Origin of the sequence: Oceanobacillus oncorhynchi, assembly GCF_000821065.1 — a bacterium.
GTDB classification, from domain to species: Bacteria; Bacillota; Bacilli; order Bacillales; family Amphibacillaceae; genus Oceanobacillus; species Oceanobacillus oncorhynchi.
The window spans coordinates 865,072-980,414 of sequence record NZ_CDGG01000001.1 but is presented as its reverse complement, the minus strand read 5'-3'; the positions used below and the strand labels follow the sequence as shown (position 1 = coordinate 980,414).

Sequence of the window (115,343 nt, the reverse complement as noted above, 5' to 3'; positions counted from 1 at the left end):
GGATTCCATGTCAATCCAACAGATTTAACTCCCATTTGGTAAAGCGTCTTTAGTTTTTCAAGATCATTGCCAATTGCTTCGGCTCCTTCTAACGTCAATACGGCACCAATCTCATCGGAAGCAAGCGAATGAATATCCTTCCAGTTTTGAATAAACCGTACCTTCTCATTCTTTCCCACAATTTCTTCATGAAAAATGGCTGCCTGCTCTTGCGCATACTTCCACTGATCTGTTGTCGCCACATTTTCCGGATCAACAAAAATCGCAAAGAACTGGACCGCAACATTTCCCGCTTCTAACAGCTTCAGATTCGTTTCTATCTCCGGCGCATCTCGAAAATCAAGCTTTCTTTGCTCCAAGCGTGCTGTCTGTAATTTAAGCAGTGCGTCACAATGCGTATCAATTACCTTCATGCTGTCTCCCTCACTTAAAAGAATTATTATATTCTTTCTGTCTTAACTCCACACGCCGAATTTTACCAGAGGATGTTTTCGGCAATTCAGAAACAAATTCAATTTTTCGCGGATACTTATATGGTGCGATTTCATGCTTTACATAGCTCTGCAGGGCTGCAACTACTTCGCTATTTCCAATAATATTATCTTGTAAAATAACAAATGCCTTTACAACATTGCCTCTTACCGGGTCTGGGCTGGCAACGACAGCACATTCTTTCACATCCGGATGTTTTACGAGCGTATCCTCCACTTCAAAAGGTCCAATCGTATAGCCGGAGCTGATAATAATATCATCGCTTCTTCCTTCAAACCAGAAATAACCGTCCTCATCCATGCTTGCCTGGTCTCCGGTAACATAATAATCTCCGCGCTGTGTTCTTTTCGTTTTTTCCTCGTCTTTATAATACCCTTTAAACAAAGCAGCTGTATCAAGCGGAATGGCAATATCTCCAACCTCACCAGTTTTCACCAGCTTCCCGTCTTCATCAATAATAACGACATCATTTCCCGGAGTTGGTTTCCCCATTGAACCCGGGCGTACTTCCATCCCTTTTAAGAATCCGAGCAGCAAGGTACTTTCTGTCTGCCCGTAACCATCTCTGACTGTCACATCAAAATGATGTCTGAACTTATCAATCACTTCACGGTTTAAAGGTTCTCCGGCAGAAACTGTGCTATGCAGTGCATTCAAATTGTAATCATCTAAATTAGAAAGCTTCGCCATTAAACGGTACTCTGTCGGCGTACAGCAAAGCACATTAACCTGATGCTTTTCCAGCAGCTCCAAATATTTTGCTGCATCGAATCTTCCTGAATAGACAAACGCTGTTGCTCCCATCCCCATAATGGATAAAAATGGACTCCATACCCATTTCTGCCATCCGGGTGCAGCAGTTGCCCAAACTGTATCGCCATCTTGAATACTGAGCCAATAACGAGGAGCAGAGGACATATGTGCAAATCCCCAGCCATGAGAATGAATAACTGCCTTTGGATTTCCTGTTGTTCCGGATGTATAAGATAAAATGGCAATATCGTCTCTTGATGTTTCTACCGTTTCTAACTGATCAGAAGCTGCTGCTTTTTCTTTATCAATTGATACCCAGTTTTCTATCTCTTTTCCCACACTGAATTTAGCAAGCTGCTCATACTCTACAACTCTTTTAAACTCTTCCACACATGCTTCTGTCGCAACAACTGCATCAATTTCGCCATGTGAGATACGAAATTGCAAATCCTTGGTCCGCAGCATCTCAGAGCTTGGTATAATAATCATTCCTGTTTTTAAGGCTGCAATATATAGTTCATACGCTTCAATACAGCGCGGCAGCATAATCATTATTTTATCTCCGCGTTTTAAACCGTGATTTAACAGGATATTCCCTGCCTTATTTGCATTCTTTATCAGATTCGTATACGTGATTTCTTTTATATCTCCATTTTCTTCTTCTAAAATAACCGCTTTTCTTCCTTCATCTGCAGCATATTTTTCAAATTCAGAAGTAATATTATATAATGCAGGTGCAATCAAATCTGATTTTTTCATCTTATTCCTCCTCAAATTAGTACCTCGTACTATACGTTAGTCATTATATCAAGAAATAAGAACAAGTTCAAAAGGATTTAAATTTTCTGATAGGATTAAAGGTATAAAATTCTTCCTTCTCTCTTTTAGACAGCTAAAATTATATCCCTCTGTAAATAATGGTGTATGATAATAATTAAAAGGGAATAGTAACAGGAGGGAGTGTTGCTGATGTCAGCATTTAATGAGAAAGATTTCGATAAAGCTTATAATGAGGAAACGAAAAAAATAAATAAACAGCTCGATAAAGATATTATTTTCGCCATGATTGGGGACATCAATACGGGAAAATCATCTACCATTAACCAGCTTATTGGTGATGATGTCGCCAAAGTCGGTGCACGTCCTGGAGAAACGATTGGTATTGATAAATATGTATACCGGGACAAAATTATTTTCGCAGATACGCCCGGGCTTGATGATATCAACCACACTAATTCGGAAGAAACCTTTCGCTTTTACCGCGAAGCAGATGTCATTTTATTTTTCCTAAACGCAGCTGGAACAGTTTTTTCAGAAGGGGAAAGAAAGTCATTTGAAACCATCAGAAAAGAAAATAAGCAGATTGTTTTTATTTTAAATAAAATTGATGCAGCAGATGATATCCCGGCTCTCGTTCAATATGTGAAGGAGCATACGTCAAAACGTTATCCGGTTATCCCGATTTCCTCCCGGACCGGAGAGAATATTGATAAATTACGGAATGAGATATTAGAAATCCTGAAAAAAAAAGAAAAGGAAATTCAATTCGCAAGACTTATTAAAGAAAAGTCGCAGACGGCGAACAAATGGATTTTAGGCGCTTCGGCCTCAGCAACTGCTGTCGGAGCAACACCGCTTCCTGGATCAGATTTTATTCCATTGACAGGAATCCAAGTCGGGTTAATGATTAGACTGGCAACCTTATATGAAAAACCATTATCCAAAAAGAAAGCAAAGGAGCTGACAATTGCCACGATTACTGGTAATATCGGCAAAACTATCTTTCGTCAGGTCTCCAAATTTGTTCCTGGTGCAGGCTCTGTCATCGGCGGAAGTGTTGCAGGCGGGATGACACTTGCGATGGGGTATTCGGTGAAATATGCTTATGAAAATAATATTGAATTGAATGCAGAGACGTTGAAGTCTCTTTACAGTTATTTTTATAAAAGAGGGAAACAAGAGGAGAAGGAAGAAAAGGACTAAAAAATAGAATAAAGAAAAGGAAAAGAACGATTGCTTCTAACCTGCGAAGCAATCGTTCTTTTCCTCTATTATGGCGATATACTTACCCCTCAAACTCGCTCTTTAAAATAGAATATATCTTAATATCCTCTTGTTTCCCTTTTCTCCGCATCGACTTTCTCAATGTTCCTTCATAGATCATCCCTGTTTTTTCCATTAATTTATAGGAAGCTTCATTTTTCGGATGGCATCTTGCATGAATCCGTTCCAGCTTCACTTCTTCAAAACCAAAACGAACGATTTCCTGAACAGCTTCTGTTCCAATTCCCTTTCGCCAATATTTTCTAGAAAGCGCATAGGCGAGCTCGGCAGAATAATGCTTTTGATTCCAAGATAAGTCAATGGTGCCGATAACACGATTGTTTTCCTTCCAGACAATGACCCACGTTGCTCCCATATGACGTTTGTTACTAGCTAATATGAACTCTATAAAGCCTTCCGTATCCGCAAGCGTCTGATGCGCTCTCCAGGTCAGATATGTTGTTAGATTTAGGTCAGAAGCATAATCAAAAATATCCTGCAAATCTGTTTTTTCTACATTCCTTAAAATGAGCCGGTCCGTTTTCAATACTGGAAATGGACTAAACGGATTATTATTCACTTCCTCTCCTCCCTCTTCACGTAAAAAATTATTACAATTATATCCAAAAACAATCGTGTTTCCAAGTACTTTCTATATTACGAAATAGGAGACAAAACTAAAATGGATAACGAAAGAGACTCTTTCCTGTGTAGGTGCGAAAATAAAAGGCTGGTCAACTATCTGACCAGCCTCTTCTGCCATATTCAAATCCGCTGCTTATGCATCTCTTTCCCATCATACGTATACAGTGTTTCTTTTCCTTCAATAATTGTTTCTAAATGCACGGCTCTTCCCCATAATTGATAGACATATGGTAAAACATGCTCCAAATATTTAATATCCAGCTCAATACCTTCAAAACCATGCCGCAGATAGAGCTCTCCATTACGAAGATAGTCGCCATTTTCTACAGTAATATATGGAAAACCGCCGTTTACACGCTGAGAAACAAGCTGATCGCGTACTTCTACATAATCCTTTTCTGTAATCCGATAATCTCTTCCTTTTTTCTCAAAAAGATACATATCCTCTTTTGCGACCAATTCCTTCGTTAAATAGTTGCGGATAAAGGAAATATCAGACTCCATTTCCCTTACTTCAAAAATTTTATCTCTTCCTTTATTCGGTTCACATCCATTTCTTATCATTTCTTCCGTTGGATTATTATAACGCTCTTCAATATCCTCAAAGATTTTTATTCCTAAATAATATGGATTAATGGATGTCCGGGACGGCTGCACCACGCCGGCATTCAATTTTGCATATTCTAACGTTTCCGAGGAGGTTAAATCTAATTCCCGCATTATGCGCTGATGCCAATAGGATGCCCAGCCTTCATTCATTACCTTCGTTTCTAACTGCGGCCAGAAATAAAGCATTTCCTCGCGCATCATCGTTAATACGTCACGCTGCCAGTCTTCCAGTTCTCTGCTGTATTCTTCAATAAATAATAATAAGTCCTTTTCTGGAGAGGGGGGAATTTTCTTTTGTCTTTTTACCTTTTTCGTCTGCGAGCTTTTGCCACGCTGATCTAAACTCCACAGATCATCGTACTCACCGCGTTTTTTGTGAGTGTCCTCCTCTATCATATCATCCGCTGCTTTGGGTGGCAGTTTAAACCGGACAATTGAAGGATCAATATGCTCCTGAATCGATAAAATTGCATCTAAAAAGCTCTCCACCTCTTCTTTTCCATGCACCATTTCATAATGGGCGATACGCTCTGCTGTTGCTGTCATACTTTCCACCATATCCTTGCGCGTATTTGCAAAGCGGATATTATTCTTAAAGAAATCACAATGCGCCAGAACATGGGCAATAATCAGCTTATTTTGAATCAGGCTGTTCGTATTTAACAAAAAGGCATAACAAGGATCCGAATTGATTACCAGCTCATAAATTTGGCTCAGGCCTAAATCATATTGCAGCTTCATCTTATGAAATTGCTTACCAAAGCTCCAATGGGTAAAACGTGTCGGCATCCCATAAGCGCCAAATGTATAAATAATATCCGCCGGGCAAACCTCATAGCGCATCGGATAAAAATCCAGACCAAACCCTTTGGCTACCTCCGTAATTTCTTCGATAGCTTTTGTTAACTCCTTTGTTTCGCTCAAGTAGATTCCTCCCTTTATTCAGCTATTAGTCTATGTCCTCTGAATAAAATCTTGCCATTCCTATAAAACAGCTCAAAGATTAGTATATTTCTTTGAGCTGTTCGTTTTTTTTCTATATGCGTGCTGCTGTCTTTTGAAAAAAGCTTTTCATCGCATGATAGACATCCGCTTTTTCTTTTAATACATAGTGCTTAAACTTCGGATGGTCAATCGTTTTATAAGCATTCATCAACGTAGAATAGCGGTTATAGCCATTGACTTCTCCGTAACCAAACATATTCGATTTCTCCATCAGCTGATGGACTAACTCAATGCATGTCTTGTTATCCGAGCTAATATTCTCTCCGTCTGAAAAATGAAAAGGATAAATATTATAGCGGGACGGGGGATATTTTTCTTCAATGACCTCCAACGCTTTATAATACGCAGATGAACAAATCGTTCCGCCGCTCTCTCCTTTAGAGAAAAAAGCCTCTTCTGTCACCACTTTCGCCTCTGTATGGTGAGCAATAAATTCAAATTCAACACTTTCATATTTTGTTTTCAAAAAACGGTTCATCCAGAAAAAGAAGCTGCGGGCTATATACTTCTCAAATGCGCCCATCGAAGCACTTGTATCCATCATCGCCAGGACAACCGCTTTGGAATCGTGCCGGATGACTTCATTCCAGGTCTTAAAACGCAGATCATCGTTATAAATTGGCGTGATTTGTGCCTTTCCATCCCGCGCATTCCGCTTTAATGCGGTTAATATCGTTCGTTTCTTATCTACATTTCCCATTAACCCTTTTTTACGCACATCATTAAATTCGACTTTTTCCGTAATAATCTCTGATTTTTCTTTTTCCTGCAGATTAGGAAGCTCTAATTCTCGGAATAATGCGTCTTCTATCTCTGCAATGGATACTTCCGATTCATAATAATCCTGTCCCGGCTTATCCCCGGCTTTCTTGCCATTGCCGGCTCCCGCCTGCTGCCCGTCTCCAGGCGCGCGTGCGACGACATCTCCAACCTCTGAATCTCCATTTCCTTGCCCTACATGCTTTGATTTTTCATAGTTATATCTGATTTTATATTCATCCAGCGAACGAATCGGGATTTTCACTACATCCTTGCCATTGGACATAATGATATTTTCTTCACTGACCAGGTCAGGCAGGTTTTTCTTGATGGCATCTTTTATTTTCTCATTATGGCGCTGCTGATCCTGATAACCCTTTCGATGGAGAGACCAGTTTTCTTGGGAGACGACGAAATTATGCTCTTGCTCATTGGACACTCGAATCCTCTCCTTATATTTGAATTGTTTCCAATCATCAGTTTATGGTACAAACAGTTTTAGAAACATGCTTTATCTATTGTATGCAAGAAGGGATAAGTTATTGCAGACGGATTAAAAGAATTTGAGGTTTTTAGAAAAGCTTATTTCCTTTTATCAGGTAAGTTAAAAAGTGGTATCCATGTTCATCTGGATACCACTTTTCATTTTTCTAAGATGAAATAAATATAAACACTGCTTTATCGATTCAGTAAACTTCCTACATAACGCAGCAGTTCATTCGCAGACACCGAATTATACCCATGCTCATCAATCAGACGGGCAATCACTTCATTAATCTTTTTCAGCTGCGATTCATTCGGTGTTTTCGATGAGGTTGTAATTTTCACAACGTCTTTCAAATCAGCAAATAATTTCTTTTGAATCGCTTCACGCAAACGCTCATGCGATTGATAATCAAATCGCTTTCCTTTACGCGCATAAGCAGATAAACGGATTAAGATTTCTTCCCGGAAGCCTTTTTTTGCATTTTCCGAGATGCCAATCTGCTCCTCAATCGAACGCATCAGCTTTTCATCTGGATTCATTTCTTCTCCAGTGAGCGGATCACGTAATTTATTCTGGTTACAATATGCCTCAACATTATCCAGATAGTTATCCATTAAGGTCTTCGCTGATTCTTCATACGAATAAACGAATGCTTTCTGTACTTCTTTTTTCGCAATCTCATCATATTCTTTCCGGGCAATCGAAATATAGTTTAAATATTTATCCAGATCATCCTTGGAAATAGACGGATGCTGGTTTAATCCCTCCTTCAGCGAACGTAATACATCCAGTGCGTTGATAGAAGGGATTTCTTTACGGATAATCGTGGAGGAAATACGGTTGATGACATAGCGCGGATCGATCCCAGCCATTCCCTCATCCGTATACTCATTTGAAAGTTCCTCTATATCAATCTGATTATATCCTTCCACACTTTCCCCGTCATAGAGACGCATCTTCTTTACGACATCGACACCCTGCTTTTTCGATTCCTTTAATCGGGTCAAAATGGAGAATATCGCCGCAGCCCGTAAAGCATGGGGAGCTACATGAACATCCGCAATATCACTTTCCTGAATCATTTTCTTATAGATTCGTTCTTCTTCACTGACCTTTAAATTATATGGAATCGGCATCACAATCATTCTGGAATGAAGTGCCTCATTCTTTTTATTGGAAATAAATGATTTATATTCTGATTCGTTCGTATGCGCTATAATCAGCTCATCTGCGGATATCAAAGCAAATCTCCCGGCTTTAAAATTTCCTTCCTGCGTCAGTGAAAGCAAGTGCCACAAGAATTTTTCATCACTTTTTAGAATCTCCTGAAACTCCATCATTCCGCGGTTGGCTTTATTTAACTCTCCATCGAACCGGTAAGCACGCGGATCGGATTCAGATCCAAACTCAGCAATCGTGGAAAAATCAATGCTGCCGGTTAAATCGGCAATATCCTGTGATTTCGGATCAGACGGGCTGAATGTCCCGATTCCTACCCTTTTATCCTCTGAGAAAAAGATTCGCTGTACCTTAACATCTTCAATCCTGCCGCCGTATTCCTTTTCTAAACGCATGGTATTCAATGGAGATAGGCTGCCTTCCACTCGTATACCATATTCTTCATGGAAATCTTCCCGCAAATGCTGTGGGATTAAGTGAAGAGGATCTTCATGCATTGGACAGTTTTTAATGGCATATACAGCCCCTTCATCGGTACGTGAATACTGCTCCAAGCCACGCTTCAGCAAACTGACAATAGTCGATTTTCCACCGCTGACCGGTCCCATTAACAGCAAAATTCGTTTTCTGACGTCCAGCCTTCTTGCTGCCGGATGAAAATACTCTTCTACTAAGCTTTCAATTGCTGATTCCAGACCAAAAATAGCTGATCCAAAAAACTCATACATTTTATGGTTATCTCTCTCCGTGACCCCTGCACTCTTGATCATATTATACACCCGGGAATGTGCAGTCTGTGCGATTGTCGGGTTTTCTTTCACCAGCTCTAAGTATTCCGCAAACGTGCCTTCCCATACCAGCTGTTTTTCTGCTTCTCTATCGTTTTTTACTTTATTTAAAATATCCATCGCAGGCTCCCTCCATCTTACAACGATTTCTATATCCTATGCAGTGGAAGTGTAAAACATGCTCTATGGAAATATTTTAGAAAAACATTCAGAGTTCATTTTTAAACGGATGTTTAAAAGTCCAATAACAAAACACGGCGGGGTGCCGTGTTTTTACTCAAGAACATTTTCATTATATGTATCAAAGTCATACCTTTCCCCTTGAATTATCGTATACCGGGTACTCCCCCGCTCCACTGTCCAGACTACTACCTCCCGTTCATCTGTCTGTGCGGTAACCACTGATAAATCCGGATTATCAGCTAATCCGGTCGATTCGATGTAATCGTCCTGCAGCTCTTTCTCGCGGATAAGCGTAATATTCATCATATTGACCCCGTACATGGTCCGGGCATCTTCTGCTAATTCATTCGTTAATTCATCAATTGGATGCTCTTCTAAATACTCCTCTGAAAAGTAGGAAGCTACATTTTCTTCTTCCTCCATAATCGCAGCTTGATACATATCATTGACTACCCGGGCACTATTCGGACTTAAACAGCCTGCCAGGAACAAAGGAATACATATCATCATTAGTAATACCAGGCGTTTCATATGAATTAACTCCTTATTTTTGTCTCTAACAAAATTTTTTATAATTAAAACATTATAACAAGTTACTTTTTTTGATGGGACTTCTAATCGCAGCAACGGTTTTAATAGACCGAGTAATCGCAGGTCTCCATGTTATCAGGTTAATATAATGAATTAAAAATTAGTATGGGTGGTGATAACACTATCTAGCGAAGGAAAAACACGGAGACTCCTGGTCGGCTAAGAACGGTCACGTCCTGTGACCAACGACCGACACTAGGACGTCCTGTCCGTCGTGGGAAAGCGCAGTGGGAAGACCCCGCAGGGAAAAAGGGCTCTTCTTTTTACCGAGGAGGCTGAGCTCAAGCCCACGGAAAGCGGAGTGTTTTTCCGCAGCGACTGCTAGAAAGTAAAATATTGATTTCAACTCACTCACCTTGATTGTAAGCGATTCACATATATTTGTGAAGAATAATCTTAAGCGATAATTTTAATTATTATAATAGTCAACAGTTGAATCTATACAGCAGTTCCATCATAATAGAAAGCGTATAATGAAGGTGAAATGAGGGATAAAATGGTACCAGATAAAAGTATTCTGTTTTTTGATATTGATGGGACATTATTGACAGAAGAGGAAAGAACCCTGCCTGAATCAACGAAGAAAGCCATTTTCAAGCTGAAGGAACTTGGTCATGAGGTTGCCATCGCAACAGGCCGGGCCAAATTCTTATTTGATGATTTACGAGACGAATTAGGTATTGACACTTACATAAGCTATAACGGGCAATATGTGGTGTGCCGCGGGGAAGTTGTCTATGCGAACACAATCAATCCAGAGACGTTAGAGGAATTAACCGCATTTGCTTTAAAAAATAACCATCCTGTTGTCTATATGAATGATAAAAAAATGACAACTAATGTGCCGAATGACCATCCATATATAGAAGAAAGCATTGCAACATTAAAGGTAGATGCTTATCCAGAACAGGAAGAGCATAATACGGCCCGGCAAAGTGACATTTATCAGAGCCTCCTTTTCAACACAGAAGGCGAAGAAAAGATTTATCAGGATACATTCACAAACTTAGATTTTGTCCGGTGGCATCCAAAATCGCTAGATGTCCTTCCAAAAGGCGGATCAAAAGCATTAGGTATTAAAAAACTGCTTGAGTATCTCGATTTTCCGTCAGAAAGACAATACGCCTTCGGAGACGGTTTAAATGATATAGAAATGCTGCAGCTCGTTCCTAACAGTGTCGCCATGGGAAATGCCCTGCCGGAAGTAAAGGAAGCAGCTGCATTTGTTACGAAGGATGTAAGTGATGATGGCATTTCATACGCATTACAGCACCATGGACTGCTTCCGAAGGACTAAGATTCAGCCAAACATCATCATTCCCTTTACAACGGAGTAAAGAGCCTATCCCCCCGGGACGGCTCTTTTTTATCTGTTATCAGGCAAGACAATGTTAACACAGATAAATCTTTAAATATTAAGATTTTTTATTTTTTTTGATTCGCCCTCCAGCCATTTAGCTCGGGAAATCAGTCCCCACAACCCCAACACTGCCAATATAATAAACATAACGAGATTCATCCAGCCCATATGCCTTCCCCTCTCTCATGTCTGTCTTATTCTAATAATATTATATAACGCTAAACAATCAAACAAATTTTTTAAAAGATAATATGAACTCAGAAAACCTCCATTCTTCTCCTCTGGTCATATTTACCACTTCCAGCGAATATCCTTTTATTACTGTGAAAAAAATTCATTTAAAAGGAGGATAAGACATGACAGACCACAAGAATCGGGAGCCGGAAGAAAATAAAAAAATCAGACAGCTGGAGAAATTTTATAGAGATAATGAAGGGAAACCAATGACGACGGATGAAGCGGTTAAAATTTCGGATGATGAAAATACGCTAAGCGCCGGAGACCGCGGACCGCAGCTATTAGAGGATTTTATATATCGGGAAAAACTCTCCCACTTTGATAGAGAACGAATCCCAGAACGAAATGTTCACGCACGCGGATATGGAGCGCATGGCGTGTTTGAATGCTATGCATCACAATCTGATTTAACAGAGGCACATTTCTTACAAGATGCGGGCAGAAAAACACCTGTGTTTGTCCGTTTTTCACAGGTTGCCGGTTCCAGAGGTGCTAATGAAACACTCCGGGATGTGCGCGGCTTTGCCACCAAATTTTATACGGAGGAAGGAAACTTTGATTTAGTCGGCAATAATATCCCAATCTTTTTTATTCAGGATGGCATTAAATTTCCCGATTTGATTCATGCGCTAAAACCAGAACCAAATAATGAAATCCCTCAAGGCCAGACAGCACATGATACATTTTGGGATTTTATCGGAAGTAATGAAGAATCTGCCGCCATGATGATGTGGATTATGTCTGACCGCACCATCCCCCGCAGTTTTCGAACCATGCAGGGCTTTGGTGTGCATACATTCCGACTCGTAAATAAAGAAGGTGTATCGCATTTTTGTAAATTCCATTGGCAGCCAGTTCTAGGCGTTCATTCTCTGATTTGGGATGAAGCACAGAAAATCGGCGGTGCTGATCCGGATTTTCACCGGCGGGACTTATGGGAGAATATCGAGAAAGGTAATTTCCCCGAATACGAGCTTGGCATTCAAGTGATTCGAGAGGATCAGGAGTTTGATTTTGACTTCGATATTCTAGATTCTACCAAGCTGTGGCCGGAGGAGCTTATTCCCCTGAAGAAAATCGGGAAAATGACTTTAAACAAAAATGTCGAGAATGTATTTGCAGAGACAGAACAGGTTGCGCTTCATCCGGGAAATATTGTTCGCGGAATTGACTTTACAAATGATCCGCTGCTGCAAGGCAGACTGTTCTCCTATGCAGATACACAATTTTACCGTGTGGGCACTAATTTCAAACAAATTCCAATCAATCGCCCTATTCACACAGCACATAATAACCATCGTGATGGTGCAGCACGTTATGTGATTGATAAAGGACAGGTTGCCTACCATCAAAATTATCTGGCGAATAATACACCTTATCCTGTGCCGGGCGATAAAGGCGGATTTGTCACCTACCCTTCTCTGGTCGAAGGAAAAAAGGTACGTCAGACAGCACCCAGTTTTGAGGATCATTTTTCTCAAGGACGACTTTTTTGGAACAGCATGAGTGATGTGGAAAAAAGCCATATCCTGCAGGCATTCAGTTTCGAGCTTGGAAAAGTGAAGAATCCGGAAGTACGGGAGCGCGCGGTTCGTCTGATTGCCCATATCAGCAGACCGCTGGCTGTTTCGGTTGCCGAGGAGGTTGGCGTGCCAGCTCCGCCGGAAGCTATTCCAGAATCCGATGTGACCGCTTCCTCGCCGGCTTTAAGTATGCAAAATACAGTGTTTCGTACGGATACCTTAAAGGTCGGGGTGATTATTGATGAACAATATGACAGTAATGCTTTAAAAAACGCGATGGCGTCATGGGAAAAAGCAGGATTAGAGCCTGTTTTTGTAAGCAGAAGGCTCGGAACATTGGAAGGAACAAACGGGGATAGCCTTTCCGTTGATGAAACATTTTTAACCGGATCGCCGCTTCTGTATGATGGTTTATTTGTTATTGGCGGCCCATATGCTACCAGGGATTTTCATTTTATGACAAATCAATTTATTGTGGATCAGTTTAACCATTATAAGCCTATTGGCGGTATTGACGAAGGAGCAAAGTGGATAGAAGAAATTCATCTTCAAAATCGCCCCGGCGTCTTGACAAGCAGAGCCCCGACCGACGGCTTCTATAAAGCCTTTGTCAATGCAATGGCGAAACAGCGTTTTTGGGATCGATAAGAAAAAATGCGCCGCGCAGAATGTTTTTCAGCGCAGCGCATTTTTTACAGTTCTCTCTGACGGAAGCCCGAGAGTTATTTATCATATTCGTCTGGATTGGAACCAGAACGGCTATTTTCATTCAACGCATCGATCTGTTTCATTTCCTCATCCGTTAATTCAAAATCAAAAATATCCGCATTGGAAATGATGCGTTCCGGGGTAATTGATTTTGGAATGGTAACAACTTGATGCTGGACATCCCATCTTAAGATGATTTGCGCCGCATTCTTCCCGTATTTCTCTCCAATCGTAACAAGCGCTGGATGATTTAGCAGCTCTCCCCGTTTCAGCGGAGACCAGGCTTCCAGCTGGATGCCATGTCTTTCACAAAAAGCGCGCAAGCCTTCCTGCGTTAGATGCGGATGAAATTCCACTTGATCAACTGCCGGAACAACTTCTGCTTCTGCTAAAAGCCGCTCTAAATGCTGGATATGAAAATTACTCACACCAATGGCACGAACGCGTCCATCATGATAAAGCTTTTCCATTGCCTTCCACGTATCTATAAACGTTTCTTTTACAGGCCAATGAATCAGATATAAATCCAAATAATCGGTATCTAATTTTTCAAGACTTCTTTCAAATGCTTCTAATGTAGACGCATAGCCCTGCTCATCATTCCAGACTTTTGATGTCAGAAAAATATCCTTTCTCAGTATACCAGACTCCTTGATACCCTGCCCGACACTGGCTTCATTCTGGTAAAAAGAAGCGGTATCAATACTGCGATAACCATGCTCCAGCGCAGTTTTCACTGCGGCCACTGCTGTCTGTCCTTCTTCTACTTTATAGACTCCCAGTCCAAACGCAGGCATATCTACGCCATTATTTAATGTGACTGTACCCTGAAGGTGATTACTCATATCAGACATCCATCCTTTCTTATCTTTTCTATCATCTTATAACAATCAATCACGTAAAAGAAAGAAAAAGGAACTAGCAGATAATGCCGCCACTCTAAAATGGGCGGCATTGTCTGCTAGTTCGTTACATGATACATATACACACCATCTGTCAACTCGCGCGTACACTCCCCAGCCAGACGCAAATATTCTAAATGGGCGACCGTTTCACCTACTGCAAACCGCGTATCGTGAACAGCCAGCTTTTTCGGAAACAGCTTTTCCATTGTTTCATAAACCGTTAAGCCGGTTTTCAGCATTTCCTTTAGGCTGTTCAATCTTTCTTTATGATGGGTCTCTATTTCCTGAATTCGCTTGGATGCATTTTGGAACGGGTCGCCATGGGATGGAATAACCCATTCGACGTCCAGTTTCTTAATTTTCTCCAAGGAATTCAAATAATTTTCTAATGGGTTTGGGTCCCCGTGAAACCAATAGGAAATATTCGGAGTAATCCTCGGAAGAACATGATCCGTTGACAGCAGCACATTCTTTTCCTGATTATAAAAGGTGACTAAACCGTCTGAATGACCTGGTGTATGTATAATCTCATAGACATATTTCCCAAATTGAATCGTTTCCCCTTCCTTTAAAATGTTTTCCACCTTTGGATAAGGGGTTACTAATGGTGCAAATGCAGCAGTATTCTGCGTCAAAGCCCTGCTTTTCTCCTCGGGAATGCCCGCCCGATAATAATTCTCCCATAACTTTTCTAAAAAGGGCTGCTCCCAGGCCTGCAGCGCCGCCTGTAAATCAATTTCAGACATCCAAATGCGCGCATTGGTTCGTTCCTGCAGTTTCCCTGCATAACCAAAATGGTCTGGATGGTAATGAGAAACAATAATGTCCGTAATTTGTTTCCCTTCTATTTCCTTTTCCCATATTTTCTCCGTAGTTGTATTATGCAGACCTGCATCTAAAATCTTATAGCCGTCCGCTTCCTCAGCAATAAAACAATGGACATGATTTAAGCGGAACGGCAATGCTAAAGTAATCCGCTTTATCCCTAATTTATCTAACATCGGCGTCACTTCTTTCTAAACAATCCGCTTTTATTTTCCTTTAAAACTCGGTTTTCTTTTGTCAAAAAATGATTGAATCCCTTCTTTATTATCCTCTGTCTGCAGCAATAAGGTCTGGATAGCCGTTTCCTGCAGATCATTTGTACCGCTGCTCCATTCATCTGCATAGTTGACCATATGCTTTACAAATTTATTAGCAAGCGGCGGCCCGTTAACAATAAAGCCGGCATAATCAATGGCTGCTTCCACAACCTCGTCCTCTGTTACGCGATTAACAATGCCGCGCCGATATGCTTCTTCTGCTGAAACAGGTCTTCCTGAAGAAATCCATTCCTTCGCTACGGCACTTGGCAGGTTATCTGTCAGTTTTTTTACTAAGCCTAAATCCGGTATAATGCCTACATCGGTAAAACTGCATAGAAAGGCTGCATCCTTTTTAGCTACGACAAAATCTGCTGCAACGGCAATACTGAAGCCTGCTCCTGCGGCAAAGCCATGGACTGCGCTGATAACATATTTATCAAGATCCCGTATCGTCTGAATAATCTCTAATGCCTGCTTCATATATTCCATTATTTTCGCGCTGTTATCCAATGTATGAAGCACTTCCAAATCGCCGCCGGCTGAAAATATTTTTCCCTCTCCGCTGATGATGACAGCTTTGATATCCGAATCTTTTTCTGCGTCCGTCAGCGCTTCCACCAAGCCTCTCGCCATTACAATCGACAGGGCATTGCGTTTCTCCGGCCGGTTCATCTTTATCAAAGCAATCGCATCTTTCTTTTCGTATTTCACTGCATCTGTCATTGCCTTCTCTCCCTTTTTAAATCAAGTCAGCTGGTGTTGTTTTTTTGCTTGTGTATATGCTGTTTTTAATTCATCTACAGCTCCCTGCAGCGTCTGTATTTTCGTTGTTCCGCCAACTCCCTGGCCAGCGCCCCAAATATCCTTCCACGCTTTAACTGAGGAGTCCGACAGCTTTTTAAAATCAAGCCCGGCCTTTTCCGGTAAATTCTTTGGATCCAATCCAGCTTTGACAATACTGGGGATCAAGTAATTAGCAGGTATCCCGCTAAACGCAGGCGTATAGATAATATCCGCAGCCGCAGATTGAATAATCGATTCCTGGTAATCCGCACTTGCTCCGCTTTCCGCTGTCGCAATAAAATGGGTGCCAATATAGGCAAAATCAGCTCCTAGAAGCTCTGCGGCCAATATTTGCTCTCCTTTTGTAATGGTGCCCGCTAAAGCAACGGGGCCATTAAAAAAGCTGCGTACTTCCTCGATAAATGCAAAAGGATTTAGCGTTCCAGCATGTCCGCCAGCCCCGCTTGCTACTAAGATCAGCCCGTCACTGCCCTTTTCCAATGCCTTTTCAGCAAATTTCACATCCACCACATCGGATAAAACAAGACCTCCATAGCTATGAACAATCTTTACAACCGGAGATGGATCTCCTAACGATGTAATAACGATTGGCGGCTGATGCTTCTCGATCAGCTCCAAATCCTCGTAAAATCGTTTGTTGGAGGAGTGACTGATGAAGTTGACGCCCCAGGGTGCCATCGCTGCCTCTGGATTTGCTGCTTCTTTTTCCTGTAATCTCTCATTGATTTCAGCCATCCAGCTGTCTAAAACATCCTTCGTGCGGGCATTCAGAGCCGGAAATGTTCCAATGATTCCTGCTTCACATGCCCCGACAACCATGTTTGGGTTAGAAATTAAAAACATCGGAGCCATGATAACCGGCAGCTCCATTTTTTTCTTTATATCAGTCAATTGCATTTAACCAGCTCCTTTTCCATTAGAAAACACGGAAGCGCCGCTCCGCGCTTCCTGTTGAAAAAATTTGATATTATGAAGATGAATCAGATAAGGAAAGCATTTCTTCCACTTGATCCCGCAATGCCCGTTTCAAGAATTTCCCTACCGATGTTTTTGGGATTTCTTCCATAAATAGAACGCGGTCAGGAATCCAGTACTTTGCAAATTGTGGTGTTAAAAATTCTTTCACTTCTTCTTCCGTTAATGTTTTCTTCTCTTTTAATACCACGCATGCTACCGGACGCTCCTGCCACTTTGGATCCGGAACAGCAATCACCGAGGCTTCAAATACCGCTTCATGCGCCATTAATGCATTTTCGATATCGACCGAGGAAATCCACTCCCCGCCGCTTTTGATCATATCCTTGGTACGGTCCACGATTTTCACGGAGCCCTCTTCATCGATATTGACCACATCGCCTGTGTGAAGCCAGCCGTCCCGGAAGGATTCCTCACTGCGGTCATTTTTATAATATGCATCGGCAATCCACGGCCCTCTGACAAGCAATTCGCCTATTGTGTTTCCATCATGCGGGATATCGCCATGTTCATTGATTCCTCTAATTTCAATTCCCGGCACGACCATGCCTTGACGGGAGCGTAATTCCAGACGCTCCTCTTCATCCAGCTCCTGCTGATAGCTTTTTAAACGGGCCAGTGTCACAATCGGAGAGGTTTCTGTCATTCCATATGCATGAACAAAAGGAATATGATAGGTTGATTCAAATGTGCGGATCATCCCTTTTGGAGCAGCTGAGCCGCCGCAAAGAATACAGCGCAGACTGCTTGTATCGTAATTTCCCTGCTCCAGTGCCTGCAGAAAGCCCATCCAAATCGTCGGTACACCGGCTGCCATCGTCACTTTATAATCCTCAACCAGTTCTGCTAAAATCTGCGGTGTCGGCATCGGTCCCGGAAGCACCTGGGTTGTTCCAAACCATAATGCAGCAAATGGCATCCCCCACGCATTTACATGAAACATTGGAACAATAGGCATCGCAATATCTTCCTCTGATAAGCCTACGGTGTCCTTTAATCCCAGAGCCAGGCTATGTAAATAAATCCCGCGGTGAGAATAAGCAACACCCTTTGGCCTGCCCGTTGTTCCAGAGGTATAACATAAACCGGCAATTGTATTTTCATCAATAGCATCATCAAGCTCTGTGTCCGGGTCTGCTTCTTCAAGCAATGATTCATAGGATGCCATATTTGTTAGGCTTGTTTCAGGCAGCTCCTCCTTATCCGTCATCACAATAATTTTTTCTATATCCGTAATTTGGTCTTTCACGCGCTCGATCAATGGAAATAAATCCTCATCCACCAATAAGACTTTATCCTCTGCATGATTGATAATATAGGCTAAATCGTCTGGTGAAACACGGATATTGATTGTATGCAGTACGGCTCCCATCGTCGGAATCGCAAAGTAAGCCTCCAGATGACGGTGATGGTTCCAGGCTATTGTGCCGACTCTGTCCCCTTTTCCCACGCCTAAGCTTTTTAAAGCACCTGCCAGCCGGTGAATCCGTTCGGTTATTTTACTGTACGGAATGGTATGAACTCCGCTCAGCGTACGCGAAATAACTGTTTTATCAGCAAAGTATTTCTCCGCATGCTTCACCATAGTCGTTAAATTTAATTGGGTTTGCATCATTTTAAAATTCCTCCCTATTCCCCTGTCCATCGTTCCAAAATTGTCGCATTAGCCATTCCCAGCCCTTCACACATCGTCTGCAGACCAAAACGCGCTTCGAGCCGCTCCATGGTATGCATCATCGTTACCATCAATCTGGCTCCGCTTGCGCCTAAAGGATGCCCTAAGGCAATAGCTCCCCCGTCAATATTGACTTTTTCTTCATCTGCCCCTAATTCCTTCATCCACATTAAAGGAATGGATGCAAAGGCTTCATTCACTTCAAAAACATCGATATCTTCCATCGATAAACCAGCTTTTTTAAGAACCTTTTTAGTAGCTTCGATTGGACCTGTCAACATCTCTGTCGGATCAGAACCAATCACACTGCGGGTAAGAATACGAAAACGCGGAGTAAAGCCAAGCTCTTTGGCTTTATCAGCAGACATGATTAAAAGTGCTGCTGCACCGTCACTCATCTGACTGGCATTTCCCGCTGTGATTCCGCTCTCCTCTGTAAATAAATCAGGCAATGCATTCAGTTTCTCCATCGAGGTATCTCTTCTCGGCCCTTCATCTTGACAAAATTGAGCAGTGGTTCCATCCGCGCGCTTGACGGAAATAGGCATCATTTGTTGTCGAAAAAAGCCTTTTCCCTGCGCTTGTATCGCACGCTGATGACTCTTGAATGAATAATCATTCATTTTTTGGCGAGAAATCCCCCATTTTTCAGCAATATGAGCGGCTGCGACTCCTTGATGCACCATATCATAGTTATCTAGTAAAGCACGATTCCACTTTACACCCTGCTGGTTGGTTCCCATTGGCACACGTGACATACTTTCCACCCCGGCTGCTACCACAATATCCATATCCCCGCTCAAGATGGCCTGTGCAGCAAAATGTATGGCCTGCTGACCCGATCCGCATTGACGGTCAATCGTTGTTCCAGGAACACTGACCGGATAGCCGGCAATAAGCGCTGCCTGCCTGGCCACATCCACTGCCTGTTCTCCTGTCTGCGTGACGCATCCCATAATAACATCGTCAATGGCTGCTGCATCCAGATTGGTTCGTCTAACTAATTCCTTTAAAGGCGCTGCAGCTAATTCTTCTGCCCTTATCTCACTCAAAAAACCATTTCGTTTACCAATAGGTGTACGTACTGCCTCTACAATCACCGCATCCCGCATCGATACTCCTCCTTTTTCATTTGGAAAGGATATGAATCTATTATCATTTACAGCAAATCGATTTCCGGTGAACCCTATCAATATCCCTTATCAGTTATTAAATAAAAATGTAAAACAACCAAATAAAGTAAACGCTTTCAACATTCATTTTATGTTGTTCAAAAATGAATGTCAAGAGGGAAACAAGCAGGGTATGGCCTCCTAAGCCCATTTCCCCCAATCATTCCCTGCTCTATAAACATTATCCGGCCATATATGCCATTAGTTGAATATATGTCATCACCAAAGCATATAGCACCACAGCAAACACACCGTTAAACTGAAAACCATTTTTAAAGCCGCTCAAACCATTGGAGCCGCTTAAGACAATGATTGGCATAATCACCGGTGATAATAAAATTGATATTGAGCTTCCCAGCGTCACTGAAAGCACAATCAGCTCTGGAGGATACGGCAGGTGGATAGTCTGCAAAATACCAGCTACCAATACCATTACTGTCAACGGACCGAGACCGGCAAAGCCTAAGATAATTACCATAAACGGCAGCAGGTATAATAGATTGATAAATGGAGCGACTGCTTCTAAGGCATAGAGACTGTCGACAACCCAGCCGGCAAAGCCTGTTTTAGTCAATCCTGCAATCAGCATTCCTGCCCCAACCATCACGCATAGCTGATACGACTTGCCCGCCATCTCTTCTTTTACATAAAGTGCTGCAATATATGTTAATTTATATAAACGCTTCTTCACTAGATAATAGCTAAGTATCCATACGAGGATGGTTAAAGGGATCAGGACAAGCAATTCCATGTTCACCCAAGCGCTCAGGATAAAGATGGAACCGAAAAGAGAGAGAAAGAGAATCATAAATTCACGGACGATCCGCTTTGTCTCCCGTTTATTTCTCGTATGCTGCATAATCTCATCAATTTCATGCTGGAGGCCTCTTGTAAAGTTAACATGATACTTTTTATTCTCCAGCGGGAAGAACAAAATCGCAACGATGGTTCCTAATGCAGCTACCCCCAGCCCTTGCAGAATTGATTTCCATAAGGAAGCCTCCATTGCTTCCACCACATAGGCAAAGCTCGGAATACTGACTACCCACAGAACCGATAACGCAAACCCGCGCAGTATCGCTTTTCCTTTATATCTCTCCCACGCCTCACCCTTTTCGTCCTTTAAGATCATCGATACAAATTGATACAGCATAGGAATCGCGCCAAATAAGAGAAAATATGCGATTACTTGTGTAAAGGAAACCATTCCAAAATAAAATTTCTTACTCGTATCCACAAAATCATGCGCATAGCTGATGGCAGATTCTAAAAATGCTTCTTCCCGCAATACCCAGCTGACCATAGGGATGATAACTAATAATCCGACCATATTCCGCATCTGCAAAAGCCCTTCCCGCATTCCCGAAAGAAAAGAGGTGTCTACAGATAGAAAGATGATTACTCCAGTTAAAAACAAGCCTAATGGCATTTTCAAATGCAGCGGCCCGTAAAATAATGTTCCAAAGAAAATAATTCCAAACCCAAACCATACTAACAGTGTTAACAGCAGATGAACCTGCAAAAAATACGTGACAAAATGGATCATCGTAAAACCAATGATACAAATGACTAACGCCGGACTGACGAATTGTTTACTCATTATTGACTAGCTCCTATACGTTCGTGTTCTCTTTACTTTACCATGGAATCACCTTGTGTTAAAGCTCCCTTCAAATCAGCAATCACTCCTCTGACCGGACAGCTGTCCGGAGTATTTTAAAATAACGCTGCTGCGCCAGATAATCTGCGTGGGCTCTTTCTAAAGGAACCGATAAAAACCGCACCTCTGCCCCAATCTTCTTTTGCACCAGCTGAGGAATATCTGCGGCGATGACCGTAGCAATACGTGCGTATCCTCCTGTTGTCTGCCGGTCCGCTAAAAGCACGATCGGCTGACCATTTGCCGGCACCTGAATGGTACCGGGAAGCACAGCATCCGAAATAATGTCCGCTTTATCCACATGAGACAAAGCCTTCCCTTCTAAACGATAACCCATGCGATTGGACTGTTCAGTAATACGATAGCTTTCCTGAAGAAATTGCTGATAGATTGTGTCTGAAAAAGCAGATATATCCGGCCCGGTAATGACTCTGATTGGACGGTGCTGTTCATAATTTGGTATATCTGTCTTTTTTAAATACCTGCCTGCCCGGATGGATTTCAGATTTTTATCCTCTGCAGATAGGCGGTCTCCTTTTTGCAAGATTCTTCCCTCTATCCCGCCAAGATTGGCTTGCGCATAGGTAGACTTGCTCCCCATTACTGTTTCGGCATAAAATCCGCCGCTTACTGCCAGATAAGCATAGGTTCCATGAACCGGCTTGCCAAATGACAGAATCTGCCCTGTATAAACGCGGAAGGATTTCCATGGACAGACAGGCTCTCCGTCAACAGCTGCTGACAAATCTGCGCCGCCGACAGCAATGACCGCATCCTGTAAAAACTTCAATCGGGGGCCCATCAACATGATTTCCAACGTTGCTGCTTCCTCCGGATTGCCGACGAGCAGATTTGCAATGCGATGGGCAAAGGTGTCCATTGCTCCTGCCGTCGGAATACCGTATTTTTGATAGCCAATCCTTCCAGTGTCTTGGATACTGGTCGATAATCCAGGTTTCATGACTTCCAAGATTTCTTTCAACGTGAATCACCTGCCGTAACTACCTTCGAATACAGAGCACCATGCGATTTCACATGTCTGCACTGACTCCTGCAGCGTGCCGCAAATTCATTCATTGCGCCAAAGCTCTTTTTTGGATTCCCATTCAAAACGATATGCAAATTCATGATTGCTCCTCCTTTTCTTGGTTTATCTGAGGCTGGTAGCTTCCGTTTTCTACTGCTTCTTCTATTTTATAATAGGTTTGCAGATCAATTGCTTCAAACTGGAGCAGATCTCCGGATTGGATAAGGATTTTTTTCTCCCCCTTCGCATCATAAAGATGTACAGGAGTTTTGCCGATAATTCTCCAGCCTCCAGGGGATTCCAGCGGGTAAATCCCTGTCTGTTTATCCGCAATACCTACTGCCCCCTGCTCCACCATTTTTCTTGGATTATCCAGCCTTGGTACGGCAAGCTTTTCAGATAAACCGCCTAAATAAGGAAAGCCAGGCATAAAGCCCATCATATACACATAATAAAGCGGCTCCGTATGCAGACGAATCACTTCTTGAATGGAAAGTTTAGAGCGGGCAGCAACATCTTCCATATCTAAGGCAACCTCCTTGTCATAGCATACTGGAATCGTAATCTTTCTGGCTGCAGGAGGAGCTGTTTCCTCCATTATTTTTTGTAAATGGATAAGCTTTTTTTCAAGCTCTCTATAAGTGATTTCACTCGGATTATAATAAATCGTGATGGCAGTATATGCAGGAATCCATTCCGATACTCCCTGTATTGGATATTTTTCTAAGAGAGCGCCAAAGCGATGCACTGCGTTATTTACTTGTCTGTCAATGGCATTGCCAAAGGGAATTCGTACACCGCGGTCTCCGTATAGTTGAATAGGATACATGATTTATCACCTGCCTTTTTTGTTCTGAACTTTCTGTATTCATATTGTACACCTATTTTTTAGCAGAAACGAATGATTTGAACACGCAAAATCCAAAAAAGCGGCTCTACATTCAAACAATGAAAGTAAAGCCGCTTTTCCTATGTTAGTTTTAAATTATTTCTTTTTACTGGTTTGCTAAGTTTGCACCATTAGCAGCGATGGTATCTTTATACCAGTAAAATGATTTTTTGCGTTTTCGTTCCAGTGTGCCGCTGCCGTCATCATGCTTGTCCACATAGATAAAACCATAGCGTTTCGACATCTCCCCGGTGGAGGCACTTACTAGATCAATGCATCCCCAGCTCGTATATCCCATTAAATCCACACCATCTTCTACAGCTTCAAGCATTTGTTTCATATGCTCCCGCAGGTAGTCGATACGATAATCATCTTGAATCGAACCGTCCTCTTCCACTTTGTCATAGGCACCTAAACCATTTTCTACAATAAATAATGGCATCTGATACCTGCTGTACAGTCGGTTGAGGGAAATGCGTAAACCAACCGGGTCAATTTCCCAGCCCCAATCACTAGCTTTCAAAAATGGATTTTTAACGCCGCCAAGCAGAATATTTCCATCTGCTTGCCCGCCATTCACATCCACTTTCTTTTCTGTCTTGGACATGTAATAACTGAAGCTGATGTAATCCACTGTTCCTTCCTTGATAATATCCAAGTCGCCATCCTCTATCTCCAATTCAATGTTATGCTCCCGGAAATACCGCTGGATATAAGCTGGATATTCTCCTCTTACTTGTACATCTGTACAAAAATAATTAAAGCGTTCATCCTTCTCCAATGCATCCATGACATTTTCCGGGTTGCTGTCATAGACATAGAATGGAGCGTAAATAATCATACATCCAATCTGGGCTTCCGGCATGATTTCATGGCATCGTTTCACTGCTTTCGCGCTCGCAACAAATTGATGATGGAATGCCTGGAATGTCGGTTGATAACGATCTTCCTCTTTTTTAATCGCAAACCCTAATCCCATGATTGGCATCATTAATCCGCTGTTGATTTCATTAAAGGTCATCCAGTATTTCACTTTCCCCTGATAACGGGTAAAAATAGCTTCCGTATATCTTTCAAAGAAAGTAATAGCTTCCCGATTTCTCCAGCCGCCGTACTCCTTCACTAAGTGCAGAGGCATTTCATAATGGGAAATGGTGACGACCGGCTCGATATCATATTTTAACAGCTCATCAATGACCTTATCGTAGAAAGCCAGTCCTTCCTCATTTGGCTCCAATTCATCGCCATTCGGGAAAATCCGTGACCAGGCAATAGATAAGCGGAATGCTTTAAAGCCCATCTCTGCAAATAATGCAATATCTTCTTTGTAACGATGATAGAAATCGATTGCTTCATGATTCGGATAGCTTTTTCCTTCTTCTATTTCAAACTGAAATCCCGGATTACGCAGCACCTGTAATCTTTCTTTTCCGCCAGGCAGCACATCGGCTATATTTAATCCTTTATTTCCTTCGTGAAATCCGCCTTCTAATTGGTTGGCTGCTGTTGCGCCGCCCCATAAAAATCCTTCTGGAAAAGCTTTTGCCATGTTACTCTCCTCCTTGAGTCATTATTATTCTTCCTCTTACTTCTTTCCTTCTTCAACATAACTCATATCATTGACAGAATCTAGCTGAAACTCTCCGTTCTGATACGTTATAACGGATACACTTGCATTATCAAGACCGCCTTCTGGCACCTCATAATCATCAAAATACGTATCCAGCAAAGCAGATATACTTAACCCGTGAGAGACAAGTAAAACATTTCCTGACCCCTCTTGCCCTTGTTCTGCTTCTACTAACTCATCCAGGCCCTCTGTCAGCCGTGCTGTAATGGTATCATAATCCTCTGCAGGCCAATTAAGTCCCTCTTCATCTCTTCCTTCGTCAAGCTCTGCTACACTGTTTGAAAACATTTCTGGTTCGAGATTTTCTAAAAATTCCTCCAGTGTAATTCCTTGCAAATCTGCAATATCCTGCCACATTGTCTCGTTTAGATCTCCTTCATATGTTCCGAAGTTAAATTCACGAAAACGTTCATCTGTATTTAAATCAAGTTCCGAAGATGTTTCGTTTTCTTCCATAATGATTTCTGCTGTTTGAATAGCCCTTCCGCTGTCACTGCTGTAGGCATTTTGGAAATCAATATCTTTTAAACCGATTCCTGCTTGTGTGACGACCTCTTCACCTGCCGGAGTCAATACAGCATCAGACCAGCCCTGCACACGATCGGTTGTATTTAACATTGTTTTCCCGTGACGGACAATGTAGATAGTTAATTCATCATTTGATTCTGCTTCTACGACTTCCTTTTCACTCCCCTCTGTATCTCCGTCATTATTTTCCTCTGCTTCGGAACTGCTGCAAGCTGCCAGTACGAATACAAAACATAGTGCTGCCATGACTCCCCATATCTTTTTCATATCTTTTCTCCTCCAAAATAGATTTATTCTTTATTTTATAAGTCACTTTTTGCCCAACTGTAATATTGATACTGTTATATGCCATGCTCCTGCTACATTTTCCTTCCACCTCCTTTCAGCTTTTTTAGAAATAAAAAACCTGAATTATTTTGAACACACTTCACGTGCATTCAAAACAATCCAGGTTATGCCCAATAAGGTAACATTCCATTTTGCCAATATTCAATCTATATTTAGGTTAGAATAAAAAATAAATTATGTCAACGGTTCCATTTCCCTAATTATGAGGACCCTCTATACCAAAAGAAATGTCATGAGGCCGGTTTTTTTCAAACGCCAGCTATGCTTATTCTTCTTTCAAAAAAGAAAACCTGAACAAATTAAACAGATAGAGCGCACTCTATGCCGTTTAACTCATTCAGGTTTTGCCTGCCTCACAGTAACAATCCTTTATCACCTTCATTATATATAAGAACGCTTTCAAAATCAATAGCTAAGAAAAATCAAGAATACCGCTTGGTCTTTAAAACATCAGTGTTCTCGCCGAAGAGATGTCCGCTGCGACGGTTTTCGATGGGGCGAGTAATCGCAGTCCCAGGAAGTCGCTTTCCGCGGGCAACGCTTCAGTCTCCTCGGAAGAAAACCGCTTCCTGCTCAGGTCTACCTGTTGCTTTTCCCGCAGGAGTCGACTTCCCTCCGCTCCCATCTAAGAAGAATTATGTTTTATTTACTTTTTTACAAAGAAATAACACAAATTCTAGCGACGCTTTTGGATAGGACAAGCAATGTTGTCAGGTTAATGAATTTTCTTAAATATTATACAGATAGTAATAAAACCTATCTAGCGGAGGAAAAACACGGAGACTCCTATGGGAAAGCGCAATGGTCTTCGGTGGGGCGAGTAATCGCAGGCCCAGGGTGAAGACCCCGCAGAAAAAAAGCGAACTTCTTTTTTTCGAGGAGGCTGAGCGCAAGCCCATGGAAAGCGTAGTGTTTTTCCGCAGCGGTCGCATTAACCTGACAACATTGAAGATTACTCCCTTAATGAAACTCATTGTAGCGGCTATATTCAACATTTTTTATATACTTTCTTATTCTTTAAAAAGAAACTTCATCCTGCATCTTGGTGCTGAATGAAGTCTCCGTTATGCCATATAACTGCTGTGCTTACATCTGATGAATGACTTCTTTAACGAGTTTCACAAATTTACTGCGCGATTGTGCAGCAACCTCAATCACTTCATCATGACTCAGCGGCTGATCTAATATACCGCTTGCCATATTGGTTAAGCAGGAAATACCTAATACCTTCATTCCGCCATGGACGGCAACAAGCGCTTCAGGAACGGTGGACATGCCGGCTGCATCTCCTCCAAGCACGCGAATCATGCGAATTTCTGCCGGTGTTTCATAAGCTGGTCCGCTCCACCAGGTATATACACCCTCCTGCAAATTAATCTGATTTTCTTTGGCAATATTTTTAGCCAAATCGCGAAGTTCACGGTTATATATTTGGGAAGAATCCGGAAAACGAGTTCCCAGGTCATCATTATTTGGGCCAATTAATGGGTTCGTTCCAACTAAGTTAATATGATCTGTAATCAGCATTAAATCACCAGGGTTAAAATCTTTATTTACTGCTCCGCTTGCGTTGGTAACAATCAGCTTATCCGCACCAAGCGCCTGTATAACACGTACTGGAAAAGTCACTTCATCCAAGGAATAGCCTTCATAATAATGGTAACGCCCTTTCATCGCTACGATACGCTTGCCATGCAATGTACCGATAACAAGCTGATTGGCATGTCCAACAGCTGCGGATTTAGTGAAATGCGGGATTTCTTCATACGGAACGACAACTGCGTCTTCTAATTCATCTGCCAAGCCGCCTAATCCGGAACCAAGAATAATACCGATTTCTGGGGTCATATCTGTTTTACTTTGAATAAACTCTCTTGCTTCTTTTATTTGCTGTGTCTGATGCATTTATGATTTCCTCCTTAAAGTAGCTTTATTTTTTAGCTTCCCGATGACAGTCTGTTAAAAACGCCAGCGTCTTTAAACGGTGTACACTTCTATCTTATCTTACAGTTCGATATAAAATCAATTTGTCAGTGCAGTAATCTATGTTAAGCGATTCGAAATAGGGTGTCAATTGGAAACCAAAAGGTTCCGCAGCATACGTAATCTTTTTCTGCCATCCAAATAAAAAAACCAGGCGCTTCACCTGGTTTTCTGTCTTTATTCTTTAAATTCCAGCATTTTATTTTTTAATTCCTCTTCCATGCCGATTAATTCTTTTTCTGCCTCATTACGCTTTTTACGTCCATCTGATTGAATTTGCAGTGTTTCTTCGATGGTAGACATTAATTTTTCCTGCGTCTGCTTCAATGTATCAATATCGACAAGGCCTCGTTCATTTTCCTTGGCTGTCTCCACCGTATTCTCTTTCAGCATATCCGCATTTTTTAATAATAAATCGTTTGTTGTTTGCGATACCTGTTTCTGTGCTTCCATCGCATGACGCTGTCTTAATAGGGTCAAGGCAATGGCCACCTGATTTTTCCATAGTGGAATTGCAGTTAAAACAGAGGATTGTATTTTTTCGACAAGTGCCTGATTCGTATTTTGGATAAGACGGATCTGCGGAGCACTTTGCATTGTAATTTGACGGCTTAACCGGAGATCATGCGTCCGTTTTTCCAGCCGGTCCACAAATTGAAGCATATCATTTACTTCCTGAACATCCATCTGACTTCCGCTTGTTTCTGCTTTTTGGCGAAGCTGCGGGATAATCTCATTATTGATTTCCTCCACCTTTAATTCGCCGGCAGCAATATAAATATTTAAAGCATCGTAATAATCCCGGTTGGTAGAAAATAATTTATCAAGCATTTCATTGTCCGACAAGAGTAAATCTTTATTTCGGTCCAGACGCACACTGATACGATCAATCTGGGAGCTTGTCTTTTGATAACGGGATAATACCTCATTCACAGATTTCGACAGTTTTCCAAACAAACGTGATAAGAAGCCTGTTTTCTCCTCCTGCAGTTCAGAAGGGTCAATATCCTCCAGCTTTTTCATCAGCTCATTTAGAATCGAACCAATTTGGCTGACATCCTGCTTTTGAACATGCTCCAGCATCTCATGTGAAAATTGATGTAATTTTGCTTGTGCCTCTACACCATATTTCACTAAAGACTGTTGGTTGGTTGTATCGATTTGCTGCTTTAACTGCTCTGCTTTTTTACGATGCTCGCCGGGAAGTCTGTCAACCAGTCTTGGCGCCTCCGAGCTTTCCATATTTTGTTCGGAAATATCCGTTGAAACCTCTGTTCGTTCTCCAAACGGGTCATTTAATAAATCATTTATCGAATCATTAGTTTGGTCTTTTGCAGTCATGTAGAATCCTCCTTATTTTTTAGATCGGCGCAGCGTCTTTTTAGCTACATCCAGCTCAAAATCCAATGTTTCTAGATCATCCCTCAGCATCACTTGCAGATCCTTTTTAATCGTGGGACTAAAGGCGGTAAGCGTCTGCCTGGTTTCCTTTAATGATTTTTGCATCTCGATAGATGGAGAAGGCTGGCTGGAAAGATACGCATAACGCTCTGATAATTCGACAAGCGAGTCTAAATGATTATAGAAGAAACGCTCTGCCTGGTAAAATCGTACCGGTTCTTTTCTTGCGTTGTTATATATTTTTTGAGCCGTTCTTACAATCGTTAAATTCTCCCGCGCATGCTGGAAAGACCTTACTTTGAATAAAGCTTTCTGCATACGTGTGATTTTTCCTCTTGCCTCTTTTAAATTGGCATCAATAAATTTATATTCTTTTTTAGTCAATCCCTGACTTTTAACAAATCGATAATCCATAATCTGTTTTGTGGCTGCATAGGTCAATACGCCCCCAATTGCAGAAAAAAGACTGGTCAACAGGACAGTCTGTCCATATATAAAAAAGCTAACAAGCCATATAGCTGTCAGGCTGACAGCACCAACAAAGCTCTGCATTAAAAATTGCATAATTGCTCGCATATGCTCACTCCTACGTGATTAATCATTCTATCCTAAGTATAATCGTCTATACTCTTACTCTTATTATACTATTACGAACGAGGCTTTTAAAAGTTTCAATTTCTTTTTATTTAAAACCCGTTACATAAATTATTTTCTCATATCTCACCTGCAGTAAGAAATCTTTAACAGCAGCTTTCTCTTCTTCCTCTTAAAGAGACCCCTGTTTAATTTATCTTTATATTAAAAAATATGATAATATAAGAATAAATGTTCTTATATTTGCCGAACCGAAATTAGCAGACTTACATTCATGGAGGGATTTTTAATGAAACGAATTGGTATTGATGCAGGCGGATCTTTAATAAAAATTGCCTATGAAGAGAGAGGCAGGCTTCGATTAAAAACTTTTCCTGCCAAGCAAACCCATGAGGTCATTTCCTGGTTGAAGTTGACTGCACCGGAAGCAGCGCTTCAGGTGACAGGCGGAAGAGCTGAACAGATTAAAGCCGACAACCAATCTATTTCTATTTTTAAGGAATTCACATGTGTAATAGAGGGAACAAAGTACTTATTATCGGAAGAAAAAAAGCTTCCGGATACGGATTATCTTTTAGTGAATATCGGCACAGGAACTTCTTTTTTCCACAAACAGAAACGCTTATCAGGAACAGGAGTCGGCGGCGGGTTGTTTACAGGCCTCGGAGCAATTATTGCGGGTACTTCTGATTATCATTCACTGGTAGATCTGGCCTCTAAAGGAGACAGGACCTGCAGTGATTTGATGGTCTCAGATATTTATCAATCCAGCTATTCGCCTGTCGAGGCTTCTTTGACCGCTGCTAATTTTGGAAAAGACCAGCTGGATCAATCCGTTTCAGCTGAGGACCAGCTGGCCGCATTAACCCAGCTTATTGGCGAGACGATTGTACTGCTTTCCAGATTAACGGCAAACTCATTAGCTACAAAAGAAATCGTCATGATCGGCGGTGCATTGACCGGAAATCCGCTTTTAAAGCAAGTGATAGGCTCTTTTGAAAGTATGTTTGATTACAATTTAACCTTTTTAGAAAAAGGAGGCCATGCCGGTGCTGTCGGTGCATTATATTACGATGAATAAAAAGAATGACAGGAACAAGGAGAATTCATTTTGAAAAACATTATTTATTTCAGCTTTATAATTATCTTTGCATTGGCAGGCTGTAACGCAGACACAGATACAGCTGCACAATCAAACAGCGTGGACGGAGATTTTCAAGCACATTTTATCGATGTCGGGCAAGGCGATTCCACCTTATTCACTTTCGACGACGGAGAGGAGGAAACGGCAATCCTGTTTGATACGGGGGACTGGCAGGGTAATGAAGTGGTTCCTTACTTAGAGGCACAGGGAATCTCAGCAATTGATCTTGTCATTATCAGCCATCCGGATGCAGATCATATCGGTCAGCTTTCCAAAGTCCTGGATCATTTTGCTGTCGATGAAGTTTGGATGTCCGGAAATGAAAGCACCTCCAATACATACCAAACTGCGATGGAAAAAATCCTATCTCAGGATATCAATTATCATGAACCGCGGACCGGCGAGGAGTATGAACTTGGCCCGATTGACTTGGAAGTGCTGTACCCTGAGGACATTTCCGGAAAAGCGAATGAAGAGTCGGTCAGTATTCGTTTAGCCTATGATCAGGTTTCCTTTGTTTTGACTGGAGATGCCGGAGTGAAGGAAGAAAAGGAAATGATAGAAGCTTCTTCGCTTAACAGCACCTTCTTACATTTAGGGCACCATGGCTCCAATACATCCACTGATCCCGCCTTTTTAGATGCTGTCGATCCGCAGGCTGCCATTTATAGCGCTGGAGAAGATAATTCATACGGGCATCCAAGTACAGAGGTTATTGATTTATTAGATGATGAAAACATTGACTGGTACGGAACCGATGTTGATGGAAACATTGTTGTTACGACAGATGGATCATCCTATTCGATTGAAACCGAGATGGGCGAGGATATTACTGTTTCCAAACCAGATGCAGCCGAGGAGAAGAATCAGGATGCTTCCGAAGACGCTTCTGCTTCAAATGAAGAAAACGAGGATGGCAGCTGTATTAATATCAATAACGCATCCCAAGAGGAATTAACCGGGATTATTCATATCGGTGACGAACGTGCCAATCAAATAATAAATAAACGCCCGTTCGATACGTTCGAGGAGCTGGAGGAAATTGACGGAATCGGTCCGAGCAGAATCGCAGATATGGAAGCCGAGGGTCTAATTTGTGACTTTTAAAGGAGGGATATAGCATGAAAGGAATTATCGACCGGTTTGAAGGCGAATCGGCTGTTATTTTAGTGGAAGCGGAGAATCGGGAATTACTTGTTCCAAAGAAAGAGCTCCCGAGTGACTGTAAAGTGAAATCAGCGGTAATTGTAGAAGAATCCGCAGGAAAGCAAAACCCAGTAATTCAGCTTGATCCGGAAACAGATCAGAAGAAAAAACAAGTGTCCAGTAACCTGCGGGAAGCTCTATTAAATCGAAAAAAGAATAGTAAACTGAAAAAAAAGAAATAGTTTACCTCCTTTCTTCTTTCCAGCCAAGAGAAACCTCATTAAGGATAAGAAAAACTTGCTGCATCATTCCCTTTAAAACGCGAAAAAGAGCTGGTTCACGTATCAGCTCTTTTTCTATGTTTCACCATAAGAACATGCAAAACTCGTATACACTTACCTGATTAGTCAATGCTAGTTTCTTGCTGCTATTCTATTGTAAAACTTTTTGCTATACCGTTAATACCGGCTTCTCCTCCACCAGCGAAAGAAATAATTCCAGAAAGCGATTATCATCAGTCAGCTCCGGATGAAAAGCCGCTACAATTAAATTTTCTTCTTTTGCAGCCACAATTTTATCATCATAGGCAGCTAAAACTTCCACACGCTCTCCTGCCGATTCAATATATGGGGCACGTATAAACACGGCTGGATACGGCTCCTTCATTCCGTTCACATCCAGATTTGCTTCAAAACTGTCCCGCTGTCTTCCAAAACCATTCCGTTTAACTTGTACATCCATCAGACCTAAATGCACACTCTGCTCTGCATCCACCTGACCCTTGCCAAGCAAAACGAGACCGGCACAGGTTCCAAAAATCGGCTTCTTGGATTGGGCAAATTGTTTTACAGCATCCACAAGATTATTTTTCTTCATCAAGCGCCAAATTGCTGTGCTTTCCCCTCCCGGAATAATTAAAGCATCCACCGTTTCAAGCAGCTCCCTATTTTTAATCAGAATCGGCTCATGTCCTGCTTGTTGCAAATGACTCGCATGCTCTTCTGTCGCTCCCTGCATGCCAAGAATTCCGATTCGATATTTTTGTTCACTCATCGTATCCGCTCCTTTCAGCGACTTAGAAACTCCGATCCTGCATTCTATCCTCTGCTCTTAACGTTTTCATATCGATACCCTTCATTGCTTCTCCCAAGTCTTTAGAAAGCTCGCCAATTTTTTGGTAGTCTTGATAATACGTTGTTGCTTCAACAATAGAACGTGCAAATTTTTCCGGATTTTTTGATTTAAAGATACCAGATCCGACAAAGACCCCGTCTGCTCCAAGCTCCATCATCAATGCAGCATCTGCCGGAGTTGCCACCCCGCCTGCAGCAAAGTTTACCACTGGCAGCCTGCCTGTTTCCTTCACCTGCAGCAGCACTTCAAATGGTGCTCCAAGATTTTTAGCTTCTGTCATCAGCTCATCCTCGTTCATATGTACAATTCTTCTTACCTGTGATTGCACTTCGCGTAAATGGCGTACTGCTTCCACGATATTTCCCGTTCCAGGCTCTCCTTTTGTCCGAAGCATCGACGCGCCTTCTCCAATCCGGCGGGCTGCTTCTCCTAAATCACGGCATCCGCATACAAATGGGACAGTGAACGGCTTTTTATCCAAATGGAATAAATCATCCGCTGGTGTCAGTACTTCACTCTCATCAATATAATCCACACCTAGGGATTCTAAAACACGTGCTTCGACAATATGACCGATACGCACCTTTGCCATAACTGGAATGGATACGGCTTCCATCACTTCTTCTACAATACTGACATCTGCCATTCTCGCTACCCCGCCTGCAGCACGAATATCAGACGGGACTTTCTCCAAGGCCATGACAGCAACAGCGCCCGCTTCTTCCGCTATTTTTGCCTGTTCTTTATTAACAACATCCATAATGACGCCGCCTTTTTGCATTTGCGCCATTCCTCTTTTTACACGCTCTGTACCTGTTACTCTATCTGCCATTTTATTTCCTCCTAGATTTTTGATTGATTTTTTATTATTATAAAAATAATATGATATGAATGAAAGTGCCAATTTTGCATCATTTAATGAGGTCAGTTTTTCAAAGGAGAGAGAAAATGGATTTATTATCTGTTCATTTAGAAAAAACAAACAATACCCCTTTATACGAACAGCTTTACGAGTTTATTAAACAGGAAATTGTACAGGAGCGGCTTCCCTATGGTCAAAAACTGCCTTCTAAACGAAAGCTCGCTAATCATTTGGAAGTAAGCCAGAATACAGTGGAAACTGCTTTTGAACAGCTTGTTGCGGAAGGTTATATCGCATCACAGCCCAGAAAGGGATTCTATGTACTGGCACATGGCGATTTAGAATTTGTAGAGCATTCAGGTAAAAAGGAGATTGCTGATGCGGAGAAAGAACCATCCGTTTTATTTGATTTTTCTCCCAATAAAATTGATACGGAGGCATTTCCCTTTTCGGCATGGAGAAAGCTAAACCGGCACGTCATTGATGAATCCCATCATGATTTACTGCTGCTTGGTGATGCCCAAGGCGATAAAGAGCTGCGCGAAGCTATTGCCCACTATGTATATCACGCACGGGGAATCGACTGTGATCCGGACACAATTGTCGTCGGAGCAGGTATTGAAGTTTTAATGCAGCAGCTGCTTTCCCTGCTTCCCGGAACGACTATATTCGGCGTGGAGGACCCAGGTTATCAGTTGATGATGAAATTGATTACCCATTTCGGCTTTTTAGGACGAGCCTTAGATATGAATGAAGAAGGCGTGTCCATTGAAGCCGTCCGTCTCTTAGAGCCTGATTACATCTATGTCACTCCGTCCAACCATTTTCCATATGGAACAGTGACCTCCATCAACCGGCGCAATCAGCTGTTACAGTGGGCAAATGAAACAGCGGACCGGTATATTATAGAAGATGATTATGACAGTGAGTTTCGTTATACAGGGAAAACGATACCTCCTATGAAAAAAATGGATTTCAATGATCGGGTTATCTACCTTGGTTCGTTTTCCAAATCATTGATTCCTTCCCTGCGGATTAGCTATATGATTCTACCAAAAGCATTACTGGAGCAGTATCGGAACAGGCTTACTTTTCACCATTCTACCGTTTCGCGAATGGATCAGCATGTGCTGGCGCATTTTATTCAGGAGGGTTATTTTGAAAAGCATTTGAATCGAATGCGGAAAATATATAGAAAGAAATTTGAACTGGTCCATCAATTATTTGAACCGTATAAACCATCTATACAGCTTCTTGGAGAACAATCAGGACTCCATGTCGTCTGTGAGGTGCGAAATGGTCTGACAGAAGAAGAGATACTTCGAAGAGCGGAGCAGAAAGGTATCAAAATCTATCCGATTTCCTATTACGCTTCAAAAAATGCCGTTTTCCCTTATCCGCAATTTGTGATCGGCTTCGCAGGTATCGCAGAGGAAAAGCTCAAAGAAGCAGTACAATCGATTATCGATATTTGTCAGAAGTGAGTTTATCTCAAGCTGACTTGCTGCAGGATGGCATAGGGATTGTAAAACGCCCGCTGAATAAAGTTCCACTTTATGCTATAATAAATTATTCTCTGCAAAATGACGCAGCCTTCCAATAAAGGATTTTTATGGTTTCTGACCGTAATGGGATGCTGCCTGCTAATTTGGTTTGCTCGGCAATGACACAGGATATTTATCATTACACCCAATTTATCAGCAGAGTATCGTTTCATCTGTAATCCAGTAAATGATTGCTTTTAACAGCAAGTGCTATTCATCAGGTCTGGTTTAAGCTTCGTTTTTATTTTATTCATCGCTTCTTGGATTTACTGGTATTTTAAAGCAGCAAAGGAATATATTTATTTTAATAAAAAGGAGGATTTTATGGGTATTTTGGAATCGATTATCGGCCATATCAATGATTTTCTTTGGTCGTATATTTTAATTATTGTCTTAATAGGTTTAGGTCTTTATTTTACAATTCGGACCGGATTCGTCCAGTTTCGCCTGCTTCCGGAAATGTTCCGTGCTGTAGCAGATAAACAATCCTATGATGCATCTGGCAAGAAAGGGACCAGCTCCTTCCAGGCATTTGCAATCAGTGCCGCTTCCCGCGTCGGTACAGGAAATATGGCCGGCGTTGCATCAGCAGTTGCGCTTGGCGGACCGGGCGCATTATTCTGGATGTGGCTGATTGCGCTACTTGGCGCCGCCTCCGGATTTGTTGAAAGTACTCTAGCACAGCTCTATAAAGAGAAAGATAGCAATCAGTATCGCGGCGGTCCCGCTTATTATATTGAAAAGGGAATGAAAAAACGCTGGCTTGGTATTGTATTTGCCATCATGATTACTTTTACGTACGGATTGGTCTTTAACTCCGTTCAATCCAATACCATCAGCATTGCGATCAGTTCACAGTTTGATATAAACCCTGTCTGGATTGCGGCTGTTTTGACTATTTTTGTAGCCATCGTTATCTTTGGCGGTTTGAAAAGTATTGCGAATGTTTCTCAAATTATTGTTCCTTTTATGGCAATTATTTATATCGGCTTAGCGCTTGTTGTCTTAGCTATGAATATTACCGTTATTCCAGATATGTTTGTACTTATTTTTGAAAATGCATTTGGAATCCGCGAGGTTGCTGGCGGCGGCTTTGGCGCAGCCATTATGCTGGGAATCAAACGCGGACTATTTTCTAACGAAGCAGGAATGGGTGCTGCCCCCAATGCAGCAGCAACTGCAGAAGTAAGCCACCCGGTCAAGCAGGGGCTCGTTCAGGCCTTAGGTGTTTTCTTTGATACCATCTTAGTTTGTTCGGCTACCGGATTGATTATTTTATCCGCCGGCGGATTTGCAGGCAGTGAAGAAGACGGGATTGCGCTGACACAGACAGCCTTCACCCAAATGCTGGGAGATTGGGCAGGCGTGTTTATCGCCATCGCTATTTTTCTATTTGCCTTCAGCTCGATTCTTGGAAATTATTATTATGGCGAGAACAACCTGGCTTATATTAAAGACTCTAAGACCATCCTGTTTATTTATCGCATAGCAGCGCTTGTAATGGTTGTATTCGGTACATTGGCTTCCTTCGGCTTAGTCTGGTCTTTAGCTGATGTCACCATGGCCTTGCTTGCACTGATTAACCTTTATGCTATTTCTGTCTTATTTAAGAAAGCCAATATTTTATTAAAGGATTATATGAGGCAGCGGAAAGAAGGAAAAGACCCTGTCTTCTATAAAGATACTCTGGACGATCAGACCGGCATCGAGTGCTGGGAACGGGAAACCGAGAAACAATAATCATTTCCAAAGAAAAAGAAACCATAGCTGCTTTTGCCGGCTATGGTTTTTCTATGGATATAAGCAGAAATCAACATAACTTCAGAAGCGATTTTGCTTAAGCAAAGTTACCTCGTGTTTATAGCTTTCGTCTCCCGGGAAAATGGATAATATATAAATTGAAGTAAGAAATTACACTTTATTTTTCTTATAAAAATGACGAAATAATGATTGAAAACAGTAACTAGCGACGGTTTTTGATGGGGCGAGTAATCGCAGTCCCGGAAGAAAAACACGGAGACTCCTGGTCGGCTAAGAACGGTCACGTCCTGTGACCAACGACCGACACTAGGACGTCCTGTCCGTCGTGGGAAAGCGCGGAGGGAAGACCCCGCAGAAAAATAAGCGAACTTCTTTTTTTCGAGGAGGCTGAGCTCAAGCCCACGGAAAGCGTAGTGTTTTTCTGTAGCGGTAGCTATTAATTTCAATTTATATAGCTATTATTTTTTTGTGATTAGGGCATATGTTGGATACAAGAAATCCCGGATTAATGAAGATTCAATCTATGGAATGCTTCATTTGATTGGACGTTTCCATATTTAGAAACCATCCGAAATACGAGGGGGGGGGATTGTGAATAATAAAAACAGAAGATTTTTAATTATTTCTTTATGCATCAATACGATCCTGACAATCACAGCATTAGCGGGATTGGTTTACCTTCTTTTCATACGTAATCAAGCTGCTGATACAAGCTCGTCTTCTCTCTTGTTTATCTCATTTTTCATCATCCTGTTAGGTTTTGGTATCAGATTAATATTTAATATCATTTCGCTTTCAAAAATAAAAAATCAGAAAAATCATTGACTAATAAACTCAACTTTCACACATTAAAAAGTAACTTCATTTCCATGCTGCCTGGATTGGTTGTTCAGGCGAAAGCTGCTATTTCGTCCAACTCATCAAAATGTTATTCCTTTCATTCGTTGCAGAATCCTATCAGAGCGCAGGCCGACCACGTAGACTCCTATGGGAACAGGGCGAGCTGAAGATCCACTTGAAAAGCGGTTTTCTTTTCAAGTTAGCTGAAGCCGTCCCCATGGCAGACTAAGACCGCAACGTCCTGGGGTTGCGATTACTCACCCCATCGAAAAGAGTTGTTGCAACGTCTGCACTAGTACGTCCTGGGACTGCGATTACTCGTCCCATCGAAAATATTTGTACGTCGGAAAGCGGAGTGGTTGGCCGGAGCGGAGCTATGCACCATCACCTATTCGAAAAAGGGAGTATAATAAAAAAGGGAGCGCCGCAAAAACAATCTGCAGCATTCCCTTTTCTCTTTATTCAAATACAATGGTTTTATTTCCGTGCACAATAATTCGATCTTCTAAATGCCATTTAACAGCCTGCGCCAATACCCTGCGCTCAATGGATTGTCCAATCTTTTTTAAGTCCTCCACATTATGCTCATGGCTGACTGGCTCTGTTCCTTGTTCAATAATTGGTCCTTCATCTAAATCGTTGGTTACATAATGCGAAGTTGCACCAATCATTTTCACTCCCCGTTCAAAGGCACGTTCATACGGTTTGGCTCCGATAAATGCCGGCAGGAAAGAGTGATGGATATTAATGATTCGATCTTTAAATACTTCCACAAATGTCGGGGAAAGAATTTGCATGTAGCGCGCCAATACAATCAAATCAATATCGTAGTCCTCTAAGATTTCCTTTTGCTTCGCTTCTATCTCCGGTTTGGTTTCTTTCGTAACGGGCAGATGGTAAAAATCAATCCCTAATGCTTCTACCATTTTACGGGAATTTTCATGATTGCTGATAACCACTGGAATATTTGCCATTAAATCGCCACTTTGCCATTCCCATAACAGCTCTAGTAAACAATGCGGCTCTTTCGAAACAAAAATCGCGATATTTTTCAACTCGTGAACCAGGCTCAGGCGCCAGTCCATTTGAAAACGATCGGCAATCTCCTGAAATTCCTGCTTCAGTTTTTCCACGTCTGTCCCGGTCTGGTATTCAAAATCAAGGCGCATAAAGAATTCGCCGCCTTTTGGATCTTGGGTATATTGATTAGATGTGACGATATTTGCCTGCTGGTTCCATAAAAATGTAGAGATTGCAGACACAATTCCCGGCTGATCTGGACATTTAATCATTAATCTTGCTCTATTTTCGTAACGGTCTTTATAAAAATCTGTCCGTTTATCTGTATACATATTCACTGTCTAATTTCCTCACTTTATTTATATTCGTAAACTATAGATTATCGGAAAAGGACACATCTGGTCAAGTGTTTTATCAGAAAAATACAGCCAAAGGTTCCCCTCTGGCTGTAACGGTTATTCTAAATTCGTCAGCTGATACCCGTCATCTGTCAGCTCCACCGTGTAAGTCCACTGATAATCTTCTGTTTCTGACTCGCCGCTGGCGTATATTAATTCAATCGTTTCACTTGTTGTTACTTCCCATGTTTCGGAGTCTACTTCTTCCACATCTTCCACGGAAACAGACTGTACCTCCTGCCTCATTTCGCTGTCCGATAAACGCTCTACCAAATCACGCTGCATCGTTTCTAAGCTGCTTCCAGAAGCAATGTATTCAGCAACCAGATCATAATCACCTGTGTTAATCGCATCTACTAAACTGTAAACATAATAGTCGACGGCTAATTCAACATCTGCAATTTCTGCTTCGCCGGAGCTGCTGTCTTGGTTATCCTCGCTGTCAGCATCATCTTCATCCTCCAGCACAACACCTTCATACTCCTCACCGGATGCTGCAAAAAATTCATAATCAACATTCCCCGGAGCAAAATTATCCGAAAAATAATGCATATCCCATTCGCCGCTGTCTGCAAGATATTGAACAATAAAAACAGCTTCCAGCTCTATTTCTTCGTACTCTGAATCAGGGTCATAGGTACCTGTCATATTCAGCTGCGCAGGAATTTGGAAGGCAGGGTTATCTGTTGCATAATATTCTGCATCTGCCAAAGCAATCCCGATTTCATCTAATCTGCCGCTGAATCCATTATCATAATACGTAAAAAGTTCATCCTCTAATACTTCACTTAATTCATCTGAAACATTTTCAATCACAGATGCATCCAGCTTGGCTGTTGCTTCTACATAATTTTCACTAAAGTTTTTGATGACTTCTTTGATTTCTTCTTCAGCTTCTTCATTGAAGTAATCCGTAATATACACATCATGTTCCCTGTCTGTAATCGCGATCGGTTCAATTTCAAGATCTCCCCAATCTGCTTTGACAACCCCTGTCAACTCCATTGAACCATCCAGCAACAGCGGCCCGGCTGATACATAACCGCTATCCATATTCGTTTCAAGGGGTTCTTCATTAATCAATAATTCCATCGAATTGTACGGCAAATCACCAGCAAACATTTCATAGAAAGTCACTTCGCCTACTTCTAATTCCGAATCATAGCTGTTATACGTATCCATTAACCGGACGTTCTGGCTCTTCGAAGCTTCTCCGTAATCTGTTTCAAAACTGCTTGCCGCTTCATAAATCCCGGGAGCTAATGGACCATATTCAATATAATCCGAAGACGCATCAGCCTCTTCAAACCCGCCGCCATTAAATGTTGTTGTCACCCCTTCTACATTAGAATAGACAGTAACATACTGCGGCTCGGCTGCTACATCATATTGCGTGAAAAACAAGAATGCTTTTTCATTGGATTCTTCCATATCAAAAACAGGAAGTTCTTCAAATAGCACTTCGGAATCCCCGTCACTGATAAAAGCGAATTCCTCCTCTTCCCTCATCGCAGCCACAGCATTGGCCTCCTCAGCAGAAAGCTCCTTGCCGTCCACTGTCATCACCTTTTGAATCGTTTCAGTATCTCCCTCAGCCATCGCACTTGCAAAACGATTTGCCGTGTTTTCCTCGGAATAATACATATTTCCCCAAATACCTAAACCAATGACACATAATGCAATAACGCCAAGTATTCCTGTCAATATCTTTTTCTTTTTTGTCATTGGCTTCTTTTCTTTATTCACCTGCCGTGTCTGCTGCTCGCTTCGTGTCTGATTTTCTTCCTTGCCAGCTTGCTCTACCGGTGCTTTTTTCTCTGCAGCTTCTTTTTCCGTTTCTGGCGCTATGGCTTTATGCTTCGGCACCTCGCTGTTTACCTTTGTTCCGCAATGCTTACAAAATTGCGCTCCGTCCCCAATTGGCTTTCCACATTCTTTACAAAATTTAGTCAATCTTTTCTCTCCCTCTTTTTCGTAGCATGCACGCCCATTGCTTTTCCTTATATATAATGGAAAAACAAACGCTTCCTCTCGTTTTTTAACAATGCCTATGTACAGTACAGGAAACAGAAAATTACAACATTATTTTCTGCACTCTTTTCTTATATGTCATATGCGCACAGCTTCTGCACTGCCTGCATACAATATTCTTATCACGTCACAACCATAGGCTGATTCCATAATAGATACAGCTCCCGCCTCGTGTAAGAAATAACCAAAAGTTATCGTTAGGAGGTTTTTTGATGGATCCCGATAAGCATGATTCTCGTTCTGATAAGAAAAAAGTTTTCCCTGAAAATTGGAATATTGATTTTACCCCCTTCCAAGAGTTCGTCGATCGAATGGATAATTTATTTTCCCGTTCTTTTAAATCATTCCAGGGCCAGATACTTAATGATTTTCCCGCAGAAATAATAGAGGAAAAAAATCACGTTTATGTAAAAGCAGAAGTTCCTGGATACCGCCGGCAGGATATTCAAATTGAAATCATAGGAAATCAAATAAAAATAATATTAAATAAGGACGAAAGCCTATCCGTACAGACAGAAAAAGAAAACGTAAATAAAAAATCCACCGAGCGGAAAGAACGCATTATTACACTCCCTTTTAATATACCAAAAAAAAGCATCACGGCAACCCTTGAGAATGGAATTTTAATCATAAAAATCCCAAATCAATCCATATCTCCCCATATAATAGATATTGAAGACTAATAAGCAGCTGATAAAGCTATACAACGGCCTGCAGGCAAATTCGCAGCAAGCCTGAATTCTGCGAATTAATTCTCCAATAAAAATCGCCGTATGACAGTTTTCATACAGCGATTTTTTTATTCTTTTATCATGAAAAAAAGCAAAAAACTCCCATTAAATGAAGTTCCGTTTTATAATCCGACCTGACTCCGTGCATCCTCTAACACTTCAGCGGCTGCAATCGTATGATCGATTAATTCCTCAAATACTTTCTCATCATGATTTTTGATAATTTTATTGATATGAATAAATTCATAGGAAAGTCTTGCCCGGTCCTGTTTTACAGAGATGTCCTTTGTTTTTCCATCAATCGTGATTTTGACATTTCTTGCACCATTTGCGCCAGGCTTGATATACATATAGCCTTCTTCTCCCTGAATCGAGACAAAATTTTCACCAGTGGTGTCCTTCGATCCAACACAGCTTGCTTGAAAACCTGGATAGGAAAGTAAAGCGATACCGGAAGTATCTATGCCATTTTCATACAAATTCGCTTTATAAGTAACCTCTTCCGGCTTGCCAAATAAACGCAATACAAAATGGAGATTATAGATATTGATATCCGCCAATGCACCGCCTGCAAATGCAGGATTAAACATATTGGTCACCTCTCCAGCTTTTAATTGATCATAGCGGCTGGAGTATTGGCTGTAATTACATTGAATCAGCCGGATAGGTCCTAATCGTTCAATATGCTTGGACAGCTCTAGAAAGTTAGGTAAAAACAAAGTAGGAATCGCTTCAAAAACAAACACTTGATTTTGTATCGCTGCCTCCTTCAGTTCCTTCGCTTCCTTGGCCGTCGGGGTGAACGGCTTTTCACAAATAACATGCTTTTTATTTTCTATCGCTTGAAGCGCCTGCTGTTTATGCAGTTGATTAGGGGAAGCAATATATACGGTATCCATCTCTTCATCAGCAAAAAATTCTTCCAAAGATGTATAAGTTTTCGGGATTTGAAACTCGTCGGCTAATCCATCCGCTGTTTCTTGTTTTCTGGAATATGCAGCAACACAGTTTACTTCTTCAACCGGTTCTATTGCCCGCAGCATCTCCTGAACAATCTTACCTGATCCAATTGTGCCTAATTTCATACTAACCAACCTTTCTTATTTATGATATTAACTAATTGATAAAACGAAACTTCATTCTGCGGGAGTTTTCGATGGGGCGAGTAGTCGCAGTCCCAGGACGTCGCGAACTTAGTCTGTTTCCTTCATCCTCCCACAGAGTTAGCCTAAGTGATTCAGGGAGTTAGTGTCCGTTATCTCTCGCTTATATAAATAGTTTTCCTACTTTATTTCAAAGCGGGAGTTTTACGGACGGTTATCCGTGGTAGAGTTACTAAATGTATCCTTTTATACAATTAATACAAAACACTTACTCTTATCATAACACAGGATGCATTCATTTTCAGAAAAATTACTGGATGGTCAGTGGGGAAGCATTTACCGGGCAATGGATGACGTACATTGATTTTATCCTTTTCCTCATACTAAAAAGGCAAGCTGATGCATTTCCAGCTTACCTTTCATTCCTTTTATCAATATCCATAAGGATAATACCCATACGGCGGATATGGATAGTATGGAGGATAAGGATAATATGGCGGCGGTCCTCCTATGTCATCTAGCAGTAACCCTGTCGCCAATCCTCCTAAAAATGGCACGCCAAATCCAAATACAGGATTTCCATAAAATGGTCTTGGATGGTGATATGGCCTTCTGACTTCTTGATAATTGAATTGGTTATTTAATCCGGCAGGGTTATAAAAGTTATATGGATACATTCCCTGCTGATTTTCTGCAGGTACATTGAATTCATTCATTCCATTGCCCTCCTTCCATTGCTTCCTACCAAGATATGCATCTACCCAGGGAAGTGATAATTGAAGGCTTTTTCTTATTTTTGTTCCTGCCGCAGCGCAGCAATGCCAGCTTATTTCTCTGCAAATGTGTTAAACTAAAAGAAAAATCAGACAAAACAACAGGAGGCGAAAGAAATGAAGAAGCAACATTATGCAATCATCGATATTGGCTCCAATACCATGCGTTTAGTCATTTATGAAAAAACAAAGGGGAACCGGCTGAAAGAAATAGAAAACGTGAAAGCCTCCTCCAGGCTGCGTACCTTTTTAGAAGAGGATAATACCTTAAACCAGGCCGGGATTGACCGTTTAATTGATACATTGAAAAGCTTTCAGGAAGTGCTGGATACCTATACCTTACAGGACACCATCTGTGCGGCTACAGCAGCTGTCCGGCAAGCGGAGAATAAAAAAGAAATTGAAACCCAAATCGTCGAACGTACAGGATTAAATATCCGCATTGTAAGTGAACAAGAAGAAGCCTACTATGGCTATTTAGCAGTTATCCATTCTACCTCTCTCACAGAAGGAGTTACCGTAGATATCGGCGGCGGAAGTACAGAGGTTACTTATTTTGAGGGCCGGGAACTCAAGGAGTCACACAGTTTTCCTTTTGGTGCGCTTACCTTAAAGGATTTCTTCCACAAGTCCATTCCGACAACCGAAGAGCTCTCCAAGCTGCGCCACTATCTAAAGGATCAATTCGCAACACTTCCATGGCTTGCAGATAAAGAGGTCAAATTGGTTGCCATCGGCGGAAGTGCGCGTAACCTGGCTCAGGTCCATCAAAATCTGGAGTCTTATCCGCTAGCAGGTCTGCATGAGTATCAAATGTTCCAAAAGGATATTATGGAAGTAAGCAATCATTTAACTTCTCTGAAACCGGCTAAATTAGCAAAAGTAGAAGGACTTTCTAAAGACAGGGCGGACATTATTATTCCTGCGATTGAAGTTTTTCACTGCCTCTATCAGACTGTTCAGGCAGAGAGCTTGATCCTAAGCCGGAAAGGACTTCGGGATGGCGTATTGTATGAACATTTAGCAAAGCAATTCGATTCCTCCCTCTTTCCAAATGTATTAGAGGAAAGCATCCAGGAGCTCGTTAATGATTATGATCTGGATCGTAAACATATCAGCCATGTCCAAAACCTGACCGAGCAAATATTTGATTTTTGCAAAGAAAATGGACTGATCCATCTGGACAAGCAGGACCGGCAGCTGTTGAAAATGGCGAGCTTTTTATTTAATCTCGGAGAATATATTGATTCCGAGTCAAGCCCGCAGCATACCTTCTACCTTCTGGCTAACCGTACCATTGATGGATTAGAGCACCGGGAACGTCTGAAGCTTGCACTGGTTGCTTCGTTTAAAAATAAGACCGTCTTCAAGCAATTTATTCAGCCCTATAAATCATGGTTCCTAAAGGAAGAGCGCCAGAAATTATTAGATTTGGGATCTTTATTAAAATTCACTTATTGCTTAGATGCGACCAAAAGGCAGATTGTCGAAAAAATAGAGTTTACATCAAAGAAAAAGACCCTCATTATTCGTATATATACGAAAGGCAATGCCATGCCGGAAGAATACCAGGCGGAAAAACAGAAAAAGCATCTGGAAAAAGCAATTGGAAAAGAAGTAGATCTGGAATTTATTGATTTGTAAAGACAAAAATAAGCGTGCAGGAGAAAGCTGTTACGACCCCTCCTGCCAAACAAATTATTCACACAAACTTTACACCTCTTTAACATACTTTATGCGGAAAAGGATTATGATATATATAGGACGCTATAACGAGTGTTCAAAAAGGATTCAAACCAGAAGCAAAAAAGCCCGATTCGCAGCTTATCATTTGGGAACTTTTTGAATATCTTCTTAAAAAGGGATGGTGTGATATGGACAAACAAATAAAAAACGTCAATTCATCAGCCTCCTACAATAACAGGGAGCTGAGCTGGCTCTCATTTAATAAACGTGTATTAGAAGAAGCAGACGATGTAAGCAACCCGTTGCTCGAACGGCTGCGGTTCTTATCCATCTTTTCATCCAACTTAGATGAATTCTTTATGGTCCGGGTAGCCGGATTAAAGGATCAGGTAAAAGCAGGATTTAACCGGCCGGATGACAAATCAAACCTGACTCCAAAGCAGCAGCTCTCTTCTATCGCATCCTTAAATCATGACTTGGTAGAGCAGCAGTATCACCTGTTTAAACAGGTACAGGAGGAATTAGAAACACAGCAGATTCGTCTTTTTCAAATGTCGGAATTATCTGCAGAAGCATTATATATACTGGAGCAATATTTCGATGAACAAATTTATCCGATTCTTACACCGATGGCCATCGATGCCTATCGCGCTTTTCCAATGCTGTTAAATAAATCGTTAAATCTTGCTATTCAGCTGGAAGACGAGTATGAACAAGAACAGCATCAGAAAAAAACAGCGATTGTCCAAGTACCTGCATTGTTAGACCGGTTTATCCAGATTGATGATGCGCATCACTATGTGTTGTTAGAAGATGTCATTCGGTTTTTTATCCATAAACTTTTTAAGGGATATCGGGTAATCTCAACAAGCACTTTTCGTATTACCCGCAATGCAGATATGAATATCCATGAGGACAGCGCGCATGATTTATTAAAGGAAATTGAAAAAGAGCTGAAGAAGCGCAAATTTGGAGAGGCTGTCCGTTTAGAGATGAATGCCATGGAGCAGGACCCTTCTATTACTTCTTTCCTGCTGCATGAGCTGGAAATTCATGAAAAGGATTTGTACATTGTAGATGGACCGCTCGATTTAACGTGTTTAAATGACTTTTATGATCAAGTACAGCATGACTTTGAGTATCTTATTTATGAAACATTTATCCCGCAGCCGGCACAGGATATCCATGAGGATGAAACGGTATTGGAAGCTGTCAGAAAAAGAGACCTCTTTCTTCATCATCCATATGAATCCTTTGAACCGATTGTTGATTTAATGCGTGAAGCTGCGGATGATCCGGAAGTGCTGGCAATTAAGCAGACACTCTATCGTGTCAGCGGGGATTCACCGATTATCGCCAGTTTAAAGCGTGCAGCGGAAAATGGAAAACAAGTAACCGTTCTGGTGGAATTAAAAGCACGATTCGATGAGGCGAATAATGTAGAGTGGGCAAAACAGCTGGAAATCGCCGGCTGTCATGTTATTTACGGAATGATTTCATTGAAAACCCACAGTAAAATCACGCTGATTGTCCGAAAGCATGAAAATCGGATTGAACGGGTCGTCCACCTTGGTACGGGAAATTATAATGACCAGACAGCTAAATTTTACACAGACATGTCTTTTTTAACGACCAAGCGCAAATATGGCATCGATGCCACCAATTTCTTCAATTATTTGAGCGGTTATACAGAAAAGCCTGATTTTCATCATTTATCCATGGCACCATTTGATATTCGCAATGACCTAATTCAGCTTATCGATCAGGAAATCACGTTTCACAAGGAATATAACAATGGACGGATTATTGCCAAAATGAATTCGCTGACAGATAAACCTTTAATCAAAAAGCTTTACGAAGCTTCTCAAGCCGGCGTGCAAGTGGATTTGATTGTCCGCGGTATCTGCTGTCTGCGCCCGGGCATTCCAGATGTTAGCGAGAACATTCGCGTGCTGAGCATTGTCGGGCGATTTTTGGAACATAGCCGCATCTATCTTTTCCATCATAATGGCGACATCAATATTTTTCTGTCCTCCGCAGATTTGATGACGCGAAATATGATTAAACGGGTAGAGCTGATGTTTCCAATCTTTGACCCCCGGATAAAAAATCGTATTCATGATATCCTCGACATCATGCTCCGTGACTCTAAAAAAGCACGGCAGCAGGCAAATGACGGCACTTATTCGCATGTTCCGCCGGATGATGAAGCTTTGAATAGCCAATTAAAATTATTTGAACAGGCGATGGATGTATTTGCTTAAAAGTAGAAAACAAAGGCTGGGAGCTGACAGCCTTTGTTTTTTTATCTAAAATTCATCTCCTGTCTTGCAGAAATGAAGCTTCCCTCAGCATCCATATTGCTATTGAGAACAAACTTCCATATACTAGAACATAAGAAGATGTTGAACTTTTACAATAGGTATCTTTCCTATTTACTAACAAAATACAAGGAGTCTTGGAAATGAAAATTACAGAAATAACGATGCATCGGATGAATATGCGAATGAAAAACCCGTTCACGACAAGTTTTGGAACAGAACAGGATCGTGAATTTATCATTTTAGAAGCAAAGGATGCGGATGGAACTGTTGGCTGGGGAGAATGTGTTACCTCCGAGTCCCCTCTTTATATTGAGGAATTCACAAAAGCTGCCTGGGTGATGCTCGAAGAATATTTAATCCCTCTTACTCTCGGCCGTGAGATTAGCCATCCCGATGAGCTGACAGAGCTATTCGAGCCGTTTAAGCGCAATAACTTAGCAAAAGCAGCGATTGATGCAGCTGCCTGGGACATTTATGCTAAACAGCAGGGTCTTTCTCTGGCAGAGGCTATCGGCGGATGCAGAACAGAAATCGAAGTCGGGGTCAGTCTCGGCATTGAAGATGATATGGAGCGCATGCTTACCAACATTAAAGAAAAAACAGCAGACGGCTATAAGCGAATCAAAGTGAAAATCAAACCTGGCAAAGACGTAGAAGTTGTCAAGGAAATCCGCGAGCATTTCCCTGATATTCCACTGATGGTGGATGCGAACTCCGCTTACACACTGGACGATGTAGAGACCTTAAAGCAGCTGGACCCGTATAACCTGATGATGATTGAACAGCCATTAACTGCCGGTGATTTGATTGATCATGCGGAGCTGCAAAAGCATATCAAGACCCCGATTTGTCTGGATGAAAGCATTCATTCCTATGATGATGCAAGACAAGCTATTCAATTGGGAAGCGGTAAAATTATTAATATGAAAGTCGGCCGTGTCGGCGGGATTACAACAATGAAACGAATTCATGAGCTGTGCAAAGAAGCAAACATACCAATGTGGTGCGGCGGCATGCTTGAATCAGGCGTAGGCCGTGCGCATAATATCGCGATTACCTCCCTCTCGGCATTTACATTACCTGGAGATACCGCAGCTTCCTCCCGCTATTGGGAAGAAGATATCATTGACCCAGAAGTAGTTGTCAAAGACGGAATCGTACAGGTCCCTGCTTCTCCGGGAATCGGATATGAAGTTAACCGTGAGAAATTGGCAAAATACACGGTTCAGAAAGAAACATTTAAATAATCAACTCCATCTTGAGAAGAGACATTTAGACAGTATCCATTTCTGTCTGGATGCCTCTTCTCCTTTTCTTGTTTAAAATCAATTATGTTATTTCAAAGTTCGTACATACTAAGCGGAGGAATTATTTTTTATATAAAACGAAACAGACCGTTATTGTCTGTCTGATTTCCCGCTTTAAAATGACGTATTTTCTTGATTTCTTAAAAATCGTAGCCTGACATTACTACCAGTTACACTGTGTATAAAGAATAGCCAATATCCTATAACGTGCATAGAATATCAATCCCTACAAAAACGCTTGGTTTTAAACAACTATCTTTCCTTGAAAATGATTTTGAGTTGGGTATTTTTTTACCCATCTCAAAATAAAACATTTTTTTCTACTCATGATAAGCACAGTGTCCTTTCAAAACAGCGGCTATTTAAGGGTTTTTTAACAGGTTAAAAACATAACGAACAAAATAAAAACACATCCAAAGCAACTATCTTGAAATCAAAATAGAATCGTTGTATAGTTTAATCCGTACTATTTTTGTTGGATTTCCGAAGAACATTTTATCAAAGGAGGATAATACCAAATGGATAATTGGTTTATATTATTAAATATTGTTATTTTACTTGCATTAATCGGTTTACTAATCTATATGCAGAAAAAGCATGTTTCCTTTGCCAAACGTGTATTTACAGGTATGGGGATTGGTATCGTTTTAGGAGCTCTCTTCCAGATTATCTATGGAGAAGGGTCAGATATTCTTACAGGAACGCTCGATTGGTACGGCATTGTCGGCAGCGGATATATTCGCTTCTTAATGCTGATCGTGGTTCCGCTCGTTATGGTTTCGATTATTCGTGCCATTATTAACTTGAATGAGACAAAGCAGCTTGGAAAAATGGCCGCATGGGTGATTGGCGTACTTATTTCGACAACACTTGTTGCAGCAACACTCGGTGTTGTAACCTCTCTTGTTTTTGATTTGAATGCAGAACAAATTGAAGCGGGTCATGAAGAAACAGAACGCGGCGCTTCGATGGAAGAAAATTTTGAATCCATGGAAGAGGAAACAACACCGCAGCGGATCATTAACTTTATCCCGAACAATATCTTCTTAGATATGACTGGAGAACGTTCTACATCCGTTATTGCCGTCGTTATTTTCTCTGTCCTCGTCGGGATAGCCACACTTGGAGTAAGCAGGAAACAGCCCGAGCAGGCAGAACGGTTTACACGAATGGTGAATGCCGTGTTTGCGATTGTCATGCGGCTTGTAACACTTATTTTACGCTTAACTCCATTTGGCGTATTAGCACTGATGACGAATATGGTTGCCACGACAAACTTTGCAGGGATTGTTCAGCTTGGTAAATTTGTGATTGCATCCTATGTCGCGTTGATTGTTATGGTTCTTATTCACATGCTCATCATCAGCGGATTCAAATTAAATCCGATTACGTTTATGAAAAAAGTGTTCCCGGTGCTCGGATTTGCCTTTACTTCCCGTTCCAGTGCAGGAGCTATTCCGTTGAATGTTACTGCACAGAAGGAAGCACTGGGCGTGGATGACGGAGCTGCGAATATGTCCGCATCCTTTGGCGCAACCATGGGGCAAAATGCTTGTGCAGGTATTTATCCTGCGATGCTGGCCGTTATGATTGCTCCAACTGTTGGTATTGATCCAACATCACTTGACTTTATTGTACAGCTTGTCTTAATTACAGCAATCAGCTCCTTTGGAGTCGCTGGAGTCGGCGGCGGAGCAACATTTGCAGCAATTATTGTTCTGTCCTCTATGGGACTGCCAATCGCACTCGCTGGTCTGCTGATTACCGTTGAGCCGCTTATTGATATGGGCCGTACCGCAGTCAATGTCAACGGCAGCATGGTTTCAGGTACTGTCACTTCCAAAGTGCTCGGCAACCTGGATGAGAAGAAATTTAATAATAAAGATGCCGTAGTAGAAAACACTGGCATTTAAGTCTTTAAAAAAGCAGTTATCTCACATACCCGAGATAACTGCTTTTTTATTAGGATAATTTAATCCGCCTGCATTCCGCCATCTACATTATACAATGCGCCATGTACAAACGACGCTTCATCCGATGCCAGGAACCGGACAATCTGGGCAACCTCATCCGGCGCGCCAAATCTTCCGACCGGAATCCCCTGTTTTAAAGCTTCTCCTGATTTCTCCGGCTCGCCAGGCGTTAAATTATTTTGAATATCTTGAAGCATCTGTGTATCAATAGCAGCAGGAGCTACCGCATTCACACGAATCCCTAACGGAGCTGTTTCTAATGCTGCCGTCTTCGTTATTCCTGCAACCGCATGCTTGGAGGCTATATAACCGACCATTCCCGCTGAACCGATATAGGCAGCATTAGATGCTGTATTAATCACTCGTCCATGCCCCTGTTTTTTCATTTGTTGAAGCACATGTTTTAAGCCTAAAAACACCCCGGTAACATTAATCGACATAATCTGTTCAAAGGTATCCTTATCCAAATCAGTAATTTCCGCAACAGGACCATTAATTCCTGCATTATTAAAGAAAACATCGATGCGGCCAAATTGATCAACCGTTTCCTGAACATATTTCTTTACGTCTTCTTCCTTCGTTACATCGGCTTGAATAATGCCCACATTTTCCGGATTATCCGTGAGAGATTCCTTTGCTTTTGCTAAGGATGATTCATTAATATCAACCAAAACAACCTTTGCACCTTCGTTTAAAAACAATTTTGCAGCTGCTTGACCAATTCCGCCGGCTCCACCAGTGATTAATACCACCTTATCTCGCATATAACACCTCTCCTTTATAGTATCTTCTTTTCCTATTTTACGTAACCGCTTACAAAACTACAAATAATTGGCTTTCTATCGAGGTGGCGGTTTCTTTTTTAAGAAAAAATGAAAACACTATGTATTCCCGCCCAAGCTGCAGCAATACTTAATAAAGCAGATGTGCTAATGTACCAGAAAGCTGCCAGCCACTTGTTATCCAGCAGCAGATCAATTACTTCCTTCCCGAAAGTAGAAAAGGTCGTATATCCGCCACAAAAGCCGACTCCTAACAGCAGCCACAGCTCGAATGGCAAATCAAGCCCATATAGCACTCCCAGTAAAAGAGAGCCAGACACATTAATGATCCAGGTCGCAACTGGAAAGATAATGCCTTTTTCTGCCTTTAACGGCTTCATATATTCACTGATGATGTAACGCAATAATGCACCAACGGCACCGCCTGCCCCTACAAAAAACATAAGAATGACGCCTCCTTCTGCTTGTTATACTTTCCTGATTCGTGCATAGACAACACGCGCTGTCCAAACTCCTGCCCCGGCAAAAATGACTCCCACAACCACGCTTATCCCAATATAAAGCAGAGCCATGGGCAAGGTTAACAGCAATGCATCTAATGCAAAGGCAGAAAATGTTGTAAATGCGCCTAGAAACCCGGTGCCAAACGTCAACGCCCATATGCGGCGATCATGTCTGGAAAGCGAAACAAGCGTCAGTAAAAAGCCTAACAAGAAGCAACCAATGATATTTACCGTTATCGTTGCCATTGGAAAAGTCATATCACCAAGCCATAGACTGACCCCATAGCGGGCGATCGCTCCCCAAAAAGCCCCTATCATCACAAATAGATAATTCATCAAACCACCAGACCTTTATCCGTACATTATTAATAATGTATAATTTAATCCTATCCAGCCGATAAAGCAAGTATTTCGGGATAAAACAAGCTTGTTTATCATAGAAATTCCTGATTTTTCGTATTCGCTGAAACCTTCTCTCCCTTATTTCGTAGTTATAGTGCAGAAAGAATTTGGAGGGGAAAACGAATGGAATACAGCTACGTTATTCAAATCTTTTTAATCCTTATGTTTTTCTTTTTCAGTTACCTTATTTTAATACGCAAAAATTATTATCTAATCAGCGGATTTAATACAAGTACGCCTGAGGAGCAGCGGGAAATGATTCAAGCAGGCTATCCGCGTGCTGTCGGCAAGATGACCCTGCATATAGCCATTATTTTAAGCCTTGGCTTCCTGCTCCAGCTCTTGCATGTTCCTTATGCGATTGAAGGATCCTATGTTGTCATGCTTATCGTTTTATTTGTGGAATTCTTTTGGATGACGAAAAAGTTGAAAAAGAAATCGAAACGGATAAACAAAACGGTGTTATTGCTTTCCCTTATGTTAGTCATTGTCGTTTTCGCCATTCCTTTTATACCAAATAAACTGGAAATAAATGAGGACTCCTTCGAAATGACAGGCTTATATGGAGAAATATGGGCGTATTCGGATATAGAGGATATTTCTCTCTACGATGAACTTCCAGAAACCACGATACGCACAAACGGCATTTCCATGTTTGGAAAACACCTCGGCAATTATCGGATGGAGGGATGGGGAGCCGGCAAGCTATTTATTCGTTCCAACAACGCTCCATTTATGATTGTCCAGACAGAGGACAGCTTTATCATTATCAATGCAGGCCAGCCTAATGAAACGGAAATGTATTTTCAGCAGCTGGAGCTGGCATACCAGCAATATAATGATAACCATTAGAAAAAGCTGTCCAGTGCAGCCAGCTTTTTCTAATGGTTATTTATTTCAAGAAATCAGGATTTTTAAATGCTGGATGAGGATATTTATAAAAGCCTTCTCCCGATTCAATCCCAAATTTCCCTTTATCCAGATACGTTTCTTTTAAGAACGCAGCAACTTTTTCAGCTTTCTTATCTCCAGCTTCTGCTTTTGCCGCAGATAAGTTATACGGTGTGCGTATACCAATGACATCTAATGTTGCAAATGGACCTTTTGGAGCGCCAGTTGCAACCATCCATGTTTTATCAATGGTTTCTGCATCGGCAACATCATTGACCAATAACTCCTCTGCTGCATCTAGAAAAGGAACAAGCAAGGAATTTAAAATATATCCAGGCTGTTCTTTATATATAGGCAATGCAACCATTCCGATTTGTTTTGCAAATGCTACGACATCATCAAACACGTTCATATCTGTGCCTTCATGCTTCATGATTTCTGCGGTATTGTTTTTCCAAATTTCATTTGCAAAGTGAAGCATCAAGAATTGATTAGAGCGGCCAGTTGCTTCGGCAAATTGACTTGGAAGCATGGTGGATGAATTAGATGCAAAAACGGTTTTTTCCGGAGCGGCTTCCGCTAATTTATGATAGAAATCTAATTTAATTTTTTCATTTTCCGGAACTGCTTCAATAACTAAATCAGCATCTGCAGCAGCTTCTTTTAAATCGGTAGAGAAGTGCATGCTCTCGAACGCCTCTTTTACTTCTGCCTCCGTTGCATTTATATCTTCTTGATACCGTTGCTGCCATTTCTCCATCCGTGTTTTTGCAGCATGAACAGCCTCATCATTAATATCGTAAACTGTTACATTAAATCCTTTAAAAGAAACTTGAAAGGCAATTTGGCTTCCTAATACGCCGCTGCCTGCTATCGTTACATTCTTAAATTCCATGAGAAATCCTTCTTTCTATTTTTTCCAATGTGATTTTACATTTATAGTATACGCCTTTTTATGCCAAACATAAATAAATTTGCCTGAGAGCAATTATTTTATAGGCACACTTATTTCTTTATAAAAATAAAAGCAGTTTGGATTTGCTTTATAATTTAGCATCCCCAAACTGCTTTCATTAATTCCATTCTTTAAACCGTGCAATCATTTGCTTCAGCTTTTTCTCCAGCTTTCCTTCCCCATCACGCTGTTTCTTCCATTCATTATAGCTGGCGATGCTGATAAATAATATTCCGGCAATCAGAAGATACGCCCACCAAGGGAGATTGCCCCAATAAGGCCGTGTCTGATAAATCACATTAAACAAGAGGGTTCCGATTCCGACAAAGAAATAGGATTTTAATTGATAACGCATCCCTGCGAGTAAGGAAAGAATTGACAACACTCCGATAATCAATGCATCCATTATCGTAGCACTCTGAATCGCATCCGCAATCAGGTACACCGTAACCAGAATCAACAGCACGGTCTGAATATGCCGCATCACCGATTCGTAATCATTCCATGTTTTCTTAGACAAAATAATTGCCAAAGCAAGAACCGGCAGCGCATGAAGCTCCGCATAAAACACTTCTGAAATAGCATTAATATAATAATCAAGCACCAGATAATAAGGCGGTAAACAAGCCACGCCGCCAAGGCTGATACATATTTTCTGCAGCATCTGATTCCCCACACGATCCTGCTGCAGGAAAAACCAGGAAGCGAACAAAACAAGCGGAATAACAGTCAGCCAAATCGTATCCAGCTCATTTGCCCAGTTTAATGCAAAAACGAGATAGGCAACTGCCATCAGAGAATACCAGTCTACAGCCCGCAGGCTTCCCTCAGTAGTAACATACAGTTTTGAAAATAAATATCTCCCGGCAGCTGTTAATATGCCAAATCCAATGGTATACATCAGCCATAAATGAATCGTTTCCTCAAATACCGCTTGTATTTGCCATAAATAGATGGAGAAAAATAAAGGCACCACAAGGTATAATGTCCATTTTCGCATATGCAGAAAATATACATTCACTATAATCAGTCCGGTAAAGATGAGAAGCTGCCAAAACACCTCTACTGCAGATAAAAACACGCCCATACCTAAAACCAGATTCATAAACGGAATGAGAAAATATTCTATCCGCCGCTTCCACACCGCTGATACTGCTGCCCAGATTGCAATCATAATGATTCCTGCAGCAAGCCAAGCATAAACAAATGAAATAACTGCCATCCATTCATAATGAGAGATGAAGGATACCACTGCTCCAAGCAGCATCAGTAACCCAGCATATAAAGCCGTTTTTATTTCCCATTCTTTTTCCTTTGTCAGTGCCGTATAGGTATAGATTGCCTGTGGAAGCAGCCAGACTGCCGGATAAAGGATAGGACGTGCTACACTGTCCCCTGCTATGATGAGCACAAGGAACAAGAGCACCGCGTGCGCAAAATAGAAGAAATACGGCTTTAAGCCGGCATCCCATTTTCCTAAATAACGTTCCACCGCTAAGAATACAATGGGCAGGCCAAGCATAAACCAGACAAATCCATCCAACGTATCAATTGAAAATGTGCGCAGCAACGATACATAAAATCCTAAACTTACCGCCGCAACCAGACTCCAAAACACAGGCTTTCCAGTAAAACGAACCAGCCAGTAGACGACGCCGATTCCTATCAACAGAATGACAGGTCTTACAAATATTTCATCTCCGGTAAATCCAACAAACAGCAGAAGCATAGCTAATAGATAGCTTCCCTGACCCGTATAGAACGTTGTCCGGGTCAATTCCTGCTGCTTTCTCTGCTTCCAGATAAGGCTGATTCCAAGCAGCACGACACCGGCGCCCGCCAGTTGAAAAGGAATATCCAGCTGACTGCGGTAAACATAGGATGCTTCCACAAATTCAAAATAAAGGATGTACATGGCCAACAGCCAATTAATTGGAACAGCCCAGGAAGCAACTTGCTTCTCCAACGTTTTTTTCGATACCACAGTCATATAGAAAGCAACGACGCCTAGCAAGGCAAATATAACTGCAATCTCCACGAACTCAAGCAGGATCAGCTTACCCAGGATAATGATTCCAATTACCGGCATCGACCAGAAATACATACTTTTTTGTACAGCCTGCATAAATGGAATGCGATTCCCGAAACCGACAAACAGAAATAAAATAATCATATAGAAAAACATAAAGTTAAGTGTGCTTTCCGGAAAAAACGGATGCACTGCTAACGACCAAAACTGTATCCCGACCGCAATAAAGAATGCAGGAGCAATCCAGCGAAAAACGCCCCGTTTCGTCACCTCTGCAAGATAGACATAGGTGGCAGCAATAACAATATACGCCAGCAGCATAAACCAGGAATCCCAGTCAGCACGGATAATCAAGCCTTGAAAGCTGATGTAGAGAAAAGCAAAGCCCGAAATGACGCCGCTTATATAATAAAACGCCTTATTCGCAAAGCTGTCCTTCCGCATCACATAAGCAAATCCGAGATAAGCTGCCCCCATCAATGCATAAATCAACGTATCCGCTGTATATAAAAACGAATTCTCTGTCAGCTGGTAAATGCCATAAGCAAATAAAGCGGCAAAAACAAATTGATAGCCCTTTGTCTGATAGACGAACACCATCGCCATATAGAGAAATGCAGTCAAAAGCACATTAAAACTATAAAACACAGCCTGATTATAGACAAACAGCATTAATAACGTGGAAACAATCAGATTTAACTGTGCATAGGCCGGCAGTTCATGTAAAAACACACGAAACACTTGCCCCTTCTCTTTCCGAAAATGGTGATACACGAATAACAAGACACCGTTATACAGCATCATTAGGAAAAAGAACACATCTGTCGGGACTTGCAGTGCAGCAAGGGAAAATCCGATAAAGAAGGATAGGAATATATAAAAAATCCATACAAATAATTTCGCTTTTGTCTTATAAGCATTCCAAGCGTATAACGGAAGCGGGACAATAGTACACAGCATTCCCAGCCAATAACGCCCTTCTCCTGTTAACGTTAAATAATCGCCAAACAACCCGAAAAAACCAATACCGATTATCGCAATCGGCAGTAATAAACTTCCGAGCGTCAAAAACGCAAAAGCTGTCTTTTCGATTTTAAGAAAACGGGAGGATAACCCGCTTAATGCTAAAAAGAAAATCGAAACGCCAAGCAATGTCGCAACCTTTAACAAGGCTCCCATCTGATCCCAAGAGCTGGTTGCCACAACTAAACCGCTGATTAACAGAAAAGAAACTCCTAAAATAAGCAGCCAGGTAATATTTCTTTCTCTGACCTGCTCCGCTGTTTTCGGTTCGCGGACCGGCTTCGCTTTCTTCTGCTTTGCCGCTTCCCGCTCCTCTGGAGTCAACAGCCATTCTTTTTTATCCTTATTGCCCTGGAAAAACCCGGTTGATTGTTTTTTAACAGGCTTGCTGTCTGACTGTGAAAAAGAGGCCTCTGCCTCCTCCGGCTGATCCTGTTCTGCAGCCTGATACCTCTCTTTAGAGGCTTCTTCTTCCGCATCCTCACGCGCTAACCCATCCATACTTTTATCTACCTGTTTCGCATATTCCTGATGGGCTGTTAAGATGCGTTTATAATCTTCCATGCTGATAAGATCTCTTTTTAATAATTCAATCAATTCTTCTTGCAAAATTTGGGCTCGATTTTTAGAATTCGAAATAACGTCCACGCCCCTTTTCTAAGGTGAAGGATACTTTATCATGGAGAACTGTTTGTAAAACTTCCACTGAGTGAAGTTTCATTTTATGTATCTTGTTATAAGATTACAAGAATTTTATGAGATAGTAAATAACATTTATTCCTGGCAGATATATTGCTAATATGTAAAAACCCCCGCTTCTTCACACCGAAACGGGGCAGCTTTTATCTTCCTTTTTCATTCCTACAGAGAAAAAGTGTTACGCCTTCACATCAATGGAATGCCCTAAATTCGGATGCTGCGGCTGATCCAGCATTTTAATCAGCTCCGCATTTTGCGCTTCCGCATGATCCATGACTTTTCCCATTAAGCTGAAGGACACCTGTGTCTGCAAATTAGCCTGACTCATAATCATCGACATTTTCCCAACATCCACCTATCCATTCACCTCACTCTGAAAGATTTACGAATTACCTTTATTTTAACATAGTTTTCTGTCAAATGATGCATCTTTTCTACTATAACGGGAACAGGAAAATAATTGGCTTATATGTTCAAACGATTTAAGTAATTATTGCCACAAGAAAGAATACAATATTTAAAAAACGTATCTTAAATTTTGGTAAGTACATCGATTCATGATAAAATTCTAGTATTAGAATATAGAACTATTTCTAAAGCATCAGCTGCAAGAAGAAACGATATCTATAATGGATAATCGCTTAAAAATATACATAAAAAACATACATAATGACTAGAAACAGCAGCTGACGATTCCTTTGGTAACTACCGCAGCTTCTTTAATTCGGCTACGCTCTACACAGCCGTGATTTCAAGACGTCCAAGCTGCATGATTATTGGGTAAAGGAGAGGAAAACGTTTGGCTAACGGAGACATCATGTTCTTTTTTTTAGATGATTTTTTTATTAATCTTTGCGTCATCATCACTTTAACTGTGCTATACGTACCACTCCGATCAAAATTAAAAATTGCTGACAGACCGTTTTGGCAAAAAGGAATTATCGACGGGGTTCTATGCGGGCTGAATAGTGTTATGTTAATTATATTTTCCATTGAAGTCGCAGAAGGTGCCTTGGTAGACCTTCGTTTTATACCAATTATGCTCATAATCTTGCTGGAAGGATTATTTCCTGCGATTATTGCCAGTATCGTGGTGATTGCCGGCAGATTTATCATCGGCGGAATGTCGGACTTTTCCATCTCTGCTGTCTTTTTAATGATTGCATTAGTGATTGGATTTCAATTGATACATAAGCTATACCAGACGAAAATGGAAAAAAAGATATATATAAAAGCTGTCGTGATGATTTTCTATTCCAATATCGTTTTTACCATCACGATGATGTTCCACTTTCAAAATGATTACCTCTCCCTGCTAAGCTTTTTACCGATTTATTGTTTTGTATCATTTGTCGGCGGATTGGCTTCTCTTTTTTACGTGAGATATCTCGGAAAAACAGAAATGCTTTTAGCGAAGTATAAAGAGGAGGTATCTACAGACTTTTTAACAGGCTTGCAAAACATGCGCTCCTTCGAAAAAGTGTGGGGCCAGGTAGTCAATAAAGCAGTCATAAAAGACGAAAAGCTGACTATTTTATCGCTGGACATTGACCAGTTCAAGCAGATAAATGATACATATGGGCATCCGGCAGGAAACCAAATTTTAACGCAATTTGGTGACATTTTATCCAGAAATATCCGTTCATTTGATATGGCGTTCCGAAATGGCGGAGATGAATTTTCAATTGTGCTGCCAAACTGCAGTATTGAAAATGCGCTGGAGGTAGCCGAACGCATACTGGAGGACGTGAAAGCGCACTCCTTTCAGATTTCTCAAAAGGAAAGCATTTATATCACTGTTTCGATTGGTGCAGCAACCTACCCGGATACCTGCAGCAACCCGCGTCAAATCATTCATCAGGCCGATGAAGCATTATATAAAGCAAAGCACTTAGGTAAAAACCAAGTATACCCTGCTATAACGTCATCTCCGAATAAATCATAAATCATTTTCGGAATGACGTTATTCATTTTTCACATAAGCATACCACATTATGATTTACCCAACTTCTTTGTTTTCAATACTTCCGACATTTCTTGTATCGCAAGTGGTTTGCTGTAATAATAACCTTGAATTTCATCAATATCATGATTGCGTAGAATATCGAGTTCTTCTTTGGTTTCCACTCCTTCAGCAACCACCTTCATCCCCATGCTTTTTCCCAGCTGGACAATGGTTGTTGCAATTTTTCGCTTGATAGATAAATGCGAAATGCCGCTAATGAGGGAACGGTCAATTTTCAAAATATCTAAATCAAGCTTTTGCAAATAAGCCAATGAAGAGTATCCTGTCCCAAAGTCATCCAATGCAATTTTGATTCCATTTTCCTTCATTATTTTTAAAATTTGCTGCACGTATTTTTCATTATCAATAAAGAGACTCTCCGTGATTTCAATCTGAATCCAAGCTGGATCCACCTGGTACGCATGAAGAACAGACCAGAATTTATCGACAAAATCGGCCTGCAAAAATTGGCTGGATGATAGATTAATAGATACAGGAAGTAAATCGTAACCATTGGTTTTCCATGCCTTCAGCTGCCTGCAAACATTTTCCAGCACCCAATCACCGATTTCATTAATCATACCCAATTCTTCCGCTAAAGGAATAAATTCACCCGGAGATACCTCCTGAAATTCCGGATGCTGCCAACGAATCAACGCTTCATAGCTTGTAACAATATCTTTTTTCCCTGGAGATACTTTAGGCTGATATACAAGATAAAATTGATTATTATCTAAACCTATTCGTAAATCATTTTTTATTTGAAACGCTCTTTGATTCGAGATTCGCATCTCTCTGTCAAAAAACCGGTAATCATTTTTAGACAAGCCCTTCACGCGATACATTGCTAAATCAGCATGCTTCATCATCGTAGGCGCATCTGAACCAGCCTCTGGATAGGTAGATATCCCGATACTTGCTGTCGTGCTTAATTGATAGCCTTCAATAGCAAAAGGCTCTTTAAAATTGGTAATAATAGATTCTGCATAGCGCTGCATATCTCTCGGGGAAGTGATGAAATCAATAAGGATAGCAAACTCATCACCGCTGAGCCTTGCAACAACTCCATTCTTACCGACGATTTCCTCCAGCCGGCGGGCAACGGCGATAAGCAACTCATCTCCTATGATGTGTCCAAGCGTATCATTCACATACTTGAAGCCGTCCAAATCAACAAACATGATTCCGAATCTTTCCTGATTTTCTTTAGCATATGCTATCTTTTGGATTAAATTTTCATCAAACTTACGGCGATTCTTCAGCCCTGTTAAATGGTCATAGAAGGCCATCATCCGTATCTTTTCCTGATTTTCTTTTTTATCCGTGATATCGTAGCGCATCGCAATATACTGCACCGGCTTTCCTTTTTCATTCTTCACCGGTACGATAGTTGTATCCACCCAATAAAAAGAGCCGTCTTTTGCACGATTTCTGATTTCGCCTTTCCAAACTCCGCCAAATCCGATTGTCCGCCACATCTCTTTAAAAAATTCTCTGGAATGATAGCCTGAATTAATCAGCTGATGGGTATTTCCAATCAACTCGTCATGAGAATAACCGGATATTTCACTGAAGAGGTTATTTGCATGAATGATTTTCCCCTGCCGGTCTGTAATGGCTAAAATCACAGATTGGTCCAACGCATGTTTAATATCTGACAGCTCTTTTAATGCCTTCATTAATTGATTATTTGCTTCCCTGTCATCAGAAATGATTCCGAACACTTCTACCCCATCCTCTGATTGAATTTGATAGCCAAAAATACTCAGCAGCACCATTTCTCCGTTTTTTCTATTAACCGTTGCATTAAAATGAATTTGCTCTTCCTCATCATCAACCAGCTTTGAAAATTCTAATGCGACATGAGGTCCGATATAATGAGAAAGTATATTATCATAATCTTCTCCAGAAATGATATCCTTTGACTCATTTAATACATCCCAAGATAACAGCTCCGTAAAATATATTTTTTTATTCCGAATCTTAAATACAGCCTGAGCCAAGTTCATTTCCTCCTTGCACCAACACAGCAATTACATCTAGTTTTAATATATCATGTAAAATAGACAAAAACACATCTATTTCGATGGATTTAAACAATTATCGCTCATTTAACCTTAAATTAATTTTTTAATAATCGTATCATTTTTTGACAAAATCCCATAAAATACAGCGTATATTCTATTAATAATGATTTAACCATCCAGCAAATCAGTACGAAACATTTAAAAAAAGGTAACTACAATTCACTTTATCATGTGACAAACAATTGAACAAAGGTCTTTACTCCCCTTTTCATTTGTCGAATAACATAGAAATTCATCTTACTCTTCGCTACAATGGAAAAGAAAGTATACGATCCATTGTGAACAGTTGGAGGTAATTCCATTGAATAAAGATGAAATGCAGCAGGAAGCGGCACGTTTCCTGACAACCTATTATACAGAAACCGGTGCTCCTGCAGAAAAATCAGCAGAACGAATCAAAGAAGTTACAGCCGAGATAAATGCACATGGCACCTATACCCAAACCTATGAGGAAATAGTGTATGGAGTAAAGCTCGCCTGGCGAAATTCAAACCGCTGTATCGGCAGATTGTTCTGGGAGCGTATCGATGTTGCAGATGCCAGACAGGCAACAACAGAAGAAGAGATATTTGAATTCTTGTTCAGTCATTTAAAAAACGCCTTTAATCAAGGAAGAATCAAACCTTATATCACCATCTTCCCTGCTTCCTCGGCCAAGGAGGAAACCGTGAAAATCTGGAATCATCAGCTGCTGCGCTATGCAGGCTATGAAACAGAAGAAGGAATTATCGGTGATTCCGATTCCCTGGAATTCACCCAAATATGTGAGCTGCTGGGCTGGCAGGGGGAAGGAACACATTTCGATATTTTGCCGCTTGTTATTCAAATCGGTGATCATCCCCCTGTCTGGAGAACCATTCCCGAGGCATTCATCCCTGAGATTCCTATGGAACATCCAGAATATGAAGCGGTAGCAGACCTGAATTTGAAATGGTATGCCCTCCCGATTATTTCAGATATGCGTCTGGAAATCGGTGGGCTGCATTACATATCTGCTCCCTTCAACGGCTGGTATATGGGAACAGAAATCGGCGCCAGAAACTTTGCAGATGAGCACCGCTATAATTTACTGCCAAAAGTAGCTGAAATCATGGGATTATCAACAAAACATGCCAGTAATTTATGGCAGGACCGTGCCCTCATTGAATTGAATGAAATGGTGCTCCACTCCTTTAAAAAACAAGGTGTATCCATTGTCGACCATCACACCGCTGCATCCCAGTTCCGCATTTTCGAAAAGCAGGAAGCAAAAGCCGAACGGGAGGTAACCGGAAAATGGACCTGGCTTATTCCACCTGTTTCCCCTGCAACCACGCATGTCTGGCATCAGCCCTACAGCAATGAGCTGAAAAAGCCAAATTTCTTTTACCAGGATAAGGCTTATCGGCAAGGAAAAGGCTGCCCGTTTCATGGGTAGAGATAAAGTGTTCTTACTTTTAGTGAGAGCACTTTTTATTTAATTTTTCACTATATCTATGTTTCTCATAGACTGCAAAGATATTTTTTCAGATTCTCATTTTCAAAATTAATTCTGTAAAAGCTGCAATATCATCCCCGGCTGCTGGTTTGCCTGAGCCAGCATTGCCATGGCAACCTGTGCCAAAAGACTGTGCTTGGTATAAAGCATCATCTCTTTTGCAATATCCGCATCCCGAATCCGCGATTCTCCCTGTGTCAGGTTGGTTACTGTATTGGAGAGGTTATTGATCGTATGCTCCAGCCGGTTCTGTACAGCTCCAAGACTGGAACGCTGTGAGGATGCCTTCTCTATCGCTTCATCTAAAATCCCGATGGCTGTATCTGCGCCTTCTTGTGTCGTAATATCGATTTCATCTATACCCAGCGCAGCTGCCCTTACATCGCCAATTGAAATTTCAATATATTGCTCCGCATTGGCACCGATCTGCAGGCGTATATTGGTAAAGGAACCGTCTAATAGAGACTGTGTATTAAATTCGGTATCCCGTCCAATCTGCGATAACCCTTCCCGGAGCTGATTCATCTCATCCTGCATGATTTTCCGGTCCGATTCCGAATACGTTCCATTCGCTGACTTCACACTCAGCTCCCGCATCCGCTGCAATATCGCATGCGTTTCATTCACCGCACCCTCCGCCGTTTGCAATAGCGAGATGCCATCCTGCGCATTCCGAATGGCCATATTCAATCCGCGAATCTGCGCACGCATTTTCTCGGAAATAGCCAGCCCTGCCGGATCATCTGCAGCACTGTTAATCCGCTTGCCCGTTGCGATACGAAGCATTGATTTCTGAGCCATGGCAAAATGATTGTTCATATTATTGTAAATCGTAAACGCCATTACATTATTGTTGAGACGCATCGATAATAACTCCACCTTTCCTAAGGTGTATCTTACTTGTTATTAGGTATATCGGTTGATTTGGCGGGTAAGTGAAGTGATTGAGGAGTTTTTTTATTATTTTGGGTTGATTTTAAAGAATTTAAAAAGAGTCCTAATTGGGATGTAAGATTCAACCTCAAAAGGACTCTTTTTAGATACAAAAACTGGTCAAAGAAATTCATCTGGAAAATTTCATTTTATAAAATTACTGCTGCAATTACTCCGCATATAAATAATGGAATATTATAATGCAAAAATGTAGGGACACACGTATCCCATATATGATTATGCCTTCCATCAGCATTTAACCCGGCAGTTGGTCCAAGCGTACTGTCAGAAGCAGGTGATCCCGCATCTCCTAGAGCACCTGCTGTTCCAATAAGTGCTGCAGTTGCCAACGGGGATAAACCAGCGGCTGCACAAATCGGGACATATAATGCTGCCAGAATAGGAATTGTGCCAAATGATGTACCAATTCCCATTGTGATAAACAATCCAACCACCAACATCGTCGTAGCAATCAGAAACGATGATGTGCCAACCATGGAAATTGCCTGTTCAACAAGCTGTTCAATGCCTCCCGTTTCCTGTAGCACAGTCGCATAACCGGAAGCAACCAGCATAATAAATGCTATCATCCCCATCATTCCAATACCTTTTTGGACCACTTTTTCATTCTCGTTCATCTTTATTACTCTCGTTGCAAACAGGATAATAATTCCAGATAATGCACCAAGAATAAGTGATTCCGTCATAAGCTGTGTTACCAATGCTGCGATAATCGCGATAATTGTCATCCATTGATAAAAACCCCAATTTCCTTTTTCTTCTGTGTACGCAACTTCTATATTTGCTTCATCCGGCTGGCTTTCCTTAGGCAGATGATCTTTACGGTACGTGATAAAAATAGCTACCAATAATCCGACTACCATTCCCGCTCCGGGTATTAACATAGAAATCGTTACCTCATTCAAGGTAATGGGCATGTTATTTGCGATCATTTCATCTCGAATAATCCCTTGAAATATTAATCCGAAACCTACTGGTATTGTCATATAAGGAGCTTTAAGTCCAAAAGTTAATGCAGCAGCAACTGCCCGTCTATCTAATTTCAATTTATTAAACAGACCTAACAATGGCGGAATTAAAATAGGTATAAAAGCAATGTGTACAGGTACGATATTTTGTGACAAACAAGCAATTACAGCAAGACTCAAAACAAGTGCCATTTTTTTACCTCTAAAAAGTGTTAACATCTTATTTACCAGGATTGTAGTAATCCCTGATAAACCAATCATTACAGCAAATATTCCCAGTAGAACATAGCTTAATGCTGTGTTTGACTGTCCCCCCATGCCCGACACCATCAGTTCCGCTGCTTCACCCAAACTCATTCCAGACATTAAACCAGCCGTTAAAGCAGCAAGAATAATGGCAAACAAAACATTGACACGAAATAAACTTACCACTACCATCACAAGCACACTGACTAAAACTGCATTTGTAAGCATCTCCTAACTCCCCCTTTATTTTTCAATCTTTTATGAGGTATCACACGAGTTAAAATAATCTCGATGATAACACTGCCGTTTTCATAAAACGAAACTTCATTTAGTGGGAGTTTTTCTTTTCTCCCACTGAATGATTAGTTGAGTAATTCAGGGAGTTAGCACCCGTTATCTCCCGCCTAAATAAATTTATTCCCTCTCCTTTATTTGGAGCCGAGAGTTTCACGGGCGCTTCTCCATGATAAATATGAAGAGGCAGCTTTATACCCTTCATAAAAACTGATAAATACTGCCTCTTTTTCTTTATTTAATAGAAATTTCTTTTTTTAAAAAGTTATTGTTATGATACAGCGGGTGCAATGTCTGATTAAGCTTCTCTATATCCTCTGAAAAAACTCTGTCTTCGGTAATGCTCGGGACAACATGACGCATCTTCTCCCATTTTTTCTTTAATTTTGGCGACAGATTTTCCACGCCTTGATATTCCGCTGCCTGCAGGGAACAAATACATTCAATCGCCAACACACGCCGGGCATTCTGTATCATCATTCCTGCATGTCTTGATGCCGTCGTCCCCATACTAACATGATCCTCCTGATTGGCAGAGGAAGGAATGGAATCCACGCTTGCAGGATGCGCTAAGGTTTTATTTTCCGAGACAAGGGATGCCGCAGCATATTGCATAATCATTGCTCCCGATTGCAAACCGGGTTCTGAGCTTAAAAAGGCAGGTAAATCATTTAGCTGTGGATTCACTAACCGTTCAGTACGGCGCTCTGATATATTCGCTAATTCTGCTACTGCAATTTTTAAAAAGTCCATTGCAAATGCGATTGGCTGACCATGAAAATTCCCGCCTGAAATAACCACCTCTCCTTCATCAAAGATAAGCGGATTATCCGTAGCTGCATTCATCTCAATCTCTAGTTTTTCCTTCACGTAATCAAGTGCTTGCCAGGACGCACCATGTACTTGGGGAATACAACGCAAAGAATACGCGTCTTGTACCCGCTTTTCACCCTGTCTTGTAATCAGTTTGCTTCCGTCTAACCATCCCCGCATTCTTTTTGCCACATCTATTTGCTGCGGGTATCCCCTCGCTTCATGTATTGCTGGATGAAAAGCATCTACAATTCCTTCCAGCCCCTCCATTGTCATTGCAGCAATCCATTCACTATCAAAAGCAAGCTGTTCCGCTTCAATATAATTAACTATCCCCATAGCAACCATTGCCTGCGTTCCATTGATAAGTGCCAACCCTTCTTTAGCCTGCAATGTAATCGGACGAATTCCTTTTTCAGAAAAAACGGAAGCTGAATCAATTACGTTTCCGGACTCACCATAGACTTTTCCCTCTCCAATTAAAACAAGTGCTAAATGAGCCAATGGCGCCAAATCGCCAGATGCCCCTAAAGATCCCTGTTGTGGAATGACTGGATGGATTCTTTTATTAATTAATTCAGATAGTAATTCCACCAATACTCCACGAACACCTGAAAATCCTTTTAGTAAAGCATTCAATCGAAGTACCATCATGGCACGTGATACAATTTCCGGAAAAGGTTCACCAATCCCGCATGCATGGGAACGGATTAAATTTAATTGTAAATTTTCAACATCTTTTTGATTGATAATCACGTCACTAAATTTTCCAAAGCCTGTATTAATTCCATATACCGTTTCTCTATTTGCTACAATTTGTTCAACAGCACATCTGCTATCATGAACTTCCTCCATGCTTTTTTCGGAAATGGATACTTTTTCATTATCGAGCAAAATTCTTTTTAGTTGTTCAATCGTTAAAGTATGGCCTGTTAATTCAATCATTGTTTCTTCCTCCTTCTTAACGGATTTTCTATGGTCCGCTACACTATTGACTTTCTCTAAAAAAACAGCAAAAAGAGGCGATAACGGCATACTGAAGTAAGCCATCATCACCTCCTAACGTCTCGTTACTATAGGTCATGATTTCGTATTTATTTGTTAAATATGATTAATTCCAAGACCAACCGCTTCATGTTCCAATCCTTTTATAGGTGCTCCAATTGTCCCGTAAAAGGCGACGGCAATCCATTCTCCTTCTTTTTCCTCTTTATACGGTTTCCCGCGTACAACAGCAAAGCGAAGACCTACTGTCCGCATTGTCTCTCCAATCGCCAGTTGTCCTCTGGTTATCCCTTCAAGCGCCTCAACAATTGTATGATATAATGCGTGGGTTTCTCGATAAACCCCTTCTTCAATTAATCCGCTTCTCTTAACTGCTGTTTCCACTGCGGAAATAACCTTCTGCATATTCATGGACCCGACTTTTCCAAGGCATGTATCCACCTCGTCAAACATGGATTCAAAGGAGCTGTATTCACTTTCATCTAACATAGCAAGCAGTGTGGCAATTTTACCAATGCGAATTTTTTGCGGCATGTAAGCGCTCCCTTTTTATCTCAAAAATAAAACTTTTTACTAATAGCTATTTTGATTATAATCTGAATAGTGGTAATAGTCAATTATTTTTCTGGCATTTTATATAAAATGAAAAAGAATTTTATATGCCAACCTGTTATATTTATTATATGATCACTTTTCTTTTTTGATAACCTGTCAAAAACGACAACATTGTATGAAAGGGAATGGCTTTCTCCTTATAGTAATAAATATCCAACCGGTGCAGCAATTAAAATAGTTAATACAACTCTTTCAAACCATATTACAATTAGTTTTGGAATACTAATTGGGATGTCTGTTGATAAAATAACTGGCACAACAGCTGAAAAAAAGATGATAGAAGAAATACATACCACAGCTATTACATATTTCGTTATTAAAACTGCTTCCGTCACCATTAAAGCAGGTAAAAACATTTCTACAATTCCCATGGAAACGGCTTTTGCTGCTAATAAAGGTTCAGGTAATTGCACTAACCATGTGAAAGGGTAAAAGATATAGCCAACAATATCAAAGATCGGTGTATATTCGGCTAACACAAGTCCTAGTAGACCAATAGACATAATGGATGGTAGAATTGCCATCGTCATTACCATTCCATCCTTTAAATTCATTTTAATATTTTCAAATAAACTGGGAGCATTATCAGCAACTTTCATCGCTTGTTCCCACGCTACCTTTATGCGATTTTCTGTAATTATTTCCTCATATTGAGGTTTAGCCCCATCGTAGTATTCATTACTCATTTTATTCAGCGGCCATAATCGTACGGTAATTGCCGTTACTAAAAATGTGATGACAAGTGTTGACCAAAAATACAGATTCCAAATACCCATTAAATCTAATGTATTAGCAACAACTACCATAAACGTTACAGAAACAGTAGAGAATCCAGTTGCGATAATGGAAGCCTCTTTTACTGAATACTTCCCTTCTTTGAACACACGATTAGTTATTAGTAATCCAATTGAATAACTGCCAACAAATGAAGCAACTGCATCAATCGCAGAACGGCCGGGAGTTTTCCAAACAGGTCTCATAATTCTTTGCATTAATACCCCAATAAATTCAAGGAGTCCATAACTTACTATAAGTGCAAGGAATACTGCACCAATGGGAACTAGAATGCCAACAGGTGTAACTAGACTATTGAATATGAAAGGTCCCATATCTGGATTAAATAACCATGCTGGCCCAATATTAAAAACAATCATTAGTGCAGCAACTAATCCTAAAAGCTTAAAAAAAGATAGAACTGTATTTACGTTCCCTTTATTCCATGTACCTCTAATAAACGGATAAACGGCACCGAGAGCAATAACAATTAATAAGTAATAAGGTACAAACGCGGGAAAAGTATTTCGAATGAAAGTAACCATATGATCCAGCATAATAGAAGCGTTTCCGTTAATCGTTATGGGTATAAAAAACATAAATCCACCTATCAAACTGTAAATGCTAAATTTGACAATATTTTTCCGATTATTTTTATGATCATTATCAACATCATATTTAGTCGTTTGAATCTCACTCATTTGACACCTAACCTTTTTTATTTGAATTTACTCTATTAGTAATACATTCCCATAACAGAAACATTTATCGCAGTATTACTGGCTGGGACGGAGGCTGCGATTACTTCCCCCATCGAAGGGCTTTGTAATACTCCCACTTCAAGAAATGAAAGAGATATGTTATTTCTAAGTGGGAGATAGAACAGCCAGTAACAGCCTGGCTCGTTCCAGCCTGCAGAAGGTAGGTCACAAAGGCATCTGAGACAACTATTTTGCGAGGTTATGACAAGTAATCAACCTCATTCCCACGACGTCATGAACTTAGTCCTTATTCCTTTAATCTACAATGGTAAATGAAATCCCCCACTGAAAGAAGTTTCACTTTATCACCATTGGCTTAGTTATTGCGTTAACTATCCTTTATTTCTCCTCTTACAATACCCTGTTAAAAACGACAACATCGTATGAACGGCATTTTTCACCGTAATTTGCGCTATATCTTTTCTCGGATCCAGACACACAATATCCATGGCTTTGACTTTCGGATGTTCTCCTGCAAGCTGAACAGCATCAAATAATTCTTCTGTGTACATTCCGCCTGGAGCTGCAGCAGGTGTTCCAGGTCCATGTACAATATCTAATACGTCCATATCCACCGTTAAATAAATTGTATCTACTTGTTGATTCAACTGTTCTAATGCATGCGCAATAACTTGCTGTATTCCTTCTTTACGCGCTTGTTTCATAGTCGTATAACGAATCCCATTTTGATCTGCAACATCTTTTAGTTCTTTAGCGTTAAAGAAACCATGCAGCCCAATGGTGTGAATATGCTCTCCTTTAACCGTCCCACTCTCAATGATATTTCGAATCGGGGTGCCATTTGCCGGTCCAAATATTTTCAGATCACGTAAATCAAAATGGGAGTCAATTTGTAAAATTCCAATTGTCTCCTCAGGATGCGTCTTTTTCCATCCCTTTACCAGCATAGCCGTGATGGAGTGATCACCGCCCATCGTAATCGGCAAAGTATGCGGGTGATGACTTCTTATCGCTGCCATTGCCTCTTCAATATTTTGGTGGGAAGAAGCGATGTCTGTTACATGCTGCTTCACATCTCCTAAATCAACTGCCTTTAACGCCGCCAAATCTATATTTTCATTTAGATTGTACGTTCCAAAGGATTTCCACGCTTGCCGCATCGCATCTGGATTTTCGCTGGCTGCCGATGTACTGATAGAGGATTTAGAAAGCGGAACACCAAGAATCGTCACATCATAAGGAGACCAGTCCACCTCGGTATCTCCAATCGTTTCAATCCATTCATGAACCTTTAAATCTATTGTTTGCTCTGTCTGTTTGGACCATATCATGTTGGGCTTATGGAGCATTGGGTAAGGATAATGGCTCATTGTAACCGCCCCTCCACTACAAGCTGCTTCCCGGATTTTATAACCGTATCCACATGATTCATGCCATATTGATACGATAAAGTTAAATAATTAGGAACATCAAAAATCGTAATATCTGCCTTTTTCCCTGCTTCCAGGCTCCCTGCTTCACCCGCACATCCAATAGCATGCGCTGCATTAATCGTCGTCGCAGTCAATACTTCTTCTGGTGTCATATTCATCTTCAAGCAGCCTAAATTCATGATGAAAGGCAAGGAAATCGTTGGAGAAGACCCAGGATTTTGGTCTGTTGACAATGCAACAGCAACCCCTGCATCAATCATCTTCCTCGCTGGAGCAAATTCTGCCATTAAGAAAAACGCTGTACCCGGCAATAGAACACCGACAACTTCCTTTTCCGCCATCGCTTTAATCCCTGCATCGGAGGCTTTCAGAAGATGATCCGCCGAAATGGCACCCACTTCTGCCGCTAATTCCGCTCCAGCATAGGCTTCAATCTCATCGGCATGAATCTTAGGGGTAAGTCCATACTGTTTACCAGCTTCCAGTACACGCTTGGATTGTTCTGGTGTAAATACACCGCGCTCACAAAATACATCATTAAATGTAGCCAGTTTTCTTTCGGCTACTTCCGGAATCATTTCCTCTACGACACGTGTAACAAACGCTTCCGGATTCCTTTTTTCATCCAGCGGCACCGCATGTGCTCCCATAAATGTAGAAACAATATCTATTGGGTGGTTTTGGCGCAGCTGCTCTGCCACTTCCAGCTGTTTTAATTCATGTTCAAGCGTTAATCCATAACCGCTCTTTGCTTCAACGGTGGTAACACCATGTAATAAAAACTTATCTAAACGTTTTTTTGACGCTTCATATAATGTTTCATAGCTGGCAGCTTGTGTAGCACGGGTTGTAGCATGAATCCCACCGCCAGATTCCATAATCTCCATATAGGTTTTTCCTTTTAAACGCATAGCATATTCATTTTCACGTGTTCCCGCATGAACAAGATGCGTATGTGGATCAATCAAACCAGGTGTGACAGTTTTGCCCGATGCATCAATTTCAGTTACAGAATCAAGTTGCCCTTGGTATTTTTCGCGCATTTCTGCGTCTGTACCTACCTCAACAATTTTGCCATCTTCTATCCAGATACTCCCATGTTCCAAAATTGTTATGTCGGACATCGCCTCTTTTTTGGCAGGCTTATCAGAATGCCCGGCCATGGTAACTACTTGGTTTGCATTTGAAATAAACAGCTTTTGTGTCAATGTTTTTCCCTCCTGAAGTTACATTCTATCTATTTACTAGTACCATTGAAAATAGCACTCCCCAGTAGAAGAACTGCTTTTCCCTGGGAGTTGCTATCCACATTATTGATCTTTTAACATCGGAATATTTACGTTCTTCTTGCGGGCTGTTTCCTGGGCTAACGCATATCCAGCATCCGCATGACGGACAACTCCCATTCCTGGATCTGTTGTTAACACACGATCCAGCCGTTTTTCTGCATCCTTTGTTCCATCCGCTACAATGACCATGCCGGCATGAAGGGAATATCCCATTCCTACCCCGCCACCATGATGGACACTGACCCAGCTTGCTCCACCAACACTATTGATCAGAGCGTTTAAAATCGGCCAATCCGCAACTGCATCACTTCCGTCCTTCATCGCTTCTGTTTCCCGATTCGGCGAAGCAACAGAACCGGAATCGAGATGATCACGACCGATAACGATTGGAGCACTTATTTCACCACTGGCAACCATTTCATTAATAATTTTCCCAAAACGGGCGCGTTCTCCATAGCCAAGCCAGCAAATACGTGAAGGCAACCCTTGGAAACTCACCTTTTCACGTGCCATACGTATCCAGTTGCATAAATGCTTATTATCACTAAACTCCCGCAAAATAACTTCATCTGTTTTATAAATATCTTCTGGTTCTCCTGATAATGCTACCCAGCGAAAAGGCCCTTTCCCCTCGCAAAATTGCGGACGAATATAAGCTGGAACAAAACCAGGAAAATCAAAGGCATTCTCCACTCCTTCGTCTTTTGCTACTTGACGGATATTATTTCCATAATCAAAGGTAACAGCCCCCTGTTTTTGCATTTCCAGCATTGCTTCAACATGCTTTGCCATGCTTGCTTTGGAAAGCTTCATATATGCTGCTTCATCTTTTCCTCGTAAATCAGCAGCTTTCTCCAGACTAAACCCTTCAGGAATATAACCATTTAACGGATCATGTGCCGAGGTTTGATCTGTTAACACATCTGGGATGAGCCCTTTTTCAATCATTTTCGGTAACAATTCTGCAGCATTTCCCAACAAGCCAATAGATAACGCTTTCTTTTCTGAACGGGCTTCATTAGCAAGACGAATGGCTTCATCCAAATCATCGGTATACGTGTCTAAATACTTCGTTTCAATTCGGCGATTAATTCGATGCTGATCTACTTCAATCGCGATACAAACTCCGCCATTCAAAGTTACCGCCAACGGCTGCGCACCACCCATTCCACCGAGACCCGCCGTCACTGAAATAGTTCCAGCCAAATCGCCATGAAAATGCTGCTTGGCACATTCCGCAAATGTTTCATAGGTTCCTTGAAGAATCCCCTGGCTTCCAATATAAATCCAGCTTCCTGCTGTCATTTGTCCATACATCATTAATCCTTTTTGATCCATCTCATGAAAGTGGTCCCAATTTGCCCAAGCCGGTACAAGATTTGAATTGGCAATTAAAACTTTCGGTGCATCTTTATGAGAAGGTAAAACCGCTACGGGCTTACCAGACTGAATTAATAATGTCTCATCCTCTTCTAAAGCTTTTAAGGAAGCAACAATCACTTCATAACACTCCCAGTTTCTTGCTGCTTTTCCTATTCCTCCATAAACGACTAATTCATCCGGATTTTCTGCTACATCCGGATGCAAATTGTTATTTAACATACGTAATGCTGCCTCTTGAATCCATCCTTTTGTATTTAATTCTGTACCTCTGTATTGCTTTACTTCTTTTGATTTCGTCTCTTTCATCACACATTCACTCCTCGTTGAAGTCTTCTGATAATTCTTATTTTATCAATGAAGAGAAGTGGAATATAGATAATGGAATTTCGAAATACAATAAAAATTTTAGGTAACTATAAATCATTTTATAAAACGCTTTCATTTTATAGAAAAAATATTAGATTGTTATAAAAATATATGATTATTAACTACTTTTCATTACATTAAGATTTTCGCACTTATCGTAATCTCCATTCACGAGGAGTGAGCCCCGTATATGATTTGAACACACGACTAAAATAATTCGGATTACGAAATCCAACAGAGACTGCAATATTTTGAATGGACTCGTCCGTTGATCCAAGCAGTTCTTTTGCTTTTTGCAATCGGATATAAATCAGCATTTCACGGAATGATTGATGATACTTTTTGGTTAGGATGTGACTTAAATGGGATGGACTGCGACCAACATGTTCTGCTACTTCTGTCAACGAAAGAGTTGCATAATTATAATGATTTTCCATGTAGCTAATAGCTGACTCGACAACATCTGCCTTCGCATACATCTGTTGCTCTTTAACCGTTTGAAACAAATAATGAATAAATAGAATCAACTCTTGAACAATACGATATAGAACCGGACCATATAAGATAATCTCAAATACCTTCTTATAATAAACTTCACTATCTTGATTTGTTATCCCTTTGCGAAACATAAAACGACGTACCTGTGCCAATATACTCGTTAAACGTGTACGAAGCAGTCCTGGTTCAAGATAAGGAGATTGCATATCAAAAAATTCCTCATACAACCATGTCTTTAACTTATCTCCCTGTCCCTCATCTAGCATAAAAATCAAATTCCTTTGTTCTTCCATTGTTAGAAAAGGATCTATCTCCACCCAATCTTGTGCGTCTTCTGCAAGCAGCACTTGCTCGTAACCAATAAAAAATGTTGTTTCCATCATACGAATTAGTTTCATATAAATTTGAAAAAGTGAATCTTCACTCCCCGTATGTACAACTATCACAATAGAACCTGCTTCTACGTGTTTCCATTCTCTTAAAAATCTCTGTGCTTGTTTTAACGGTTCTGGGAAATCATGGCGGAATACAAGAATAATGCAATTATGAGTTGAGAATACTGATGGTTTATAATCAAAATCAAATTGATTAATAAAAACCCGTAAATCATTCAGTGTTTCTCGATGTTCAGCCTCTAATAAGTAGACTGGGTAATGGAAGGGTACGTAATCATCTATAAATAAAGATTCATATCGAATAACCTGTTCAAATTCAATTTCTGTATTTTTCTTACGAATGGCTGTTAGGTTACCAACTGCTTGTTGTATGGCACGTTTCATACGTGAAGGCGATAGTGGCTTCACCCACAAATCAACTGCCTTTATAGACATCGCTTGCATAGCTCGTTCAAAAGTCGCCTCTGCAGTAATCGCTATCACCTGCCCTGAATACCTGTAAATAAAGGTTTTTACTACTTCCCACTTATTCTCTGGTATCATATCTAATTCAACACATAGAATATCAGGAAGTTCATTTTCGAGATTTGTTAGAACATCGGTTATTTGGTCAGTTAAGCTAATATTTGTTATTGGGAATGAATATTTAGATAGTAACCAACGAATGCCTTGAAGTTCTTCTTTATCACGATCGGCTAATAGTAGTTTGTAAATGTTAAAAACCTCCCCTCGTGATTCACATATTCTTATTGTATTATAAGTGTTTGTTATTGAATATAGTTTTACGATTCTATTAAACATGTGTAAAAAAATGAATTATAAACAAAAAATGGAAGTATTTCTATGGTATTAAAAAATTGTCTCCAACATAGAATTACTGTTAATCATTTCAGGTGGGCTTTTGAACATCATCTATAAATGTCATTATTGGAGAAATTTATATAATATTTAGGAATAATTTCGTCCACTCTTAAAATGATAAATTAGTGAAAAAAGCTACTCTCATTCCTGAAATTTTGCAAGGGAGAGAGAGTAGCTTCTTTCGTCTTACTATCCGTTATTTATTCTGTTTCTGTATGCATAAAAAATCAACATATAGCTACCAGCGAAAAGGAATATCGCTCCAGCCAAGAACCAATTATACGCATTGGTTGATGTATTTGGCAGCTTTTCCGCTGTCGTTTCCCCGCGTACATCACTTTGGCTTCCCTCAGCGGTGGAATTGTTTCCAGATTCTCCGCTGCCTCCTGTTGTTCCAACTGCATTTGGAGCGGCATTATTTGCTTCTCCATTTCCGCCTTCTGCTTCGGTTGGAGTTGGCGTATCATCTTCTGGATTTCCAGTTCCTTCTTCATTTTCTTCCGGATTTGGAGCTTCCTCTTCTGAATCTCCGTTTTCTTCATCGTCGCCTTCAGGGGCTGGAGTATTACCTTCTTGTTCCCCATTTCCACCTTCATTGTCTTCAGGGTTCGGCGTGCCGTCATTTGTTTCTCCGTTTTCATCTCCGCTTCCTTCAGGGGTTGGTGTATCGTCTTCCCCTTCTGGATTGTCGGAATCATCATCTGGGTCAGGTGTTTCTGTTTCGTCTTCTTCATCGCTCTCTGTAGAGTAATAGCCGACTATAGCACCATTATCTCGTAAATATTGGATCGTATCATCGTCGTTGAAACTATTTCCATACAGAGAAATATACATATCCTTTAAGGATAATTCTCTTAATGGAGTAATATCACTAATTGCATTATCATCCAAATGTAAAGTCTCTAAATTTTTTAGATCCGATAAAGGAGTGAGATCTTCTATCGCATTATTATCTAAATCTAAATAAGATAGATTTCTCAAGTTCTCCAACGGCGTTATGTCGCTGACGTCGTTATCCCATAAAGTTAACCCTTCTAAATTCACTAAGTTGGATAAAGGCGTTAAATCGCTAATGGCATTTGACATCAAATTTAACTCTCGTAAATTCTCTGCATACTGTAATCCTTCCAGAGAGGTTATCGATTCCGAATTGGTTCCATATGAAGTTAATTCCGTAAGCTTAGCCATGTCTTCCTCCGTGATCGGCCGGCCTGCTATACCTAATTCCTCAGCAATTGCTGCTTCCAATATCTCATCCTCAAAATATACCTCTGGTGATTCCTCTTCCTCTTCCCAGTCGTAATTAACGGTAGCACCATTATCCCGTAAATATTGAATGGTCTCTTCGTCATCGAAATAATTCCCGTATAACGAAATATACATATCCATCAAGGATAATTCCTGTAACGGAGTAATATCTTCAATTTCATTATAAGACAGATATAAAGTCTCTAAATTGGTTAGATTCGATAAAGGTGCGAGGTCTTCTATATCATTTTCATCCAAATCTAAATAAGATAAGTTTTCCAAGCTGCTTAGAGGTGTCAGATCACTAATCTCGTTATCCCACAGATTTAAACCTTCCAATTGTCCTAATCCAGACAGAGGCGTCAGGTCGCTAATGTTGCTCGCAGGTAAATCTAAATACATTAAATTATCTGCATATTGCAATCCTTCCAGAGAAGTGATTGGGCCAAAATCAGATTCATAGCCACTCGCATATAAATCAGTTAGTTTTGCCATATCTGACTCCGTAATCGCTCGCCCTTCTATTCCTAATGTATTTGCAATTGCTTCTTCCAATGCTTCGTCCTCAAAATATACCTCTGGTGAATCGTTATAATAGCCAACTGAAGCTCCATTATCCCGTAAATATTGAATCGCAGCTTCATCATCGATATGATTTCCATACAAAGAGATATACATGTCTGCTAAAGATAATTCCTGCAGCGGAGTAATATCTTCAATCGCATTATTATCCAAATATAACGTCATTAAGTTTGTTAGATTGGTCAAGGGCGTAAGATCTTCAATATTATTATCATCCAAATCTAAATAAGATAAATTTTCTAAGCCGCTGATAGGTGTCAGATCGCTAATATTATTATTCCATAAAGATAAATCAGCCAGGTTCGTCGCATACTGTAAACCTTCCAGGGAGCTAATCCGTTCAGAATCAAAACCATTGGCATCTAAGTTTGTCAGTTTTGTCATATCCGCCCCAGTAATAGCCCGGCCATCTATTCCCAATTCTTCCGCAACCGCTTTTTCCAACACCGCATCCTCAAAATAAACCTCTGGCGAATCCATACCAGACTCCCCGTTGTCCTCTTCTGCTCCTTCTTCATCTGATTCCGAGTTATTATCAACATCGTCCCCCTCATCTTCAGAATCTGCCGCTTCCTCCTGCACCGGATTGCCATCCAAATTTAAGTTCTCTAAATTTGGCAAATCCGATAAGGGTGAAATATCCTCTATAAACGTATAAGCCAGGTCTAGATCCCTTAACTTTCCCAAATTTGCTAAAGGAGCAACATCATTGATTGGATTTCCAAACAAATTCAAACTCTCTACATTCCCCAGATTGGCTAAAGGTGTCAGGTCATTAACCGAGCTGTAAGCCAAATCTAAAGACTGTAACTTCCCCAAGTTAGATAGCGGAGAAATATCATTGACATCATGCATCGGCAAATGTAATCTCTCCAAATTCTCCGCAGATTGCAGCCCTTCAAGAGAGCGTATCGATGCAGCGCCAACTGCTCCCTGCTTCTCCAATTCTACTAATTGCTTCATATCAGCTTCTGTAATCGGCTGTCCTGCTTCTTTCCCTAATTCTTGCGCAACCGCTTCCGCCAATATGTCATCTGTAATATAAACCTCCGGCGAATCTAACTCTTCTGCATCATCGGTTGGCACTTCCTCTGTCTCCTCATCATCCTCCGAGTCCTTCAAAGAAAGAAGAGCTTGTGCAGGCATTTCAATCGTATCTAGTTCGTTTGAATCATTTTGTGTATTTCCAAATTGTTTATTGTCTTTTTCCGCGCTTACTGTCTGTAATGGTATTGCCCATGCAAAAAACGTAAGAACAGCAGCGATTAAAAAGCCACCCCATTTGTACTTTCTATGCATTTTTCGTTTCTCCTTCTATGTATATTAGTTGATTTACAGCATGTGCTGATCCGTATGAAGCAAGCTGGCTCTTCTCCATTTCTTTCCTTCCTGACAGGGATCTTGGCAGTATTCACCTCTTTCCTTCAGCATAAGAATGTAGTCTGAATAAAATGATAAAATAGAACAAATAAACCAAGTCTATTATACCATGAATTGAAGACTATGGAATGGAAACATTTATACACTGGATGTTTTTCCAGAGATTTTATCCTCTATAACGTTCCCCTATTTAAGCAGGGTTTTATTGATATACAAGAGCTCGAATCCATCTTTTTATATGAGGAAAATCTTGTCGTATTACTTCCAAAGAATCACCCTCTTCAATCCGAAGCTTCACTTACGATAGAAAATTTACAGCACCTGCCCTTCATTTTATGCAAAGAGGGCTACCAAACACGGATTGATATCATAAAGGCTTTTCAAAACGCAAGTATCCATCCCAATATCCAATTCGAAATTGAACGATTTGAAACAGCTTATCACCTTGTGGAAAGTAGCCTTGGAATTACCATTGTTCCGGAAAACTATGTCAATGCATCTAACCATCCAAATGTGCATATCAAAAAGCTGGAAAGTCCGATGTTAAAAAGAAATGTATATCTTGTTAAAAATCGTTCGAGATATCTGCCACCTGTGATTCATAGGTCTATAGAGACTATTTGTGCGTTTCATGAGGGGGGGATTTTAAATTCTGAATAGGCTTGAAAATAAAGCGCAAAGTGATACGTATTAGTCCTGATTAAAACTGTTTAGGACTATTATGTATGCTTTGCGTTTATATTCACTAGAGCCATTTTATGTTCATGTAAAATTTAATACTTTTCAGAAAGCCTTAATAATCCACCTATAGCAACGTTATTAAATACTATTTAACAATTTCTATACATGTCATTATACTCTCTTCAGTATTTCTCCAAACATACCGATAATAAATATAAGTAGAAGGAAATCTTTTCACTTATTAATTATTCACAACATTAATCTCATGTCAGGAGTGCAAAAATGACTACAATAAATCAAAAACAGGTTACGCAATCGTTAAACATCGTAAATACAATTATAGAAGCCACCGAACATTTTCAAGGTTTAGCGAAGGAAAAAGAAGTTAATCAATCTATCTTTATATTCGGGAGTATCGTTGACGGTATTCAAGCCTTAACCCAATATGGTTACATAAACAGTACGCATAAAAATTTAGCAGAGAAATTAGAGAAAAATATCTTATTAATCGCTAAAAATATCGAGAATGCAAAATTTGCGAAAATCCTAGAAATCACTCAATTTTCATTTATTCCAAACCTACATAAATTAAAATTTTTACTTGAAGAAAGCAGTCAAGAATCAAAGGAAGACAAAAAGCTGCGAATTGGTGTTTATGGTTTTCGGAATCCGCTCAATTTCTATCCTAAACCTCGTATTGATGCAATGGTCGAAGAGAGCGAAAAACAGAATACCATTTTATACTTCTTTGGAGATGATGATGTCAATTTCTCTGAGGAAACAATCCATGCCACTTTTTATCAAAATGGAGATAAAAAGCAGGGATACATCTCTTTTCCTGATGTAATTAATAATACTTCAACCAAAAAGACACATACCGGTCGTAAATTGCATCGTAGGATTCCTTTTACCAGTTACTTTTTTGTTGGGAATAAGATTTCTTTACCAGAACGGCTTTTACAGACTGGAAACAAGTATGTCAGGTTGCTTGTCCCTTTTCAGCAATGCCATAGCATTGAGCAGATTCACACTTTCTTAGCAAATAATCCTAAAGTTGTTTTTAAACACCTAAGGGCAAACCGCGGAGAAAATATTTATTTTGTGACAAAGAAAAACCAGCGATATGTTCTATTAGATCAAAAAAAGGAAACGATTCTTACTGCAGAAGGATTTGATAAGTGGTTAAATAATGTCATTTTAAAAGAAAAAAACAGTTATATTATCCAAAAATATATTCATACCCGCACGAAAAATAATGAGCCTTACCATATTCGTGCTCATGTACAAAAAAATGCTGATGGGGATTGGCAGCTTACTTATATTTATCCGCGAATCGGGAATAAGAAATCAAACTTGAGCAATATCAGTACAGAGGGCAGAATAGAGAACTTCCAGGATTTCCTGATTGAACAATATGGGGAAAAGCAAGGAAAGAAATATACTGAGAATATTCTAGAGTTATCTATTGATGTTGCTTGGAATTTAGATAAATTATATGGTATGGCTATTGATGAGCTCGGGCTGGACTTTGCCATTGATGATAAGGGAAGAATATGGATGCATGAGGCAAATAATGGACCGCAAACTGCATTTCACGAAGAGAAAAGAGCAGTAAATACGATTGCTTATGCAAAATATATTTATGAAAACGGGATTGTTCATTCTGTTTCTGCGAACAGCTTTCAATATAAAAATCAATTTAATGCACGTACATCTAATCTCAGTACTCGCAAGGATACAAATCAAATCGTATTAGGGCTTATAGTTCCTTCTATACAAAAAACAACTCCCTTACAAAAAGCTTTGCTTGAGGCTGCTGAAGATCAAAATACGGATATTTGTCTTATTCGACCAAGCGATATCGATTTTGAGAATATGCTGGTTCGAGGACATTTTAATGAAGAAGATGAGTGGAAGCCTTATATAAGCTCTTATCCAGATATTATTTTTGATAGATTAAAGGCAAAAGAAAACGAGGGTTTGCAAATTATTTATGAAGAATTTGAAGACATTCCTTTTATTAATAGCTGGTCCAATCAAATCTTAAATGTCACATCATTGTATGAAAGGTTAAAAGAAGATAATAACCTAGCAACACTACTTCCAGATTATTCAAGGGTTAAGAAAGTTCGAGATGTCTTTCATTGGGTCAATACGTATCATCTAATAAAATTAACTTTAGAAGCAACGAGAGAAGTTATGTATGTATATCAATTACCAAATAATAAATTTGAACTCCTTACAAGGAAAGGAACGAAAATATTCAGCGAATTCCAATTAAAGCAGCATTTTCAAAAAAACCTTAGTAAAAAACGTGTTATGGTAGAAGCTGCTCCTAAACACTTTCCAATGCAACAGTTTACTTTGCATCTAATGAAAGATTTAAACTCAAACAACTGGAACCTCGTTGATATGACATATAAAAATTGTAATCATCCTAATGAATTGGTCCATCAGAAAATCGTTAGTGCTTTACATCCAAATGTAGAAGTTCATAACTTAGATGCAATTAAAGACAACCTTGTGAATTCAAGTAAAAGGATTGCAGATATCTTACAAAATGTTCAATCGACTTCGTTGTTAACGGAATTAGAAGTGTCATTTGCTATAGATGCTGAGCAAAATGTAACGATTTCGAGCGTAAATACGGATCATCCAGCATATTTAAGTAATCTTAAGCAATATGCTAAATTAGTATTTGAATTGGGAAAGCAACTAATTTTATTAGAAAAATAGATTACAGTAGTTAGATGTAATTAATAAATCAAAATATACTTATCAGTAAATAATATTCTCTTTTTCATAACCGCTCTTAGATTTTATTCACAAGAGTGGTTATTTATTGTTCATTATTAAAGTATGTTTTTCAATTACACTTTGAAAGCACATAAAAATAAGAATTTTTCAAATTAATGCCCTTTTATAGTATCCAGTATGTTAAAATCAATATAAGAACATAAGTTCTAAAGGAGTGTTTATTTATGGAAAAAACATGGTTTGACACAACATTACCATTTAAAGCAAAAGTGATTGGAAAATTGCTTGGGGATGGATCCATTACTAAACAAGAACGGAGAAAACCAAGATTCAAATTCACGCATACTTCAACTGATTATTCCTGGAGTAATTATTGCTACGCCCAATTATCAGAATTCCTACCATTAAATCCACCTAAGTTCAAAAAAATTATCGATCCAAGATTAAGTAAAGGCTACAGCCTTTCACATTATGTTCAATCAAGAACATCGAATATCATCACTTATTTAAGGACTGAATGGTACTCCGATTCAGGAAAAGTAATTCCATTTCATTTAATATCAAAATATTTTAATAGAGAATCATTGGCTTGGTGGTATATGGACGATGGTCACTTAAAATGTAAGGGGAATAAACCTTTAAAAATTATCTTATCAACCGAAAGTTTTAGCGAATTAGAAAACGATCGTTTAATTCATTTCTTAAAAGCTAAATATCACCTCCAATTTCATCTTGATAAACAAAACCGGATTATTTTGTATGACCAATTTCAAATCTATTACTTTCTTTTTCTTGTATTGCCCTATATGCATGAAAGTATGTATAGAAAATTAATCAATAGATATAATTTCATTTTTGACTTATCACCGAAAAGAACTTCTATTTATTTACCCGCTTCCATTCAACTTAGATCTCCAACGAAAGAAATTAATGCTGTTTTAAATAAACTAGATTATTGGGTTAGTTGTTACAAAAACAGCAAATTCTATGAAAAGTATTTATTCATTCCTAGGAGTAAAAAAGAAATACAAACAAAAAGCTATCAAATAATTGTAAATAAAGAAAACCTGATGAAACTATATTTTCTAAATGGCGTGACCGGTTTGACATATAGTAAATTGACTGAGATTTGTTTTATTAATTAAGCAAAGGAAGTAAAGGGAATCTTACTTTCATAAAAAGAGACCCTAACTGAAAAGCTAGAGTCTCGTAAAAATCTTTTTTATTGAAGCAATTGAAGCACGCCTTGAGGCACCTGGTTTGCTTGAGCCAGCATACTTTGAGCCGCTTGTGAAAGGATGTTATTCTTAGTGAATTCCATCATTTCTTTCGCCATCGTGCGAACATTTACTTTCATAAATGACTAGACTATATCTTCACCTTCCAGTTACCTAGGAAGGGTCGGGAACTTCGGATTCTGATAGAATTAGCGGCTCTATCATTCACCTACGAATTTCATCACCATCGCTTATACATTAGGTGGTTTATTCTAGTCGTTGAACCTTCTCCAGAGTTTCCTCCCAGGAGCTCGGCTGCTGATTGCCCAATCTCGTCTTTTTTCAAACCTTCACGTTTGCCGTTTCCAGCTGCGTTGTAGTAAGACAAGCTCTAAGGGGTTTCCAGCAATTCACCCGATAATAATCACTAACCGTTACCAGTTAGGACGACTGTGACTGAGACTGCTTAAGCAGCTAAGTCATAATCAACGTCACGGATACGTGATTCTGCTGCTGTCAAGTTTTCAGCAGATGCTCCTAAGTTATTAATTGTATGCTCTAAACGGTTTTGTACTGCGCCGAGTTTAGAACGTTCTGCAGAAACTGTTTGAATTGCACTATTGATATCTGTAATTGCAGAGTCAGCAGAAGCACGATCAGATACATTAACACCAGCGACACCTACAGCATCTTCAGCTAAAGCTTCATCAGCTACAAGAGCTAAATTTCCGTCCTCAGTATAATATCCAGCCGCTTTTGCATGTTCTGCTGTAGCAGTTATTGTTTCGGTTTCATCATCAGGATCTTTAATTTCTTGACCAATTACTACTGCTTCTTGCCATGTTGCAACAGTATCATTACCATCATCTAAAGTAATTTCAGTATCACTTGTTGCTTCATAAGCTGTACCGACTTTTAAAGCATCAGCCGACATATTATTTACAGAGATGCTGATATTTTGTCCTTCATTTGCACCTATATGGAAAGTTGCTCTAAAATCTCCTGTCAGTAAATCTTGTGTGTTAAATTGAGTATTCTCAGAAATACGAGAAATTTCTGCAGCTAATTGGTCTACCTCTTTTTGAATTTCTACACGATCTTCGTTTGTATTTGTATCATTGGAAGATTTAACAGCCAATTCACGCATACGTTGCAAAATATCATGCGTTTCATTCAAAGCTCCCTCCGCCGTTTGTATCAGCGAGATGCCGTCTTGCGCATTCGTAGAAGCTTGCTCCAACCCACGAATTTGCCCACGCATTTTTTCAGAAATTGCCAACCCAGCAGCGTCATCCCCTGCACGGTTGATTTGAAGACCAGAAGAAAGTTTTTCTAAAGATCCTTGTACACCGTTTTGGTTTACCCCCAACTGACGGTGTGCGTTAATAGCGGAAATATTGTGATTAATAATCATAATTCCTTACCTCCATGTAATTGTAATTTTTTGAGCCACATCCTTGTGAACTCATTTATATTAACCATTCAGGTCAATAGCAAAATAAATAATAATCGTTAAGGCCCTAACGAATCATCCTTTGATGACCTATTTCTTATATCGGCAAAGGGGACAAATTGTTTAAGCTTTTTTTATAATTTTTTTAAATTCTTTTTTTATTCATTCCTCTGCTTCTTTTGCCGCAAAAATCTTCTGCCTTTTTATAAAATACAGGATATTTTTAATATAAACTTACTATTTATAACTACCTTCCCATTAATTAGAACAGTTGATTTATTTTATTTTTCTTACGTTTCCTGTTAAAATTTTGTTTAAAGCCTTATCATATCTTTTTATGCCACATCCAAATTAACTTCTATTTGGTAATTGGAGAGGGCGTGAGAGTATGTCGGAAATTGATGAATTGAACAAGCAGATTGAAACGAAAAGAAAAGAAATGTATGCAGTTTATGAGAAGAATCCAAACGACCCGAATTTATTAAAAATATCACAATCGCTGGATAAATTACTGAACCAATTAGATCAGATTTTAAAACAAAGTAGCAAATCGACTTAACAACTAACGCAGGATTGCTTTCATTAGGACAAGCACTACTCGTCCTATCAACATCGGTGCACTTATATGATTGTTTAAAAATTTTAGTCAGGTTAGAAAATACTTCTGGGAACTACAGTTACTCAACCCTCACAAAACAATCGCTAAAATAATTAACTTTCCTATAAGTAAAAATATACCCATTCAACGAAGACGCTGATAGCTCATAGCGATACTGGCTGATAATTGTTCACTGCTGTAATTCTTGTAAAAGCAAAACAAATTGCCATGTTCTACTTAAACAACATATGAATGGATAGTATGTATAGAAAGAATAAGGCTGTACTCCATTTTTTTTGGTGTGGACAAACGATAGGGTTTGTCTACACCAAAAATGAATATGAATTCAGCTTGACAGCTAAAAATATGGATGTGCAAGTATCATGCAAAAAAAAGAAGGGTTCCCTTATATAAGAAATCCTTCTTTTTCTATCAACTTTCTTAATATTTATATTCTGCAATTTTCCCTGTTAAATCCTCTGCCATCGTTGACAGTGATTTAGCGGATGCAGAGATTTCTTCCATCGATGCGAGCTGCTCCTCAGTAGATGCAGCGACTTCCTCTGAAGACGACGCATTATTTCTGGCAATGGAAGCGAGGTCATTGGCAGTGGCTGTTACCTGTTGAACTGCTGCAGACATTTGCTCGGAGATGGCCATGACCTCTTCCATTTGCGGTTTAATATCTCCGCTGGAACGCAGGATTTCTCCAAATTTATCAATGGCGTCATAGGATACGTCTAAACCATCATTAACATTAGCTGTCACCTGAGACATTTTTTCCACAGCCTTTTGGACATCGTTCTGTATACCATGGACGATGGAGCTGATTTCTCCTGCAGATGTTTTGGATTCCTCTGCTAATTTACGGACCTCATCCGCTACCACAGCAAATCCTTTCCCATGCTCACCAGCACGCGCTGCTTCAATCGCTGCATTAAGCGCCAGTAAATTCGTCTGCTCCGAAATATCGGTGATGGCATTTAAAATCGTACTTACTTCCTTCGAGCGTTCCAATAAGGATGCGATATTCAAGTTCGTATCATCAACAGACGATTGGATCGATGTCATTTGATTTAAGGTGTTGCTGACTGCTTTTCCTCCAACTTCTGCCTGTGTACTCATTTGTGTCACCATATCCGAAACCTTTGTCGAGCTGTCAACGATTCTGCCAACGCCGGTAGATACTTCTTCTAACGAATTCGCACTCTCTTCTGTACCGTGCAGCTGTGTTTCCGAGCTGGAGGAGACCTCCTGGATAGCCAGCGATACCTGTTCAGACGAGCTTGTCATTTGATCGGCATTCGCATTTAACTCCTCTGCCGATGCGGCAACCTGCTGGGCATTATATTCGACATCACGAACCAGCGTTTTCAAGCCCTCCTGCATTTCGTTAAAAGCTTGTCCCAGCTCGCCTATTTCATCCGTTGTGTTTATTTCAATCGAATGTGTCAGGTCACCGGTACTGATGATTTTTGCATTTTCCTTCAGTCTCTGAATCGGACGAGTGATAGAACGGATCAAGAATAGAATAATGATTGTTCCCAGCACTAAGGTAATGACAATAATTGTTATCATCGTCGTTAAGGTTGATACTGCCTCTCCTTTGATTTCATCGTAATCAATGGTTCCTGCCAGCTTCCATCCAGTTAAATCATTTGTCTGGTACACCATGATTTTTGATGTATTATCATGGCTATATTCATAGCTTCCTGACGCATCTTCAAACATCGTTCCTGATACGTCACCTTCCACTTCTTCCCCTGTTTCAAAGGTTGGATGGTATACGTATTTTTGCTGTGGATCAATAATGACAGCATAGCCATTCTCTCCAATTGAAACCTCTGAAGCCAGCTGCTGGATAGAATCGATATAGAGACTTACTCCCATCACACCGGAACCGTCGTCCAATGTTTTGGTAATGCTGACTACGGTTCCTGTTTCGCTGGCACTTTCAAATGGGTCTGAAATCTGTACCTCGCCAGGGTTATTCACTGCATTGATAAACCAATCACGTTCGGTTGCATCGAATCCCTCCGGCAGTTCTGTATCCGGCTGTCTATAAAATAAATCGCCGTCATTGGAAGCCATATATACCTCAGAGACTTCCTCATTCATTTCCTTATATTGTCCCAATACCTGTTCTAAGGTCTCTTCATCATCCTCTATCTGCCCGCTGTTAAATTGCGCAGCAAATGTATTCAAATCACTTATCCTTAATTCCAAGGCATTATTTACTGTCTGGTTCAGCAGCGTAGCCGTATCTTTCACCTGCTCTGTTTGCTGCTGCTCTAATGAATCGATCGAGCTGAAATAAGTCATTATCCCGATCGTCATCCCTGGAATCAATAATAGGAAAAAGAAGGATACTACTAATTTAAATCGAATTCCTTTTGGTTTGGTTAATTTCTTCACAACTGACTCTCCTTCGCTGTAATATTTCATTCTGGTGATGTTCTATCATGCTTTGTATGTTCATTTTATCTATCGACAGCTGTTTTACGAACAGGCCAACTAATCTTTGAAACAAGCATACAGTATCTATTACCTAATTCACCACTCCTTCATTACAAAATACAGTACTTACTCCCAAGATTTCATACCTACTATTTATCGGTTGATTTTTCATGAATTCAATATAAATTTGCTATTTTATAACTTTCATTCTATTTCACGCCATTTGAATTGTGAGTAAATACCTAACAAAAAAGAACTGCAGATGATAACGACATTCTCTCTGAAATCTCGTTTCACTGCAGTTCTTTATATTTATATCGGTCCTTAATATTTATAAACCTTTATCTTCTCCTTCAAATCCTCTGCCATAGAAGATAAGGACTTCGCAGCCGCCGTAATTTCCTGCATCGATGCTAATTGTTCCTCCGTAGAAGCTGCTACTTCTTCTGAGGATGCTGCATTATTTCTGGCAATGGATGCTAAACCATCTGCCGTTGAGGTCACTTGTTCCACAAGAGCAGACATTTCTTCTGAAGTAGCTGTCACTTCTTCCATCTGTGGTTTAATCGTTTCGCCTGTCCGTATGATTTCGCCAAATTTATCAATCGCGTCATAGGACACATCAAGTCCATCATTTACAGAGGTCGTGACCTGTTTCATTTTCTCCACCGCATTTTGAACATCCCTTTCGATGCCTTGGACGATAACACTGATTTCACTAGCAGATGTTTTCGATTGTTCGGCAAGCTTACGTACTTCATCTGCGACCACAGCAAATCCTTTTCCATGCTCTCCGGCACGTGCTGCTTCAATCGCTGCATTTAATGCGAGCAGATTGGTCTGCTCCGAAATATCGGTAATCGCTTTGAGAATCGTACTCACTTCCTTCGAGCGTTCTAACAGAGAATGAATATCCTTATTTGTATCTTCTACCGATGATTGGATGGATGTCATTTGATTCAATGTGTTGCTTACAGCCTGTCCGCCTACATTCGCCTGCTCATTCATCCGATCTACATAGTCAGAAACGCTGGTCGTACTTTCTACGATTCTCCCTACTCCTGTTGACACTTCTTCTAACGAACGAAGACTGTCTTCTGTTCCATCTAACTGATTTTCTGCGCTTGATGATACTTCCTGAACAGCGAGCGATACCTGTTCGGACGAGCTTGTTAATTGATCAGCATTTGCAGTCAGTTGCTGCGCTGACGCTGCGACCTGCTGTGCATTCATTTCCACATCGCTGATTAGTTCTCTTAAACTATGCTGCATGTCATTAAATGCATTGCCAAGCTGCCCGATTTCATCGTTTTTGGCCACTTTGATCTCTTCCGTCAAATCTCCGGTGCTAATCACCTGTGCCCTTCTTTTCAAACCATTAATCGGACGGAGGATGGATTGAATCGTGACTGCATTTATCCCTGCACCAATGAGAAAGGCAACAATCATCACGATGATAAGTGTTTTTATAATGGAAGCTGCATTATTTTTAACCTCGCTGTAATCAATACTTCCCGCAAGTGTCCAGCCTGTATGGTCATTCGAATCGTACACTAAAATTTTATCTTCATTATCCTGCTCATATTCAAGAACACCTGACTCCTGTTCCAATATGGAAGAGGTAAACGCTTCTTCCAGCTGTGTCCCTACTTCATTGTCAGGATGGAAAATAACCGTTCCTTCTCTATCTAATAAAATCGGGTAACCGTTTTCACCAATTTCAACAGTGGATGCCATATTCTGGACAAAATCGATTGTTAAGTCAATACCCGCAACACCGGAACCATCCGCTAATGTTTTGGAAAGCGTAACAACCATTCCTCCATCGACCGCTGTAGTTTGATACGGATCAGAGATAATCAGTTCCCCCGGGTTCTCCATTGCATGTATGTACCAGGATTGATCACGCGGATCAAAATCTTTCGGGACCTCTGTTTCCGCATCAATCAAAAAGGTGCCTTCCTCTGAACCAAAGAAAACTTCTTCTACTTCTTCATGAAAATGTAAATATTGATGCATAATAAGGGTCAATTCATCGTCTGCCTCTTCTATCTGATCTCCTCTAGTATTTTCGGCAAATACATCAATATCCCGGCCCTTCAGATCGAACGTCTCATCAATGTTCTGTCCCATCAGGGTGATGATTTCATTTACCTGCTCCTCCTGCTGTGCTTGCATGGAATTGACAGAGCTGTTGTACGTTAAAAAGCCAATGAGAACAATCGGTATAATTAAGATAGATGAAAAGGATATCACTAATTTTCGCTTCACTCCATTTGTTTCTTTTTTCTGCTTCATTCTTTCCAGCCTCCTTTTTTTACTAAATTCTTCTAATTATTTATCGGCTGTATTTATGTTAAATGAATCATTTTTCCTTGTTTCCCTACTTCGATTCTAGAGTAAAGTTAATTGAATAAAACAAAATACCTACTATTCTTTATCCATCTAATGCATTACAGCAAATAAAAAACCGGACCTTATTCCAGCGCTTTGGAATAGAAAGGTCCAGTTCTTCATGATGAAAATTAGTCTTTATCAGTATTTATATTGATTGATTTTCTCTGTTAAATCCTCTGCCATCGTAGATAATGATTTGGCAGATGCAGAGATTTCTTCCATGGAGGCAAGCTGTTCTTCTGTAGAAGCTGCTACCTCCTGAGAAGATGCCGCATTATTTCTGGCAATTGAAGCCAGGTCATTCGCTGTGGAAGAAACTTCTTGTACCGCAGCTGCCATTTGCTCAGAGATGGCCATAACTTCCTCCATTTGCGGCTTAATATCCGTACTGGATTGGACAATTCCTTTAAATTTGTCCATCGCATCATCGGACACTTCCAGACCTTTATCTACATTGGCGGTTACTTGGGACATTTTTTCAACAGCATCCTTTACATCCTGCTGAATCCCTTGAACGATCGTACTAATTTCTCCAGCGGAGGTTTTCGATTGTTCAGCCAGCTTCCGTACTTCATCTGCAACAACAGCAAATCCTTTTCCATGCTCTCCGGCGCGGGCTGCTTCAATCGCTGCATTTAACGCGAGCAGGTTGGTCTGTTCAGAAATATCCGTAATGGCCTTCAGGATCGTGCTTACCTCATTTGAACGGGCCATTAACGAGGTAATATTGACATTTGTATTATCTACGGAAGATTGGATCGATGTCATTTGATTCAACGTATCCGTAACCGCTTTGCCGCCGATTTCTGCCTGATCGCTCATCTGGTTTACCAATTCTGCTACGTGAGAGGAACTGTCAACGATTCTGCTGACCCCTGTCGAGACTTCTTCTAATGAATTCGCACTATCTTCTGTCCCATTCAATTGTGTTTCCGAGCTGGAGGATACTTCCTGAATAGCCAGAGACACTTGTTCAGATGAGTTTGTCATCTGGTCGGCATTCGCATTTAATTCTTCTGCAGATGCAGCAACCTGCTGAGCGTTGAATTCAACATCACGAATTAATTCTTTTAAGCTGCCCTGCATTTCATTAAAAGCGATGCTAAGCTCACCAATTTCATCCTTTGTTTTCACTTCAATTGATTGCGTCAAATCACCTGTGCTGATAATTTGCGCTTTTTCTTTCAATTCTTTGATTGGCTTCACGATGGAACGTACAATCACTGCTGTCACAGCCAGCCCAATCACAATAGCACCGGCTAATACAATCAATAATGTGTTAAAAACAGAAGCTGCCTCTGACTGAATTTCACTATAGTCAATCGTTCCGGCGATTTTCCATCCTGTTAATTCATTAGTTCCATAAACCATAATTTTATCGGTGTCTTGATAATTATATTCAAATTCGCCAGTATTTGATTCATAAAGATGATCATAGAAAGATTCATCTGTTTCATTGCCAATATCTACTGTCGGATGATAAATGAAATGCTGCGTTTCGTCTAATAGCATCGCATAGCCATTTTCACCAATTTGAATTCCTGACGCTACTTCCTGAATAAAATCAATCGATAAATCGATACCGACAACGCCTGAACCATCCTCTAATGCTTTCGAAACGGTAACGACCATGTCACCATCTGCTCCCGCTGAAATATAAGGCTCTGAAATAATAATTTCTCCCGTGCTCTCCATTGCTTCTATGTACCACGTACGTTCACGCGGATCATATTCTCCCTCTATCACATCCGTTGACGCTTCCATAAATGCTCCGTCCTCAGAACCGGCATAAACGGATACTACCTCATCATGCAGGTTAAAATATTGATCAAAAGATGCAGCTATCTCCTCGGATTCGTTATCTACCGATTCACCTTGAATCTGTCCCGCTAATACTTCTGCATCTCTGCTCTTTAAAGTAAATGTATTATCAATAGTTTGATTCATAATCGTGATAATTTCTTCTACTTGGTTCTCTTGCTGCGTCTGTAATGTATTCAAAGAGCTGTTATACGTCATAAACCCAATGACAACGCCCGGAATCAATAACATACAAACAAATGATACAATTAACTTAAATCGAATTCCTGTATTCTTCATGGTTGTCCTCCCCTACTGCTAAAAATGCTTCTATACTTATCTATCGGCAAGAAAATGATAATTTGAATACTTTTTTCGTTAATTAGTCCTGTAAATATTTTTACAATTATGTTTAATTACCTAAAAAATGACATAAAAAAAGTGCAGCAATTTCTCACTACTGCACTTTTTTATTAAGGTAAAAATTAATTCAGTTTAAGGGTTTCTTCTTAAGATAGTGTTAAAACCTTTAATATTTATACTTTGACACTTTCTCCGATAAATCCTCTGCCATGGAAGAAAGTGATTTCGCAGATGCCGAGATTTCCTCCATGGAGGCAAGCTGTTCTTCAGAAGATGCGGCTACTTCCTCAGAGGATGCGGCATTATTGCGGGCGATGGAAGCCAGATTATTCACGGTTTCCATTAACTGCCCAACTGCGGCAGACATTTGTTCTGAGATGGCAGTTACTTCTTCCATCTGCGGTTTAATGCTTTCGCTGGAGCGGAGAATTTCACCGAATTTATCGATGGCATCATAGGATACATCCAGTCCGCTGTTGACATTGGAGGTAACCTGCCCCATTTTATCTACTGCATTCTCAACGTCTGTCTGGATTCCTACAATGATTTCCCTGATTTGCGTAGCGGAAAGCTTCGACTGTTCAGCCAGCTTTCGCACCTCATCTGCCACAACTGCAAAGCCTTTCCCATGCTCTCCTGCCCGGGCTGCTTCGATTGCTGCATTTAATGCGAGCAAATTCGTCTGTTCTGAAATATCGGTAATGGCATTTAAAATCGTGCTGACCTGCTTCGACCGTTCTAATAAGGATGAAATATTTTCATTGGTATTTTCGACAGATGATTGAATCGAGGTCATCTGATTTAATGTGTTGCTCACAGCCTGTCCGCCGACCTCTGCCTGTTCATTCATTTTTTGCACGAATTCCGTTACTTGGGCAGAGCTTTCAACGACTCTGTGCACGCCTGTAGACACTTCTTCCAGCGAATTCACTCCATCTTCCGTACCGCTTAACTGATGCTCTGCACTGGAGGATACCTCTTGAATAGCCAGGGAAACCTGCTCCGATGAGCTTGTCATCTGATCAGCATTTGCATTTAATTCCTGTGCAGAGGCGGCTACCTGCTGCGCATTATATTCGACCTCGCCAACCAGCTCCCGCAGGCTCTCTCCCATTTTATTAAAAGCAGTGCCCAGCTCGCCAATCTCATCATTTGTTTTGACTTCCACAGACTGCGTTAAGTCTCCCGTACTGATGACTTCTGCTTTTTCTTTTAAATCCTTGATTGGGCGGATAATCGAACGAATCAGAAATAAAATAATGACTGTTCCGATGACTATCGTCAAAGCCTGTACAATGGTAACCGGTGTAGAGATAGACCTGGCTGCAGCTTCTACTTCACTTTGGTCAATGGTTCCTCCCAATTTCCAACCCGTTAAACTGTTCGTATCATATACCATAATTTTAGACATATTGTTGTAATCATAGTCAAACGTCCCAGAATCATTTCCATACATATTCTGATAGAAAGCTTCTTCTGCGTCTTCTCCAGCTTCTGTTTCCGGATGATAAATAAAGTTTTGATTCGTATCCAGCAGGATAGCGTATCCATTTTCTCCTATGCTCATTTCTGATACAAGCTGCTGAATAAAGTCCATGGATACATCAATACCGATGGCTCCCGAACCATCTTCCAGTGCTTTCGAAATACTGACCGCTATCTGCCCGTCCCCGCTTGCTGTCAGGTATGGATCAGAAATAATGACTTCTTCCGGATTTGCCATGGCTTCCAGATACCAGTCACGCTCTCTTGGATCGTAGCCTTCCTCCATCTCTAAGTCCGGCTGCATATGGTAATCGCCGTCTGTTGTTCCAAGATAAAATTCCGGAGCCTCTTCATGAATCTCTATGTACTCAGACATTCTTCGATCTAATTCGTCAGTATCTTCTATGACGTCGGCTGTAATTACGCTTGATAAGACTTCCATATCCCTCTGCTTCAGATCAAATGTATTATTGATTGTCTGATTTATCACCGCAGTTAATTCCTGCACCTGATCCCGCTTCTGCTGCTCTACAGTATTTGTTGAAGTAAAAAATGACATCGTACTTACGATTATTCCCGGGACGAGTAGTATTAAGAAAAAAGATAAGACTAACTTAAACCGGATTCCTTTGGCTTTAAATAATTTCTTCATTTTTTCATCTCTCCTAATTGTCTATAATTATTTATCGGAAGAAAACTGAAAAAATGTATCTAAATACAATAAATATTATAAAATATTTTTACTAATTCCATTAAAAAGAAATAAAAGGAATATAAAGTAAATTTATCATTCTTTTAGAATCAAATCATAAAATAAAAATAACCCTTTAACATTAAATCAAAAAAACTAAATACTTCTTATAAGATAAAAGTTCCATGTATGAAAGATTGATTTTAATAAAACATCCATGATTTTCACAGGGGGAACACACCTTATTACCTATTAACCTTTTCATTTATAAAAGTACTTTCAACCTAAAAATTATAGCTGTATTTCATTTTCATTTTCCATACTAGGAATTCTGAAGCATTTTTTCTATTTTTTGTTAAAAAAAGAAGGATTTCTCGTTTTAAAGTTTATATAGTTGGGGATAAATAAAATATAGAAAGGAATGATTTTTATGCTAAGTTTTATTTGGAGTCTAATCGTTGGTGGAATTATCGGCTGGGTAGCCGGATTAATAGTAAGTAAGGATTTGCCGGGCGGAATCATCGGAAATATTCTTGCCGGTTTCATTGGAGCCTGGCTCGGTACTGCGATTCTTGGAGAACTAGGTCCGGAAATAGGCGGGTTCTCTATCGTACCTGCTTTAATTGGTGCGATTATCCTTATTCTTATTGTCAGTTTCATCATGCGACTATTCCGCCGTTAAGGACCGGATTCTAAAAGACGATACAGAGGAATGGGTGAACATAATTGAAGCAGCTGCATAAGTTAGGTATATAGCTTATGTAGAAAAGAGGAATGTATATGCACTCTGACCCAAATCATGGGTATTCTCATGCAGATGAATATCAGGTGATGGATTATCAGCATCCGGATCAGTTTGATATAACTGCTTCACCATATAATGCATACCCGGGACAGCCATTTAATCAGCATGCGCCAGAACAGCGTGCGTTCTTTTTCCCGTTCATCGGCGGATTAGCCGGCGGTTTATTGGGCAGCGCTTTTAGTCCTGGCGGAGGCCCGGGATATTATGGTCCTCCCGGGCCGCCCGGACCTCCAGGACCGCCTGGGCCAATGGGATATTATGGCCCGCCGGGTCCGCCTGGCCCTCCTGGACCGCCCGGACCACCTGGTTATTATAACGGCTACCCCTATCCACCGTACTATTAGAAAACAGAAAAAAAGAGAGAAGAACGGCATAAATTTCAACCGTTCTTCTCCTTTTTTTATGCTATCCTTCCTCTATAAAATCATCTCGCAAATCAGTGATTTCTTCCTCTCTCAAACCAATCACTTTCAGAAAATCAGCCGCACTGCCATATTCTTTATACAAATAGTCCAAAAATGCTTCCATGTAAGCAGGTTCACAGCTCAACATCGCTTTAAATTGATTCCGTGACATCAACGGCGGACGATGATGAAGCTCTTCATCCGTTATCTTCTTATACTCGCCCGTCAGCGCATAATCCTTCACGATAATATCTCTTGGCACGCCTGCTAAATCTAATAAAATAGCGGCCAGGACACCTGTACGATCCTTTCCAACCCGGCAATGGAACAGAACCGGATTTCCTTTATTTTCAAGAAAAATATCCATGATTTGTTTAAATTTCGGCTTGCTGGTCTCTAGCATCAAGATATACATTTCCACAAGACTTTTCGGCATTTTAGTCGTAAATGTAGCCGGGTCCAGCAAGGGGATATTATAAAAATCATAACGTGCTTTATCCTCTTTTCGATATTTCCCTTCCATGCTCATGCGTAAATCAATAACGGTATGAATGCCTCTTTCCTTTTGCAGAAAAGCATGCCCCTCAGGGCTCACCTGATGCAGCGAATCTGCCCGATAATACTTTCCCCATTTTGTTTGCTTGCCATCCTTCGTTGGATAGCCTCCCAGATCACGAATATTTTGTGTCCCTTCTAATGCAATATGTCTTGCCGGATTAAACAATAAAGTTTCTGTTGTCACGCTTCTGCCTCCCCTTTAGTCACAAACCTTACCCTTCTATTATCTTCACGTACACCGTCCGTGTTCTCGGCCCGTCAAATTCACAGAAATAGACACTCTGCCATGTTCCCAGAATCAGATGACCGTTGGAAATAATCAATGTTTCGCTGGCACCGACAACCGATGATTTCATATGTCCGTCCGAATTGCCTTCCATATGGACATAGGCTTCTTTATTTGGAAAGGTTTCGTTCAAGCCAAGCGATAAGTCACGCCGTACATCTGGATCAGCATTTTCATTAATTGTAATTCCGCCGGTCGTATGCGGACAATATACCAGCATGATTCCTTCCTGCACACCGCTCTGGTCTAAAATTTCCTCCAGCTGGCTATCCAAGAAAACAAATTCCTGCTTCTTCTTTGTTTTTATTTGAAATTCGATTGCATTCGTAGTCATGTCCTCCACCTCTTCCCATAAAAATCATTCTATCATGCGTTCTTTCAAGTATAACCCTATCTTAACGAAATATGGACAAACCAACAAATAATTAGGTAGTTTTGAAACATAACCCCTTCGTAAATCGTACAATAGGGTATAGGCTTTGTATGCTCTTCCATTCATTTGAGATAAACACATAATTTATGAAAAGGGTGATGATGTTGCGCAAAACATACATAATTCTGGCTGGTTCAGCCTTTTTTCTCCTCTCTGCCTGTTCGAGTCAGGAAAGCACAGCAGAAGAGAACGCAGAAGAAGTGCTTCAGCAGTTGCAGGAGGAGGAATATCAGCAAATTACCGACCAATATTTCTCCGCAGCACTGCAGGATGCATACCCTGCAGATGAATTACGGCTGTCCTGGGAAGCTAATCGCGGAAGTACATTTGAAGAAATTAACAATCTGGAAGCAACCGCAGATGATGACGAGACAGCTGTTTCCGGTGAAGTCATTTTTGATGATGCACGAATGGAGGTAACCATGGATTGGAATGAAGAAGAAAAACTGGAGAGCTTACAAATAGCGCGCCCAATGGAGGATTTAGCCCTCCCTGATGATGCTGTGGAAGAGGATATCACAATAGAAGCGGATGACGGCTACCCCCTAAATGGAAAATTGACCCTGCCCGATGAGGAAGGCGGACCATATCCAGCTGTGGTGCTTGTACATGGATCTGGTCCAAATGATATGGATGAAACTATTTTTAGCTACAAACCCTTTCAGGATATTGCTTATGGATTAGCAGAAGAAGGAATTGCGGTGTTACGTTATGATAAGCGTACGTATACACATGGAGAAAAAATGGTGGAAGAGCTGGGAGCGGCACTGACCGTTAAGGAAGAAACGGTGGATGATGCTGTGGAAGCAGCCCGCATGCTGCAAGCGGACGACCGAATTCAGACGGATCAAGTATACATCAATGGACATTCTCTCGGGGGAATGCTGGCGCCGCGCATTGACGACGAGGCAGATACAGCTGGCATGATTCTTTTAGCAGGCTCTCCCCGGTCATTATGGGAAATCCTGTACAATCAGCAATTAGATTTAGCTTCTGATAATCTGAGTGAAGAAGCACGAGAACAGCTGCAGGAACAAGCAGATGCATTTAAAGAGCTTGCCGAAAGCTTTCAAGATATGTCTCCAGAAGAAGCCATGGAATATGACATTGGCGGAATGAGCGGATATTATCTTCAAGAAATGGATCAATACGATGTCGGCCAAATTGCTCTTGATTCCAATAAACCACTGCTTATTCTTCAGGGGGAAGCAGATTTTCAGGTCACCGTGGAGAATGACTTCGCTGCATGGGAAGATATTTTTGCAAATGAATCGCAGGCAACATTAAAAACCTATCCGGACCTTAACCATAACTTTATTCTATCCCAAGGGGAAAATAAAGGCGCGATAGCTGAATACAATATTCCTGGTCATGTGGATGAACAGGTTATCAAGGATATCAGCGATTGGATTCATGAACAGGCGGAATAATACAGCAATAATTCCTGAACTCCACTAATCCGGTTTACAATTTGAAAGCCGGATTATAAAATGATATTATGATATTTTATTGTGTTATTCGGCAGGGGGAAAGCTTTTGTTAAATCAATCATTAATCAAAAAAATTATTATCGGCATCTTACTTATAGCACTAGCTGTATTTTTATATTTTTACTTTTCGGTATTTATACCTGTCCTGCTGGCATTATTAACAGCAATTATTTTTGAACCGCTTGTGAAGCTGCTGCAAAAAGTATTAAAACAAGAAAAACGAATCTGGCCGGTTACCATTGTTTTTACGACCTTCGTGGTAGTGGCTTGCGGATTAATTTATGTCATGCTCACAAGTACCATCAGCCGTATCGTGGAATGGAGTTATAATGTTCCCAGATACGGAAGTGAAATTCAGACCATCATCACTGAAATTATTAACAGGTTCAATGATTTAATTGCTGATTTGCCGCAGCGTGATGCGATTATCAGTGAACTGGAACGTCAATCAGAACGGCTGTTAAACACAGGATATGACTTAGTAGAGAGTTTGATTGGCATGCTTGGTTCCTGGGTCCAATCCATTCCTAATCTGCTTTTTGTATCGCTTGTCTACCTGATTACTTTCTTTTTATTCAGTCTGGATCTGCCAAAGCTGTTCCAAGCTTTTTTCTCTCTGTTTCCAGAGACAACATCTACAAAATTAAAGACCTTCTTCCAGCGTTTAAAAACGGTTTTCTGGGGATACTGGAAAGCGCAATTCCTGCTTAGTGTAATGATTTTCATACTTACCTATGTGAGCTTATTATTTATCTCACCTCGGTTTGCGCTCTTAATGACCTTTATTATCTGGCTCGTAGACATTATTCCGCTGTATGTCGGTCCGGCATTAATTCTGGTTCCCTGGGGAGGACTGATGATGCTTATCGGCGACGTTCCAACCGGTCTGCAGCTGATGGTATTAGCCTTATTTCTCCTGGTCATCAGACGGATTACGGAGCCTAAGGTGCTCGGTGATCAAATGGGGCTCGCGGCATTGCCAACCGTTTTATCCATGTATTTTGGATTTGTCTTCTTTGGTGTGCTCGGACTTATTTTTGGTCCGTTTGTTGTCAGCGCATTTCAAGCAGCCCATGAAGTTGGCTTATTTCAATTCGTGAAGAAGAAGTCGATTGAAAAGGTAGAAGAAGAAAGTATATAGAACAACTAAAATCCGAATCTGTAAAAATCAGATTCGGATTTTTTATTATGGGGAGCCAAAACTCCCACTGCGTGACGTTTCGTTTTATAAGCAAAGCCTCTGCTGTCTTATTTGATGATTTCATTTAATGCATGACCGACACCATTTTCTTCATTACTTCTTGTTACATGGTCTGCATATTCCTTTACTTCCGGTTCAGCATTATGCATCGCTACAGCTGTTCCTGCATATTCAAGCATCGAAATATCATTAAAATTATCTCCAATGCTGACGGTGTCCTTCTGCGGAATTTCATAATACGCTGCCAGCGCTTCTAATGCATTTCCTTTGCTGGCGTCCGGATGAGCAACCTCTAATTTTTGATAGCCCGAGGTGGTGATGGAAATATCCTCTCTGCCTTCCCAGCCTTCCGCAAGCTTCTCCAGCTCCTGGCGACGGAAGGACAAAATAAATACTTTATACGGATCCAATTCGGTTACTCCTGCTTCTAAGTAGTCATCTACTTCTACCATCCCATACTGCATATTTTGTATTCGAATAATATGCCCGGCATTTTCCTTTTCTTCCGGCGTATCAAACAAAGCTTCCTTCTCTTCTTCTAAAATCGGCTTCTTATCCTTTTGAATATAGACGCCTTTATTCGTATAAACCTCAAAATATAATCCTGCACTCGCCACCGTGTCCATGATTTCCGTCAGCTTGTCCGCAACAAGTATCTGGCTGCGGATAACTTCTCCATTCACACTGGTCAACGAACCATTCGCACAAATTAATGGAACCTCTAAATTCGCCGCTTCCGCAATTTTCTGCATATCATGCAATGATCTTCCAGAACAAAAAGCAACGATATCGCCGTTTGCTTGTCTTCTATGAATCGCTTCTTGATTTTCTTCACTGATCTTTCCGTCTTCACTTAGTAATGTACCATCTAAATCAATTGCAATTAACTTCACGTGCTTCACATCCTTCCTGTTGCTATCTTACCATATTTGAAGCCATGTTGATTGACCGGCCTGTTTTGATATATCTGTTCCGCTGTATTTCACACCTTACATACCTAATAACGTTGTTACAATCCAGCCGGAGCCATAGAATATCATAAATTGAACCCCGATTCCCACACCAAGGAAACGATTCAATAATCCGCCGACCATTGCCATGGCAAACGTGACGCTGACGCTCACCAAGCCGCCTTCATAGAACGCAAGCAAGGTAACCACTCCGATAAACATAGCAATAATGGCTTCCTGGTTAATATGCTTTAACACAAGAACCGTCGCTTTCCGCGCAAAATTCATCGAAAATGGATAGGCAATAACAGCCGCAACAATAATTCCAATCAACCCGTATAGAAGAAAATCCATCGGCTCCATTAACGTATGCAGATTATGGACCGGCTCTGTTGTAAATACAGGCGGCGCATTAAATAACGCTTGCGCCGGTCCGATTGCTACCGGACTAAGTGGAATTCCAAAGGCCACAAGCGGAATAATCGTCTCCGCAATATACGTTGATTCCGTTACCCCATTCATCGTAGAAAGGCTGGCCGTTGACTTCTTGTATTGTCCCTTTATCCTGGAACCTACCAGCTCTCCCATCAATGCGGTCATGCCGACAGGACTTAAAGCAAAGGTTAACGAAGATAAAAACGACGTCCCTCCAACCGCTGCTGTTTGTTTTTTCGTTAACACTTTAAATGGATTCGGAAAATATCCCGACCATGATTTCTTTTCTGGAGCTAATTTATATTCATTGGGCTGCTGGCGCTTAATCATCAGCCGTCCGCTTCCGGAGGTTGCTAATAAGATATCGGTAAACATAGGTCCAATTGCAATACCTAAGAAAAAGCTGATTGATAATCCGGTTCCCAGAATCGTGGTGCTGACCATATTCAACCCTTGAATTACAAGGGCAAGTGGGATAATCAAAATAATACTCGCCCAGCGACCTTTGGAAAAATACCCAATCAAAACAGCTGCTAATGTAAATATTAGCCCGGCATTCTCCTGAAAAAATTCTCCAAACTGGCTTAAGAATACAGCAAACGCCAAGGATACAGGAAGCGCAATAAATGCACCAATAATCCCGCCGGAAATCATTTTCCGCAACGCAATATGCGGCAGGCCGATGCGCCGCATAAAGTTCGCATGGTCCAGCATCGGCGTAGCCGTCGTATCTCCAGGAACACCCATTAATGCAGTAGGAATCGCATGCGTGAGATGCTTGGAAAGTACGGCAGCCATAAAAAAGGCAAAAACAGCTTCCGGAGGTGCTCCCAACAGCACTACAATCAATGTAGCGGGAACAAGCACAGCGGTTTCATCGGAGCCGGAAATCAAGCCGATTGCCGTGAAAATCAGCCCGGCTACAATCGCTAATCCGATTGATATCAGTAATACATCCATTTTCGTTCATTCTCCTCTTTCAACTATTTCTTTTCTTTCTCATCGCTTTGCGTTTGCTCATCCAGGATAAACATCTCATAAAATCCTTGTTCCTTCATCTCTGCTGTGGTCACTGGATCATTCAAGATAGAGTCACGCTCCTCCTCCATATCCAGCTGCAGCTTCTCATATATTTCCGACAATTCTGCATTGGTAGACGCCGTTTCATTTAAAGTCCGCTTCGGTTTAAATAAAAACGTGTTCACAAGCAAACCTGTTACACTGCCGACGATGCCTGACAATAGAGAATAAGACAGGATCATTTCTTCTGGAGCAATCCGCGGAAAAATAAGCTCTCTGCCAGCAAAAAAGCCAAGAAAGCTCAACACCACACTGATGGAGATTGTCATGATCAAGTCTTTTCCGACAACCGTATCACCAATGATTTCAACATAGGCTTGAGAACGTTTTTGTTCTGGTTCTTCCATCTTTTTTAAACACCCTTCTATTGAAAATATCTCTGAAACAATTATTTGCAGAATGAAATAACCTGATTATACTACACACAAGCTAATTATACTAGGAGTTATTAGCAGATACTAATCACAGCATAACTTATAACCTGGAAGGCTTGCCACCCATATTATCTGTTATACTAAAAGCTGTGAAAGTCGGTTATACCCGAATTAAAATGCAGTGAAAAAGGAGCGGTTTTTATGAAGCTGGAAACAGACAGACTTATCATTACCCCTTGTACAGAACAGACAATGACTTCAGACTATCTATCAAGGTTGTCAAGTTAATGCGACCGCTGCGGAAAAACACTACGCTTTCCATGGGCTTGCGCTCATCCTCCTCGAAAAAAGAAGTTCACTTTTTTTCTGCGGGGTCTTCACACTGCGCTTTCCCATAGGAGTCTACGTGTTTTTCCTCCGCTAGATAGGTTTAATTACTATCTATATGGTCCTCATATTATCCAGCATTTACATGCATTAAAAGAAGACCCTGCTCTCTTATATTGGGGTGTTTGGCTTGTAAAACGAAAAGCAGATGACAAAATAATTGGAGATATGGGGTTTAAAGGAAGACCAGATGAAAATAAAACGGCAGAAGTCGGTTATGGATTTCTGGAAAGCTGTTGGAATAAGGGCTACGCAACAGAAGCACTTGCCGCTTTATTAAATTAGGCAAAACGTACTGCCGAGGTTGAAAAAGTTATAGCCGAAACACGTTTGGGTAACCCTGCTTCCATGCGGGTGCTTGAGAAAGTGAATATGAAAAAAGAAAAGCAGACGGAATCGATGCTTTATTGGGAGTTGGATTGGGAAGATATTCATTGACATAATCGCTTCATATTCCATAAAAAAAGGTTCTATGTCAAATGTGGTGGTGGAATATCATTCCTCCACCTCTTTATTTATAAGCTTGCTTTAACACAAGCTTTACCTCTTGTTGCCATAGAATTTTCTTTCTCATTCGATCAAACTGTTTAATTCCATAAGATAATCTTTTTAATACTTTAATCGTATTATTAACGCCTTCTATGTAGCCATTATTAAAAGGATACATAAAAGAATGCAGAATTTCTTGTTGCCATCTTTTAAATGTACGTGCGACACGATGAAATCCTTCTAATCTGGATGCATTCAACTTTTCCAGACATGCTTCTAATCCCGCTGTGGCATTGTGCGCATCACTTTCCTTAAACCACGTATCCAGTTCATGCTTTAAATCATAGGCTTCCTTTAAACGGAGATCTATCTTTAATAATTCCTGGACTTTCTTCTTCTGATCATCCGAACAGGTTGTCCATGATTTCCACAGAAGTTTTTTGGAGCGTTTCATTCGAATTCGATCTTTCTTGGGCAATTGCTTTTGAACTTCACGGCGGACCTCATCCAAAGCCCAGTAGGCCTGACGCATAAAGTGAAAACGGTCAGCGATAATCAATGGGTTTCCCAGCGCTTTTCGAATCGCTTGTTTAAACGCTTGAGATAAATCCATTACTACCATTTCCACTTTACCTGTATCGCAGGAATTTAAGTACGCTTCAATGGTCTCCACTTTTCGATCTGGCAAGATATCGATAATTCTTCGGTTCTCCACATCGACCACATTCAATTGAAACCTCTCTCCATCTGCGTCGCCTTTAAACTCATCGATCGCAATGACTCGCGGTAACACTTTGCTGGTGGGCAGTTCCTTCTGATCAAACCACCGTAACACACGATTCACTGTTACTCCCGTTACCAGCGCCGCTGTACGAAAGGAACTTACAGCGGCATGCATCATCGCTGCCGTTTGCACACTCGCCGTACACCGTTGATACCGATGGATCATTTGGAGACGCTCATAAAATGTGTGGTGACACGACATACAAATATAACGTCTCTTTCGCAGAGATATATGAACTTCTTTTGTCGTTAACACTGGTCCTTGGATGCTTTGCCAGCGGTAACTGTGTATCCGTTTCGTTCTTTTCCCGCAACAAGGACATTTCTGCATACGCTGTTTCGTGAATAATTCCGCAATCAAATAACTTTCTTCTTCTCTGATATCCCACACATCTACATGTGTATCTTTAATTCCTAATAACTCTGTGATAAAATGATGTTGCACTCTTTTCCTCTCCCATTCCTTTTGTCTCGACAACTCAAGGTTATCAGAGAGAGGAAAAGGAGTGTATTTTTTTGCCTCCGTTCCATCTGGCGATGGAACGGAGGACACCACCACATTCAGTATAGAGCCTAAAAAAAAGGAAAGCACCTTATTGCAAAGTGCTTTTCCTCAAATTTTTTCTATTAAGTTTCTACTATTCTACTACAGTAACATTAACTTCACGCACGCCCCAGTTAAGAGCCTCATCACGTGTCGGAACATGAACATCGATTTTATTACCGTTAATTGCGCCGCCGATATCGCCCGCTACTGCATGACCATAGCCTTCAACATATACTTTTGTACCTAGTGGAATTACATTTGGATCAACAGCAATTACTTTTTCATTCGGGTTTGCGTTTAAGTCAATTCCGGTTGATGTAACACCAGAACATCCTTCACAGTTAGCTGTATATGCGGTAGAAGTTACAGAGATTGTTTCACCGCTAGCTTGTTCTTGTGTGTTGGTTTCCGTTACAGGTTCCTCATTTTCTGAGGAGTTCACAGCTTCTGCTTCCGCTTGCGCCGCTTCTTCTGCTTCTGCCTCCGCTTGTGCTGCTTCAGCTTCTGCTTCCGCTTGCGCCGCTTCTTCTGCTTCCGCTTGCGCCGCTTCTTCTGCTTCTGCCTCCGCTTGTGCTGCTGCTTCAGCTTCTGCTTCCGCTTGCGCCGCTTCTTCTGCTTCTGCCTCCGCTTGTGCTGCTGCTTCAGCTTCTGCCTCTGCTTGCGCCGCTTCTTCTGCTTCTGCCTCCGCTTGTGCTGCTGCTTCAGCTTCTGCCTCTGCTTGCGCCGCTTCTTCTGCTTCTGCCTCTGCTTGCGCCGCTTCTTCTGCTTCTGCCTCCGCTTGTGCTGCTGCTTCAGCTTCCGCTTCTTCTTCTGCTTGCGCTGCTTCTATATTTTCACTTGCTTGATTAGTTTCATTCACTTCATCTTCATTAGCTGATTTATTATCAGGTACTTGTGCAGCCGGTACACCTTTTTGTTCAACATTTGATTTTTTTATAGTTAACATTTGATCAATAAAAATAAGATCTGATTCAAGATTATTCCATTCTTTCAAATCAGTAACCGTTACACCTAGTTTATATCCGATACTAGATAATGTATCGCCCTTTTTTACTTTGTATTGTTCGTTAAGAATTAATTTTTGATTTGGATGAATAAGAGATGACTTTAAATTATTTAAATCAAATAATTTGTCAACAGTCGTTCTGTGTTCTTTTGCTATATTCCACAAGTTATCGCCATTTTGAACCTGATATTCCGCTGCTGAAACATTTGAAAGACAAGAGCCGCCTAAAACGACACCCGTAGCAACTGTAGCTACTAATTTTTTCATTATGTAGTCCCCCTATAAATATTCGACAAATTTAATAATAGCACATTTTACCAAACAATAAGTTACAAAAATATTAATAGTTTATTACAAACGGTATCGAAATAAGTAATAATTTAATGTTAATATCCTAAACCTTGCCATTTTATTGCGTCATTCGTTTACCTCAATTCTATTTTTCTACTTTCAATCTGATTTAAATCATTCTCCAGCTGATTCACACAAATTACTCCCCGTCTTTTTCCAAAGCATTCAATACACCTACCTTTTACATTTCTTGTTATGCCACCTCCTCCAAAAAGAGTGATATTTCCTCTTTCTATCAAAACCAAACGTCATTTTACAGGTTTTTTTACGGATGGTTCTCTATGATAAATTCCTTTTCCGGTTAAAATAAATTACCAGTTTGTTTTCCTGTTACTTCTAGCATTTCAAAATTTTAAGTAAGATAGGACAAGATGGATTATCACAATATAATACAAAGATAATTCTCTATTTTGTGATGTAAACGCATTCATTTATTATTTAGCAATTGTTATGATTTTAATCAAAGGAGGCGGCATTGTGTTAGGAGAAAGAGAAGAGATTATTTTTAACGCATTGATTAATGACACAAGTATTACAAGCTCAGAGCTCGCAGATAAATATAATCTTTCTCGCCGACAGCTGGGCTACACCTTTCAAAAAATAAATACGTGGTTAAAAGATAGCCGTTTGCCAGAAATTGAACGAACAAAGAAAGGTCAATTTATTATTGATCAATCTATTTTAACTGCAACCGTGAAGCAAGACGCTGTTGCAGATTCCAAGTTCCAGGATGGAATCATGTCAGAGCAGAATCGGGTAAAATTTCTTACCATGGCTATATTAGGGCGAACAGAAACAATTTCATTAAACGAGTTAACGAACCTGTTAGACGTCAGCAAGAACACTATTCTAAATGATATGAAGCATGTGCAGAAGCTGTTGAATGCTTACCAATTGCAAATCCAGCATACAAGAAAAGACGGATATCAGATTACAGGAAATGAATTTCAGGCCCGTAAAATGATGATAGGACTCGCAAATGAATTAATCCTGCATGATGACAACAAGAGTAAACTGCAGGAAGTTCTGATGCTTGAGGATGAGCTGCTTGCACAGTTCGAGCGCCGTTTAGAGCGGGTTGAGCAAAAGCTTACCATTCAGTTCACCGATGAAATTATGATGACACTTCCAGCTATTTTTGTCTTAATCCTGAGAAGAATTCAAAAAGGATATTCGGTTAAGCCTTTATTTATCCGCTATGATGAACTCTCCAATACAAAGGAGTATCAAGCAACGGAAGAAATACTATATGACAAAAATCTACCGACACCTGAACGCATCTTTATTACGCTCAATTTGTTAACCGGAAGCGTCCACCGAAATTCATGGATGGCCGAGGATTACATTCCTGACCTGGTACCAGCCATTGATAAAATGGTCCGGCTCTTTGAAAAGAATGCCTGCATCAATTTTCACGATCGAAAACAGTTGATTGATAAGCTTCTGCAGCATTTAACACCAGCATATTATCGGATCAAATATCAGCTGACAGATTCCATTCTTTTTGAAGATAACGATAATGAAGAATTCGAACAGATTCGCCATCTGGTCCATTTAGCAATTACACCGCTTGAAGAAGTGATAGAAAGCAAGATTCCCGAAAATGAAATCACTTATATTGTTATGTTGATTAGCGGCTGGATGCATAAACAGGGAGAAAGCATGGCTCAGAAAATAAAAGCACTGGTCGTATGCCCGCGGGGAATTTCCGTTTCCCGTTTAATGTTCCAGCAGCTTCGTGAGTTGTTTCCTGAATTCGTATTTCTGGATTGGCTGTCTGTCAGAGAGTTTTTACATTACGAGCTGGATTGCGATATTGTTTTCTCGCCTGTTTCATTAGAAACAGATAAAAAATTATTTATCTGTAAACCCATTCTGCGTACGGAAGACAAACAGCGTATTCGTAAACAGGTCATGCTAGAGGTGTATGATTACATCCCGAATGAAATCAATGTAGATGATTTGATGGCTAAAATTCAACTGTATGCAAATATTTCCGATAAAAAGAGTCTGCGGAAGGAACTCTATGCTTTTATCCACAGGGATAAAAATGCTTCCATTACAAAACAAGACGTTGCAGCAGAAGAAAAGGATTTACATGATTTTCTGACAGTGGATCATATTACGCTGAGAGAATCTGTCGCTTCTTTTGATGAGGCCATTCGGCTATGCGGCGCTCCATTGCTTACAAATGGATACATTACGCCGCATTATATTGATGCAGCCATCCAGCATTCGAAAGAAGATTCGTATATTGCAATTGGCGAACATGTGGCTATTCCACATGCTACACCAGAGGAAGGTGTCAAAAAAGTTGGCATGAGCCTGTTAAAAATTCGTAACGGCGTGCCATACGGGAAAGAAAATCATCAGATTCACTTGATGATTATGATTGCTGCAGCAGACAAAAAACAGCATATTCATGCACTGATGCAGCTAATGAAGGTTGCTTCCTCGCCCAGTCTGTTACCTAAACTGACGCAAGCGAGTTCCAAAGAATATATTCACAAGTTGATTCGAGATTATATCATTGATCAATAGTTAAGGCAGGAGTGTTATTTCATGAGTGAATTACGTTTTGATAAAGAAGTTATTTTAATGCATTTAGAGGCAGCTGATTATACAGAAGTTCTTCAGCAAATGGGAGAAAATTTAGCAAAACACCAGTATGTCAAAGACAGCTTTATTCCAGCAATTATAGAAAGAGAGAAAGAATTTGCAACGGGATTACCGACAGCTGGGGTATCTGTGGCTATTCCGCATACAGACTCTGTTCATGTTAATCATAAAACCATCAGTATAGCTACCTTAAAAAAACCAGTAGATTTTGTCATTATGGGAGAAGAATCGGAGACCACTCCTGTTCAAATCGTATTTATGCTGGCAATGGATGAGCCTCATTCACAATTGAAGCTTCTGCAGGATTTAATGAAGATTTTTCAAGAGGAGAACTTTCTCAATCAATTACTTCAGACAGATAATGCATCAGAAATGCAGAAACAACTGGCTGACAAGCTGGACCTGCATGACTTTAAAGGAGGTGAGAAGCTATGAAACAAGTACTTGTAGCTTGCGGAGCAGGAATTGCTACATCCACTGTAGTGAATAATGCGATTGAAGAATTAGCAAAAGAAAATGGCGTAAAAATAGATTTAAAACAAATCCGGATTGCAGAAGTAAGCACCTATGAAGATACAGCAGATCTATTGGTTACTACTGCAATGACAAAGAAGGAATATCCCTTCCCTGTTATCAACGCCCGTACGTTCCTGACAGGAATTGGTGTAGAAGATACAAAGAAACAGATTTTAGAAGAATTATTAAAATAATATCTTGCTGCTCTGTTCTTCTTACAGTACGTGTTCAAAAAGTACGATGAAAAAGACCAAGAAGTTCAAGGCGACGAATTTTTTACGAACGGACTTTCACAGGATGTGATGACTTCTGTGTTGTCCACAGGACGTGGACGGTTTTAACAGAAGTTCCTCTTTGCTTTATAATACGTGAGTATCGGAAAGAATTCGGCAACGCACTTCCGCAGGATGCGGTGGCTTCTACGTTACCCACAGGACGTGGGTGTTCTTAGTAGAAGTTCCTCTCCTCGCCGTGTCATTTTTATTGGACTTTTTGAACATCCCCTTAAAAGGAATAGAGCAGCATCCTAACCCATAGGAGGGAAAACTAATGCAAGGTTTTGTTGATTTTATACAAGCATTTCTAGGCTTGGGAGCTACTGTCATTTTGCCCGTTGTCATCTTTTTACTTGGACTTTTATTCGGCCAAAAGCCTGGAAAAGCTTTTCGTTCTGGACTGACGATCGGTGTTGCATTTGTAGGTATTTTCCTTGTCATCGACTTGTTGACCTTAAACCTCGGCCCTGCAGCACAAGGAATGGTAGACAGACTCGGTGTCAGCTTAAATACCATTGATATTGGCTGGCCGGCTACTTCATCTATTGCATGGGCATCGACGATTGCTGCTTTTATTATTCCGTTAGGATTAGTTGTAAACGTTGTCATGCTATTAACAAAAACAACGAAAACGATGAACGTTGATATTTGGAACTTCTGGCATTATACCTTTATGGGCGCGATTGTTTATACCGTATCTGGCAGTATCGTGCAAGGACTGATTGCGGCAACTTTATTCCAAATCGTCTGTTTAAAAATAGCAGACTGGACGCAGCCGATGGTACGTGATTTTTATGAAATGCCCGGCGTCTCCGTGGCGACAGGAAGTACGATTTCGTATGCGCCTTTTATTTTTGTGGTTAAAGGAATTCAAAAAATTCCTGGTCTCAATAAACTTCATGCCGATCCAGACTCCATCCAAAAACGTTTTGGGGTATTTGGGGATTCCATGGTTATCGGTTTGATTCTTGGTGCTGCGATTGGCGCTTTAGCCGGCTACGGTGTCGGTGAAATTATTAATATTGGTATTTCGATGGCTGCCGTTATGGTACTGATGCCGCGAATGGTAAAAATCCTGATGGAAGGATTAATGCCTGTATCCGAATCAGCACGTGCATGGCTCAATAAACATTTCGGCGACCGTGAAATCAATATCGGTCTGGACGCTGCTGTTCTTCTAGGACATCCGTCAGTTATTGCTACGGCTTTGATTTTAACGCCAGTCACTGTTTTGATTGCTGTTATTTTACCAGGTAATGCCGTGCTTCCTTTTGGAGACTTGGCAACCATTCCATTTGTTATAGCTTTTGTTGTCGGAGCTTCTAAAGGAAATATTATTCACTCTGTTATCGTCGGCTCGATTATGATAGCAGTTTCCCTCTATGTAGCAACGGATATCGCTCCATTGTTCACGGATATGGCAATGCGTGCAGACATTAATCTTCCGGAAGGTTCTGCACAGGTGTCCAGCATTGACCAGGGAGGTAATATCGTTAACTGGGTAATCTGGAGATTCTTTGACTTATTTAATTAATGAAAAGATTGATTTGTATCAGTGGTTACTTTTGATATAGAACTAGCAGAAAATAATAGTATTACGAAATATTATCCAGGTATCTTCATTCTTTCATGAAACGAGATTCTATATAAATTGAAGAAAAAAATTACACATTTGTTTTCTTAAAATATTGACGAAATGATGATTGAGAACAGAGACTAGCGGAAGAAAAACGCGGAGACTCCTGTGGGAAAGCGGAGGGAAGACCCCGCAGAAAAAAAGCGAACTTCTTTTTTTCGAGGAGGCTGAGCTCAAGCCCACGGAAAGCGTAGTGTTTTTCTCTAGCGGCAACTATTAATATTAATTTATATATCATCTTTTTTCTGCTTTTCTATATAGTTGATTTGAAAATATATAATACGAGGAGAATAGATCATGAAAGCTCTTGTAAAAACAGAACTGGGACATGGGAATTTACACATGCAAGATGTAGAGGAGCCTGTTGTATCCAGTCTTCATGTAAAAATCAAAGTAGCTTGGGCAGGTATCTGCGGCTCCGATATCCATACCTACGAAGGACATTATAAAGTCGCGGCTCCAGTTACCTTAGGACATGAATTTTCTGGAGAAATCGCAGAGATTGGAGATGGCGTTACCAAGTTTAAAGTAGGAGATCGCGTGACATCAGAAACTACCTTCTATATCTGCGGAGAATGTAAGTATTGCCAATCAGGAGACTACAATTTATGCAATCACCGTAAAGGATTGGGAAGCCAAATAAATGGCGGCTTTGCTAAGTATCTTATCGCGCGTGAAGAAAGCCTTCACCACCTGCCAAAAGAAGTGGATGACCAGTCTGCTGCAATGACAGAGCCTTTGGCGTGCACATATCACGCTATCCAAAAAACAGAAATTCGCGAGGGTGATTTAGTCATTGTTCTCGGGCCAGGTCCAATCGGCTTACTGGCAGCCCAAGTAGCCAAAAGCAATGGTGCATCCGTTTTAATTGCCGGCCTGACAAATGATCAGGTTCGTCTGGATAAAGCAAAAGAAATTGGCATCGATTATGTCATTAACCTTCAAAAAGAAAACCTGAAAAACAAAGTAAATGAACTGACAGATGGGTACGGTGCAGATGTACTTTTAGAGTGCTCCGGATCGATTCACGCTGCCAACCAAGGTCTTGATTTATTAAGAAAAAAAGGACACTATGCGCAAATTGGTATTTTCCCGGAAGCTCAGGTTTCCCTTGATATGGAAAAAGTCATTCAAAAGGAAATAAAGGTAGTCGGAAGCAGAAGTCAAAAGCCTGCTGACTGGGAACCCTCCATCCAATTAATGAAAGAAGGCAAAGTAGATGCAAAAAGCCTCGTAACACATGCATATTCTATCAATCAGTGGGATGAAGCTTACCAGGCAATAAAAAGCGGGGAAGCCATAAAAGTCATGCTCACCCCTCTGGATGATTAAAGTGTCTGAAATATAAATCGAAATGAGGTTTTAATATGGTTGATATGTTTTTAGATTTTATGCTCGGTCCAATGCGCGGCATCAGTCAATTTTATTTTGAATACCAGGTTATCTTCAATTCCATTGTCGTTGGTATTGCTGCCTATTTCTTAGTAAAAAGAAGTAAGAAATCAAATCAATCGCATTAGAGAGGAGTTCTGACTTGAAAGCTCTAAATTTATACGATATAGAGGATTTACGTTATGAAGAAGATACACCTATTCCTCAAATTATTCGTGAAGAGGACATTCTTATTCAGGTACAATCCGCCGGCATATGCGGTTCAGATTTATCCCGCTATAAAAAGCTTGGTCCTTATGTTCCAGGAACCACTTTTGGCCATGAATTTTCAGGAGTGGTAGCTGCTATGGGCAGTGCGGTAACACAATGGAAAGAAGGCGACCGCATAGCTGCTTGCCCGACCTTTGCCTGCGGGAATTGCATCTACTGCAGACAGGGATTTCCAACCCGCTGTACAGACCTGACGGTTATTGGCGCAAAACAGCCGGGAGCTTATGCCGAATACGTGGTCTTGCCTGCATCTCACGCGCTGCCGCTCCCGGATGAAATTGATTTTGACACTGCCTCCCTGCTGGAACCATCTTCTGTCGTGCTGCACGGTTTTTACCGTACCTCTATCCAGCCAGGTGCAGCAGTAGCAATCATGGGCGTTGGCAGTATTGGGCTTCTTTCCGTGCAGTGGGCAAAAATTTTTGGATCAGCAACCATTTTCGCCATTGATATTGATGAAAACAAACTAAAAATCGCTAAACAGCTGGGCGCTGATATTCTGATTAACCCGCTGAAAGAAGATACAGAAACGGTTATAAAAAAACATACCGCTTCCTCTGGTGTTGATCTGGCCGTAGAATCAGCAGGTTCTCCCCTGACAAGCGAGCAGGTGCTAGCGCTCCCTAAAAAAGGTGGAGAGGTTTTATACTTAGGTATTCCCTA

At 40.6% G+C, this 115,343-nt stretch carries 91 protein-coding genes (2 of these 91 only partly in view); 33 read left to right on the top strand and 58 right to left on the bottom strand.

Annotated elements, in window-relative coordinates; genetic code table 11:
* Window positions 1–413, bottom strand: the 5' end (the start) of a protein-coding gene (locus BN997_RS04375; protein ID WP_042529999.1) for a dipeptidase. Its footprint begins 529 nt before the window's first position; only the first 413 of its 942 coding nucleotides appear in the window; its start codon is at window positions 411–413; its stop codon lies off the left edge, out of view.
* A 10-nt stretch (window positions 414–423) separates the two neighbouring features.
* Complete coding sequence (gene mbcS / locus BN997_RS04370; RefSeq protein WP_042529997.1) at window positions 424–2,004, bottom strand: acyl-CoA synthetase MbcS; 1,581 nt, start codon at window positions 2,002–2,004, stop codon at window positions 424–426.
* Window positions 2,005–2,214: 210 nt separating this feature from the next.
* On the opposite strand from mbcS, the gene BN997_RS04365 reads away from it, so the two are divergent.
* A complete protein-coding gene (locus BN997_RS04365; RefSeq protein WP_042529995.1) occupies window positions 2,215–3,228 on the top strand; it encodes a YcjF family protein in 1,014 nt (337 codons plus the stop codon).
* An 82-nt stretch (window positions 3,229–3,310) separates the two neighbouring features.
* Here the strand turns inward: BN997_RS04365 and BN997_RS04360 are convergent, their stop codons facing one another.
* The 5 genes from BN997_RS04360 to BN997_RS04340 form a co-directional block, all read right to left on the bottom strand.
* Window positions 3,311–3,868, bottom strand: coding sequence for a GNAT family N-acetyltransferase (locus tag BN997_RS04360; protein ID WP_042529993.1), 558 nt, complete (start codon window positions 3,866–3,868; stop codon window positions 3,311–3,313).
* Between the two features lie 185 nt (window positions 3,869–4,053).
* A complete protein-coding gene (locus tag BN997_RS04355; RefSeq protein ID WP_425311612.1) occupies window positions 4,054–5,466 on the bottom strand; it encodes a SpoVR family protein in 1,413 nt (470 codons plus the stop codon).
* Window positions 5,467–5,578: 112 nt separating this feature from the next.
* Window positions 5,579–6,745 carry a sporulation protein YhbH gene (yhbH, locus tag BN997_RS04350; protein WP_139089015.1) on the bottom strand — a complete coding sequence of 389 codons (1,167 nt, stop codon included), beginning with the start codon at window positions 6,743–6,745 and terminating at the stop codon, window positions 5,579–5,581.
* A gap of 239 nt (window positions 6,746–6,984) precedes the next feature.
* Window positions 6,985–8,880: a PrkA family serine protein kinase gene (locus tag BN997_RS04345; RefSeq protein WP_042529987.1), complete on the bottom strand. Its 1,896-nt coding sequence runs from the start codon at window positions 8,878–8,880 to the stop codon at window positions 6,985–6,987.
* 153 nt (window positions 8,881–9,033) lie between these two features.
* Window positions 9,034–9,474 (bottom strand): hypothetical protein, encoded by a 441-nt coding sequence (locus BN997_RS04340; RefSeq protein WP_042529985.1) that lies wholly within the window; start codon window positions 9,472–9,474, stop codon window positions 9,034–9,036.
* A gap of 556 nt (window positions 9,475–10,030) precedes the next feature.
* Between BN997_RS04340 and BN997_RS04335 the strand changes: the two genes are divergently transcribed.
* Window positions 10,031–10,831, top strand: coding sequence for a Cof-type HAD-IIB family hydrolase (locus BN997_RS04335; RefSeq protein WP_042529983.1), 801 nt, complete (start codon window positions 10,031–10,033; stop codon window positions 10,829–10,831).
* 419 nt (window positions 10,832–11,250) lie between these two features.
* Window positions 11,251–13,302, top strand: a complete 2,052-nt coding sequence (locus BN997_RS04330; RefSeq protein ID WP_042529981.1) for a catalase — start codon at window positions 11,251–11,253, stop codon at window positions 13,300–13,302.
* Window positions 13,303–13,376: 74 nt separating this feature from the next.
* Here BN997_RS04330 and BN997_RS04325 read toward each other — a convergent pair whose 3' ends face one another.
* From BN997_RS04325 to BN997_RS04275, 12 genes are all read right to left on the bottom strand, one after another.
* Window positions 13,377–14,207 carry an aldo/keto reductase gene (locus tag BN997_RS04325; protein WP_042529979.1) on the bottom strand — a complete coding sequence of 277 codons (831 nt, stop codon included), beginning with the start codon at window positions 14,205–14,207 and terminating at the stop codon, window positions 13,377–13,379.
* A 116-nt stretch (window positions 14,208–14,323) separates the two neighbouring features.
* The gene (locus BN997_RS04320) at window positions 14,324–15,268 is read right to left on the bottom strand and encodes an MBL fold metallo-hydrolase (RefSeq protein ID WP_042529977.1); all 945 of its coding nucleotides are present in this window, start codon (window positions 15,266–15,268) and stop codon (window positions 14,324–14,326) included.
* 30 nt (window positions 15,269–15,298) lie between these two features.
* On the bottom strand, window positions 15,299–16,075 hold the full coding sequence (locus BN997_RS04315; protein ID WP_042529975.1) for an enoyl-CoA hydratase/isomerase family protein: 777 nt from the start codon (window positions 16,073–16,075) through the stop codon (window positions 15,299–15,301).
* 21 nt (window positions 16,076–16,096) lie between these two features.
* On the bottom strand, window positions 16,097–17,053 hold the full coding sequence (locus BN997_RS04310; RefSeq protein WP_042529973.1) for an NAD(P)H-dependent flavin oxidoreductase: 957 nt from the start codon (window positions 17,051–17,053) through the stop codon (window positions 16,097–16,099).
* A 70-nt stretch (window positions 17,054–17,123) separates the two neighbouring features.
* A complete protein-coding gene (locus BN997_RS04305) occupies window positions 17,124–18,746 on the bottom strand; it encodes a long-chain fatty acid--CoA ligase (protein WP_042529971.1) in 1,623 nt (540 codons plus the stop codon).
* A gap of 14 nt (window positions 18,747–18,760) precedes the next feature.
* The gene (locus BN997_RS04300; protein ID WP_042529969.1) at window positions 18,761–19,918 is read right to left on the bottom strand and encodes a thiolase family protein; all 1,158 of its coding nucleotides are present in this window, start codon (window positions 19,916–19,918) and stop codon (window positions 18,761–18,763) included.
* 241 nt (window positions 19,919–20,159) lie between these two features.
* Window positions 20,160–21,578, bottom strand: a complete 1,419-nt coding sequence (locus tag BN997_RS04295; RefSeq protein ID WP_042529967.1) for a hypothetical protein — start codon at window positions 21,576–21,578, stop codon at window positions 20,160–20,162.
* Between the two features lie 82 nt (window positions 21,579–21,660).
* The gene (locus BN997_RS04290; RefSeq protein WP_042529965.1) at window positions 21,661–22,620 is read right to left on the bottom strand and encodes a 5-oxoprolinase subunit C family protein; all 960 of its coding nucleotides are present in this window, start codon (window positions 22,618–22,620) and stop codon (window positions 21,661–21,663) included.
* Window positions 22,617–22,766: a hypothetical protein gene (locus BN997_RS23085; RefSeq protein ID WP_175297004.1), complete on the bottom strand. Its 150-nt coding sequence runs from the start codon at window positions 22,764–22,766 to the stop codon at window positions 22,617–22,619. The genes BN997_RS04290 and BN997_RS23085 overlap by 4 nt, the downstream gene beginning before the upstream one ends.
* The gene (pxpB, locus tag BN997_RS04285; RefSeq protein ID WP_042529963.1) at window positions 22,763–23,494 is read right to left on the bottom strand and encodes a 5-oxoprolinase subunit PxpB; all 732 of its coding nucleotides are present in this window, start codon (window positions 23,492–23,494) and stop codon (window positions 22,763–22,765) included. Before pxpB ends, BN997_RS23085 begins: the two co-directional genes overlap by 4 nt.
* Before the next feature lie 166 nt (window positions 23,495–23,660).
* Window positions 23,661–25,103 (bottom strand): glycoside hydrolase family 1 protein, encoded by a 1,443-nt coding sequence (locus BN997_RS04280; protein WP_042529961.1) that lies wholly within the window; start codon window positions 25,101–25,103, stop codon window positions 23,661–23,663.
* A gap of 36 nt (window positions 25,104–25,139) precedes the next feature.
* Window positions 25,140–25,979: a histidine phosphatase family protein gene (locus BN997_RS04275; RefSeq protein WP_042529959.1), complete on the bottom strand. Its 840-nt coding sequence runs from the start codon at window positions 25,977–25,979 to the stop codon at window positions 25,140–25,142.
* An 882-nt stretch (window positions 25,980–26,861) separates the two neighbouring features.
* On the opposite strand from BN997_RS04275, the gene BN997_RS22850 reads away from it, so the two are divergent.
* Window positions 26,862–27,116: a hypothetical protein gene (locus BN997_RS22850; protein ID WP_139089013.1), complete on the top strand. Its 255-nt coding sequence runs from the start codon at window positions 26,862–26,864 to the stop codon at window positions 27,114–27,116.
* 30 nt (window positions 27,117–27,146) lie between these two features.
* Here BN997_RS22850 and BN997_RS04265 read toward each other — a convergent pair whose 3' ends face one another.
* From BN997_RS04265 to BN997_RS04255, 3 genes are all read right to left on the bottom strand, one after another.
* A complete protein-coding gene (locus BN997_RS04265; RefSeq protein ID WP_042529956.1) occupies window positions 27,147–27,965 on the bottom strand; it encodes a purine-nucleoside phosphorylase in 819 nt (272 codons plus the stop codon).
* A gap of 255 nt (window positions 27,966–28,220) precedes the next feature.
* Window positions 28,221–29,384 (bottom strand): toxic anion resistance protein, encoded by a 1,164-nt coding sequence (locus BN997_RS04260; RefSeq protein ID WP_042529954.1) that lies wholly within the window; start codon window positions 29,382–29,384, stop codon window positions 28,221–28,223.
* A 12-nt stretch (window positions 29,385–29,396) separates the two neighbouring features.
* A complete protein-coding gene (locus tag BN997_RS04255) occupies window positions 29,397–30,020 on the bottom strand; it encodes a 5-bromo-4-chloroindolyl phosphate hydrolysis family protein (RefSeq protein WP_042529952.1) in 624 nt (207 codons plus the stop codon).
* Between the two features lie 307 nt (window positions 30,021–30,327).
* On the opposite strand from BN997_RS04255, the gene coaW reads away from it, so the two are divergent.
* From coaW to BN997_RS04240, 3 genes are read left to right on the top strand one after another with little or no spacing between them, the layout of a single operon-like run.
* Window positions 30,328–31,119, top strand: a complete 792-nt coding sequence (coaW, locus tag BN997_RS04250) for a type II pantothenate kinase (RefSeq protein WP_042529950.1) — start codon at window positions 30,328–30,330, stop codon at window positions 31,117–31,119.
* Between the two features lie 30 nt (window positions 31,120–31,149).
* A complete protein-coding gene (locus tag BN997_RS04245) occupies window positions 31,150–32,289 on the top strand; it encodes an MBL fold metallo-hydrolase (protein WP_244882331.1) in 1,140 nt (379 codons plus the stop codon).
* Window positions 32,290–32,303: 14 nt separating this feature from the next.
* Window positions 32,304–32,570, top strand: a complete 267-nt coding sequence (locus BN997_RS04240; protein WP_042529946.1) for a DUF3006 domain-containing protein — start codon at window positions 32,304–32,306, stop codon at window positions 32,568–32,570.
* A gap of 208 nt (window positions 32,571–32,778) precedes the next feature.
* On the opposite strand, the gene pdxT is transcribed toward BN997_RS04240, so the two are convergent.
* The gene (pdxT, locus tag BN997_RS04235) at window positions 32,779–33,381 is read right to left on the bottom strand and encodes a pyridoxal 5'-phosphate synthase glutaminase subunit PdxT (protein WP_042529944.1); all 603 of its coding nucleotides are present in this window, start codon (window positions 33,379–33,381) and stop codon (window positions 32,779–32,781) included.
* A 22-nt stretch (window positions 33,382–33,403) separates the two neighbouring features.
* Window positions 33,404–34,294, bottom strand: coding sequence for a pyridoxal 5'-phosphate synthase lyase subunit PdxS (gene pdxS / locus BN997_RS04230; RefSeq protein ID WP_042529942.1), 891 nt, complete (start codon window positions 34,292–34,294; stop codon window positions 33,404–33,406).
* Window positions 34,295–34,410: 116 nt separating this feature from the next.
* On the opposite strand from pdxS, the gene BN997_RS04225 reads away from it, so the two are divergent.
* Together BN997_RS04225 and BN997_RS04220 are read left to right on the top strand one after the other, a co-directional pair.
* Window positions 34,411–35,808: a MocR-like pyridoxine biosynthesis transcription factor PdxR gene (locus BN997_RS04225; protein WP_042529940.1), complete on the top strand. Its 1,398-nt coding sequence runs from the start codon at window positions 34,411–34,413 to the stop codon at window positions 35,806–35,808.
* Between the two features lie 384 nt (window positions 35,809–36,192).
* On the top strand, window positions 36,193–37,608 hold the full coding sequence (locus BN997_RS04220; protein ID WP_042529938.1) for an alanine/glycine:cation symporter family protein: 1,416 nt from the start codon (window positions 36,193–36,195) through the stop codon (window positions 37,606–37,608).
* Window positions 37,609–38,927: 1,319 nt separating this feature from the next.
* Here the strand turns inward: BN997_RS04220 and purU are convergent.
* Window positions 38,928–39,827 (bottom strand): formyltetrahydrofolate deformylase, encoded by a 900-nt coding sequence (gene purU / locus BN997_RS04210; protein ID WP_374705730.1) that lies wholly within the window; start codon window positions 39,825–39,827, stop codon window positions 38,928–38,930.
* 117 nt (window positions 39,828–39,944) lie between these two features.
* Window positions 39,945–41,840: a TcaA NTF2-like domain-containing protein gene (locus BN997_RS04205; protein WP_042529934.1), complete on the bottom strand. Its 1,896-nt coding sequence runs from the start codon at window positions 41,838–41,840 to the stop codon at window positions 39,945–39,947.
* Window positions 41,841–42,229: 389 nt separating this feature from the next.
* Between BN997_RS04205 and BN997_RS04200 the strand changes: the two genes are divergently transcribed.
* Window positions 42,230–42,601: an Hsp20/alpha crystallin family protein gene (locus BN997_RS04200; protein WP_175297003.1), complete on the top strand. Its 372-nt coding sequence runs from the start codon at window positions 42,230–42,232 to the stop codon at window positions 42,599–42,601.
* Window positions 42,602–42,771: 170 nt separating this feature from the next.
* On the opposite strand, the gene BN997_RS04195 is transcribed toward BN997_RS04200, so the two are convergent.
* Both BN997_RS04195 and BN997_RS04190 read right to left on the bottom strand, forming a co-directional pair.
* Entirely contained in the window at window positions 42,772–43,734 is a 963-nt protein-coding gene (locus BN997_RS04195; protein ID WP_042529929.1) for a Gfo/Idh/MocA family protein, read from the bottom strand.
* A 449-nt stretch (window positions 43,735–44,183) separates the two neighbouring features.
* Window positions 44,184–44,468, bottom strand: a complete 285-nt coding sequence (locus BN997_RS04190) for a hypothetical protein (RefSeq protein WP_042529927.1) — start codon at window positions 44,466–44,468, stop codon at window positions 44,184–44,186.
* 174 nt (window positions 44,469–44,642) lie between these two features.
* Here BN997_RS04190 and ppx point away from each other — a divergent pair, with 174 nt between their 5' ends.
* The 4 genes from ppx (at window position 44,643) to BN997_RS04170 (ending at window position 51,755) form a co-directional block, all read left to right on the top strand.
* Window positions 44,643–46,169, top strand: coding sequence for an exopolyphosphatase (gene ppx / locus BN997_RS04185; RefSeq protein ID WP_042529924.1), 1,527 nt, complete (start codon window positions 44,643–44,645; stop codon window positions 46,167–46,169).
* 230 nt (window positions 46,170–46,399) lie between these two features.
* On the top strand, window positions 46,400–48,475 hold the full coding sequence (locus BN997_RS04180) for an RNA degradosome polyphosphate kinase (RefSeq protein ID WP_042529922.1): 2,076 nt from the start codon (window positions 46,400–46,402) through the stop codon (window positions 48,473–48,475).
* Window positions 48,476–48,675: 200 nt separating this feature from the next.
* Window positions 48,676–49,782, top strand: a complete 1,107-nt coding sequence (menC, locus tag BN997_RS04175; RefSeq protein WP_042529920.1) for an o-succinylbenzoate synthase — start codon at window positions 48,676–48,678, stop codon at window positions 49,780–49,782.
* A 578-nt stretch (window positions 49,783–50,360) separates the two neighbouring features.
* On the top strand, window positions 50,361–51,755 hold the full coding sequence (locus BN997_RS04170; RefSeq protein ID WP_042529918.1) for an L-cystine transporter: 1,395 nt from the start codon (window positions 50,361–50,363) through the stop codon (window positions 51,753–51,755).
* Window positions 51,756–51,814: 59 nt separating this feature from the next.
* Here BN997_RS04170 and BN997_RS04165 read toward each other — a convergent pair whose 3' ends face one another.
* From BN997_RS04165 to BN997_RS04155, 3 genes are all read right to left on the bottom strand, one after another.
* Complete coding sequence (locus BN997_RS04165; protein WP_042529916.1) at window positions 51,815–52,579, bottom strand: SDR family NAD(P)-dependent oxidoreductase; 765 nt, start codon at window positions 52,577–52,579, stop codon at window positions 51,815–51,817.
* Between the two features lie 98 nt (window positions 52,580–52,677).
* The gene (locus BN997_RS04160; protein WP_042529914.1) at window positions 52,678–53,040 is read right to left on the bottom strand and encodes a fluoride efflux transporter FluC; all 363 of its coding nucleotides are present in this window, start codon (window positions 53,038–53,040) and stop codon (window positions 52,678–52,680) included.
* Window positions 53,041–53,064: 24 nt separating this feature from the next.
* Window positions 53,065–53,436, bottom strand: coding sequence for a fluoride efflux transporter FluC (locus tag BN997_RS04155; protein WP_042529911.1), 372 nt, complete (start codon window positions 53,434–53,436; stop codon window positions 53,065–53,067).
* Window positions 53,437–53,625: 189 nt separating this feature from the next.
* Here BN997_RS04155 and BN997_RS04150 point away from each other — a divergent pair, with 189 nt between their 5' ends.
* Window positions 53,626–54,354: a DUF3784 domain-containing protein gene (locus BN997_RS04150; protein ID WP_042529909.1), complete on the top strand. Its 729-nt coding sequence runs from the start codon at window positions 53,626–53,628 to the stop codon at window positions 54,352–54,354.
* 40 nt (window positions 54,355–54,394) lie between these two features.
* Here the strand turns inward: BN997_RS04150 and BN997_RS04145 are convergent, their stop codons facing one another.
* From BN997_RS04145 to BN997_RS22435, 3 genes are all read right to left on the bottom strand, one after another.
* On the bottom strand, window positions 54,395–55,288 hold the full coding sequence (locus BN997_RS04145) for a 3-hydroxyacyl-CoA dehydrogenase (RefSeq protein ID WP_042529907.1): 894 nt from the start codon (window positions 55,286–55,288) through the stop codon (window positions 54,395–54,397).
* A gap of 178 nt (window positions 55,289–55,466) precedes the next feature.
* The gene (locus tag BN997_RS04140) at window positions 55,467–58,964 is read right to left on the bottom strand and encodes a cell envelope integrity protein TolA (protein ID WP_175297002.1); all 3,498 of its coding nucleotides are present in this window, start codon (window positions 58,962–58,964) and stop codon (window positions 55,467–55,469) included.
* 313 nt (window positions 58,965–59,277) lie between these two features.
* Window positions 59,278–59,454, bottom strand: coding sequence for a YjfB family protein (locus BN997_RS22435; RefSeq protein WP_077601790.1), 177 nt, complete (start codon window positions 59,452–59,454; stop codon window positions 59,278–59,280).
* A 444-nt stretch (window positions 59,455–59,898) separates the two neighbouring features.
* On the opposite strand from BN997_RS22435, the gene BN997_RS04135 reads away from it, so the two are divergent.
* Window positions 59,899–61,044: a diguanylate cyclase gene (locus BN997_RS04135; RefSeq protein ID WP_052484905.1), complete on the top strand. Its 1,146-nt coding sequence runs from the start codon at window positions 59,899–59,901 to the stop codon at window positions 61,042–61,044.
* A gap of 47 nt (window positions 61,045–61,091) precedes the next feature.
* Here the strand turns inward: BN997_RS04135 and BN997_RS04130 are convergent, their stop codons facing one another.
* Window positions 61,092–63,107, bottom strand: a complete 2,016-nt coding sequence (locus BN997_RS04130) for a putative bifunctional diguanylate cyclase/phosphodiesterase (protein WP_052484904.1) — start codon at window positions 63,105–63,107, stop codon at window positions 61,092–61,094.
* A gap of 385 nt (window positions 63,108–63,492) precedes the next feature.
* On the opposite strand from BN997_RS04130, the gene BN997_RS04125 reads away from it, so the two are divergent.
* Window positions 63,493–64,608, top strand: a complete 1,116-nt coding sequence (locus BN997_RS04125; RefSeq protein ID WP_139089007.1) for a nitric oxide synthase oxygenase — start codon at window positions 63,493–63,495, stop codon at window positions 64,606–64,608.
* A 108-nt stretch (window positions 64,609–64,716) separates the two neighbouring features.
* Here BN997_RS04125 and BN997_RS04120 read toward each other — a convergent pair whose 3' ends face one another.
* The 10 genes from BN997_RS04120 to BN997_RS04075 form a co-directional block, all read right to left on the bottom strand.
* Window positions 64,717–65,532 carry a flagellin N-terminal helical domain-containing protein gene (locus BN997_RS04120; RefSeq protein WP_042529905.1) on the bottom strand — a complete coding sequence of 272 codons (816 nt, stop codon included), beginning with the start codon at window positions 65,530–65,532 and terminating at the stop codon, window positions 64,717–64,719.
* A gap of 218 nt (window positions 65,533–65,750) precedes the next feature.
* Window positions 65,751–67,064, bottom strand: coding sequence for a Na+/H+ antiporter family protein (locus tag BN997_RS04115; RefSeq protein ID WP_042529902.1), 1,314 nt, complete (start codon window positions 67,062–67,064; stop codon window positions 65,751–65,753).
* Window positions 67,065–67,364: 300 nt separating this feature from the next.
* Window positions 67,365–68,888 carry a histidine ammonia-lyase gene (gene hutH / locus BN997_RS04110; RefSeq protein WP_042535762.1) on the bottom strand — a complete coding sequence of 508 codons (1,524 nt, stop codon included), beginning with the start codon at window positions 68,886–68,888 and terminating at the stop codon, window positions 67,365–67,367.
* A 156-nt stretch (window positions 68,889–69,044) separates the two neighbouring features.
* Window positions 69,045–69,482 (bottom strand): hut operon transcriptional regulator HutP, encoded by a 438-nt coding sequence (gene hutP / locus BN997_RS04105; RefSeq protein WP_042529899.1) that lies wholly within the window; start codon window positions 69,480–69,482, stop codon window positions 69,045–69,047.
* A 218-nt stretch (window positions 69,483–69,700) separates the two neighbouring features.
* Complete coding sequence (locus tag BN997_RS04100; RefSeq protein ID WP_052484903.1) at window positions 69,701–71,038, bottom strand: YjiH family protein; 1,338 nt, start codon at window positions 71,036–71,038, stop codon at window positions 69,701–69,703.
* Window positions 71,039–71,430: 392 nt separating this feature from the next.
* Entirely contained in the window at window positions 71,431–72,429 is a 999-nt protein-coding gene (locus tag BN997_RS04095; protein WP_084612845.1) for an agmatinase family protein, read from the bottom strand.
* Complete coding sequence (gene hutI / locus BN997_RS04090) at window positions 72,426–73,655, bottom strand: imidazolonepropionase (RefSeq protein WP_217492004.1); 1,230 nt, start codon at window positions 73,653–73,655, stop codon at window positions 72,426–72,428. The genes BN997_RS04095 and hutI overlap by 4 nt, the downstream gene beginning before the upstream one ends.
* Before the next feature lie 147 nt (window positions 73,656–73,802).
* Entirely contained in the window at window positions 73,803–75,470 is a 1,668-nt protein-coding gene (hutU, locus tag BN997_RS04085; RefSeq protein WP_042529895.1) for a urocanate hydratase, read from the bottom strand.
* A 212-nt stretch (window positions 75,471–75,682) separates the two neighbouring features.
* A complete protein-coding gene (locus BN997_RS04080; protein ID WP_175297001.1) occupies window positions 75,683–76,966 on the bottom strand; it encodes a helix-turn-helix transcriptional regulator in 1,284 nt (427 codons plus the stop codon).
* 507 nt (window positions 76,967–77,473) lie between these two features.
* Window positions 77,474–80,413, bottom strand: a complete 2,940-nt coding sequence (locus BN997_RS04075) for a leucine-rich repeat domain-containing protein (RefSeq protein ID WP_042529894.1) — start codon at window positions 80,411–80,413, stop codon at window positions 77,474–77,476.
* A 204-nt stretch (window positions 80,414–80,617) separates the two neighbouring features.
* On the opposite strand from BN997_RS04075, the gene BN997_RS04070 reads away from it, so the two are divergent.
* The 3 genes from BN997_RS04070 (at window position 80,618) to BN997_RS04060 (ending at window position 85,077) form a co-directional block, all read left to right on the top strand.
* Complete coding sequence (locus tag BN997_RS04070; RefSeq protein WP_052484901.1) at window positions 80,618–81,154, top strand: LysR family transcriptional regulator substrate-binding protein; 537 nt, start codon at window positions 80,618–80,620, stop codon at window positions 81,152–81,154.
* 303 nt (window positions 81,155–81,457) lie between these two features.
* A complete protein-coding gene (locus BN997_RS04065) occupies window positions 81,458–83,911 on the top strand; it encodes a YheC/YheD family protein (RefSeq protein WP_042529892.1) in 2,454 nt (817 codons plus the stop codon).
* 245 nt (window positions 83,912–84,156) lie between these two features.
* Window positions 84,157–85,077, top strand: a complete 921-nt coding sequence (locus BN997_RS04060; RefSeq protein ID WP_042529890.1) for a hypothetical protein — start codon at window positions 84,157–84,159, stop codon at window positions 85,075–85,077.
* A gap of 77 nt (window positions 85,078–85,154) precedes the next feature.
* Here the strand turns inward: BN997_RS04060 and BN997_RS22430 are convergent, their stop codons facing one another.
* Both BN997_RS22430 and BN997_RS04055 read right to left on the bottom strand, forming a co-directional pair.
* Window positions 85,155–85,289, bottom strand: a complete 135-nt coding sequence (locus tag BN997_RS22430) for a flagellin (RefSeq protein WP_084612844.1) — start codon at window positions 85,287–85,289, stop codon at window positions 85,155–85,157.
* 326 nt (window positions 85,290–85,615) lie between these two features.
* A complete protein-coding gene (locus tag BN997_RS04055; protein WP_084612843.1) occupies window positions 85,616–86,563 on the bottom strand; it encodes a flagellin N-terminal helical domain-containing protein in 948 nt (315 codons plus the stop codon).
* 427 nt (window positions 86,564–86,990) lie between these two features.
* Between BN997_RS04055 and BN997_RS22425 the strand changes: the two genes are divergently transcribed.
* Window positions 86,991–87,161, top strand: coding sequence for an aspartyl-phosphate phosphatase Spo0E family protein (locus BN997_RS22425; RefSeq protein WP_084612842.1), 171 nt, complete (start codon window positions 86,991–86,993; stop codon window positions 87,159–87,161).
* 480 nt (window positions 87,162–87,641) lie between these two features.
* Here the strand turns inward: BN997_RS22425 and BN997_RS04050 are convergent, their stop codons facing one another.
* From BN997_RS04050 to BN997_RS04035, 4 genes are all read right to left on the bottom strand, one after another.
* The gene (locus tag BN997_RS04050; RefSeq protein ID WP_042529888.1) at window positions 87,642–89,615 is read right to left on the bottom strand and encodes a methyl-accepting chemotaxis protein; all 1,974 of its coding nucleotides are present in this window, start codon (window positions 89,613–89,615) and stop codon (window positions 87,642–87,644) included.
* A 366-nt stretch (window positions 89,616–89,981) separates the two neighbouring features.
* Complete coding sequence (locus BN997_RS04045) at window positions 89,982–91,955, bottom strand: methyl-accepting chemotaxis protein (RefSeq protein WP_052484900.1); 1,974 nt, start codon at window positions 91,953–91,955, stop codon at window positions 89,982–89,984.
* Window positions 91,956–92,192: 237 nt separating this feature from the next.
* A complete protein-coding gene (locus tag BN997_RS04040) occupies window positions 92,193–94,154 on the bottom strand; it encodes a methyl-accepting chemotaxis protein (protein ID WP_042529885.1) in 1,962 nt (653 codons plus the stop codon).
* A gap of 229 nt (window positions 94,155–94,383) precedes the next feature.
* The gene (locus tag BN997_RS04035) at window positions 94,384–96,354 is read right to left on the bottom strand and encodes a methyl-accepting chemotaxis protein (protein ID WP_042529883.1); all 1,971 of its coding nucleotides are present in this window, start codon (window positions 96,352–96,354) and stop codon (window positions 94,384–94,386) included.
* Window positions 96,355–96,823: 469 nt separating this feature from the next.
* Here BN997_RS04035 and BN997_RS04030 point away from each other — a divergent pair, with 469 nt between their 5' ends.
* Together BN997_RS04030 and BN997_RS23080 are read left to right on the top strand one after the other, a co-directional pair.
* Window positions 96,824–97,075 carry a GlsB/YeaQ/YmgE family stress response membrane protein gene (locus tag BN997_RS04030; protein WP_042529881.1) on the top strand — a complete coding sequence of 84 codons (252 nt, stop codon included), beginning with the start codon at window positions 96,824–96,826 and terminating at the stop codon, window positions 97,073–97,075.
* A 98-nt stretch (window positions 97,076–97,173) separates the two neighbouring features.
* Window positions 97,174–97,542, top strand: a complete 369-nt coding sequence (locus tag BN997_RS23080; protein ID WP_042529879.1) for a hypothetical protein — start codon at window positions 97,174–97,176, stop codon at window positions 97,540–97,542.
* Window positions 97,543–97,603: 61 nt separating this feature from the next.
* Here the strand turns inward: BN997_RS23080 and BN997_RS04020 are convergent, their stop codons facing one another.
* Window positions 97,604–98,344 (bottom strand): tyrosine-protein phosphatase, encoded by a 741-nt coding sequence (locus BN997_RS04020; protein ID WP_052484899.1) that lies wholly within the window; start codon window positions 98,342–98,344, stop codon window positions 97,604–97,606.
* 28 nt (window positions 98,345–98,372) lie between these two features.
* Complete coding sequence (locus tag BN997_RS04015; protein ID WP_042529877.1) at window positions 98,373–98,780, bottom strand: secondary thiamine-phosphate synthase enzyme YjbQ; 408 nt, start codon at window positions 98,778–98,780, stop codon at window positions 98,373–98,375.
* Between the two features lie 203 nt (window positions 98,781–98,983).
* Here BN997_RS04015 and BN997_RS04010 point away from each other — a divergent pair, with 203 nt between their 5' ends.
* Entirely contained in the window at window positions 98,984–100,309 is a 1,326-nt protein-coding gene (locus BN997_RS04010) for an alpha/beta hydrolase (protein WP_175297000.1), read from the top strand.
* Between the two features lie 106 nt (window positions 100,310–100,415).
* Window positions 100,416–101,510 carry a sporulation integral membrane protein YtvI gene (gene ytvI, locus BN997_RS04005; RefSeq protein WP_042529875.1) on the top strand — a complete coding sequence of 365 codons (1,095 nt, stop codon included), beginning with the start codon at window positions 100,416–100,418 and terminating at the stop codon, window positions 101,508–101,510.
* Window positions 101,511–101,617: 107 nt separating this feature from the next.
* Here the strand turns inward: ytvI and BN997_RS04000 are convergent, their stop codons facing one another.
* The 3 genes from BN997_RS04000 to BN997_RS03990 form a co-directional block, all read right to left on the bottom strand.
* Window positions 101,618–102,463, bottom strand: a complete 846-nt coding sequence (locus BN997_RS04000) for a Cof-type HAD-IIB family hydrolase (protein ID WP_042529872.1) — start codon at window positions 102,461–102,463, stop codon at window positions 101,618–101,620.
* A 96-nt stretch (window positions 102,464–102,559) separates the two neighbouring features.
* Window positions 102,560–103,915 (bottom strand): tripartite tricarboxylate transporter permease, encoded by a 1,356-nt coding sequence (locus tag BN997_RS03995; protein ID WP_042529870.1) that lies wholly within the window; start codon window positions 103,913–103,915, stop codon window positions 102,560–102,562.
* Window positions 103,916–103,938: 23 nt separating this feature from the next.
* Complete coding sequence (locus BN997_RS03990) at window positions 103,939–104,382, bottom strand: hypothetical protein (protein WP_042529868.1); 444 nt, start codon at window positions 104,380–104,382, stop codon at window positions 103,939–103,941.
* Window positions 104,383–104,775: 393 nt separating this feature from the next.
* On the opposite strand from BN997_RS03990, the gene BN997_RS23665 reads away from it, so the two are divergent.
* The gene (locus tag BN997_RS23665; RefSeq protein WP_338112899.1) at window positions 104,776–105,081 is read left to right on the top strand and encodes a GNAT family N-acetyltransferase; all 306 of its coding nucleotides are present in this window, start codon (window positions 104,776–104,778) and stop codon (window positions 105,079–105,081) included.
* A 226-nt stretch (window positions 105,082–105,307) separates the two neighbouring features.
* On the opposite strand, the gene BN997_RS03980 is transcribed toward BN997_RS23665, so the two are convergent.
* Both BN997_RS03980 and BN997_RS03975 read right to left on the bottom strand, forming a co-directional pair.
* Window positions 105,308–106,513, bottom strand: a complete 1,206-nt coding sequence (locus BN997_RS03980; protein ID WP_042529866.1) for an ISL3 family transposase — start codon at window positions 106,511–106,513, stop codon at window positions 105,308–105,310.
* Between the two features lie 193 nt (window positions 106,514–106,706).
* Window positions 106,707–107,888, bottom strand: coding sequence for a 3D domain-containing protein (locus tag BN997_RS03975; protein WP_052484897.1), 1,182 nt, complete (start codon window positions 107,886–107,888; stop codon window positions 106,707–106,709).
* 561 nt (window positions 107,889–108,449) lie between these two features.
* Here BN997_RS03975 and BN997_RS03965 point away from each other — a divergent pair.
* The 7 genes from BN997_RS03965 to BN997_RS03940 form a co-directional block, all read left to right on the top strand.
* The gene (locus BN997_RS03965; protein ID WP_052484896.1) at window positions 108,450–110,513 is read left to right on the top strand and encodes a BglG family transcription antiterminator; all 2,064 of its coding nucleotides are present in this window, start codon (window positions 108,450–108,452) and stop codon (window positions 110,511–110,513) included.
* A 21-nt stretch (window positions 110,514–110,534) separates the two neighbouring features.
* Window positions 110,535–111,026 carry a PTS sugar transporter subunit IIA gene (locus BN997_RS03960; protein WP_042529864.1) on the top strand — a complete coding sequence of 164 codons (492 nt, stop codon included), beginning with the start codon at window positions 110,535–110,537 and terminating at the stop codon, window positions 111,024–111,026.
* A complete protein-coding gene (locus tag BN997_RS03955; RefSeq protein WP_042529862.1) occupies window positions 111,023–111,301 on the top strand; it encodes a PTS sugar transporter subunit IIB in 279 nt (92 codons plus the stop codon). The genes BN997_RS03960 and BN997_RS03955 overlap by 4 nt, the downstream gene beginning before the upstream one ends.
* Before the next feature lie 355 nt (window positions 111,302–111,656).
* Window positions 111,657–112,916: a PTS galactitol transporter subunit IIC gene (locus BN997_RS03950; RefSeq protein ID WP_042529861.1), complete on the top strand. Its 1,260-nt coding sequence runs from the start codon at window positions 111,657–111,659 to the stop codon at window positions 112,914–112,916.
* A 399-nt stretch (window positions 112,917–113,315) separates the two neighbouring features.
* Window positions 113,316–114,350: a zinc-binding dehydrogenase gene (locus BN997_RS03945; protein ID WP_042529859.1), complete on the top strand. Its 1,035-nt coding sequence runs from the start codon at window positions 113,316–113,318 to the stop codon at window positions 114,348–114,350.
* A gap of 35 nt (window positions 114,351–114,385) precedes the next feature.
* The gene (locus BN997_RS23075; protein WP_175296999.1) at window positions 114,386–114,538 is read left to right on the top strand and encodes a hypothetical protein; all 153 of its coding nucleotides are present in this window, start codon (window positions 114,386–114,388) and stop codon (window positions 114,536–114,538) included.
* 14 nt (window positions 114,539–114,552) lie between these two features.
* Window positions 114,553–115,343, top strand: partial view of a galactitol-1-phosphate 5-dehydrogenase gene (locus BN997_RS03940; protein ID WP_042529857.1) — the 5' portion only. The gene runs 256 nt beyond the window's last position; 791 of the gene's 1,047 nt are visible here — the first part of the coding sequence; it begins with the start codon at window positions 114,553–114,555; its stop codon lies off the right edge, out of view.

Bases quoted from the DNA above. Each gene is read 5' to 3' on its own strand.
- BN997_RS04305 (WP_042529971.1), bottom strand. From the start codon at position 18,746: ATGATGCAAACCCAATTAAATTTAACGACTATGGTGAAGCATGCGGAG.
- BN997_RS04195 (WP_042529929.1), bottom strand. From the start codon at position 43,734: ATGAAATTAGGCACAATTGGATCAGGTAAGATTGTTCAGGAGATGCTG.
- pdxT (WP_042529944.1), bottom strand. From the start codon at position 33,381: ATGAGTGAACAAAAATATCGAATCGGAATTCTTGGCATGCAGGGAGCG.
- BN997_RS04330 (WP_042529981.1), top strand. From the start codon at position 11,251: ATGACAGACCACAAGAATCGGGAGCCGGAAGAAAATAAAAAAATCAGA.
- BN997_RS04335 (WP_042529983.1), top strand. From the start codon at position 10,031: ATGGTACCAGATAAAAGTATTCTGTTTTTTGATATTGATGGGACATTA.
- BN997_RS04280 (WP_042529961.1), bottom strand. From the start codon at position 25,103: ATGGCAAAAGCTTTTCCAGAAGGATTTTTATGGGGCGGCGCAACAGCA.
- BN997_RS04115 (WP_042529902.1), bottom strand. From the start codon at position 67,064: ATGCTTACAAATGCAGTTTTAGTCAGTGTGCTTGTGATGGTAGTGGTA.
- BN997_RS04320 (WP_042529977.1), bottom strand. From the start codon at position 15,268: ATGTTAGATAAATTAGGGATAAAGCGGATTACTTTAGCATTGCCGTTC.
- pxpB (WP_042529963.1), bottom strand. From the start codon at position 23,494: ATGTATCCTATTCAACTATACGGAGACCGCGGTGTACGAATTCCCTTT.
- BN997_RS04220 (WP_042529938.1), top strand. From the start codon at position 36,193: ATGGGTATTTTGGAATCGATTATCGGCCATATCAATGATTTTCTTTGG.
- mbcS (WP_042529997.1), bottom strand. From the start codon at position 2,004: ATGAAAAAATCAGATTTGATTGCACCTGCATTATATAATATTACTTCT.
- menC (WP_042529920.1), top strand. From the start codon at position 48,676: ATGAAAATTACAGAAATAACGATGCATCGGATGAATATGCGAATGAAA.
- BN997_RS03975 (WP_052484897.1), bottom strand. From the start codon at position 107,888: ATGAAAAAATTAGTAGCTACAGTTGCTACGGGTGTCGTTTTAGGCGGC.
- BN997_RS04070 (WP_052484901.1), top strand. From the start codon at position 80,618: ATGGAATGGAAACATTTATACACTGGATGTTTTTCCAGAGATTTTATC.
- BN997_RS22425 (WP_084612842.1), top strand. From the start codon at position 86,991: ATGTCGGAAATTGATGAATTGAACAAGCAGATTGAAACGAAAAGAAAA.
- hutP (WP_042529899.1), bottom strand. From the start codon at position 69,482: ATGCCGCAAAAAATTCGCATTGGTAAAATTGCCACACTGCTTGCTATG.
- BN997_RS04080 (WP_175297001.1), bottom strand. From the start codon at position 76,966: ATGATACCAGAGAATAAGTGGGAAGTAGTAAAAACCTTTATTTACAGG.
- BN997_RS03995 (WP_042529870.1), bottom strand. From the start codon at position 103,915: ATGGATGTATTACTGATATCAATCGGATTAGCGATTGTAGCCGGGCTG.
- hutU (WP_042529895.1), bottom strand. From the start codon at position 75,470: ATGAAAGAGACGAAATCAAAAGAAGTAAAGCAATACAGAGGTACAGAA.
- BN997_RS04310 (WP_042529973.1), bottom strand. From the start codon at position 17,053: ATGCAATTGACTGATATAAAGAAAAAAATGGAGCTGCCGGTTATCATG.
- BN997_RS04100 (WP_052484903.1), bottom strand. From the start codon at position 71,038: ATGAGTGAGATTCAAACGACTAAATATGATGTTGATAATGATCATAAA.
- BN997_RS04155 (WP_042529911.1), bottom strand. From the start codon at position 53,436: ATGAATTATCTATTTGTGATGATAGGGGCTTTTTGGGGAGCGATCGCC.
- BN997_RS04240 (WP_042529946.1), top strand. From the start codon at position 32,304: ATGAAAGGAATTATCGACCGGTTTGAAGGCGAATCGGCTGTTATTTTA.
- BN997_RS04145 (WP_042529907.1), bottom strand. From the start codon at position 55,288: ATGGAATTTAAGAATGTAACGATAGCAGGCAGCGGCGTATTAGGAAGC.
- BN997_RS04055 (WP_084612843.1), bottom strand. From the start codon at position 86,563: ATGATTATTAATCACAATATTTCCGCTATTAACGCACACCGTCAGTTG.
- BN997_RS03945 (WP_042529859.1), top strand. From the start codon at position 113,316: ATGAAAGCTCTTGTAAAAACAGAACTGGGACATGGGAATTTACACATG.
- BN997_RS04260 (WP_042529954.1), bottom strand. From the start codon at position 29,384: ATGACTGCAAAAGACCAAACTAATGATTCGATAAATGATTTATTAAAT.
- BN997_RS04300 (WP_042529969.1), bottom strand. From the start codon at position 19,918: ATGCGGGATGCGGTGATTGTAGAGGCAGTACGTACACCTATTGGTAAA.
- BN997_RS04365 (WP_042529995.1), top strand. From the start codon at position 2,215: ATGTCAGCATTTAATGAGAAAGATTTCGATAAAGCTTATAATGAGGAA.
- BN997_RS04200 (WP_175297003.1), top strand. From the start codon at position 42,230: ATGGATAATTTATTTTCCCGTTCTTTTAAATCATTCCAGGGCCAGATA.
- BN997_RS04095 (WP_084612845.1), bottom strand. From the start codon at position 72,429: ATGAGCCATTATCCTTACCCAATGCTCCATAAGCCCAACATGATATGG.
- BN997_RS04265 (WP_042529956.1), bottom strand. From the start codon at position 27,965: ATGCATCAGACACAGCAAATAAAAGAAGCAAGAGAGTTTATTCAAAGT.
- BN997_RS03950 (WP_042529861.1), top strand. From the start codon at position 111,657: ATGCAAGGTTTTGTTGATTTTATACAAGCATTTCTAGGCTTGGGAGCT.
- BN997_RS04140 (WP_175297002.1), bottom strand. From the start codon at position 58,964: ATGGAAGATTATAAACGCATCTTAACAGCCCATCAGGAATATGCGAAA.
- BN997_RS04225 (WP_042529940.1), top strand. From the start codon at position 34,411: ATGGATTTATTATCTGTTCATTTAGAAAAAACAAACAATACCCCTTTA.
- BN997_RS04190 (WP_042529927.1), bottom strand. From the start codon at position 44,468: ATGAATGAATTCAATGTACCTGCAGAAAATCAGCAGGGAATGTATCCA.
- BN997_RS04150 (WP_042529909.1), top strand. From the start codon at position 53,626: ATGGAATACAGCTACGTTATTCAAATCTTTTTAATCCTTATGTTTTTC.
- ppx (WP_042529924.1), top strand. From the start codon at position 44,643: ATGAAGAAGCAACATTATGCAATCATCGATATTGGCTCCAATACCATG.
- BN997_RS04160 (WP_042529914.1), bottom strand. From the start codon at position 53,040: ATGTTTTTTGTAGGGGCAGGCGGTGCCGTTGGTGCATTATTGCGTTAC.
- coaW (WP_042529950.1), top strand. From the start codon at position 30,328: ATGAAACGAATTGGTATTGATGCAGGCGGATCTTTAATAAAAATTGCC.
- BN997_RS04060 (WP_042529890.1), top strand. From the start codon at position 84,157: ATGGAAAAAACATGGTTTGACACAACATTACCATTTAAAGCAAAAGTG.
- BN997_RS04015 (WP_042529877.1), bottom strand. From the start codon at position 98,780: ATGACTACGAATGCAATCGAATTTCAAATAAAAACAAAGAAGAAGCAG.
- BN997_RS04040 (WP_042529885.1), bottom strand. From the start codon at position 94,154: ATGAAGAATACAGGAATTCGATTTAAGTTAATTGTATCATTTGTTTGT.
- BN997_RS04030 (WP_042529881.1), top strand. From the start codon at position 96,824: ATGCTAAGTTTTATTTGGAGTCTAATCGTTGGTGGAATTATCGGCTGG.
- BN997_RS22850 (WP_139089013.1), top strand. From the start codon at position 26,862: ATGGTCTTCGGTGGGGCGAGTAATCGCAGGCCCAGGGTGAAGACCCCG.
- BN997_RS04045 (WP_052484900.1), bottom strand. From the start codon at position 91,955: ATGAAGCAGAAAAAAGAAACAAATGGAGTGAAGCGAAAATTAGTGATA.
- BN997_RS03990 (WP_042529868.1), bottom strand. From the start codon at position 104,382: ATGGAAGAACCAGAACAAAAACGTTCTCAAGCCTATGTTGAAATCATT.
- BN997_RS04075 (WP_042529894.1), bottom strand. From the start codon at position 80,413: ATGCATAGAAAGTACAAATGGGGTGGCTTTTTAATCGCTGCTGTTCTT.
- BN997_RS04315 (WP_042529975.1), bottom strand. From the start codon at position 16,075: ATGACAGATGCAGTGAAATACGAAAAGAAAGATGCGATTGCTTTGATA.
- pdxS (WP_042529942.1), bottom strand. From the start codon at position 34,294: ATGGCAGATAGAGTAACAGGTACAGAGCGTGTAAAAAGAGGAATGGCG.
- BN997_RS04120 (WP_042529905.1), bottom strand. From the start codon at position 65,532: ATGCGTCTCAACAATAATGTAATGGCGTTTACGATTTACAATAATATG.
- BN997_RS23080 (WP_042529879.1), top strand. From the start codon at position 97,174: ATGCACTCTGACCCAAATCATGGGTATTCTCATGCAGATGAATATCAG.
- BN997_RS04065 (WP_042529892.1), top strand. From the start codon at position 81,458: ATGACTACAATAAATCAAAAACAGGTTACGCAATCGTTAAACATCGTA.
- hutH (WP_042535762.1), bottom strand. From the start codon at position 68,888: ATGATTGAATTAACAGGCCATACTTTAACGATTGAACAACTAAAAAGA.
- BN997_RS04170 (WP_042529918.1), top strand. From the start codon at position 50,361: ATGGATAATTGGTTTATATTATTAAATATTGTTATTTTACTTGCATTA.
- BN997_RS04295 (WP_042529967.1), bottom strand. From the start codon at position 21,578: ATGAGTAAACAATTCGTCAGTCCGGCGTTAGTCATTTGTATCATTGGT.
- BN997_RS03960 (WP_042529864.1), top strand. From the start codon at position 110,535: ATGAGTGAATTACGTTTTGATAAAGAAGTTATTTTAATGCATTTAGAG.
- BN997_RS04180 (WP_042529922.1), top strand. From the start codon at position 46,400: ATGGACAAACAAATAAAAAACGTCAATTCATCAGCCTCCTACAATAAC.
- BN997_RS23085 (WP_175297004.1), bottom strand. From the start codon at position 22,766: ATGAATTTGCATATCGTTTTGAATGGGAATCCAAAAAAGAGCTTTGGC.
- BN997_RS04345 (WP_042529987.1), bottom strand. From the start codon at position 8,880: ATGGATATTTTAAATAAAGTAAAAAACGATAGAGAAGCAGAAAAACAG.
- BN997_RS03955 (WP_042529862.1), top strand. From the start codon at position 111,023: ATGAAACAAGTACTTGTAGCTTGCGGAGCAGGAATTGCTACATCCACT.
- BN997_RS04275 (WP_042529959.1), bottom strand. From the start codon at position 25,979: ATGAAAAAGATATGGGGAGTCATGGCAGCACTATGTTTTGTATTCGTA.
- BN997_RS04255 (WP_042529952.1), bottom strand. From the start codon at position 30,020: ATGCGAGCAATTATGCAATTTTTAATGCAGAGCTTTGTTGGTGCTGTC.
- hutI (WP_217492004.1), bottom strand. From the start codon at position 73,655: ATGGCCGGGCATTCTGATAAGCCTGCCAAAAAAGAGGCGATGTCCGAC.
- BN997_RS04340 (WP_042529985.1), bottom strand. From the start codon at position 9,474: ATGAAACGCCTGGTATTACTAATGATGATATGTATTCCTTTGTTCCTG.
- BN997_RS22430 (WP_084612844.1), bottom strand. From the start codon at position 85,289: ATGAAAGTAAATGTTCGCACGATGGCGAAAGAAATGATGGAATTCACT.
- BN997_RS04035 (WP_042529883.1), bottom strand. From the start codon at position 96,354: ATGAAGAAATTATTTAAAGCCAAAGGAATCCGGTTTAAGTTAGTCTTA.
- BN997_RS04325 (WP_042529979.1), bottom strand. From the start codon at position 14,207: ATGAGTAATCACCTTCAGGGTACAGTCACATTAAATAATGGCGTAGAT.
- BN997_RS23075 (WP_175296999.1), top strand. From the start codon at position 114,386: ATGGTTGATATGTTTTTAGATTTTATGCTCGGTCCAATGCGCGGCATC.
- BN997_RS04165 (WP_042529916.1), bottom strand. From the start codon at position 52,579: ATGCGAGATAAGGTGGTATTAATCACTGGTGGAGCCGGCGGAATTGGT.